117 protein-coding genes, 2 tRNA genes, 3 pseudogenes and 1 riboswitch (2 of these 123 only partly in view) are annotated in these 111,211 nt (G+C 55.7%); of the genes and pseudogenes, 47 read left to right on the forward strand and 75 right to left on the reverse strand.

What is annotated here, in order from left to right; genetic code table 11:
- A protein-coding gene (gene agp, locus LLF79_RS06900) for a bifunctional glucose-1-phosphatase/inositol phosphatase (protein ID WP_126305746.1) crosses the window boundary here: on the reverse strand, positions 1-1,105 show its 5' portion. Its footprint begins 137 nt before the window's first position; the window shows 1,105 of its 1,242 coding nt (coding positions 1-1,105); it begins with the start codon at positions 1,103-1,105; the stop codon falls past the left edge of the window.
- 151 nt (positions 1,106-1,256) lie between these two features.
- On the opposite strand from agp, the gene LLF79_RS06905 reads away from it, so the two are divergent.
- A complete protein-coding gene (locus LLF79_RS06905; protein ID WP_008499834.1) occupies positions 1,257-1,700 on the forward strand; it encodes a helix-turn-helix domain-containing protein in 444 nt (147 codons plus the stop codon).
- Positions 1,701-1,825: 125 nt separating this feature from the next.
- On the forward strand, positions 1,826-2,620 hold the full coding sequence (locus tag LLF79_RS06910) for an SDR family oxidoreductase (protein ID WP_023343730.1): 795 nt from the start codon (positions 1,826-1,828) through the stop codon (positions 2,618-2,620).
- Between the two features lies 1 nt (position 2,621).
- Here LLF79_RS06910 and LLF79_RS06915 read toward each other — a convergent pair whose 3' ends face one another.
- Positions 2,622-2,981: a helix-turn-helix domain-containing protein gene (locus LLF79_RS06915; protein ID WP_008499836.1), complete on the reverse strand. Its 360-nt coding sequence runs from the start codon at positions 2,979-2,981 to the stop codon at positions 2,622-2,624.
- 101 nt (positions 2,982-3,082) lie between these two features.
- Between LLF79_RS06915 and LLF79_RS06920 the strand changes: the two genes are divergently transcribed.
- Positions 3,083-3,832 carry an SDR family oxidoreductase gene (locus LLF79_RS06920; protein ID WP_227879297.1) on the forward strand — a complete coding sequence of 250 codons (750 nt, stop codon included), beginning with the start codon at positions 3,083-3,085 and terminating at the stop codon, positions 3,830-3,832.
- A 1-nt stretch (position 3,833) separates the two neighbouring features.
- Here the strand turns inward: LLF79_RS06920 and LLF79_RS06925 are convergent, their stop codons facing one another.
- A complete protein-coding gene (locus LLF79_RS06925; RefSeq protein ID WP_227879298.1) occupies positions 3,834-4,337 on the reverse strand; it encodes a DedA family protein in 504 nt (167 codons plus the stop codon).
- A 159-nt stretch (positions 4,338-4,496) separates the two neighbouring features.
- Positions 4,497-4,666, forward strand: a riboswitch (M-box (ykoK) riboswitch).
- A gap of 60 nt (positions 4,667-4,726) precedes the next feature.
- Here LLF79_RS06925 and LLF79_RS06930 point away from each other — a divergent pair.
- Entirely contained in the window at positions 4,727-5,728 is a 1,002-nt protein-coding gene (locus LLF79_RS06930; protein ID WP_021240818.1) for a magnesium transporter, read from the forward strand.
- Between the two features lie 85 nt (positions 5,729-5,813).
- Here LLF79_RS06930 and hpxK read toward each other — a convergent pair whose 3' ends face one another.
- The 7 genes from hpxK to hpxU form a co-directional block, all read right to left on the reverse strand.
- Positions 5,814-7,043, reverse strand: a complete 1,230-nt coding sequence (hpxK, locus tag LLF79_RS06935; protein ID WP_227879299.1) for an allantoate amidohydrolase — start codon at positions 7,041-7,043, stop codon at positions 5,814-5,816.
- Positions 7,040-8,281, reverse strand: a complete 1,242-nt coding sequence (locus tag LLF79_RS06940; protein WP_046091802.1) for an alanine--glyoxylate aminotransferase family protein — start codon at positions 8,279-8,281, stop codon at positions 7,040-7,042. The genes hpxK and LLF79_RS06940 overlap by 4 nt, the downstream gene beginning before the upstream one ends.
- 13 nt (positions 8,282-8,294) lie before the next feature.
- Positions 8,295-9,032, reverse strand: coding sequence for an amino acid ABC transporter ATP-binding protein (locus LLF79_RS06945; RefSeq protein ID WP_023327069.1), 738 nt, complete (start codon positions 9,030-9,032; stop codon positions 8,295-8,297).
- Positions 9,013-9,669, reverse strand: coding sequence for an amino acid ABC transporter permease (locus tag LLF79_RS06950; RefSeq protein WP_206804677.1), 657 nt, complete (start codon positions 9,667-9,669; stop codon positions 9,013-9,015). The genes LLF79_RS06945 and LLF79_RS06950 overlap by 20 nt, the downstream gene beginning before the upstream one ends.
- Positions 9,669-10,334 carry an amino acid ABC transporter permease gene (locus tag LLF79_RS06955; protein ID WP_227879300.1) on the reverse strand — a complete coding sequence of 222 codons (666 nt, stop codon included), beginning with the start codon at positions 10,332-10,334 and terminating at the stop codon, positions 9,669-9,671. Before LLF79_RS06955 ends, LLF79_RS06950 begins: the two co-directional genes overlap by 1 nt.
- Before the next feature lie 4 nt (positions 10,335-10,338).
- Positions 10,339-11,121, reverse strand: coding sequence for a transporter substrate-binding domain-containing protein (locus LLF79_RS06960; RefSeq protein WP_227879301.1), 783 nt, complete (start codon positions 11,119-11,121; stop codon positions 10,339-10,341).
- Positions 11,122-11,313: 192 nt separating this feature from the next.
- Complete coding sequence (gene hpxU / locus LLF79_RS06965; RefSeq protein WP_227879302.1) at positions 11,314-12,153, reverse strand: MurR/RpiR family transcriptional regulator HpxU; 840 nt, start codon at positions 12,151-12,153, stop codon at positions 11,314-11,316.
- Between the two features lie 142 nt (positions 12,154-12,295).
- On the opposite strand from hpxU, the gene hpxW reads away from it, so the two are divergent.
- From hpxW to hpxZ, 4 genes are read left to right on the forward strand one after another with little or no spacing between them, the layout of a single operon-like run.
- Entirely contained in the window at positions 12,296-13,879 is a 1,584-nt protein-coding gene (hpxW, locus tag LLF79_RS06970) for an oxamate amidohydrolase (protein WP_227879303.1), read from the forward strand.
- Positions 13,880-13,889: 10 nt separating this feature from the next.
- A complete protein-coding gene (hpxX, locus tag LLF79_RS06975) occupies positions 13,890-14,078 on the forward strand; it encodes an oxalurate catabolism protein HpxX (RefSeq protein WP_008499849.1) in 189 nt (62 codons plus the stop codon).
- A complete protein-coding gene (locus tag LLF79_RS06980) occupies positions 14,075-15,472 on the forward strand; it encodes an AtzE family amidohydrolase (RefSeq protein ID WP_227879304.1) in 1,398 nt (465 codons plus the stop codon). The genes hpxX and LLF79_RS06980 overlap by 4 nt, the downstream gene beginning before the upstream one ends.
- Positions 15,469-15,855, forward strand: coding sequence for an oxalurate catabolism protein HpxZ (gene hpxZ, locus LLF79_RS06985; RefSeq protein WP_227879305.1), 387 nt, complete (start codon positions 15,469-15,471; stop codon positions 15,853-15,855). Before LLF79_RS06980 ends, hpxZ begins: the two co-directional genes overlap by 4 nt.
- A 115-nt stretch (positions 15,856-15,970) precedes the next feature.
- Here the strand turns inward: hpxZ and puuE are convergent, their stop codons facing one another.
- The 3 genes and pseudogenes from puuE to LLF79_RS07000 form a co-directional block, all read right to left on the reverse strand.
- Positions 15,971-16,903, reverse strand: coding sequence for an allantoinase PuuE (puuE, locus tag LLF79_RS06990; RefSeq protein WP_227879306.1), 933 nt, complete (start codon positions 16,901-16,903; stop codon positions 15,971-15,973).
- Positions 16,788-17,658 (reverse strand): annotated as a pseudogene (gene hpxA / locus LLF79_RS06995) (allantoin racemase). Before hpxA ends, puuE begins: the two are co-directional and overlap by 116 nt.
- Positions 17,658-18,374, reverse strand: coding sequence for a GntR family transcriptional regulator (locus tag LLF79_RS07000; protein WP_032651233.1), 717 nt, complete (start codon positions 18,372-18,374; stop codon positions 17,658-17,660). Before LLF79_RS07000 ends, hpxA begins: the two are co-directional and overlap by 1 nt.
- 143 nt (positions 18,375-18,517) lie before the next feature.
- Here LLF79_RS07000 and LLF79_RS07005 point away from each other — a divergent pair, with 143 nt between their 5' ends.
- Together LLF79_RS07005 and guaD are read left to right on the forward strand one after the other, a co-directional pair.
- Positions 18,518-20,014 carry an NCS1 family nucleobase:cation symporter-1 gene (locus LLF79_RS07005; RefSeq protein ID WP_023335187.1) on the forward strand — a complete coding sequence of 499 codons (1,497 nt, stop codon included), beginning with the start codon at positions 18,518-18,520 and terminating at the stop codon, positions 20,012-20,014.
- 100 nt (positions 20,015-20,114) lie between these two features.
- Complete coding sequence (guaD, locus tag LLF79_RS07010; protein WP_227879533.1) at positions 20,115-21,431, forward strand: guanine deaminase; 1,317 nt, start codon at positions 20,115-20,117, stop codon at positions 21,429-21,431.
- On the opposite strand, the gene uraH is transcribed toward guaD, so the two are convergent.
- The gene (uraH, locus tag LLF79_RS07015; protein WP_177317285.1) at positions 21,411-21,734 is read right to left on the reverse strand and encodes a hydroxyisourate hydrolase; all 324 of its coding nucleotides are present in this window, start codon (positions 21,732-21,734) and stop codon (positions 21,411-21,413) included. The genes guaD and uraH overlap by 21 nt on opposite strands.
- Positions 21,731-22,231 carry a 2-oxo-4-hydroxy-4-carboxy-5-ureidoimidazoline decarboxylase gene (gene uraD / locus LLF79_RS07020; protein WP_045334737.1) on the reverse strand — a complete coding sequence of 167 codons (501 nt, stop codon included), beginning with the start codon at positions 22,229-22,231 and terminating at the stop codon, positions 21,731-21,733. Before uraD ends, uraH begins: the two co-directional genes overlap by 4 nt.
- A 239-nt stretch (positions 22,232-22,470) precedes the next feature.
- Here uraD and hpxO point away from each other — a divergent pair, with 239 nt between their 5' ends.
- Genes hpxO through LLF79_RS07035 form a run of 3 tightly spaced genes read left to right on the forward strand, consistent with a single transcriptional unit; the run spans position 22,471 to position 25,624 of the window.
- Positions 22,471-23,625 carry an FAD-dependent urate hydroxylase HpxO gene (hpxO, locus tag LLF79_RS07025; protein WP_227879307.1) on the forward strand — a complete coding sequence of 385 codons (1,155 nt, stop codon included), beginning with the start codon at positions 22,471-22,473 and terminating at the stop codon, positions 23,623-23,625.
- 17 nt (positions 23,626-23,642) lie between these two features.
- A complete protein-coding gene (hpxD, locus tag LLF79_RS07030; protein WP_063616704.1) occupies positions 23,643-24,677 on the forward strand; it encodes a molybdenum cofactor-independent xanthine hydroxylase subunit HpxD in 1,035 nt (344 codons plus the stop codon).
- 11 nt (positions 24,678-24,688) lie between these two features.
- Entirely contained in the window at positions 24,689-25,624 is a 936-nt protein-coding gene (locus LLF79_RS07035) for a PDR/VanB family oxidoreductase (protein WP_227879308.1), read from the forward strand.
- A gap of 44 nt (positions 25,625-25,668) precedes the next feature.
- On the opposite strand, the gene LLF79_RS07040 is transcribed toward LLF79_RS07035, so the two are convergent.
- A tRNA-Ser gene (locus LLF79_RS07040) sits at positions 25,669-25,756 on the reverse strand.
- Positions 25,757-26,034: 278 nt separating this feature from the next.
- Here LLF79_RS07040 and LLF79_RS07045 point away from each other — a divergent pair.
- The 5 genes from LLF79_RS07045 (at position 26,035) to LLF79_RS07065 (ending at position 31,076) form a co-directional block, all read left to right on the forward strand.
- On the forward strand, positions 26,035-27,171 hold the full coding sequence (locus tag LLF79_RS07045; protein WP_031274971.1) for a D-alanyl-lipoteichoic acid biosynthesis protein DltD: 1,137 nt from the start codon (positions 26,035-26,037) through the stop codon (positions 27,169-27,171).
- A 128-nt stretch (positions 27,172-27,299) separates the two neighbouring features.
- On the forward strand, positions 27,300-28,418 hold the full coding sequence (locus LLF79_RS07050; RefSeq protein WP_227879534.1) for an MBOAT family O-acyltransferase: 1,119 nt from the start codon (positions 27,300-27,302) through the stop codon (positions 28,416-28,418).
- Positions 28,415-29,848, forward strand: coding sequence for an AMP-binding protein (locus tag LLF79_RS07055; protein ID WP_227879309.1), 1,434 nt, complete (start codon positions 28,415-28,417; stop codon positions 29,846-29,848). The genes LLF79_RS07050 and LLF79_RS07055 overlap by 4 nt, the downstream gene beginning before the upstream one ends.
- A 17-nt stretch (positions 29,849-29,865) precedes the next feature.
- The gene (locus LLF79_RS07060) at positions 29,866-30,084 is read left to right on the forward strand and encodes an acyl carrier protein (protein WP_008499867.1); all 219 of its coding nucleotides are present in this window, start codon (positions 29,866-29,868) and stop codon (positions 30,082-30,084) included.
- A 155-nt stretch (positions 30,085-30,239) separates the two neighbouring features.
- Complete coding sequence (locus tag LLF79_RS07065; protein WP_023292852.1) at positions 30,240-31,076, forward strand: alpha/beta fold hydrolase; 837 nt, start codon at positions 30,240-30,242, stop codon at positions 31,074-31,076.
- Between the two features lie 101 nt (positions 31,077-31,177).
- Here the strand turns inward: LLF79_RS07065 and LLF79_RS07070 are convergent, their stop codons facing one another.
- The 3 genes from LLF79_RS07070 to LLF79_RS07080 all read right to left on the reverse strand — a co-directional run bounded on the left by LLF79_RS07070 (position 31,178) and on the right by LLF79_RS07080 (position 33,572).
- Positions 31,178-31,435 carry a YjhX family toxin gene (locus LLF79_RS07070; RefSeq protein ID WP_008499869.1) on the reverse strand — a complete coding sequence of 86 codons (258 nt, stop codon included), beginning with the start codon at positions 31,433-31,435 and terminating at the stop codon, positions 31,178-31,180.
- Positions 31,436-31,725: 290 nt separating this feature from the next.
- Positions 31,726-31,813 (reverse strand) — tRNA-Ser (locus tag LLF79_RS07075).
- A 130-nt stretch (positions 31,814-31,943) separates the two neighbouring features.
- The gene (locus LLF79_RS07080; protein ID WP_227879310.1) at positions 31,944-33,572 is read right to left on the reverse strand and encodes an ABC transporter substrate-binding protein; all 1,629 of its coding nucleotides are present in this window, start codon (positions 33,570-33,572) and stop codon (positions 31,944-31,946) included.
- A gap of 270 nt (positions 33,573-33,842) precedes the next feature.
- Here LLF79_RS07080 and yccA point away from each other — a divergent pair, with 270 nt between their 5' ends.
- Positions 33,843-34,502 (forward strand): FtsH protease modulator YccA, encoded by a 660-nt coding sequence (gene yccA, locus LLF79_RS07085; RefSeq protein ID WP_021240844.1) that lies wholly within the window; start codon positions 33,843-33,845, stop codon positions 34,500-34,502.
- Positions 34,503-34,565: 63 nt separating this feature from the next.
- On the opposite strand, the gene LLF79_RS07090 is transcribed toward yccA, so the two are convergent.
- Positions 34,566-35,042: a hypothetical protein gene (locus LLF79_RS07090; protein WP_227879311.1), complete on the reverse strand. Its 477-nt coding sequence runs from the start codon at positions 35,040-35,042 to the stop codon at positions 34,566-34,568.
- On the reverse strand, positions 35,039-35,791 hold the full coding sequence (locus tag LLF79_RS07095) for a winged helix-turn-helix domain-containing protein (RefSeq protein WP_008499907.1): 753 nt from the start codon (positions 35,789-35,791) through the stop codon (positions 35,039-35,041). The genes LLF79_RS07090 and LLF79_RS07095 overlap by 4 nt, the downstream gene beginning before the upstream one ends.
- 308 nt (positions 35,792-36,099) lie before the next feature.
- On the opposite strand from LLF79_RS07095, the gene LLF79_RS07100 reads away from it, so the two are divergent.
- From LLF79_RS07100 to tusE, 6 genes are all read left to right on the forward strand, one after another.
- Positions 36,100-36,843, forward strand: a complete 744-nt coding sequence (locus tag LLF79_RS07100; RefSeq protein WP_023292856.1) for a hypothetical protein — start codon at positions 36,100-36,102, stop codon at positions 36,841-36,843.
- A gap of 75 nt (positions 36,844-36,918) precedes the next feature.
- A complete protein-coding gene (locus LLF79_RS07105; RefSeq protein WP_021240847.1) occupies positions 36,919-37,425 on the forward strand; it encodes a CS1 type fimbrial major subunit in 507 nt (168 codons plus the stop codon).
- Positions 37,426-37,497: 72 nt separating this feature from the next.
- The gene (locus LLF79_RS07110) at positions 37,498-40,215 is read left to right on the forward strand and encodes a TcfC E-set like domain-containing protein (RefSeq protein ID WP_023327047.1); all 2,718 of its coding nucleotides are present in this window, start codon (positions 37,498-37,500) and stop codon (positions 40,213-40,215) included.
- A 1-nt stretch (position 40,216) separates the two neighbouring features.
- Positions 40,217-41,374, forward strand: a complete 1,158-nt coding sequence (locus LLF79_RS07115) for a CfaE/CblD family pilus tip adhesin (RefSeq protein WP_227879312.1) — start codon at positions 40,217-40,219, stop codon at positions 41,372-41,374.
- Positions 41,375-41,384: 10 nt separating this feature from the next.
- Complete coding sequence (locus LLF79_RS07120) at positions 41,385-41,936, forward strand: LuxR C-terminal-related transcriptional regulator (RefSeq protein ID WP_008499912.1); 552 nt, start codon at positions 41,385-41,387, stop codon at positions 41,934-41,936.
- A 68-nt stretch (positions 41,937-42,004) separates the two neighbouring features.
- The gene (gene tusE / locus LLF79_RS07125) at positions 42,005-42,334 is read left to right on the forward strand and encodes a sulfurtransferase TusE (protein ID WP_008499913.1); all 330 of its coding nucleotides are present in this window, start codon (positions 42,005-42,007) and stop codon (positions 42,332-42,334) included.
- On the opposite strand, the gene yccX is transcribed toward tusE, so the two are convergent.
- From yccX to LLF79_RS07140, 3 genes are read right to left on the reverse strand one after another with little or no spacing between them, the layout of a single operon-like run.
- Entirely contained in the window at positions 42,331-42,612 is a 282-nt protein-coding gene (yccX, locus tag LLF79_RS07130; RefSeq protein ID WP_008499914.1) for an acylphosphatase, read from the reverse strand. The genes tusE and yccX overlap by 4 nt on opposite strands.
- Before the next feature lie 11 nt (positions 42,613-42,623).
- Positions 42,624-43,412, reverse strand: a complete 789-nt coding sequence (locus tag LLF79_RS07135; protein ID WP_115465509.1) for an AraC family transcriptional regulator — start codon at positions 43,410-43,412, stop codon at positions 42,624-42,626.
- Positions 43,413-43,422: 10 nt separating this feature from the next.
- Positions 43,423-43,980 (reverse strand): kinase inhibitor, encoded by a 558-nt coding sequence (locus LLF79_RS07140; protein ID WP_227879313.1) that lies wholly within the window; start codon positions 43,978-43,980, stop codon positions 43,423-43,425.
- Between the two features lie 173 nt (positions 43,981-44,153).
- On the opposite strand from LLF79_RS07140, the gene rlmI reads away from it, so the two are divergent.
- Both rlmI and hspQ read left to right on the forward strand, forming a co-directional pair.
- A complete protein-coding gene (rlmI, locus tag LLF79_RS07145; RefSeq protein WP_193148468.1) occupies positions 44,154-45,344 on the forward strand; it encodes a 23S rRNA (cytosine(1962)-C(5))-methyltransferase RlmI in 1,191 nt (396 codons plus the stop codon).
- Positions 45,345-45,404: 60 nt separating this feature from the next.
- A complete protein-coding gene (gene hspQ, locus LLF79_RS07150; protein WP_008499919.1) occupies positions 45,405-45,722 on the forward strand; it encodes a heat shock protein HspQ in 318 nt (105 codons plus the stop codon).
- Between the two features lie 37 nt (positions 45,723-45,759).
- Here the strand turns inward: hspQ and LLF79_RS07155 are convergent, their stop codons facing one another.
- On the reverse strand, positions 45,760-46,173 hold the full coding sequence (locus LLF79_RS07155; protein ID WP_008499920.1) for a CoA-binding protein: 414 nt from the start codon (positions 46,171-46,173) through the stop codon (positions 45,760-45,762).
- Positions 46,174-46,346: 173 nt separating this feature from the next.
- Here LLF79_RS07155 and LLF79_RS07160 point away from each other — a divergent pair, with 173 nt between their 5' ends.
- Positions 46,347-47,009, forward strand: coding sequence for a DUF2057 family protein (locus tag LLF79_RS07160; protein WP_008499921.1), 663 nt, complete (start codon positions 46,347-46,349; stop codon positions 47,007-47,009).
- A gap of 80 nt (positions 47,010-47,089) precedes the next feature.
- The gene (gene mgsA, locus LLF79_RS07165; RefSeq protein ID WP_008499922.1) at positions 47,090-47,548 is read left to right on the forward strand and encodes a methylglyoxal synthase; all 459 of its coding nucleotides are present in this window, start codon (positions 47,090-47,092) and stop codon (positions 47,546-47,548) included.
- 59 nt (positions 47,549-47,607) lie between these two features.
- On the opposite strand, the gene helD is transcribed toward mgsA, so the two are convergent.
- The gene (gene helD / locus LLF79_RS07170) at positions 47,608-49,662 is read right to left on the reverse strand and encodes a DNA helicase IV (protein WP_227879314.1); all 2,055 of its coding nucleotides are present in this window, start codon (positions 49,660-49,662) and stop codon (positions 47,608-47,610) included.
- Positions 49,663-49,785: 123 nt separating this feature from the next.
- On the opposite strand from helD, the gene LLF79_RS07175 reads away from it, so the two are divergent.
- Both LLF79_RS07175 and yccS read left to right on the forward strand, forming a co-directional pair.
- Positions 49,786-50,232: a YccF domain-containing protein gene (locus LLF79_RS07175; protein WP_023335159.1), complete on the forward strand. Its 447-nt coding sequence runs from the start codon at positions 49,786-49,788 to the stop codon at positions 50,230-50,232.
- Positions 50,233-50,251: 19 nt separating this feature from the next.
- Complete coding sequence (gene yccS, locus LLF79_RS07180) at positions 50,252-52,414, forward strand: YccS family putative transporter (protein WP_032651202.1); 2,163 nt, start codon at positions 50,252-50,254, stop codon at positions 52,412-52,414.
- Here yccS and LLF79_RS07185 read toward each other — a convergent pair.
- Positions 52,371-52,997: pseudogene (locus LLF79_RS07185) on the reverse strand (TfoX/Sxy family DNA transformation protein). The gene yccS and the pseudogene LLF79_RS07185 overlap by 44 nt on opposite strands.
- A 217-nt stretch (positions 52,998-53,214) precedes the next feature.
- On the opposite strand from LLF79_RS07185, the gene sulA reads away from it, so the two are divergent.
- Both sulA and ompA read left to right on the forward strand, forming a co-directional pair.
- The gene (gene sulA, locus LLF79_RS07190; RefSeq protein ID WP_094943693.1) at positions 53,215-53,724 is read left to right on the forward strand and encodes an SOS-induced cell division inhibitor SulA; all 510 of its coding nucleotides are present in this window, start codon (positions 53,215-53,217) and stop codon (positions 53,722-53,724) included.
- A 354-nt stretch (positions 53,725-54,078) separates the two neighbouring features.
- Positions 54,079-55,134, forward strand: coding sequence for a porin OmpA (gene ompA / locus LLF79_RS07195; protein ID WP_023292865.1), 1,056 nt, complete (start codon positions 54,079-54,081; stop codon positions 55,132-55,134).
- 64 nt (positions 55,135-55,198) lie between these two features.
- Here ompA and matP read toward each other — a convergent pair whose 3' ends face one another.
- Positions 55,199-55,651, reverse strand: coding sequence for a macrodomain Ter protein MatP (gene matP, locus LLF79_RS07200; RefSeq protein ID WP_008499929.1), 453 nt, complete (start codon positions 55,649-55,651; stop codon positions 55,199-55,201).
- A gap of 186 nt (positions 55,652-55,837) precedes the next feature.
- On the opposite strand from matP, the gene LLF79_RS07205 reads away from it, so the two are divergent.
- Both LLF79_RS07205 and fabA read left to right on the forward strand, forming a co-directional pair.
- A complete protein-coding gene (locus LLF79_RS07205) occupies positions 55,838-57,598 on the forward strand; it encodes a Lon protease family protein (protein WP_023343697.1) in 1,761 nt (586 codons plus the stop codon).
- 68 nt (positions 57,599-57,666) lie between these two features.
- Positions 57,667-58,185, forward strand: coding sequence for a 3-hydroxyacyl-[acyl-carrier-protein] dehydratase FabA (fabA, locus tag LLF79_RS07210; protein WP_008499931.1), 519 nt, complete (start codon positions 57,667-57,669; stop codon positions 58,183-58,185).
- A gap of 70 nt (positions 58,186-58,255) precedes the next feature.
- Here the strand turns inward: fabA and rmf are convergent, their stop codons facing one another.
- From rmf to rlmKL, 6 genes are all read right to left on the reverse strand, one after another.
- Positions 58,256-58,423, reverse strand: a complete 168-nt coding sequence (gene rmf, locus LLF79_RS07215) for a ribosome modulation factor (RefSeq protein ID WP_013097261.1) — start codon at positions 58,421-58,423, stop codon at positions 58,256-58,258.
- A 256-nt stretch (positions 58,424-58,679) separates the two neighbouring features.
- A complete protein-coding gene (pqiC, locus tag LLF79_RS07220; RefSeq protein WP_227879315.1) occupies positions 58,680-59,246 on the reverse strand; it encodes a membrane integrity-associated transporter subunit PqiC in 567 nt (188 codons plus the stop codon).
- Positions 59,243-60,883 carry an intermembrane transport protein PqiB gene (gene pqiB, locus LLF79_RS07225; protein ID WP_227879316.1) on the reverse strand — a complete coding sequence of 547 codons (1,641 nt, stop codon included), beginning with the start codon at positions 60,881-60,883 and terminating at the stop codon, positions 59,243-59,245. The genes pqiC and pqiB overlap by 4 nt, the downstream gene beginning before the upstream one ends.
- 4 nt (positions 60,884-60,887) lie before the next feature.
- Positions 60,888-62,141, reverse strand: a complete 1,254-nt coding sequence (gene pqiA, locus LLF79_RS07230) for a membrane integrity-associated transporter subunit PqiA (RefSeq protein WP_008499934.1) — start codon at positions 62,139-62,141, stop codon at positions 60,888-60,890.
- Positions 62,142-62,154: 13 nt separating this feature from the next.
- Positions 62,155-64,062: an ABC transporter ATP-binding protein gene (locus LLF79_RS07235; protein WP_008499935.1), complete on the reverse strand. Its 1,908-nt coding sequence runs from the start codon at positions 64,060-64,062 to the stop codon at positions 62,155-62,157.
- A gap of 12 nt (positions 64,063-64,074) precedes the next feature.
- Positions 64,075-66,183: a bifunctional 23S rRNA (guanine(2069)-N(7))-methyltransferase RlmK/23S rRNA (guanine(2445)-N(2))-methyltransferase RlmL gene (gene rlmKL / locus LLF79_RS07240; RefSeq protein WP_227879317.1), complete on the reverse strand. Its 2,109-nt coding sequence runs from the start codon at positions 66,181-66,183 to the stop codon at positions 64,075-64,077.
- 98 nt (positions 66,184-66,281) lie between these two features.
- Between rlmKL and LLF79_RS07245 the strand changes: the two genes are divergently transcribed.
- Complete coding sequence (locus LLF79_RS07245) at positions 66,282-67,391, forward strand: YcbX family protein (RefSeq protein ID WP_227879318.1); 1,110 nt, start codon at positions 66,282-66,284, stop codon at positions 67,389-67,391.
- Here LLF79_RS07245 and zapC read toward each other — a convergent pair.
- Positions 67,388-67,930, reverse strand: coding sequence for a cell division protein ZapC (gene zapC, locus LLF79_RS07250; protein ID WP_032651189.1), 543 nt, complete (start codon positions 67,928-67,930; stop codon positions 67,388-67,390). The two genes, LLF79_RS07245 and zapC, sit on opposite strands and share 4 nt — an antisense overlap.
- 166 nt (positions 67,931-68,096) lie before the next feature.
- Complete coding sequence (gene pyrD, locus LLF79_RS07255) at positions 68,097-69,107, reverse strand: quinone-dependent dihydroorotate dehydrogenase (protein WP_008499939.1); 1,011 nt, start codon at positions 69,105-69,107, stop codon at positions 68,097-68,099.
- A 249-nt stretch (positions 69,108-69,356) separates the two neighbouring features.
- Here pyrD and ssuE point away from each other — a divergent pair, with 249 nt between their 5' ends.
- Genes ssuE through ssuB form a run of 5 tightly spaced genes read left to right on the forward strand, consistent with a single transcriptional unit; the run spans position 69,357 to position 73,597 of the window.
- Entirely contained in the window at positions 69,357-69,932 is a 576-nt protein-coding gene (ssuE, locus tag LLF79_RS07260; protein WP_008499940.1) for an NADPH-dependent FMN reductase, read from the forward strand.
- Positions 69,925-70,887, forward strand: coding sequence for a sulfonate ABC transporter substrate-binding protein (locus LLF79_RS07265; protein ID WP_196095770.1), 963 nt, complete (start codon positions 69,925-69,927; stop codon positions 70,885-70,887). Before ssuE ends, LLF79_RS07265 begins: the two co-directional genes overlap by 8 nt.
- Positions 70,884-72,029: an FMNH2-dependent alkanesulfonate monooxygenase gene (gene ssuD / locus LLF79_RS07270; protein WP_227879319.1), complete on the forward strand. Its 1,146-nt coding sequence runs from the start codon at positions 70,884-70,886 to the stop codon at positions 72,027-72,029. The genes LLF79_RS07265 and ssuD overlap by 4 nt, the downstream gene beginning before the upstream one ends.
- Positions 72,030-72,038: 9 nt before the next feature.
- Entirely contained in the window at positions 72,039-72,830 is a 792-nt protein-coding gene (gene ssuC, locus LLF79_RS07275; protein ID WP_032674474.1) for an aliphatic sulfonate ABC transporter permease SsuC, read from the forward strand.
- Positions 72,827-73,597 (forward strand): aliphatic sulfonates ABC transporter ATP-binding protein, encoded by a 771-nt coding sequence (ssuB, locus tag LLF79_RS07280; protein WP_008499944.1) that lies wholly within the window; start codon positions 72,827-72,829, stop codon positions 73,595-73,597. Before ssuC ends, ssuB begins: the two co-directional genes overlap by 4 nt.
- Before the next feature lie 50 nt (positions 73,598-73,647).
- Here the strand turns inward: ssuB and pepN are convergent, their stop codons facing one another.
- Positions 73,648-76,260 carry an aminopeptidase N gene (gene pepN, locus LLF79_RS07285; RefSeq protein ID WP_032651183.1) on the reverse strand — a complete coding sequence of 871 codons (2,613 nt, stop codon included), beginning with the start codon at positions 76,258-76,260 and terminating at the stop codon, positions 73,648-73,650.
- A 424-nt stretch (positions 76,261-76,684) separates the two neighbouring features.
- Here pepN and LLF79_RS07290 point away from each other — a divergent pair, with 424 nt between their 5' ends.
- Positions 76,685-76,951 carry a DinI family protein gene (locus LLF79_RS07290; protein ID WP_023292714.1) on the forward strand — a complete coding sequence of 89 codons (267 nt, stop codon included), beginning with the start codon at positions 76,685-76,687 and terminating at the stop codon, positions 76,949-76,951.
- 94 nt (positions 76,952-77,045) lie between these two features.
- Here the strand turns inward: LLF79_RS07290 and LLF79_RS07295 are convergent, their stop codons facing one another.
- From LLF79_RS07295 to LLF79_RS07480, 38 genes and pseudogenes are all read right to left on the reverse strand, one after another.
- On the reverse strand, positions 77,046-78,179 hold the full coding sequence (locus tag LLF79_RS07295) for a tail fiber domain-containing protein (protein ID WP_227879320.1): 1,134 nt from the start codon (positions 78,177-78,179) through the stop codon (positions 77,046-77,048).
- A 56-nt stretch (positions 78,180-78,235) separates the two neighbouring features.
- On the reverse strand, positions 78,236-79,183 hold the full coding sequence (locus tag LLF79_RS07300; RefSeq protein ID WP_054829852.1) for a DUF6453 family protein: 948 nt from the start codon (positions 79,181-79,183) through the stop codon (positions 78,236-78,238).
- Positions 79,183-83,019 carry a phage tail protein gene (locus LLF79_RS07305; protein WP_227879321.1) on the reverse strand — a complete coding sequence of 1,279 codons (3,837 nt, stop codon included), beginning with the start codon at positions 83,017-83,019 and terminating at the stop codon, positions 79,183-79,185. Before LLF79_RS07305 ends, LLF79_RS07300 begins: the two co-directional genes overlap by 1 nt.
- A 53-nt stretch (positions 83,020-83,072) precedes the next feature.
- Complete coding sequence (locus LLF79_RS07310; protein WP_001549121.1) at positions 83,073-83,660, reverse strand: tail assembly protein; 588 nt, start codon at positions 83,658-83,660, stop codon at positions 83,073-83,075.
- Positions 83,660-84,370: a C40 family peptidase gene (locus LLF79_RS07315; protein WP_058691910.1), complete on the reverse strand. Its 711-nt coding sequence runs from the start codon at positions 84,368-84,370 to the stop codon at positions 83,660-83,662. The genes LLF79_RS07310 and LLF79_RS07315 overlap by 1 nt, the downstream gene beginning before the upstream one ends.
- Before the next feature lie 2 nt (positions 84,371-84,372).
- Positions 84,373-85,131 (reverse strand): phage minor tail protein L, encoded by a 759-nt coding sequence (locus LLF79_RS07320; RefSeq protein WP_227879322.1) that lies wholly within the window; start codon positions 85,129-85,131, stop codon positions 84,373-84,375.
- Positions 85,128-85,466, reverse strand: a complete 339-nt coding sequence (locus tag LLF79_RS07325) for a phage tail protein (RefSeq protein ID WP_058680182.1) — start codon at positions 85,464-85,466, stop codon at positions 85,128-85,130. Before LLF79_RS07325 ends, LLF79_RS07320 begins: the two co-directional genes overlap by 4 nt.
- A 2-nt stretch (positions 85,467-85,468) precedes the next feature.
- Positions 85,469-88,933, reverse strand: coding sequence for a phage tail tape measure protein (locus tag LLF79_RS07330; RefSeq protein WP_227879323.1), 3,465 nt, complete (start codon positions 88,931-88,933; stop codon positions 85,469-85,471).
- Positions 88,934-88,990: 57 nt separating this feature from the next.
- Complete coding sequence (locus LLF79_RS07335; RefSeq protein WP_032668789.1) at positions 88,991-89,332, reverse strand: hypothetical protein; 342 nt, start codon at positions 89,330-89,332, stop codon at positions 88,991-88,993.
- Between the two features lie 55 nt (positions 89,333-89,387).
- Positions 89,388-89,666 carry a DUF4035 domain-containing protein gene (locus tag LLF79_RS07340; RefSeq protein WP_032668971.1) on the reverse strand — a complete coding sequence of 93 codons (279 nt, stop codon included), beginning with the start codon at positions 89,664-89,666 and terminating at the stop codon, positions 89,388-89,390.
- 8 nt (positions 89,667-89,674) lie between these two features.
- A complete protein-coding gene (locus LLF79_RS07345) occupies positions 89,675-90,058 on the reverse strand; it encodes a phage tail assembly chaperone (protein WP_001549114.1) in 384 nt (127 codons plus the stop codon).
- A gap of 32 nt (positions 90,059-90,090) precedes the next feature.
- Positions 90,091-90,510: pseudogene (locus LLF79_RS07350) on the reverse strand (phage tail tube protein); the annotation flags it as partial.
- A gap of 59 nt (positions 90,511-90,569) precedes the next feature.
- The gene (locus tag LLF79_RS07355; RefSeq protein WP_048703095.1) at positions 90,570-90,917 is read right to left on the reverse strand and encodes a DUF3168 domain-containing protein; all 348 of its coding nucleotides are present in this window, start codon (positions 90,915-90,917) and stop codon (positions 90,570-90,572) included.
- Positions 90,914-91,363, reverse strand: coding sequence for an HK97-gp10 family putative phage morphogenesis protein (locus LLF79_RS07360; protein WP_048703098.1), 450 nt, complete (start codon positions 91,361-91,363; stop codon positions 90,914-90,916). The genes LLF79_RS07355 and LLF79_RS07360 overlap by 4 nt, the downstream gene beginning before the upstream one ends.
- Positions 91,360-91,698, reverse strand: a complete 339-nt coding sequence (locus tag LLF79_RS07365; protein WP_053504477.1) for a phage head closure protein — start codon at positions 91,696-91,698, stop codon at positions 91,360-91,362. Before LLF79_RS07365 ends, LLF79_RS07360 begins: the two co-directional genes overlap by 4 nt.
- 9 nt (positions 91,699-91,707) lie before the next feature.
- Positions 91,708-92,034 carry a head-tail connector protein gene (locus LLF79_RS07370; RefSeq protein WP_048703104.1) on the reverse strand — a complete coding sequence of 109 codons (327 nt, stop codon included), beginning with the start codon at positions 92,032-92,034 and terminating at the stop codon, positions 91,708-91,710.
- On the reverse strand, positions 92,034-92,282 hold the full coding sequence (locus LLF79_RS07375) for a hypothetical protein (protein ID WP_097570890.1): 249 nt from the start codon (positions 92,280-92,282) through the stop codon (positions 92,034-92,036). Before LLF79_RS07375 ends, LLF79_RS07370 begins: the two co-directional genes overlap by 1 nt.
- Before the next feature lie 40 nt (positions 92,283-92,322).
- Positions 92,323-93,534: a phage major capsid protein gene (locus LLF79_RS07380; RefSeq protein WP_227879324.1), complete on the reverse strand. Its 1,212-nt coding sequence runs from the start codon at positions 93,532-93,534 to the stop codon at positions 92,323-92,325.
- 9 nt (positions 93,535-93,543) lie between these two features.
- A complete protein-coding gene (locus LLF79_RS07385) occupies positions 93,544-94,392 on the reverse strand; it encodes a head maturation protease, ClpP-related (RefSeq protein WP_045619490.1) in 849 nt (282 codons plus the stop codon).
- A 13-nt stretch (positions 94,393-94,405) separates the two neighbouring features.
- Complete coding sequence (locus LLF79_RS07390) at positions 94,406-95,710, reverse strand: phage portal protein (RefSeq protein ID WP_048703116.1); 1,305 nt, start codon at positions 95,708-95,710, stop codon at positions 94,406-94,408.
- Positions 95,710-97,446 carry a terminase large subunit gene (locus LLF79_RS07395; RefSeq protein ID WP_227879325.1) on the reverse strand — a complete coding sequence of 579 codons (1,737 nt, stop codon included), beginning with the start codon at positions 97,444-97,446 and terminating at the stop codon, positions 95,710-95,712. Before LLF79_RS07395 ends, LLF79_RS07390 begins: the two co-directional genes overlap by 1 nt.
- Positions 97,446-97,919, reverse strand: coding sequence for a phage terminase small subunit P27 family (locus LLF79_RS07400; protein WP_032636952.1), 474 nt, complete (start codon positions 97,917-97,919; stop codon positions 97,446-97,448). Before LLF79_RS07400 ends, LLF79_RS07395 begins: the two co-directional genes overlap by 1 nt.
- Before the next feature lie 157 nt (positions 97,920-98,076).
- Positions 98,077-98,427, reverse strand: coding sequence for an HNH endonuclease (locus tag LLF79_RS07405; protein WP_127851191.1), 351 nt, complete (start codon positions 98,425-98,427; stop codon positions 98,077-98,079).
- Positions 98,427-99,353: a DUF1983 domain-containing protein gene (locus tag LLF79_RS07410; protein ID WP_227879326.1), complete on the reverse strand. Its 927-nt coding sequence runs from the start codon at positions 99,351-99,353 to the stop codon at positions 98,427-98,429. Before LLF79_RS07410 ends, LLF79_RS07405 begins: the two co-directional genes overlap by 1 nt.
- Before the next feature lie 169 nt (positions 99,354-99,522).
- Entirely contained in the window at positions 99,523-99,768 is a 246-nt protein-coding gene (locus LLF79_RS07415) for a DUF2560 family protein (RefSeq protein WP_127851190.1), read from the reverse strand.
- An 89-nt stretch (positions 99,769-99,857) separates the two neighbouring features.
- Positions 99,858-100,142, reverse strand: coding sequence for a hypothetical protein (locus LLF79_RS07420; protein ID WP_127851189.1), 285 nt, complete (start codon positions 100,140-100,142; stop codon positions 99,858-99,860).
- 286 nt (positions 100,143-100,428) lie between these two features.
- Positions 100,429-101,049 (reverse strand): hypothetical protein, encoded by a 621-nt coding sequence (locus LLF79_RS07425; protein ID WP_227879327.1) that lies wholly within the window; start codon positions 101,047-101,049, stop codon positions 100,429-100,431.
- A gap of 9 nt (positions 101,050-101,058) precedes the next feature.
- The gene (locus LLF79_RS07430) at positions 101,059-101,328 is read right to left on the reverse strand and encodes a hypothetical protein (RefSeq protein ID WP_227879328.1); all 270 of its coding nucleotides are present in this window, start codon (positions 101,326-101,328) and stop codon (positions 101,059-101,061) included.
- On the reverse strand, positions 101,325-101,867 hold the full coding sequence (locus LLF79_RS07435) for a glycoside hydrolase family 108 protein (protein WP_227879329.1): 543 nt from the start codon (positions 101,865-101,867) through the stop codon (positions 101,325-101,327). Before LLF79_RS07435 ends, LLF79_RS07430 begins: the two co-directional genes overlap by 4 nt.
- Positions 101,867-102,145 (reverse strand): phage holin family protein, encoded by a 279-nt coding sequence (locus LLF79_RS07440; protein ID WP_023150207.1) that lies wholly within the window; start codon positions 102,143-102,145, stop codon positions 101,867-101,869. The genes LLF79_RS07435 and LLF79_RS07440 overlap by 1 nt, the downstream gene beginning before the upstream one ends.
- Entirely contained in the window at positions 102,135-102,524 is a 390-nt protein-coding gene (locus LLF79_RS07445) for a phage holin family protein (protein WP_023150206.1), read from the reverse strand. The genes LLF79_RS07440 and LLF79_RS07445 overlap by 11 nt, the downstream gene beginning before the upstream one ends.
- 779 nt (positions 102,525-103,303) lie before the next feature.
- Positions 103,304-103,789 carry an HNH endonuclease gene (locus tag LLF79_RS07450; RefSeq protein WP_023150205.1) on the reverse strand — a complete coding sequence of 162 codons (486 nt, stop codon included), beginning with the start codon at positions 103,787-103,789 and terminating at the stop codon, positions 103,304-103,306.
- 294 nt (positions 103,790-104,083) lie between these two features.
- Positions 104,084-104,866 carry an antitermination protein gene (locus tag LLF79_RS07455; protein WP_227879330.1) on the reverse strand — a complete coding sequence of 261 codons (783 nt, stop codon included), beginning with the start codon at positions 104,864-104,866 and terminating at the stop codon, positions 104,084-104,086.
- 27 nt (positions 104,867-104,893) lie between these two features.
- On the reverse strand, positions 104,894-106,273 hold the full coding sequence (locus LLF79_RS07460; RefSeq protein WP_227879331.1) for a replicative DNA helicase: 1,380 nt from the start codon (positions 106,271-106,273) through the stop codon (positions 104,894-104,896).
- A complete protein-coding gene (locus LLF79_RS07465; RefSeq protein ID WP_047363376.1) occupies positions 106,270-107,151 on the reverse strand; it encodes an ATP-binding protein in 882 nt (293 codons plus the stop codon). The genes LLF79_RS07460 and LLF79_RS07465 overlap by 4 nt, the downstream gene beginning before the upstream one ends.
- A gap of 15 nt (positions 107,152-107,166) precedes the next feature.
- Positions 107,167-108,078, reverse strand: coding sequence for a helix-turn-helix domain-containing protein (locus tag LLF79_RS07470; protein WP_047363375.1), 912 nt, complete (start codon positions 108,076-108,078; stop codon positions 107,167-107,169).
- Positions 108,075-108,371, reverse strand: a complete 297-nt coding sequence (locus LLF79_RS07475) for a hypothetical protein (protein ID WP_045888938.1) — start codon at positions 108,369-108,371, stop codon at positions 108,075-108,077. The genes LLF79_RS07470 and LLF79_RS07475 overlap by 4 nt, the downstream gene beginning before the upstream one ends.
- 25 nt (positions 108,372-108,396) lie before the next feature.
- A complete protein-coding gene (locus tag LLF79_RS07480) occupies positions 108,397-108,624 on the reverse strand; it encodes a transcriptional regulator (protein ID WP_001064664.1) in 228 nt (75 codons plus the stop codon).
- A 111-nt stretch (positions 108,625-108,735) separates the two neighbouring features.
- On the opposite strand from LLF79_RS07480, the gene LLF79_RS07485 reads away from it, so the two are divergent.
- From LLF79_RS07485 to LLF79_RS07505, 5 genes are all read left to right on the forward strand, one after another.
- Positions 108,736-109,425, forward strand: coding sequence for a S24 family peptidase (locus LLF79_RS07485; RefSeq protein WP_032635107.1), 690 nt, complete (start codon positions 108,736-108,738; stop codon positions 109,423-109,425).
- Positions 109,426-109,615: 190 nt separating this feature from the next.
- On the forward strand, positions 109,616-109,828 hold the full coding sequence (locus LLF79_RS07490; RefSeq protein WP_227879332.1) for a hypothetical protein: 213 nt from the start codon (positions 109,616-109,618) through the stop codon (positions 109,826-109,828).
- Entirely contained in the window at positions 109,829-110,248 is a 420-nt protein-coding gene (locus LLF79_RS07495; RefSeq protein ID WP_032635105.1) for a hypothetical protein, read from the forward strand.
- Positions 110,249-110,317: 69 nt separating this feature from the next.
- Positions 110,318-110,977, forward strand: coding sequence for a hypothetical protein (locus LLF79_RS07500; RefSeq protein WP_227879333.1), 660 nt, complete (start codon positions 110,318-110,320; stop codon positions 110,975-110,977).
- Positions 110,978-111,113: 136 nt separating this feature from the next.
- Positions 111,114-111,211: the beginning of a hypothetical protein gene (locus LLF79_RS07505; RefSeq protein WP_000952328.1), read on the forward strand. Its footprint extends 106 nt past the window's final position; 98 of the gene's 204 nt are visible here — the first part of the coding sequence; it begins with the start codon at positions 111,114-111,116; its stop codon lies off the right edge, out of view.

Raw genomic sequence — 111,211 nt, forward strand, 5'->3', positions numbered from 1 at the left:
GCTGCTCTGAGCTCTGATAGACATACTCAATTTTCATCAGCTCCTGGTTGGCATTTTTGTCATGCCAGCGCTGGAAGACAATCTTGCCGCCAATCGGGGTGCGCTCCTGCTGGTCGTGCAGCTGGTACGGTTTGAAATCGAGGGCGGTGAGCAGGGAAGCAATGTTCGAATCATGCCCCACCAGCAGGGTGATCTTTGGCGCTTTCGCCTGCTCGGTGACCAGCGTTTTATCGATATACTTCACCAGCGGTTTCGCCACGTTTTGCGCCACCTCGGTAGAGGTAAACAGCGAGTCCTGATAGCCGTTTTTCAGTTTCGACAGCACGCGCCACTGCTGGTCGGTTTTGATTTCGCCCCAGGCGACCTGGTCGGCCGGGAAGCCTTCGTAATACTGCAGCGTGAACGCGTCCACCAGCGAGTTGCCCACCTTCAGCGGCCCGGAAACGCCGGGCTCTTTTTCATAGTCGGCGCTGAAGGTATCTTTCGCGTCCGCCAGCGAGCAGACTTTTTTCTCTTTGCAGGACGGCGAGTCGGCGTAGTGGGTCATCTGCTCCAGCAGCTTGTAGCTTTCACCAAGCTGCATTTTCTGCCGCTCGGACTCCATCGCCTTGAGCGCTTTTTCGCGGAATTCCGGCGAGTTATCGGTAATCACCGGATTGAATGTCGGGTCCATGGTGCCCATTTTTTCCTGATGGTGCACGGGCACATCGCAGCCCGGGAACGCGCCGGTAATGAAGAACTGCGCGGTGGCGACGGTGCGCTGCAGGCTGTTGGCGTAAGCATAAACGCTATCCGCCGGTGGACATTCTCCCGTCTTCACCATCCCCTGCTGCGCAAGCCACTCGCGCATGTAGTGCCCCATATACACCTCCAGCACGCCACCTTTGGTGGTGAGCTGGCCGCCCGGCACTTCCCACTCCGGCCACTGCTTCGGCGTGGACTGCTCCAGCACGCTGCCGTTATTGGCCAGCGGCGCGCGCAGGTTGTGACGGCTCATGATTAAAACTTGCTCCAGCTGATACCCTTCCGGCGTCTCTTGCGCCTGTACGCCAAACGTTGCTGAAATGGAACCGGCGACTGCCAGCGCGAGTAGTGCTTTTCTCATCCCTATTCCTCACTCGTTTTAAAATGTCGCGTTCAGTGTGACAGGTTCGTCACAATTTTCCGGGAAGCATTTCTCAAACTGATGATTAACGTGCTTACGGAGTGTGCCAATTAGTTTTATAATAAAACCACACCCCACCGGAGAATTCGCTGTGAAACGTACCCGCCTTGAAGAGAGCACCTGCCCCGTCGCCCGTTCGCTGGATATCATCGGCGACTGGTGGTCGCTGCTGATCGTTCGAGACGCGCTTCGCGGTATTAAACGCTTCGGCGAGTTTCAGAAAAGCCTCGGTATCGCGAAAAACATGCTGACCACGCGGCTCAAGCTGCTGGTGGACGAAGGCATCCTCCGGCTTCAGCCCGCCTCCGACGGCAGCGCCTGGCAGGAATACGTCCTGACCGACAAGGGACGCGCCCTGCAAACCGTGCTGGTTGCCTTGTCCCAGTGGGGCAATGAATTTTTGTTCGCGGAAAACGAATGCGGCACCGTTCTCGTCGATAGCGAACAGCGCAAACCGCTGCGAAAACTGATGCTTATCGCCGACGACGGGCGCGAACTGACGCCTGAAGAGATCGTGGCCAAACTCCCCTCCTGAGCTCACCCGCCAGGCAAAAGCAAAAAAATCTCGCCAATGTGGTTGCATTATAAAACCAAATGGCAGAGAGTCAATTCAGTTTCATATTGAAACCAAATAACCCACTTTGCCTGAGGTAATGCATTATGACTACGCAAATCACCACCGCCCTGATCACGGGTGCCTCTTCCGGGATCGGTGCCGTCTATGCCGATCGCCTTGCCGCGCGCGGTGCCAACCTGGTCCTGGTCGCCCGCCGCGAGGATCGCCTGAAAACCCTCGCCGCCGACCTGCGCGCGCGCTACGGCGTGGCCGTCGATATTCTGGTGGCCGATCTCACCGATGAAGCCGGGATCCGCGCGGTGGAAGAGGAACTGCGCAGCAATACCGCCATTGATACGCTGGTTAACAACGCGGGCACCGCGCAGATGGCGCCGTTCCTCGCGGGCGAGGTGGCGCAGCATCAGGCCATCAATACCCTGAACACCACGGCGCTGATGCGGCTGACCTACGCCATTCTCCCGCGACTGGCGCGGAACAATCGCGGCACGCTGATCAATATCGCCTCGGTGTTATCGCTCCATGTCCGTGCGGGCAGCGCGCTCTACAGCGCCACCAAGGCCTGGGTACTGAGCTTTACCCGCGGACTGCAGGAAGAATTTGCCGACAGCAGCGTGCGCATTCAGGCCGTGCTGCCCGCCGCGACCGCGACGGAGATCTGGAGCCATTCTGGCGTCACGGTGGACGATCTGCCGGAAGGATCGGTGATGACCACCGACGATATGGTGGATGCGTCACTGGCGGGTCTGGATCAGGGCGAACCGATCACCATCCCGCCGATGCATGACGTCAGCCTGTGGGACCGCTACGAAGCGGCACGCCTCGAGCTGTTTAACAGCGCGCGCACCGGCATCCCGGCTCCGCGCTACGTAAAGCAGTAGCCTAACGCTCCAGCTGGTCGCCGTACTCGCTCATCCAGGCGGCCAGCGGCGAGAGCGCATCCTGCAGGGTTAACCCCAGCCCGGTAATCTGATACTCCACGCGCGGCGGGATCTCCGGGTAGACCGTCCGCGTCACCAGCCCGCGCTGTTCAAACAGGCGCAGCTGCTTCGTCAGCTCTTTCTGGGTAATGGGGGCAGCCGCCCGCAGCAGATCGCCGAAGCGGACAGGCGTGTTAATCACAATAAGACGATAAAGGATCGGGATTGCCCATTTGCCGGAAATCAGATTTACAAACTGCGTCATCGGGCAGGTATAGGCCTCAGATTTTTTTTCACAGCACTCACCCAGCATTTCTGCCATAGCACACCTCTTGCCTCTTTAGTATCCATTTGGTACCTGGTTTCCTTTCGATACTAACGTTTCTATAGTGCTTTCTCCAGTGACATTTTCAGGAGAAAAACATGGGTCGTTTAAACGATAAGTATACGTTGATTACCGGCGGCACCAGCGGCATCGGTCTTGCCACCGCGCAGGCGTTTATCGCCGAAGGGGCGCGCGTCGCCGTGACCGGACGCAACCCGGACACCCTCGCCGAAGCTGAGCGCATTCTGGGCGATAAGGCCTGGGTGATCCCGACCGATGCAGGCGATATCGCCTCGCAAAAAGCGCTGGCGGAAACCCTCGCCGCCCGCTGGCCGCGCCTGGACGCGGTGTTTCTCAACGCCGGCGACGTGACGCACGCGCCGCTGGAAGCCTGGCAGGAAGAGGCCTGGGACCGTCTGATGAACATCAACCTGAAGGGGCCGTTCTTTTTAATCCAGGCGCTGCTGCCGCTGCTGAATAACCCGTCCTCGATAATCCTCTGCGGCTCCGTGAGCGCGCGCATCGGCCTGCCCACCAGCAGCGTGTATGCCGCGAGCAAGGCCGCCCTGCTGTCGCTGGCGCGCACGCTGTCGGCAGAGCTGCTGCCGCGCGGGATCCGCGACAACGGCCTGAGCCCCGGTCCGGTGGAAACCCCGGCCTTTACGAAAACGGGCTTAAGCGAAGAGGCGCTTAACGCAATGATGGCGGAGATCATCAAGCTGGTGCCGCTGGGCAGAATGGGCTCGACGACGGAGCTGGCAAAAGCCGCGCTCTATCTCGCCTCCGACGAGTCGAGCTACACGGTAGGAACAGAACTGCTGGTGGACGGCGGAATGGGGAGCCTGTAACTCAAAAGGCGCTGATGCCGGTGACGATGCCGACATACAGCGCCGCCCATACGGCGGCAGAGGCTAGGCTCACGCCGTAAACTTTCACCACGTTCAGCCTGAGCATGCCTGCCGCCAGCGGCACGATGTAGCGCAGCACTGCCAGGAAACGCGCGGTAAACAGCACCAGCACTCCGTTTTTTTGTAGCTGATGCTGCACCCGCAGAAATTTACCGGCGTGTTTTGCCGTGAAGCGGGTCATCCAGCGCGTGTGCCCCATCCGCTGCCCTAAGTGGTAGTTCAGCGCCGAGCCCGCCGTTGCCCCCATCACCACGGCCAGCCAGGCCAGGGCAGGATGCATGCTCCCCTGGCTGACGCCGATGCCCGCCAGCAGCATCACCGAGGCGGGAGGCAGCACGGAGGAGATCAGCACCGTCGATTTGCTCAGCGCCATCACGAATAACAGCGCGAACAGATGTGCCGGATACAGCGCAAAATGATTCAGCAGATTATCAAGCCACGCCATTTTCCTCTCTCCCGTTAATTATTTAATTCTCCATTTAAAATGAATTACCTTAAATAAACCCTCAACATTTTATTAATAATATTTATCTAAACCGTTCTTAAACATTATTTAATTTTCTGAGCGCTAAATTTAAACAGGCGTATTATCCCTCTCGTTTTACAACGATCTCGTTATGGCGAGGCTCCTGTACAAATACACGTTATCGCTCTGGTAGGTTCGAGAGAATCGGCACAGGGTAAAACAGGCACTGTCGAATCAAGGCTTTGTCAGTATAACTTCCCTTGCGGGATACGGTGTACAGTGCTGAACCCAGGACGTGGGGATCTCCTCTTCGACATGCCCTGTCTTGCTCGCCCCTGAGAGATGTTATTATTCAAAGGGAATTCACTATGTCTTACGCTATTCACAACCAAAACCTGGCATTCAATGACAGCGCGGTCGCGCAATATATGAATACCGATTTTATCGTCCTCGATATTGCATTATGCGTGGCGCTGGCGCGCGAGCAATTCTTCAAAAAATTAAAAGACGATGATATTCCGTCGCATATTTTTATTGAAGACAATGGCCGCCTTGCGGGGATGGTTGCCGTGCGCAAGCTGCTACAGACCACAGATACCGTACAGCCAATTAAAAGCCTGATGATTTCGCAGTTTTTGCAGGTCAAACCGGAGGATGAACGTGCCGATGTTGCAGGACTGCTGGCGCACGGCGACGCAGATGTCGTGCCCGTGGTGACCCACGGCAAACTCGTCGGCTGCCTGACCGAGCGCGAAATTGCCCATCTGCTGGAAGATGACGTCACCGAAGATGCCCAGCTTCAGGGGGCGACGCTGCCGCTGGAGAAGCCCTATCTGGAAACCAGCGCCTTCAGCCTGTGGAAGAAACGCTCCGTCTGGCTGCTGCTGCTGTTTGTCGCCGAAGCCTACACCAGCTCGGTCATTCAGCATTTTGAAGAGGCGCTGGAGTCCGCCATCGCGCTGGCGTTCTTTATTCCGCTGCTGATCGGCACGGGCGGCAACAGCGGGACGCAGATCACCTCCACGCTGGTGCGCGCCATGGCGCTGGGTGAAGTTCATCTGCGCGACGTGGGCCGCGTGCTGCGCAAAGAGATGACCACCTCGCTGATGATTGCCGTGACGCTCGGCATTGCCGGGTGCATTCGCGCCTGGATGATGGGGATCGGGCTGGAGATTACGCTCATCGTCAGCCTGACGCTGGTGTGCATTACGCTCTGGAGCGCGATTGTCTCGTCCGTCATTCCGATGGTGCTCAAGCGCTGCGGCATTGACCCGGCGGTCGTCTCCGCGCCGTTTATCGCGACGCTGATCGACGGTACCGGGCTGATTATCTACTTTAAGATCGCGCAATATACGCTGGGGCTGGAGTGATGTGATTCCTTGCCGGGTGGCGCTGCCGCTTACCCGGCCTACCCATCCCGTAGGCCCGTGCAAGCGCAGCGCCGCCGGGCAACAATCAGATCGCACCAAGCGCTCTCACCGCCTGCCCAAATGCCTCAATCGCCAGGGCAACATCCTCAGCCATCACCGATTCCGCCGGGTGGTGGCTTATCCCGCCCTTACAGCGCACAAACAGCATCCCCACCGGCCAGCGTTCCGCCAGGGCGATGGTGTCATGCCCGGCGCCGCTGGGCAGAGATAACGAGCGCCCCTGCACCGATTCAACCGCGTCGCCCAGCAGGCGCTGCAAACGCGCATCGCACGGCGTGGCGGCGATCCGGTAAAACTCCTCGGCGCTGAAGCTCAGCCCGCGACGGGCGGCGATCGCCTGCGCCTGCGCCAGCAGTTCAGCGAGCAGCGCGTCCAGCGGGGCATCCTGCGGGCCGCGAATATCCAGCGAGAGCGCAACCTCGCCGGGGATGACGTTGACCGCGCCGGGCAGGCAGCGCAGTTCCCCGACCGTCGCCACCCGGTTGCCGCCCTGCTGCCGGGTGGTGTTTTCAATCAGCACCATCCACTCGGCGGCGGCGGCCAGAGCATCCTTACGATGGTTCATCGGCACGGTACCGGCGTGCCCGGCCTCGCCGGTGAAGCGGCAGTTGAGGCGGCGCGCGCCGTTGATGGCTTCCACCACGCCCAGCGCCAGCCCTTCCTGCTCCAGACACGGTCCCTGTTCGATATGCAGTTCCAGACAGGCGCTGAAATCCTCCTGATGCCTTGCCGCGAGCGCCACGCGAGTGGGATCGAGTCCTGCCTGCACCATCGCCTGCGCCACGCTGATGCCCTGGGCATCGCACGTCTCCAGCCAGCCCTGCGGCCAGGTTCCCGTCAGACCACGGCTGCCCAGCAGGGTGATGCCAAAACGGGTCCCCTCTTCGTCGCCAAAGCCGACAATCTCGATGGCCTGCGCCAGATGCCGCCCCTGCTTGTGCAGGTTGTCCACCACTTCGATGGCGGTGAGCACCCCGAGCATGCCGTCGTAGCGCCCGGCGTTGCGTACGGTGTCCAGATGCGAGCCGAGCAGCACCGCCTGCGCCCCCTCCTGCGCGCCCTCGTAGCGTCCACAGATATTGCCCACGCTGTCCTGCCAGACGGTCATGCCCGCCTGGCGCATCCACTCCCCAACCAGCTGGTTGGCCTGGAGATGCTGCGTGGAGAGATAGACCCGCGTCAGGCCGTCCGGGGTTTCGCTGATGGCGGCCAGCGCGTCGGCGCGCGCCATCACCCGCTCTGTCGCCGGGCTCATTGCGGCGTCTCGCGACGATAGTGGTCCCACGCGGCCTGCATGGCGGCCCCCTGGGTGGTGGTGAATTTGAGGTAGTTCAGCACCGACTCCAGCGCGCTCAGGGTAGTCATCACGCAGTCCTTGCGCGCGTTGTAGCCCATGGTGCCAATGCGCCACACTTTGCCGTGCAGCGGGCCAAACGAGGTACCGATCTCAATCCCGAAATCCTCCAGCATCAGCTTACGCACCTGGTCGCCGTTGATCCCCTGCGGGATGACCACGCCCAGCACGTTGTTCATCTTGTGCTTCAGGTCGCCGAAGGTCTCCAGCCCCATCGCCTGAATGCCCTTCAGCAGCGCATCGCCGTGCAGCCTGTGGCGCGCGATGCCGTTATCCAGCCCCTCCTGCAGGATCAGCCGCGCGCATTCGCGGGCGCCAAACAGCGCGGTAGTTGCTTCGGTGTGGTGGTTCAGCCGCTCCGGCCCCCAGTAGTCCATCACCATGCCGAGATCGAAGTAGTTGGAGTAGATCATCTCCTCGTCGCCGTCGCGGTGGGCGTCGGTGCGAATGCCCTCCTCCACGCACTTGCGGCGACGGATTGCCTCTTCCATCCGCGCGCTCAGGGTGATCGGCGACGTGCCCGACGGGCCGCCGAGGCACTTCTGCATCCCGGCCGAGACGGCGTCCAGCCCCCAGGCGTCGGTCTCCAGCGCGTTACCGCCGAGCGACGCGGTGGCATCGGTGTAAAACAGCACGCCGTAGCGGCGGCAGATCGCGCCAAGCTCGGCGAGCGGCTGCAGCATGGTGGTGGAGGTGTCGCCCTGCACGGTCAGCAGCAGGCGCGGACGAATACGCTTAATCGCATCCTCCACCTGGTCCGGGGTAAACACCTCGCCCCACGGTACTTCGATGGTATGCACCTCCGCGCGGCAGCGGCGGGCAATTTCGCACAGCAGGTGACCAAAGCGGCCAAAGACCGGCACCAGCACCTTATCGCCCGGGCGAATGGCGGAGACCAGAATGGCTTCAATCCCCGCGCGGGAGGTGCCGTCCACCAGCATCGTCCAGCGGTTTTCGGTGCGGAACACGCCGCGATAGAGCGCCATCACCTCGTTCATGTAGTGTGTCATGGCCGGATCGTACTGGCCGATCAGCTGGCTCGACATGGCGCGCAGCACGCGCGGGTCGGCGTTGATCGGGCCCGGCCCCATCAGCAGGCGCTGCGGCGGGTTGATTTGCGGAAAGTGTGCGATATCCATTATTCAGTCCTTATCAGTTGAGGCCGCGCACGGAGGAGATGAACTGCTTCAGTTCCGTGGTCTGCGGGTTGGCGAACAGCGTTTTGCTGTCGCCCTGCTCCCAGACTTTCCCCTGGTGCATAAACACCACGCGGTCGCCCACTTCGCGGGCAAAATTCATTTCATGGGTAACCAGTATGAGCGTCATCCCCTCGGCCGCCAGCTGCTCCAGCACCTTGAGCACTTCGCCCACCAGCTCCGGGTCGAGCGCGGAGGTGATCTCGTCGCAGAGTAACACTTTCGGCGACATCGCCAGCGCCCGGGCAATGGCCACGCGCTGCTGCTGGCCGCCGGAGAGGCTCGACGGGTAGTAATCCAGACGATCGCCTAAGCCCACTTTCTCCAGCATCTGCTGCGCCAGCGCCCGGCATTCGGCGGCGCTTTTCTTCAGCACCCGACGCGGGGCGAGCATCACGTTTTCCAGCGCCGTCATGTGCGGGAACAGGTTGAAGCTCTGAAACACCATCCCGACCGAGCGGCTGATTTCGCGCGCCTGGGAATCCCGGTCGGTAATGGTCATGCCGCCCAGCTTGATGCTGCCGTCCTGATAGCCTTCCAGGCCGTTGATGCAGCGCAGCAGCGTGCTTTTGCCCGATCCGCTGCGCCCGATGATGGAGATCACCTGGCCCATGTCGATATCCAGATCGACGCCCTTGAGCACGTGGTTATCGCCGTAGTACTTCTGCACCTGATTAATGGTGATGAGAGGCATTGAATTTCGTCTCCAGATAGCGGCTGTAGCGCGACAGCGGATAACACAGAATAAAGTAGCCCAGCGCCACCAGCGCAAAGACCTTAAACGGCTGATAGGTCACGTTGGTCAGCATGGTCCCGGCCTTGGTCAGCTCGACAAAGCCGATAATCGATGCCAGCGCGGTCCCCTTGATCACCTGCACGGCAAAGCCGACCGTCGGCGCAATGCCGATGCGCAGCGCCTGCGGAGCGACCACGCGAAACAGGATCTGTCCAAAGGTCAGCCCCAGACAGCGCGATGCTTCCCACTGCCCCTTCGGCAGCGCGCGAATGCTGCCGTACCAGATATCGAGCAGAAACGCGCTGGTGTAAAACGTCAGCGCCAGCGAGGCGGCGGTCCACGGCGAAACGTCGATGCCGAACAGCGCCACGCCGAAGAAGGCCAGGAACAGCTGCATCAGCAGCGGCGTGCCCTGAAACAGCTCAATATAGCCGCGGATGATGCGCTTCACCGTGCGTCCGCCCGTCAGGCGCAGCAGCAGCAGAGGCAGCGTCACCGCCGCCCCGCCGACGAACGCCACCAGCGACAGCAGCACCGTCCAGCGTCCGGCCAGCAGCAGGTTGCGAATAATGTCCCAGTCGGTAAAGGTGGTCATCATGCCTGCACCCCCAGCCATTTGCGTCCTGCCGCCATCATCAGCTGACGCAGGGTAATCGACAGCGCCAGGTAAATCCCGGTGGTCACCAGATAGACCTCGAAGCTCAAAAACGTTCTGGACTGGATCAGGCTGGCGGCGAAGGTCAGCTCTTCATAGGAGACCTGCGACACCACCGACGAGCCGAGCATCACGATGATGCACTGGCTCACCAGCGCCGGATAAATGCGCTGCAGCGCAGGCGGCAGCACCACGCGGATAAAGGTCTGCAGGCGGGTCAGCCCCAGCACGCGACCGGCCTCCCACTGCCCTTTCGGCGTGACCTGAATGCCGGCGCGGATAATCTCGGTGCTGTAGGCGCCCAGGTTCACCACCATGGCCAATAGCGCCGCTTCCCCCGCCGTCATCTTCAGCCCGAGATTCGGCAGGCCGAAGACGATGAAAAACAGCTGCACCACAAACGGCGTGTTGCGGATGATTTCCACGTACGCGCCCCAGATCCGGCTGTACCAGGTGGTGCGTCCGCTGCGGATCGCCGCCCCGAAAATTCCGATTGCCAGCCCGCCGACGGTGGCCATTACCGTCAGCTGAATGGTGACCAACAATCCCGCCAGCAGCGCCGGCCAGTGCGGCCAGAGGGCTGAAAAATCAAGTTGCTCCGTCATCGGCTCAGACGCCAAGATTTGCCGGCAGCGGGGCCTTCAGCCATTGCTCAGACAGGCCGTTCAGCGTGCCGTCCTTGATGCCCTGCTCAATCAGCGCGTCCACTTTTGCCTTCAGGGCCGGTTCGTTTTTCTTCAGGCCAATAAAGCACGGCGAGTCTTTCAGCATAAAGCTCGGGACCGGGGCTTTATCCGCGTTCTGGCGCGAAATGGCCGCCACCACGAGGTTGCCTGTTGCCACGTACTGCACCTGGCCAGAGAGGTAGGCGGAGAGCGTGGTGTTATTGTCTTCGTAGCGCTTCACGTCCGCGTCTTTCGGCGCCAGGCCGGTCAGCACCATGTCCTCCACCGCCCCGCGCGTCACGCCGATGGTTTTTCCGCTGAGCGCGGCGGCGTCCTTCAGTTCAGCCCCTTTCGGACCAAACACGCCGAGGAAGAACGGCGCGTAGGCGCGGCTGAAGTCGATCACCTTCTCGCGCTCCGGGTTTTTACCGAGGCTGGAAATGACCAGGTCCACCTTATCGGTTTGCAGGTACGGCACACGGTTGGCACTGGTCACGGGCACCAGCTGCAGCTTGAGCTTCATCTGTTTGGCCAGATAGCGCGCCATGTCGATGTCGTAGCCCTGCGGCTGCAGATCGGTTCCCACCGAGCCAAACGGCGGGAAATCCTGCGGAACGGCAATGCGAATGGTGCCGCGCTTCTCGATATCCTGAAGCTGGTCAGCCTTTGCCGGCAGCTGTGTGAAGAGGCATGCGGCCCCGACCAGTGCAATTAACAGTTTTTTCATGGTGCTTCCCCGTAACGTTAACATGAAACAAAAGATTCTTTGAAGGTGTTTTTGCAACTAATGTGCCAGATAAGGCGAAGCGGGGAATATTCTTGCGAAGCTTGATAAAACGCGGACGGGTCGAAAAAACGTGCGTTTCTCCGACCCGTCAACTGCACCATTTCAATGCAAAAGCACCAGTCTGATGCCCCATTATCGCTGTTCGAGTTCGTTCAGCTGCTGGTAGAGGGAGGCGATCTCGTGAATGCGCGGACGGCCTTTATCGAGGATCTCATGCAGGAAGGCGTTCGCCAGCAGGTTGATCAGGCTGTTAACCGACGAATAGCTGTCATAGGCGGAGACGCTGTCCAGCGGGGTGCAGAGCTGCCAGCTCGCCAGCGGAAACAGGCTGTGGGCCTGCGGCTCGCACATCAGCAGCACCGGAATACCGATGCTCTGAAGCTGCTGCAGCAGCGGGCGGATGATGCGCGGGCGACGGCGAAAGGCCATCATCACCACCAGATCGTCCGGCGTTAAGTCCACCAGCTCCTCGCTCAGGCTCTGCCCCGGCTGCGGCAGGACCAGCACCTGACCGCGCGCCTGCAGCAGCTGCTGGCGCAGGTGCAGCGCCGCCGGATAGGCGTTACGCATGCCGATAATGACGATGCGCCGCGCCTTCACCATGCAGGCCATCGCGTCGGCAAACTGCTGCGCGTCAAGGGCATTGACCCACTGGGTCAGGTTCGCCATCTCCTGCTTATAGTGGCGCGCCAGCAGCGTGTTGCCCTGCACCGCGTCGCGGTTATCGGTGAGCGGCATTCCGCTCTGGCGCAGGGTGCGCAGCTCGTCGCGCATGTCCTTATATTTCTCATAGCCCAGCCGCTTAAACAGACGGCTCACCGTGGCTTTCGACACCCCGCTCAGCTGCGCAAGCTCGGCGCTGTTGTAGCTAATCAGATCGTCAAAATGGTCGAATATAAAGTCCGCCACCCGCTGCTCCTGCGGCGACAGCGACGGGTATTGTGCTTTCAGACGTTCATCTAACTGTTCCATAGCGCCTCTGTAACTTTTGTTTCATTACATTGTACCTTTTTTGTATGTATTCATTATACGTGCCAGTTTACTGAAACTTTTCTTTCAGAATTGGAACAGCTTTTGCAGCACCTTGTGACTTTCAGAGTTACGAGGACGCTTCATGCAAAGTAATGTCTCCACGCACGGCATGGCCGTTGCGCCCCACAATCTTGCCAGCCAGAGCGCGCTGGCGGTGCTGCGCGAAGGCGGCAGCGCGATAGAGGCGATGGTCGCAGCAGCGGCCACCATCGCCGTGGTTTACCCGCATATGAACGGGCTGGGCGGCGATGGCTTCTGGCTTATCGTGCCGCCGGAAGGCGACCCCATCGCCATTGACGCCAGCGGCGCGGCAGGTTCGCGGGCAACGCTTGCCGCCTACGACGGTCTGGCGCATATCCCCCATCGCGGGCCCCGTGCGGCGCTGACCGTCGCCGGCACGGTAAGCGGCTGGGACGAGGCGCTGAAGGTCTCGCGCGAAATCACCGGCAAAACGCTGCCGCTGGCCCGCCTGCTGGCCGACGCCATTGACTATGCGCAGAACGGCACCCCGGTCACGGCCTCTCAGGCCCACGCCACGGCCAGCAAGTTCGACGAGCTGAAGGCCATCCCCGGCTTCGCGGAAACCTGGCTGGTCGACGGTAAGCCGCCGCAGGTCGGGAGCCGGTTTTACCAGCCCGCCATGGCCACGACCCTGACGCGCCTGGCGGAAGAGGGTCTCGACAGCTTTTATCGCGGCCCGCTGGCGGAAGTCCTGGCGCACGGCATGAAGACGCTGGGTCTCCCCGTAACGCTGGCCGATCTCAACGCCCACGCGGCCCGGCGCACCACGCCGCTGAAGCTGGAGCATCAGCAGGGAGAGATCTTTAACCACGCCCCGCCAACGCAGGGGCTGGTCTCGCTGGCGATACTCGGCATCACCGACCGCCTGAAAATGGCGGAAGCCGACGATGCCGACACCCTGCACCGCATCGTGGAAGCCACCAAGCTGGCCTTTGGCCTGCGCGATGCCCACATCACCGACCCACGCGCGCTGAAAACCGATGTTCAGAAACTGCTGGATCCCGCCGCCCTGCAGGCCCTTGCCGACAGGGTTGACGACGGCCGCGCCGCGCCGTGGGGAACCGGAAAAGGCCCCGGCGATACGGTGTGGATGGGGGTGATGGACAGCAGCGGGCTTGCCGTCTCGTTTATCCAGAGCCTTTATCACGAGTTCGGCAGCGGCGTTGTCCTGCCCGATACCGGCATCGTCTGGCAGAACCGGGGCGCATCGTTCAGCCTCGATCCCGCCCATCTTCTGGCCCTCGCGCCGGGCAAACAGCCGTTCCACACCCTGAACCCGGCGGCGGCGCGTCTGAAGGACGGGCGCGTGATGGTCTACGGCTCGATGGGCGGCGACGGACAGCCGCAAACCCAGGCCGCGCTCTTTACCCGCTACGTTGTCCAGAGCATCCCCCTGCAGGAGAGCATCACCCGCCCACGCTGGCTGCTGGGGCGCACCTGGGGGCAAACCTCAGACACCTTAAAGCTTGAAGGGCGTTTTTCACCCGAGACGGTCGCGCGCCTGCGGGCACTCGGTCACGAGGTGGAGCTATTCCCTGACTTTAGTGAAGCCATGGGCCACGCGGGCGCGATTGTTCGCCACCCCAACGGGCTGTTTGAAGGGGCATTTGACCCGCGCAGCAACGGCGCGGCCGCCGGATTCTGAGGAGAAAACAATGACGACACACCAACCCGACTGGCAGGCGTACCTGGCGCAGATGGAAACCGTACTCGGCGTGACGCTGGATGACGCCCGCCGGGCCGAGCTGCAGCTGCAGTTTAGCCGCATAGCCAGCATGGCCGCCCCGCTGATGGCGCTGCCGCTCGACGACCGTCTGGAGATCGCAGGAGTGTATAAAGCATGACGCTACACGAGATGAGTATCAGCGCTATTCAGCAGGCGCTGAGCGCTGGGGAGCTGAGCGCTCGCGAGATCGCCCGCCAGACGCTGGAGGGGATTGCGCGCGTTAACCCGCAGATCGGCGCCTGGACCGCCGTGACGGAAGCACGCATGCTCGCCGAGGCCGACAATATCGATACCCTGCGACGGGAAAAGCGCCCCCTGCCGCCGCTGGCGGGCGTGCCCTACGCGGTAAAAAATCTGTTCGACGTTGCCGGTCACACCACCCTCGCCGGGGCCGAGCTGTTCAGCCAGCGCCCCGCTGCCGCCGCCGACAGCTTCGCCGTGCGCCAGCTGCGCAGCGCGGGCGGGCTGCTGACCGGGATGGTCAATATGGACGCCTACGCCTACGGCTTTACCACCGAGAACAGCCACTACGGCGCGACGCGTAACCCGCACGATCTGACGCGCATTGCGGGCGGGTCGTCCGGCGGTTCAGCCGCCGCGGTGGCCGCCGGGCTGGTGCACTTTTCGCTCGGCACCGACACCAACGGCTCGATTCGCGTTCCGGCCTCCCTGTGCGGCATCTACGGCCTGAAGCCCACCTTTGGCCGCCTGTCGCGATCCGGCAGCCATCCGTTTGTCGCGAGCCTGGATCATATCGGGCCCTTTGCGCGCCGCGTATGCGACCTGGCGTCCGTGTACGACGCGCTGCAGGGCCGGGACACCAGCGACGGTTTTCAGGCAGAGAGCTCGCGCGAACAGACGCGCCCCCTGCTTGACCGCGGGCTTGACGGCCTGCGCTGCGCGGTGCTCGGCGGCTACTTCACCACCTGGTGCGACGCAGACGCCAGAGCCGCCGTGGCGCGGGTAGCGAAAGCGCTCGACGTGCAGGATGAGCTGCAGTTCCCTGACGCCGAGCTGGCGCGTTCGGCGGCGTTTATCATCAGCGCCTCCGAAGGGGGAAATCAGTACCTGCCCGCGCTTCGCCGGGAGCCCGAGCGTTTTGAGCCGCACTCCCGCGAACGCCTGCTGGCCGGGGCGATGATCCCTTCCGCCTGGTACATTCAGGCCCAGCGGTTTCGCGCGCAGGCACGGCAGGCGTTTCACGCGCTGTTTGCACGGGCCGACGTGCTGATTGCCCCGGCAACGCCGCGCAGCGCCACGCGGATCGGCGAGCAGACCATGGAGATTAACGGTCAGCCGCTTCCCATCCGCGCCAGCATGGGGATGCTGACCCAGCCGATTTCGTTTTTAGGCCTGCCCGTGACCACCGTTCCGCTGCGCACCGCGCAGGGCGCGCCCATTGGCCTGCAGCTGATTGCCGCGCCGTTTAACGAGCAGGCCTGCCTGCGCGTCGCGCGGGTTCTGGAAGAGAGCGGCATCACCGATGCCCGTCCGGCGGAGATAGCAACATGATGAATCACGATGACATTAACCTCCCGTGGGTGGTTGCCGAGGTGACGGCCGCGTTTTACCGCTATGAGGACGCGCTGGTGAGCAACAACGTTGCGGTGCTGGACGAGCTGTTCTGGCACGACAAAAACACGGTGCGGCTGGGGGCGGGTGAAAACCTGTACGGGATCGATGAAATCCGCGCCTTTCGCGCGGCGCGCCCCGCCGCCGGGCTGCAGCGGACGCTGCGGCACACCGTCATCACCACCTTCGGGGAGGATTATGCCGTGTGCAGCACTGAGTTTACCCGCGAGAGCACAGAACGCATTGGCCGCCAGCAGCATACGTGGGTGCGGTTTGCCTACGGGTGGCGCATCGTGGCGGCGCAGGTGAGTTTGATGGTGTAACGCTGAAAAACCTGCCCGGTGGCGCTGCGCTTACCGGGCCTACGATGTCCCGTATGCCATGTGGGCCCTGTAGGCCGGGTAAGGCGCAGCCGCCACCCGGCAAAACATCGCACACTTACTGCTGAAACGGATGTACCTCCCGCCAGTGGTCGGCAATCTGCTGGCGGGTACAGACCCACACCCGCTCGTGCTGCTGCACATAATCCAGGAACCGCTGCAGCGCCCGAAAACGCCCCGGTCGCCCCAGCAGGCGGCAGTGCATGCCGATGGACATCATCTTCGGCGCGCTTTCCCCCTCTTCGTACAGCACGTCAAAACTGTCCTTCAGATACGTATAAAACTGCTCGGCGGTGTTAAATCCCTGCGCGGTCGCAAAGCGCATGTCGTTCGCATCCAGCGTATAGGGCACAATCAGGTGCGGTTTGCGGGTGCCGTCGCTGCAGGCCACTTCCGTCCAGAAGGGCAAATCGTCGCCGTAGTAGTCGCTGTCGTAGTCAAAACCACCGTGCTCCACCACCAGCTGGCGCGTGTTGGGGCTGTCGCGCCCGGTGTACCAGCCCGCTGGCGGCTTGCCGAACAGGTCGGTCAGAACGTGCACCGCCTTGTGCAGGTGTTCGCGCTCCTGGCTGATGTCCATATTCTGATAGTGGATCCAGCGCCAGCCGTGGCTGACCACATCGTAATCCGCGGCTTTGATCGCCTCAACAATCTCCGGGTGACGCGCCAGCGCCATCGCCACGCCAAAGACCGTCAGCGGCAGGCCGCGTTTCTGAAATTCATTGTGGATCCGCCAGAACCCGGCGCGGCTGCCGTATTCGTAGAGGGAGTCCATCGACATGTGTTTGTCCGGGTAGCTGGCCGCGCCGATGATGTCCGACAGGAACTGCTCGGATCCGGCATCGCCGTGCAGAACGTGGTTTTCCGCCCCTTCCTCATAGTTGAGCACAAACTGCACGGCGATGCGTGCCTGATTCGGCCACCGCGCGTGCGGCGGGTTGCCCGCGTAGCCGCGCAGATCCCGCGGATAATCCTGTTCGAAAAGCCCCATTGCCACCCCCAAAATTAAAATGGATTCAATGCCTGAAAATGCCCGCTTAACGCTTTGTTCTCCGGGAACGCCAGATCGCCGTGCTTGCTGGTCGACAGCCCCAGCGCCACCAGCGACTCCACCATCTTTACCGCCGCGCTGACGCCGTCGATCACCGGCACGCGCAGTTCGCGGGTCAGCTCCTGCGCCAGGGTCGCCATGCCGCCGCAGCCCAGCACGATGGCACCGCAGCCATCCTCTTGCAGCGCCTGTATACAGCGCGCGCGCACTTTTTCCTGCGCCAGACCGCTGCCGTCTTCCAGCGCCAGCACCGGGAGATCGATAGCGTGCAGCGCCGCGCAATGGTCCTGAAAGCCATACTGGTGCAGCAGATGACGGGCAATGATCAGCGTGCGCGGCAGCGTGGTAACTACCGAAAAGCGCGTCGCCACCAGCGTCGCCATATGCATGGCGGCTTCCGCAATGCCGACTACCGGCCCCTGCGCCAGCTCACGCGCCGCCAGCAGGCCCGGATCGCCAAAGCAGGCGATGACGTGACCATCCACGCCCTGCTCCCTGCCTTTTTTGATCTGTTCCAGGACACCGACGGCGGCGATGGCCTCATCGAAGTGGCCTTCTATGGACGGCACACCCGCGCTCGGACAGACCGCGAGGATCTCCGTCCCCGGCGCCGCCACCGCGCGGGCCGCCGCGCCGATGGTTTCCGTCATGGCGAGGCTGGTGTTGGGGTTGATCACTTGTATACAGACAGACATTACGACTCCTTGTGGCCGGCAAACAGCCGGGCAAAATCAGGCAGGCACTCGCCCGCCCGCTCGAAGCAGAGGCTGGCGACGATATGTTCAAAATGGTGCATGAGGGCATCGCTTAGTGGCTCAAGCGCCTTCTGGCGCAGCAGATCCACCAGCTGTTCGTGATCGTTGCAGCGGCATCCCTGACGCCACGGCGCGCCCCAGGTGGCAATCACCAGCGAAGAACGCTGGCTCAGGCCGGTCACCATCTCCGTGAGCACCTGGTTGCCGGAGATGGCCTGCAGCTGAATGTGGAAATTGGCGGAGTGGCGAATCGCCGCCGGGCCGTCATAGGCCTCGTGCGCCTGCTGCTCCTGGCGAATGATGGCCTCCAGCGCGGCAAGGTGCGGCGGCTGACAGTGGGCCAGCACGTCCGGCAGGTTAGCGACCTCCAGCAGCGCGCGTGTGCGGAAGATGTGCCGCGCCTCTTCCACCGTGGGGCTGGCGACGTGTGCACCACGCTTGGGCGTCAGGGTGACCATTTGCACAGCGGCGAGTCGTTGAAGCACCTTGCGGATGCCCGTGCGGCTCACGCCAAAGACCTCTGCCAGCGCCTCTTCCGGCAATTTGCTCCCCGGCAGCAGCTGGTGTTCGACAATCGCGGTCATCAATGCCTGGAAGATGGTTTCGTCTTTGTCATGCAGGTCTGACGCGGTCTGCAGGGCGTTTATGTTGTTCATTCACCACTCCGAATTTACTTTCCGTTATCGAATCGTATACATAAAAATAAAATATTGCATACAAGATTTATTGTTTTGGCCTGGATCCTGCAACACCGTTTGCACTCCCACTCAACGGGTTTTCATTCACAGGAGCAGGTTTCATGCCAAACAGTCAAAACGCACAGCAAGGTACGGCCGCTGATTCCGGTGCGGTTTACAGCCCACGTCTTTGCAATGAGGATCTGGCACCGACGCGTGACCAGAACTGGAGCTGGTACAACATCTTTTCGTTCTGGATGTCGGACGTTCACAGCATGGGGGGTTATGTGGTCGCCGCGAGCTTCTTTACGCTCGGGCTGGCAAGCTGGCAGGTGCTGCTCTGCCTGCTGGTGGGGATTTGCATCGTGCAGCTGTGCGCCAACCTGGTGGCCAAACCGAGCCAGATGGCGGGCGTGCCCTATGCGGTGATCAGCCGTCAGGCGTTCGGCGTGTTCGGGGCCAATATCCCGGCGGTGATCCGCGGGCTGATTGCCTTCGCGTGGTACGGGATTCAGACCTATCTCGCGGCCAACGCCCTGATGCTGGTGGCGCTGAAGTTCTGGCCATCGCTCTCTTCACTCACTACCGGCGCATTCCTGGGCCTGTCGCATCTGGGTTGGATCTGCTTTGCCATTATGTGGGTCCTGCAGGCGATGGTCTTCTGGCACGGCATGAGCGCCATCAAGCGCTTTATTGATATCGCCGGTCCGGCGGTCTATGTGGTAATGCTGGCCCTCGCCGGCTGGATTGTATACAAGACCGGTTTTGACGGGATCTCCTTTACCCTCGCCAGCAAATCCCTGAGCGCGGGCGAGCAGACCTGGCAGATGATCACCGCGACCGCGCTGGTGGTCTCCTACTTCTCCGGCCCGCTGCTCAACTTTGGCGACTTCTCCCGCTACGGCAAAAGCATGGGCGAGATCCGCCGCGGCAACCGCTGGGGGCTGCCGTTTAACTTCCTGCTGTTCTCCATCGTCACCGTGGTGATTGTCTCCGGCACCCAGTCGCTGTTTGGCCGCATGATCACCGATCCGATCGAAACCGTCAGCCGCGTGGGTAACGATCTGGCCGTGGCGATAGGCCTGCTGACGATGATCACTGCCACCATCGGGATCAACATCGTCGCGAACTTCGTCTCCCCGGCGTTTGATTTCTCTAACTGCTCGCCGCAGAAAATCAGCTTCCGCACCGGGGGCATGATTGCCGCCGTCGGCTCGATCCTGCTCACCCCGTGGAACCTGTTCAACTCGCCGGAGCTTATCCACTACACCCTCGACGTGCTCGGGGCGTTTATCGGCCCGCTGTTCGGCATTCTGATTGCCGATTTCTACCTGATTAAGCGCGGCAAGGTGTCGGTTGACGATCTGTTCGACGACACGCCAAAGGGCAAATACTGGTACCGCAACGGCTTTAACCCGAAAGCCATTGGCGCGCTGATCCCGTCCGTTGCCGTGGGCCTGGTCATTAGCTTTATCCCGGCCCTGCATGAGGTGGCAAACTTCAGCTGGTTTATTGGCGTCTTCCTCGGCGGCGTCACCTACCGCTGGCTGGCGCGGGAAGATCGCGAGACGGCGGGCGCGACGTCGTTTGGCTCCCGCGTGGCGACGCAAAAAGAGTAACCCCTCCCCTCTGGCCGCAGCGTATCTGCGGCCCGTTCATTCTGGCACCGTTCTTGCTGAGCTTTCACCCCGCTACGCACACACGAAGGCAGGAACCATGATGGAATACCAGACTGCGATACGCGGTGCATTTTTTGATATTGCCCGGGTCTGCGACAGCGCAGACGCCATCAGCCAGCACGCGCGCTACCTTGAGGACGGGCTGCTGTTTATCCAGAACGGAAAAATTCTGGCGCACATGCCGTGGCAGGAGGGCGAGCAGTATCTTGACCCCCACAAGGGCTACACCGACCTGCGCGGCAGGCTGCTGCTGCCCGGCTTTGTCGACACCCACGTCCATTACCCGCAAACGGAGATGATCGGCGCCTTTGGCGAACAGCTGCTGGAGTGGCTGACCACCTACACCTTCCCGGTGGAGAGCCAGTTTGCCGATGAGGCCTACGCGAAAGAGATCGCCGAATTTTTCATTCAGCAGCTTGTGAGCAACGGCACCACCACCGCGCTGGTGTTTTGCACGCTGCATCCGGAATCGGTCGAAGCGCTGTTTACCGAGGCCCTGCGCCTGAACATGCGCCTTATCGCCGGAAAGGTGATGATGGACAGGCACGCGCCGGACTACCTGAGCGAAGACGCAAAGCAGAGCTACCGGCAGACGCGGGCGCTGATCCAGCGCTGGCATCACCGTGGGCGGCTGGGCTATGCGATAACGCCGCGCTTTGCCCCGACCTCATCACCCGAGCTGCTTGCGGCGGTCAGCCTGCTCAGAGAGGAGTTCCCGGACACCTGGCTGCAGACCCACCTGAGCGAAAACCCCAACGAAGTGGCCTGGGTGAGCGATCTCTGGCCGGAGCATGAGCGCTATCTGGACGTGTATCACCACTACGGCCTGACCGGCGAGCGCAGCGTGTTTGCCCACGCGATCCATCTGCACCACAGCGAGTGGCAGTGCCTGCATGACACCGGCTCGGCGGTGGCGTTTTGCCCCACCTCAAACCTGTTTCTCGGCAGCGGGCTGTTTCGCCTGCCCGCCTGCTGGCAGCACAAGGTGCGGATGGGCATCGGCACCGACGTCGGCGCGGGCACCACCTTCAGCATGCTGCGCACCCTGGGAGAGGCCTACAAGGTCGGGCAGCTTCAGAGCTATCGCCTGCGCGCCAGCGAGGCGTTTTATCACGCCACGCTGGGCGGCGCGCACGCCCTCCGGCTGGACGACAAGATTGGTAACTTCGCGGCAGGCAAAGAGGCGGATTTCGTGGTTATCGACCCCAACGTCACGCCGCTGCAGCGCCTGCGCAATCGGCGCTGTCAGGATATCTACGAGCAGCTTTTCGTGCTGATAACCCTCGGCGACGAGCGCAACATCAGCGAGACCTGGGTCAACGGCGAGCGGGTGTGGTCAACAGCCCCGGTAGGTTGACCATCCGCCGGGGGCAATCACAAACGGCAGATGGAAGTGTTCGTCTGCCGTTTCTCCCGTGACAAACTCAATGTGCGCGCAGGGATAGATCGTCTTCCGGCCGGTATCGCCAAACCACGCCCCGATCTCCGCCACCAGCCGATAGCGGCCCGCGGGCAAAGAGGGGACAAACGCGGCGATGCGCCCCTGGGCGTTGGTCACGCCCGTGGCCAGCGTCTTCCCGTCCTGTTGCAGATGAACCGTCACGCCCTCCGCGGGCTTGCCTGTCGAAATATCGAGAATATGGGTGCTGAGTGTGCTCATTCGTGAATGACTCCTTCCAGACGCAGCAGCGTAATTTCCCGCAGCTGTTCCAGCGCGGCACGGATTTCCTGCGCGTCGCTGTTCTCCAGCCGCGCGTGCAGGGCCTGCAATATCTCCTCGCCGCTGCGGCCCTTCGCGCGGATCAGAAAGACGCGTCCAAAGCGGGCTTCGTAGCGGGCGTTGCCTTCACGCAGCGCCCGGGCAAGTGCAGCATCGCGGTCATTCACCGCCCCCTGCTCCTGGCGCGACAGCGCCGCCTCCGCCGCTGAGCCCGCTGGCTTTTCCCCGATGCGCGGATGGGCGCTCAGGGCTTGCGCCAGCGCCGCTTCGTCCCAGTTTTGCATCAGCGATTTCGCCGTACTGAACAATTCGTCCCGGCTGGCGTAAGGCCGCCCGTGAACCAGCGCATCGGCCCAGCGGGGAAGCGCCACGCAGGGGTGAATCAGCGCTAACGCCTGTTCATGGGGAAGATGATTGAAGTCGTGCAGTGCGATCATAGTGTCTCCTTTATTGTCCTTCTCCAGGCTATTGCACAAACCACGCCACCCTGAGCACAGGCGTGAAACAGTCGATTCCACAAGGTCGACCAGGAAATTTTTGATTCATAAAAAGGCACACTCACCGCGTTTACGCACCTTAGCAGTGCAAACGTCTCCCTTACAACGCTGTTTTCGCCATGCTGCAGCCTGGTACGCAAATTGCTGACTGTCTTTACACCCTGCAAAAGGAGAGAAGCATGAAAGCAATCGTTATTGGCGCGGGTATTGGCGGCCTGAGCGCCGCCGTCGCGCTGAAGAAAGCGGGCATCGACTGTACCGTGTTTGAAGCCGTAAAGGAGATCAGGCCCGTCGGGGCGGCCATCTCCATCTGGCCGAACGGCGTGAAATGCATGCAGCACCTCGGCATGGGCGACATCATCGAGACCTGGGGCGGACCGATGCGTTTTATGGCCTACAAGGATTACCGTCGCGGCGATACCCTGACCCGCTTTAGCCTTGCCCCGCTGGTTGAGCGTACCGGCGGGCGCCCCTGCCCCGTCTCGCGCGCTGAGCTTCAGCGCGAAATGCTGGACTTCTGGGGGCGCGACAAGGTGCAGTTCGGCAAGCGCGTCGAAGGCGTTCATGAAGACGACGCAGGCGTGAGCGTCACCTTCACCGATGGCAGCACAGCTGCCGGGGATTTCCTGATTGCCGCCGACGGCAGCCACTCGGCGGTTCGCCCGTACGTGCTGGGATACACCCCGGAGCGCCGCTACGCGGGCTATGTGAACTGGAACGGGCTGGTGAAGATTGACGAAGAGATCGCCCCGGCGCACCAGTGGACCACCTTCGTTGGCGAAGGCAAACGCGTGTCGCTGATGCCCGTCTCCGGCGGACGCTTCTATTTCTTTTTTGACGTGCCGCTGCCCGCAGGCCTGGCGGAGGATCGCACCACCCTGCGCGCCGATCTCACGGGCTACTTCCGCGGCTGGGCGCCGCCGGTGCAAAAGCTTATCGCGGCGCTGGATCCTGAAACGACCAATCGGATTGAAATCCACGACATTGAGCCGTTCGACAGCCTGGTGCGCGGCAACGTCGCGCTGCTGGGCGATGCCGGGCACAGCACCACGCCGGATATCGGCCAGGGCGGCTGCGCGGCGATGGAAGATGCCGTGGTGCTGGAGGAATGCCTGCGTGAAAACCACAACATCACGCTGGCGCTGCGGCAGTACGAGGCGCTGCGCTGCGACCGCGTACGCGACCTGGTGCTGAAGGCGCGCAAGCGCTGCGACGTCACCCACGGCAAAGATATGGCGTTGACGCAGGCCTGGTATCAGGAGCTCAAAGAGGAGACCGGAGAGCGCATCATCAACGGTCTGTGCGAGACCATTCAGGGCGGCCCGTTAGGCTGAACGCAAGAGGGACAACGATGAAAAGAGAACCGACCCCACCCGCCCACTGTACGTTTGAGCCAGAGGACTGGCTGCGTCTGGCGAAATGCTGGCATCCGGTCGCGCGCGCCTGCGACGTCGGTCCGGCGCCGGTCAAAGCGACGCTGCTGGATGAGCAGCTGGTGATTTACCGGATTAACGACCAGGTCGTGGTTGCCCGCGACGTGTGCCCGCACCGCGGCGTGCCGCTGACGCTCGGCTTTCACGACGAGCACGGGATTATCTGCCCCTATCATGGCTTACGCTTTGGCGAGGACGGGCGCTGCAACCGCATTCCGTCCAGCCCCGACCAGCCCGTTCCGGCGAAGCTGAACCTGATTAACTACGCGGTCGAAGAGCGGTTCGGGCTGATCTGGGCCTGCCTGGCCTATGATCCGGAAAACCCCGCGCCGCTGCCCACCATGCCGCACTGGGATGACGACGGATTTCAGCAGATTAACTGCCCGGCGTTTGAGGTGAACGGCTTCGCCGGACGTCAGGTTGAGGGTTTTCTGGACGTGGCGCACTTTGCGTGGATCCACACCGAAACCTTTGCCGACCCCAATAATCAGCTTGTGCCTGCCTATCAGCCACAGGAGACGCCGTTCGGCTTCGTGGCGGATTACTGGAGCGCCGTGAGCAACTATCCCGCCAGTTCCCCCGTGCAGGCTCCGGAAGGGTTCCAGTGGCTGCGCCATTTTGAAATGCACCTGCCGTTCACCGCCACCCTGACGATTCATTTTCCGGGTGAATCGCGGCTGGTGATCATGAACGCCGCGTCGCCGGTGTCATCGCGCGTGACCCGCATGTTCGCCCCTATTGCCCGCAATTTTGACCTGCATATTCCGGTGGAGGATGTACATGCCTTCAACCTGCGGATTTTTGAAGAGGATCGCCTGATGGTCGAAACCCAGCGCCCGGAAAGCCTGCCGCTGGACCTGACGCTGGAAGCGCATATCCCCGCGGATAAAAGCTCGATTGCCTATCGTCGGGGGCTGAAGAAAATGGGCTTTGGCGAGTTTTTCCTGGTATGACGGAGGCCAATATGCTGAGCGTAATTGTTGACGGGCTGTGGCGCGAGGGCGACAAAAGCCTCGCCGTCAGGCTGGTGGCTGATAACGGCGACGCGCTGCCGGCGTGGCAGCCCGGGGCGCACGTTGATGTCCACCTGCCCTGCGGCGTGGTGCGCCCGTATTCCCTGACCGGAGCATGTGGGGACGAGAGCTATCTTATTTGCGTGGGGCGTGAAACCGCCTCACGCGGCGGGTCGCGCTACGTTCACGAGACGCTGCGTCCCGGGCAGAAGCTGATGATATCGGCTCCGCGCAACCTGTTTCCGCTGCAGCAGGCAGAGCGGGTTTTGCTGCTGGCGGCGGGGATTGGCATTACGCCGCTGTATGCGATGGCCCTGCAGCTGAAGGCGACCGGAACGCCGTTTACGCTGCATTATTACGTCAGAAACCGTGAAAGCGCGGCGTTTACGCGCGAACTCTCCCGGCTCGGTGAGTGCCTCATTCATACCGCCAGCCCGCGCACAGCGCTGGCGGCACATCTCCCGGTGGCCGAATCGGGCCTTCACGCCTGGGTCTGTGGTCCGGCAGGTTTTATGGAAAAAGTGCGTGAGGTCGCCACGGCAAAGGGATGGGATGACGCCCATCTTCACAGCGAGGCGTTTCAGCCCGTTGCGCCCGCCGCAGGCGGTGAAGCCGGGGAGATCTTCACGGTCAAACTGGCCTCCACCGGGGAGCGCTGGCCGGTGCCTGCGGATAAAACCATCGCCCAGGTGCTGCAGGAAAATGGCGTGGCGGTCCCGCTTTCCTGTGAGATGGGGATCTGCGGCGCCTGCCTGACGCCGGTGATTGACGGTGTGGTGGATCACCGGGATAGCGTGCAGTCGGAGGAGGAAAAAGGCGCGATGGACCAGCAGGTGGCGCTGTGCTGTTCGCGAAGCTATTCCGGGGAGCTGGTGATTGGGCTGTAAAACGAAAAAACCCTGCGATATTGCTATCGCAGGGTTTTCGAATTTGGCGGAAGCGTAGAGATTCGAACTCTAGAACCCTTTCGGGTCGCCGGTTTTCAAGACCGGTGCCTTCAACCGCTCGGCCACGCTTCCAAAGTGAGGCGCACTATAAACATCTATTAGCGCCTTGTAAAGCAGGAATTTTTCGATTTTTCCCCACGGGCGTTTGACTGCGCAAAAAGTCACCCAAACGCTGACTTCACATCACTCTCCGCGACCTTGTACATACCGTAACACAGCAACGCTCATCGTTTTAAATCGCTCTGGTATAGAATGCCACAAAAATAGACGGCCATTTGTTGTGTAATTGTTATAAATCTGAATTTCCGCAGATTTAAGACATTACTGCCATGCAGTGTTACTGGTTGATGATGAAAATCAAAAATACGCTTTGCTTACATTTTCTGATGGCGTTTCTGGCCATTTTGTTTCTTTGTCTTCACCCGCTGGTGGCGAGCTTCGATCCGCCGCTTACCTTCCAGCCGCTGATTAAATCAATGGCGGGCACGCCTAAAGAACAGGCGGAAAAAATTGCCACTATTTCTCATGCCTTAGAAGGGAATGCGATATTCTTCATTGGTGCGTCTGAGGTGGCGACGTCAGAAGATGAACATTACGCTGTCTATAATTACTTTAATAAGCAATTGCACAAACCCGTCGTGGCGTATGGCGATGCGTTTGTCGATGACGAAACGCAGTTTTTACTGTTCTCACGTTTTAAAAATAGCCTTAACGCAAACAGTAAAGTTGTTTTGCTGCTGGCACCTGACAGCTTTTACTCAAAAGGCCTGCCTCCCGCTATCTATGCCGATAATTTCCCGGGTTCTGTTTTTAATCCTTTGATGAAAGATCCGCAGGCACGCCCAATATTGGTTAATTATTTAAAACATATTGAGAGTAAAGAAATAAGCCATTTAACCTTTGGCCAAATGCGTGTCTTTGGCTGGCACCCCGATCTGATATGGGACGAGGTGAGTTTCCAGTTTGCCAACGTCTGCACCCTGATAAAAAACGACTGGCTGGCGCTGCTTCACGTCACGCCCCGGACGGAACAACCGTGGCCGCCACAGCCGACCACCCACATTGCCCCTGACTGGGATAAAGAGCTGGCGAATGCCCGCGAGTTAAATAAAAAACGCCAGCAGAGCGCGGCCACCCTGTGGATGGACAAAACGATTTACGAGGAGGACGGTACGCGGCAGCAGTGGGATGACACGCCGGTCGTGCCTGCGCAAATCGCCGCCTTCAGTAAAACCGTCCAGCTGCTTAAAGAACACCACGTGCAGGTGATTGCTATCGTCGACCCGGTTAACCCCTGGGCGCTTTACAACACCGATACCTTCCGCCCGGTGGATAAGCAAATTAAAACCATTCTGGAAAAGAACCAGATCCCGTATTTAGATATGTACGCCATGCCTTATCAGAATGGCTGGAACTGGGATCGTTTGCACCCTTCCGAACTGGCCTGGGTTCCTATGATTCGCTTTATTGCACAGAGCTTTAAATAATGAAAATCGCGATCCGTCTTTTTTTCCTTTATCTCCTGCTGGCGATCACCATCGTCGCGTGGACCTCTGTCGATGACAGTATGAGTATGCAGCTGCATTTTGAATATCAAAAGTTCTGAGGCCGAATGATGTATAGCTCAGGAATGTTTTTTGTCTGTTTGTTTTCATCCGCCCTGGCGTTTGCGCTGGTCAATCGCCTATTACGCCATCGCCTGACGTATTTATCGGCATTATCCGTCATAGCCGCATTAGGCTGGGGCTATATTTTTCAGGGTGATTACCGTGTTCCTGCGGTCGTTTTTATCAGTTTTTATCTAGTCGCCGCGTTAAAAGAAAAAGGATGGTTAAAAACCTGGCAGGCGATTGTGTTAACGCTGCTTCCTTTATTTTTGGTGAAATTGCACCTTAATCATCATCTCGGCATGATCGGCCTCTCTTTTATGACATTCCGCGCGGTGGACGTGCTGCTCTATCGCAGTAAAAAAGAAGGGCAGAATTTCCTGCACTATTTCTGCTATCTGTTTATGCCCTTTATTATTCTGGCAGGCCCAATGTACCGCTGGCGGACATGGATGAGCGACGTCAGCAAGCCCGTCTTTGCCCTTAACCGCGAACAGTTTTTAGTGGCGCTGGAGCAAATCATTACCGGCATTATCCAGAAGTTCCTGTTTGCCATGCTGGTTGATTCGCTTGTCGTGCAGCCCTGGAGCCATAAGCCGTTTACGCTGACCGTGGGCGTGGTGATGTCGATAGCCTACAGCGCCTACCTCTACTTTGATTTTGCGGGCTACAGCAATATGGCCATCGGTGCGGGCCGCCTGTTTGGGCTCAACATCCCGGCAAACTTCAATATGCCGCTTCTGGCAAAGAACCCGCAGGACTTCTGGCGCCGCTTCCACATCAGCCTGTCTGAATGGCTGCGCGATGTGGTCTTTATGCCCGTTTATATGAACCTGATGAAGTTTAACTTTTTCCGTCAGAACAAAACGCTGGCGCAAAATATCGGTATTTTCTGCACCCTGTTTTGCATGGGGGCATGGAATGGCCTGGAACGCCATTACGTCATCAGCGGCGCGCTGTTTGGCGCCATTTCTGTCGCGCACAACATGCTGCTGTGGTCAGCCAAACGCAGCCCGGCGTTACACCGCGGGTTGCAGTATCCGGCTGTTGCGTTTTTAGGGCGCATTCTGACGCTGGGAAGCGCCGCGGGCGCCCTTTACATCTTTAGTGGAATGTCACCTCTATGAAAAATCTCTCCGATCTTCAGGAAATGCAGGATTTCTTGCGTGCGGCATTATGCGATCCCGCCTCCCCGCAGCAGCTGGCCATCAGCGGCAGCGACGAAGCCTTAAGCTGGCTACAGCTTTCCGCTGCCGTGACGGACTGGGCGCAGCGCTATCAGCGTAGCCAGCCTGTTGCCGGTACGCCGGTCGTCTTGTACGGACACCAGCAGGCCGAGTTCGCCGTGGCGATTTATAGCTGCCTGCTGCACAACATTCCGTACATTCCGGTGGACTGCATTTACCCGCAGGAGCGCCTGCGGGAGATCTGCCATCTGGCCAGCGCCCCTTACTATTACGACGTCGCGACCCGGCAGTTCATCGCCACGGGTGAATCGGGCAAGGTGCTGGAGGAGCAGGATCTGGCCTACATCATGTTTACCTCCGGCAGCACCGGCAAGCCTAAAGGGGTGCAGATTGGGCGTGAAAGCGTGTGGCACTTCATGAAATGGGTCAGCCAGGACTTTTCGCTGCCGGAAAAACCGGTCCTGATGAACCACGCTGTGTTCAGTTTTGACCTCTCCCTGATCCCTTTGCTGGCGAATCTGGCGATGGGTGGACACATCGTGCTGAACGCCAAAGACGATATTCAGAAAGCGAACTGGCTGGAACGACTGAAAAGCAACGCCGTCTCCGCCTGGGTTTCCACCCCCTCTTTTGCTTACCAGCAGCTGCTTTCCCCGCAGTTCAACAGCGAGTATTTACCTGAACTCAACGTCTTTATCTTCATTGGTGAAGTGTTGAATAAAGCGCTAGTTAAACAGCTTCGCCGCCGCTTCCCGCAGGCCAAAATCATCAACTCCTATGGCCCAACGGAAGCGACCATCGCGACCACCGTGGTCGAGATCACGGATGCGATCATGAACAGCGACAGCGCCGTGCTGCCGGTGGGGGTCATGATGCCTGAGAGCAGAATGGAAATTTCCGCCGAGGGCGAGCTGATTATCTGGGGTAAAAACGTCATGCGCGGCTACCTCGGCCTGCCGCAGGAGAACGCAGAAAAATTACTCCGTCGGGAAAATGAAGCGTTTCGCGGCTACCGGACCGGCGATCTGGGCTATGAAGCGGGGCTTATCTACTGCCAGGGACGCAACGACAGCCAGGTCAAACTGAATGGCTACCGTATTGAAATTAACGAAATTGAAAACCGCCTGCTGGCGATGTCCGGGATTAACGAAGCGGTGGTGATGCCACTGATGAAACCCTGCGGCAGCGTGCTGCGCATTGCCGCGTTCTGCGTGACGGAGCTGGCGCCGGATACCATCAAAACCTCGCTCTCGAAGGTAGTCCCCCACTACATGGTGCCGTCACAAATTATCGTAAAAGACGCTTTGCCGCTGAATCCTAACGGCAAAATTGACCGCAAGCTGCTGGACGCTTACGCCCGCACAAATTAATGACTCCAGGAAAAATTATGGAACAAGAAATTCTCGCCCTGTTCGAAAAAGTGTTATCCCGTAAGGTGGGCTTTCACGATGAGCTGATTGAATCCGACATTCTCGACTCCATCCTGGCGGTCGATATGGTTCTGGAAGTGCAGGACGTTTACGGCTGCATGATCCCGCCGACAGACGTGGCGACGGTGCTGAAAACCCCGGCGGACCTGGCCCGCTATATTGAAGAAAACCGCTAAACGCCCCTGCTGTTAATCCTGTCCTGAAGGCTCTGGCGCATCGCGCCAGAGCCCAGACGCAAAATGAATATCCTTCACCGGAATTAAACCAACCGCTTTTAGGATTTCTCCTACACTTTAGGGGTCGTGTTGTTCTTAACAGAGGAGTCTGCGGTATGGCATTCGTAACCACGAAAGACGGCGTCAACATTTACTACAAAGACTGGGGTCCGAAAGAGGCTCAGCCTATTGTCTTCCACCACGGCTGGCCGTTGAGTGCCGATGACTGGGATAACCAGATGCTCTTCTTCCTGGCAGAAGGCTATCGCGTTATCGCTATCGATCGCCGCGGACATGGACGATCGGACCAGGTGAGTGAAGGCCACGATATGGATCATTATGCGGCCGATGCGTCAGCCGTGGTTGAAAGCCTGGATCTGCACAATGCCGTGCACGTCGGTCACTCCACCGGCGGCGGCCAGGTCGCCCGCTATGTTGCGAAGTACGGCCAGCCGCAGGGGCGCGTCGCCAAAGCGGTGCTCGTCAGCGCCGTCCCGCCTCTGATGGTCAAAACGGAGACGAATCCCGGCGGAACGCCGATCGAGGTCTTCGACGGCTTCCGCAAAGCGCTGGCAGCTAACCGCGCCCAGTTTTATCTCGACGTTGCCAGCGGTCCTTTCTACGGTTTTAATCGCGATGGTGCCGACGTTTCGCAGGGTACGATCCAGAACTGGTGGCGTCAGGGGATGATCGGAAGCGCCAAAGCCCACTACGAGGGGATTAAGGCGTTTTCAGAGACCGACCAGACGGAAGATTTGAAAACCATCACCGTTCCCGTTCTGGTGCTGCAGGGCGATGACGATCAGGTTGTGCCGTATAAAAATGCCGCCCTTCTTCAGGACAAGCTGCTGGCGAACAGCGTGCTGAAAATTTATCCGGGCTTCCCGCACGGGATGCATACTACCCATGCGGATACTATCAACGCGGACATACTGGCCTTTATTCGCTCATAACGCCGCGTTTCTTGCCGGGTGGCGCTGCGCTTACCCGGCCTACGCCACAATATCCCGCTCAATGCATGAACGCCACCCGAGGGTGGCGTTGTTTATTCCGCTTAGCGATTATCCAGCTGGGCGCGAACGTTGTTCAGCCCGGTGGTATTGATGCGGTAAGGCTGCCCGTTCACGGAGCGGATCAGCTTTTTGGCGCGGAGTTTTTTGAAGACGTTCAGCGTGCAGTCGCTCAGCACCAGCCCTTCACGGGTATAGCACTCAACGGACGTGACGCGGCCAGAACTGTCGCGGACGTGCACAATACGTCCACCTTTGGCGAGAACGTGTAAGGTACGTTGTTCCTGACGGGATAAATTCATACTGGAAAACCTGTGTAATCATCATGCGTAAAAACGAGCCCACACCCGCAGGTGCGTGCGTAAGGTTTAAGCGCAGCGATAACCAGTCCGTCCTGAAAAGGGCGGGAAGCTGATTATCTGATGAAAACATTCTCCAGCATCAAAGCCTCGGTAAGCGATGAAAAGGTATTTACGGGGTGAATGATAACGCCGGGGTTTTACAGGGAAATAACCGGGTCTTAAAAATGTGAGGCGGATCGGCTAATCCAAAAGAAAAACCCCAGGTCAACGAGTAACCTGGGGTTTATATCTGGCGGAAGCGCAGAGATTCGAACTCTGGAACCCTTTCGGGTCGCCGGTTTTCAAGACCGGTGCCTTCAACCGCTCGGCCACACTTCCTGAGTGAGGCGAACTATAAACACCTCACCGCGTGCTGTAAAGAGTGCCAGCAATCGTTCGCTGTAAAAATAGTCAAAACGTGTTTAATCGGTTGAACTGACAACACATCGACGATTTTATCAGCACAGGCCTAGTGTTTCTTGATGTACATGTCTTTCGTGTAATAGTACCCCAGCTTGTCCGGCGTAAATCCGCCCACCCACGGTTTCACCAGGTGCGTACGGACGTAGTGATACACCGGAATGGCGGGCACATCGCGTCCCAGCAGATCTTCCGCCTGCTGGTAGAACTTACCCCGCTCTTCCGTTGTTTTGGCTTTTGCGGCATTCACCAGCGCCTGGTCGTATTCCGGATTGCTGTACTGGCTGGTGTTTTCGCTGTCGCCGGTGCGGAAGTTGTTCAGGAACGTCGCCGCGTCGTCGTAGTCGGCAATCCAGGCGTAACGCACCGCGTCAAAGTTGTGGGTGTGCATGGTATCCAGCATGGTTTTCCACTCCTGATTTTGCAGCTTCGCGTCCACGCCGAGGTTTTTCTTCCACATGGAGCTGGCGGCAATCGCGATGCGCTGGTGCGATTCAGAAGTGTTATAGAGCAGGTTGAAGCTCAGAGGATGGCTTTCGTTATATCCGGCCTCGTTCAGCAGTTTTTTCGCCTCGGCGATGCGCTTGTCCAGCGGCCAGCTGGCGTAATCCGGGTTCTGGAGCTTGACGCCGCCGATGTCCAGCTGGCTGATGAGCCACGCCGGGCGCTGCCCCTGCCCTAAGACTTTCCCGGCAATGATGTCTTTGTCGAGCGCCATGTTTAGCGCCTTGCGCACGCGGGCGTCGTTGAACGGCGGTCGGGTCGTATTGAATTCGTAGTAATAGGTCGCCAGCTGCGGAGACACGTCCAGCTGGCTGCCCAGGGTTTTCTTGAGCTGGGCAAACTGGTTAATCGGCACCGTGTAGACAATATCGATTTCGCCCGCTTTATAGCGGTTCACATCCGAGGCCTCGGACGTGATGGGCAGGTAGGTCACCTTGTTAATCACGGTGTGCGCGTTATCCCAGTAGCGCGGGTTACGCTCCGCCACAATGCGTTCGTTGACCACCCACTGCGACAGTTTATACGCCCCGCTGCTGACGAAATGCTCAGGCTTGGTCCACTTTTCGCCAAAGCGGCCAATCAGCACTTTATCCACCGGCACAAGCGACGGGTGCGCCAGCATGGCGAGGAACGCCGCGTTTGGCTGGGTGAGCGTCACTTCCAGCGTGGTGTCGTTAATGGCTTTCACGCCCAGCGTGTCGGGGGATTTTTTCCCCTGAGCGATATCGGCCGCGTTGGCGATATGCATGTTGCCCGGATAGCTCGCGTATGGTGACGCCGTTTTCGGGTCAATCAGGCGCTGCCAGCTCCAGACCACATCCTCTGCGGTAATCGCCGTGCCGTCGCTCCAGGTGATGCCCGGACGCAGATGGAACGTCCAGACGGTGTTGTCCTTGTTCTCCCATTTTTCCGCCAGCCGGGGCTGGACGTCACCCGACGGGGAAACGCTCACCAGACCTTCGAATAAATCACTGATAATATTGAATTCGATGTCGCTTTCGACTTTATGCGGGTCGAGCGAAGCCGGTTCACTGCCATTATTCCTGACCAGTTCCTGTTTATCGGCCAGCGCGGTTCCTGCCGGCACGTTAGCCGCCCAGGTCGCCGTGCTGGCGCACAGGATCCCGGCGGTAAGTAAAGAGAGCGTAAAGCGCGTGCGTGTTTGTGGTTTCATGTCCTTCGCCTTATTGTCTGTTTTTGTGACGATCCGGAAATAACTCTTAGCGGCCTTATGGTAATAACGCAATAATTTTCAGTAACCTATAAGAGGTTGATCTGATTAATCGCGTCAAACCGCTGTTCATACTGGTGAAACGTATTTATGCAGAAGAAACAACCAGGTCCCGCGCTAACCTGCTGAGTAAAGATGGGTAAAACCGCTTTGAGAGTGACGCGCCGTTTCCTATTCTTTCCGTTAATTACATCTGTCATAAGAGAGTGACTCATGGATCGTATAATTACTTCCTCACGCGACCGCACATCGCTACTCAGCACCCACAAGGTGCTGCGCAACACCTATTTCATGCTCAGCCTGACGCTGGCGTTTTCGGCGATCACCGCCACCGCCAGCACCGTGCTGATGCTGCCGTCTCCGGGACTGATCCTGACCCTGGTGGGCATGTATGGCCTGATGTTCCTGACCTACAAAACCGCTGACAAACCGGTCGGTATTCTGTCCGCGTTTGCCTTCACCGGCTTCCTGGGCTACATCCTGGGGCCAATCCTCAACGCGTATCTGTCCGCCGGCATGGGTGACGTGATTGGTATGGCGCTGGGCGGCACCGCGCTGGTGTTCTTCTGCTGCTCGGCCTACGTGCTGACCACGCGTAAGGACATGTCCTTCCTCGGCGGCATGCTGATGGCGGGTGTTGTGGTGGTGCTGGTGGGTATGGTGGCCAACATCTTCCTGCAGCTGCCTGCCCTGCACCTGGCGATCAGCGCCGTATTTATTCTGATCTCTTCCGGCGCGATCCTGTTTGAAACCAGCAACATCATTCGCGGCGGTGAGACGAACTATATCCGCGCCACCGTGAGCCTGTATGTGTCGCTGTACAACATCTTCGTCAGCCTGCTGAGCATCCTGGGCTTTGCCAGCCGCGACTAAGAAGAACGTAAGCAGTAAAAAGGAGAAAGGAGAATGCCCCCGGCATTCTCCTTTTTTTATGCCTTAATCACCCCGGCAAATATAGGTGGGGTAACGCCGGTCCTGAATCAGCCATACGGAAGGCGAGAGTTCAGAGATCGTGAGATAGTAGCGTGCGGTCGGGCTGGCAAAGCTTCCCCACTGGGCATCAGGGGTGTTGTCATTGTGTCGACGCCAGGTCTTGGTGTAGCTCAGGACAATTACCTTATCATCGTCCCGTCGCTCCCACGTAAAATCCACGTCCCTGTCAACGATCAGGCTCTTACCTTCAGCCTTTGCAGCGCCTTTGTAGGTGGTCAGGCCGGTGCCGTTACGATGAAAATAGAACAGGGCAACGGCATTGACCTTCACTTCATTTGCCTTTCCTTGATTGCGCGTAAAATTAAACTCGGTGCTGCAGGCCAGCGCATCGCGCTTATAGGCTCCGCCGGTGTAGATAAAGAGCGCAAACGCCCCGCCAACGACTGCGCCACCCAGTCCGAACAGAAGTCTGTTTTTCATTCTTCCGCCCCGCTTTTATAGCGAATAGTTTTACACAGGCTGGCTTCACTCACCGGGCAGGCGCCGATGAAAACCTCATCGGCGGCGGCAAGCGAAAAGCGGGCGCTGAAATAATAAATGTTGTACTCCTCGCGCTCGCACGCGACGTTATTTTTTTTCAGCAGCTCGGCCAATTTTGATAACACCAGCGGTCGGCCATGATCGTTGATCACCCAGAGCCGACAGCCAGCTATTTTTTCCTTAACGGGTTTGAGTGTTGCGGGTACGGTTATCTCAAGCTGTCGGCTAAAAAACAGGCTAAACCCCACGACTGACGTCGTTAATACCGCTAAAACCAGCCACCACTTTTTGGATAAACGCTTATATCCTGACGGCTGCTCAACGGACGGCTGAGATACTTCGGGCGTAACGCTCTCTGCGGGCTTAAAAATAACGTCGGCGTCAAAGCGGAATCCAAACCGGGGCACGGTCACGATATAGTCGTGGCTGTCGCCCAGAGCGTGGAAGCTTTTGCGTAATTCACTTACCGCCTTATTGAGGTTATTTCCCGACGGCGTAAAGCCGAACTCCTCCCACACGCGAGTGATCAACTCCTCCCGGCTCAGGTCGCGCCCTTTATGACGAATAAACTCCTGTAAAAGACGAACGGCCGGAGCCGAAAGCGTTAATACAGACTCGGGTTGCCCAACAATACTTATTGCATGTGCTTCAGGATCGAATAACAACGAATTATTGCATATAAAAAACATCTTTTATTCTCGGCTGTTACCGCATGCTTTTTAATCCCTGATACAACGACAAGAAAATCGCCTCCTGAACTGATTGTTTTTTCATCAGAAGGAGTTTTCTCCCCATCCCGGGTCGCGGTATTTTCGCTTAACTATACAACCTTAAAGCCAGGAAAGCAGGATAAAAAACTGTATATAACGAGTTAATTAATACAAATTTTCACAAACCGCTGTTCTGGTTAAAGTTTCCCTGCCCTGAAGCAATACGTTAGCAGAGGGTGTCCCGTTGTGAATGCGCCGGGAATGAACTCAACGCAGGCGGACAGAAAGTGAAACAAAAAAATAGTGTGAATAAGACAACTGCCTTTTATATCGCCGCGCTGTCATTGCCATTTTTCTCAGAAATGGCACTGGCCAATATGAGCGTGTATCCCATGGAACTTAACGTGGATAAGTCCGGTGCGGCGCAAATTAAGGTGGCGTCAAAAACGGATGATATTCAGTTCATTCGGGTGAGGCAAAAGAAAATTCTTAATCCCGGCACGCCCCAGGAAAAAGAGATTGATGTGGCCTCGTGGAAAGAAGGTGGCGTTGTTGTCACACCGGAAAAATTCGCCCTTGCGGCAGGCGCAATGCGCGTGGTTCGCCTGGTATCGCTTGCACCACCGGAAAAAGAGACGACCTGGCGCGTCTATTTTGAAGGCGTAAAGCAGCCTGACAGCATTATTCCGGGCAAGGCAGAAAGCCCTGCGGCGACGGCAAGACTGGGCGTCAATGTGATCTGGGGCGCCCTGATCCATCTCGCACCGGAAAAAAGCGTGGTTTCACTGACGATTGACCCTCTCAGGGGAACGTTAAAAAACAACGGCACGTTGCGCGTGCCGCTCAGGGAGATCGGTGTTTGTGATGCGGATTCATCGTGTAGATGGATTAAAGAAGACGCGACGATTTATCCGGACACCGAACGGAAATTAAAAACGCTCACGAAGGTACAAGGCCAGAAATATAAATTCCGCTACTTCAACTGGCTGAATAAAAGCGCTGAAGAAGCTGATTTACCCGTCGTGCAATAACACGACGCCACCGTAAAAACCCCACAGGGTTTGTTTAAAGAGCCAGGGTGCTCATTTGTAAATATGGAGATATCAATGCGTAAGTACTTTAAACCTCTGATGATTGTTGCCGCGATGACCACGTCCGTTAGCGCTCTGGCGATTCAAAAAGATATTACCGTCAACGCCAGCGTTGATTCACAGCTGGATATGACTCAGGCCGATAACACGCCGCTGCCGGCAAGCATCGATATGCAGTACCTGCCTGGCCGCGGTCTGGAAAGCTACCGTCTGAATACCAAGGTGTGGTCTAACTCCGCCACCAGCAACGTGAAAGTCCGTCTGGTGAGCGCCGCGAAGCTGGCGAATGCCGACGGTGCTGAAACCATCCCTATGACGGTGAAGCTGGGCGACAAAACCCTCTCTACCGCAGATGTTGAATACACCGGTACCGAACTGTTCCCGGGGAGCATTGAAAACGGTTCTGCGGTACTGCCGCTGACCATTTCCCAGACCACCAAAGGCATTCTGAAAACCGGTCAGTACAGCGGCGTTGTCAGCCTGATGCTGACGCAGGCGACGACCACGGAAGGCGGTGCGTAACACCACAGCACCTAAGGAATAACGTCAGAGGGTGCCCACCCTCTGACGTCAGGATGATGTCGAGGCTCGTTCATGGCGTTTCATAGAAATACTCTCCTCTTTGTTGCTTTGTTACCCGCTTCCATCCAACTCGCCTGCGCCGGGCTGGCCGTCCCACCAGGTTTTGAAGATCTGGCAAAGACGCAGCGCCTGTGGACAGAGGTGAACCTCTACGGCGAATCGCTGGGCCTTTTTGAAACGGATATCACGCTTGAAACGGTGAGCTTTGTCGCGCCTGAGACCGTGGTAGCGGCCATCAAACGCCGGTTTAATGACGCCCCATCCCTCGTTGCCACCGTCTCTGCCGCGCTGGCCGTTCCGCTTGCCCGTAACGGCAACCTGGCCTGCAGCAGCAACGGCTCCGCAGCGGGCTGCGATTACATCGATACCGATCGCGCGGCCATTATTTATGACGAGAATAACGCCCGCATTAACCTGTTCCTGGACAAGAAATTTCTGCCTAAGCAGACGGCAGAGAACGCATGGTATCAGCCCACGCACGGCACCGAAAATGCGCTGATCCATCAACAAAACATTAACTTCGTTGCCGACAGGGATTATCAGTCGGCTACCGTGCAGGGCAACGGCGCGCTGGCGCTCACCCAGGACGGATATGTGAATCTCGACTGGACCTGGCTGGGGCAGCGTTCACGGCACCAGCAGCAGCAGGAGGTCACCGTCAACAACGCCTGGTTCCGCCAGGATATCCTGCGTCAGTACTACGTCCAGGCAGGCGAGATGGATACCCGCGATCTGTTCAGCAATGCCGGCGGGAATATCACCCTCAGCCAGCTGCCGCTGGGCAAAATTCGCGGCCTGCGCACGGGTTCAACACGGGCGTGGATGAACCCGGTTCAGCAGTCGAAGGGAACCCCTGTTACCGTGCTGCTTTCCCATGACGCGCGTATCGACGCCCGCCGGGGCAATCAGCTGCTGGCGAGCTTCTATCTGAATGCCGGGGCGCAAACCCTGGACACGCGATCGTTCCCGGACGGAAGCTACACCGTGACGCTCTCCATCTATGAAAATAACCGGCTGACGCGCACCGAGCAGGTGCCGTTTACCCGAACCGGCATTACGCCATTCGACCGCGTCGAGTGGTTCCTGCAGGCGGGCGAAACCGACAATAGCGATCGGAACGAAGAACGCAGCGCGGTTGCGCAGGCGGGCGTTCGTCTGCCCGTCACCCCGACGCTGGCGCTGACCAGCGGCGCAACGTTCAAGAAAAACCAGCGTTTCCTGGAGAACGCGCTCGACTGGAGCCGGGGCTTCAACGCGGGCCCGATCGATGGCGTGCTGAGTACCCGGTTTAGCTACCTCTACGGCAGCGAAGGCCAGCGCGGCAATATTCAGCAAATCAGCTACAACGACGGTTTTTCTTTGAGCGTCTATCGCAACGCGTTATCCGCTGAAAACTGCAACACCCAAAGCGCGGGATTTGACGCCGTGAACGGCTGTTATCGCACCCTCTCGGTGATGTTCTCCGTCCCGGTCGGCGCCTGGTATGCGAGCCTGGGGTATTCGGATAACCGCAACGAAGGCCGGTACGTTTCACGCCGGGAGCTGCCGGACAGTGACGATCGCCACGATGCGGGTTTGCCGTGGGAATCGGTCTATATGACCCGCTCGCGCACGCGGGCCTGGCAGGCTGGCCTGAGCAATGCCTTCAGCACCCATGGCCTGAACATTAACAGCAGCATTAACCTGTTTATGCGTAACGATGACGCCCGCGAAGGCAGGGATAAAGGCGGCTACCTGAGCGTGAGCCTGTCCATGGCGCATAACCGCCAGGGCGATGCGTCAAGCTACACCTCTCTGGGCGCGACATGGCAGCATCAGCAACGTGAAAAAAACCAGCTGAGCTACAACGTGGCGCATAACTGGTATGCCGATGCCCGCGGCGAAAATGAGTACGGCCTCAGCGCGTCGGGCATTAACAGCGACTCGCTGAATACCTCAGCCTATACGCGCCAGGGCGGACGATATGGCAACGGGAGTCTGACCGTCAGCGACGCCTGGGATCGTCAGGATCGTCGCCATAGGCTGAGCAGCAGCGGCAACTACAGCTCGACGTTTGCGCTGTCCCGCTCTGGCCTGTGGCTGGGCCGCTGGAGCGACGGTCGCCCTGCTTCCGCCGTCGCGGTGAACGTGACCACGCCGGAAGATGCTCAGGATCCGCGCGTCGCCGTGTCGCTGGATAACGGCGGCAGTGCCGATATTCCAGGCAATAGCCGCGCCCTCTTCGCGGTGCCGGGCTATCAGCAGACAACGTTGACGGTTAACGAATCGCTGGATGTCTCACGAGGAGCCAGCAGTGAAATCACGCAAGGATCGGGCAGCAGAACGCTGTTTATGGTGCCTGGCAAACTGCTGCGCCGGGACGTGCAAACCACCGCAAGCTACACCTGGCTCGGCCAGTTAACCGACGAGCGTCACTCGCCGTTTATCGGCGGCGTGCCGCTGAACGTGAACGGCTGGAGCGACCTTGGCAACGGCGGGTTTAGCGCCCAAAGCGACGCCCTGCTGCATAACCTCTACCTGGTGCGTCAGCAGCAGTTTTATCAGTGCGCGCTGAACGTGAAGAGTATGCGCGACGTGGTGCGTTATGTCGGGTCGATCCCCTGTAAGGAGTTAACCTTCTCCGCCCTGCCGGATGCCGTCCAGCAGCAGGCACAGCTGATGCTGGCAGGACGGGCGGTCCCTGCTGGACCGACTGCCATGAACACCGATAGCCTCACTAAAGGGAAATGATGTGATTAAGTGCCTCTTTATTTTACTGTTCTTAAGCCTGTGGGCCGGCCATACGCTGGCGGGCGCTCCCGCGGGAAGAAATACCAGCGTAGGGATCAGCTTCGATCGCACCGCGCCGCCCGCGCGTTTTGACATCTGGTTTCATGAATCGGGCGGCTTTGACGCCGCCGATCCGCAAAAGTGGGGGCGCAATACGCTGACCTGTCAGTCCCGTACCGATACCACGAACGGCGCCTGCATGAACTCACCGGTCTGGTTCTCGGCGAACCCGGCCGCGCCTTATGCCATCAATTTAGCGTTTACCCATTCCCTTACCGGCAAGACGGTGAATATCAAGGTGTATGGTGATCACTACATGTTTATCAACAATAAAGTGTTCACCTTTGCCAGCTTTGTCACGGGAGGGACGGCGGAAATTGCTAGCTGGAACAGAGAGCCCTACTTCGATTTCTATATCGTGAAAAGCGAACTGGATAAGCTCGCCCTGCCGGGGATCTGGACCGCCACGCTGAAGCAGAACCTGCGCCAGTGGGGAAGCGCCGACTGCGGCGGCAACTTCAATGACGTGAATGTCGGCTGTCCTGGCTATCTCACCATCGCCAAATGGCAGGCAAATATTCGCATTGAGGTGGTCGACCCGGGAAACCAGCAGATTTATCTGCCGGCCTTTCCGCACTCCACGCCCATCGTTAACCTCAACCTGACCAACTTCCCGGGGCGACCCGGGGGCAGCGAGATCAAGGGGGAAAACACGCTGGATATGTGCCTGTACGACGGCAAAAACAGCACCAGCACCCGCGCCTATCTTCGTTTTGAAGATGACGGGCTTCCCTCAGCGGGACGTGCCGAAGGCGCGTTTTCTATCCGGCGGCGCGGTGGAAGCCAGACGGATGCGCGGGACCGTCTCGACTATCAGGTCTCCGTTACCCATCCCGTCACAGGCGCAACCGAAACCGTCGCGAACGGTAAAACCGTAGTCTGGCAAGGCACTAACGATCCGCAGTATCTGCGTCAGGTCGTGCTGCCCGGCGGACGCGAGAGCGTACTGTGCATTCCTGCGCCAATTATCCTGAAAACCCCCGCGTTCGCCGCCAGCAGCAAAAACGCGGGCGACTATACCGGCACGCTGCGCGTCATCTATACGCCCAGCACGTTATAACGAGGTCACCGTGAGTTACGCCATTCTCGACAATAATCGATTTTACGCCGAAGGACTGCGCTATGCGCTGCTGCGTCGGGGCGTTCAGTTAGAGGTCCAGAGCGATACCGTACAATGGCAGCCAACGCTGCTTACCCGCCGCGTGATTGTCGTCCGCTGCCGTTTTTCCGTGGCGGCGACGCATCAGGCGCTGATCAATATTTTGCTCAGGCTGGAAGCCGCCCGCTGGAAAGGCAGTCTTTATCTGGTCTGCAACGAAAAGGGGTGGGCGCTGGCGACGCATTTACGCAAGCGTTTCAGTACGCTAACGCTTTATATCATCGACGACCGGATCGCCGTTGCCGATGCGGCGTATTTGCTGGCAAAAGAGCCACGCCGCGTTCGAAGCCTGGACTGCTGCCTGACCGTTCCTGAATTCAACGTGCTCGATCTGATGCTGACCGGGTTGCCGGTCCGCCACATTGCCATCGTGACGCACATGTCGGAGAAACAGGTTTCAACCCATAAATGCAACGCGCTGAAGAAGCTCAATGCCAACAACCTGCTTCAGTTGCTCCTGTAGGTCACGGTTTATCCTGAGCCCGCTTTTTTGCTACACTGTCGCCGATTTTTCACCTACGACAGAAGATTATGTTCATTTTTGCAGGCCAGGAAATTGAGACCGATAGCGAAGGCTATCTGAAAGATACAACGCTCTGGAGCGAACCGCTGGCGGAGAAAATTGCGGAAAACGAAGGGATTACTCTTTCCCCCGAACACTGGGAAGTGGTGCGTTTTGTGCGCGAGTTTTATCTCGAGTTCAACACCTCTCCGGCCATCCGCATGCTGGTCAAGGCGATGGCCAATAAGTTCGGTGAAGAGAAAGGCAACAGCCGCTATCTCTATCGTCTGTTCCCGAAAGGTCCGGCAAAACAGGCCACCAAAATTGCCGGCCTGCCTAAGCCGGTGAAGTGTATTTAATACCGAATACCGAAGTTGACGTATTCGCGCCCCGGTTGATGGGGTTCCGTTAAGACCTTATCAACCCGCGCGCTGCGCGGCCCACCCGCTTTCAGCCACGCCACCAGCTTGTCAACCTGCTCCGCTTCGCCGCAGGCGACCACCTCAACGCTGCCGTCATCCATGTTGCGCGCGTATCCCGTTAGCCCAAGCTCAATCGCTTCGCGCTGGGTACTGTAGCGGAAACCCACGCCCTGAACGACGCCGTGAACCCAGGCAATAGTGCAGACTTTAGACATTCTTCTTCTCCTTAACGTAGCGTTTTCGGCAAACAACCGTAGTGCTGCCGGAAACGGGCGGTGAAACGAGAGCTGGACAGATACCCACATTGTAATGCGATTTCGCCGATCGGTAATCGGGTTGACTGTAACTGTGACAAAGCCACGGCCATCCTCACCTCCTCGACAATCTGACGAAAACTCTGTGACTCCTCGCGTAACCGTCTGCGCAGCGTCGGCACGCTTAATGCGAGACGGCTGGCGACATCCTGCGCGGTCCAGACTCGGGCGGGTGACAGCATGATGAACTGTCGCACCTGCTCGGTCAGGTTATTGTTTCGCTCAATAAGCAGCGGGCCTGCCACGCCGTCATGCAGCAATGCCAGCAATAGACCGAAGGCCTGATGTTTTTGCAACGCCTCCGGTAAATCCTGACGCACGGCGTGCAGCAGGTTATCCCACATAAACGCCAGCCCCTCGCTCAGCGGAGCACAGAGCGAATGCAGCGTCGTGCGCGGCCAGGATTTCAGGTAATGCGCTTTAAACTCGGCAACGATTTCCGGCGATAACATCAGCAAGTCCGAGTGAAACAGGCCGTTTGCAGGCTGATTGATGATCTCCATTGCCGTATTGGCAGGGATAATGATGAGTTCATCCCGGGTGGCCACCAGGCGGTTATCGTCCTGCACAATCACCTTACTGCCGTGAGTGATATGGCAAATCGCCGGGAAAAAGAGCTTAACCTGGTGCAGGCGATGCATTTTGCTGGCACTCACTTCACCCGCCGTGAGATGTTTATGTCGAAAATGGAACTCCTGCACCGGTTCATCCTTATCTGCTGTAGGTTGCGGTTAACTGAGCCTTTGCCAGAACGTGACTATTGAGCATAAAACCGACCAGCGCGCCGCTGGCATTTTTGTCGACGGGCAGTTTATCCACGTCCAGCGCCCAGACGGTCATCTGATAGCGGTGGGGCTTATCGCCTGCGGGCGGACATGCGCCGCCGAATCCAGAATAACCGAAATCATTACGCCCCTGCACAGCGCCAGCAGGTAATTTTTCGCCATTTGGGTTACCGGCATCAGCGGGCAGCGTCATTGTCTTCACAGGAATGTTGGCTACTGTCCAGTGCCACCAGCCGCTGCCGGTAGGCGCATCCGGGTCATAGACCGTAATGGCAAAACTTTTCGCACCCGTGGGCGGATTTGTCCACGCCAGCTGCGGGGACTGGTTACCACCGTGGCAGCCAAATCCCTCAAACACCTGCTGTGGCGCTAACCGCCGGTCGCCGGAAATATCCCGGCTGGTCATGCTGAAAGGCGTTGCGGCTAAAACCTGAAAACTCATTGCCGTCAGAGCGGCTATTGTGATGACACTGCGCTTTTTCATGGGTATTTCCTTTGCTGAACTGGAATCCCACTGTATATCCCGCCGCAGTGCCGTAATGTGCTTAAGCGATTTGATTTTGTGCCGAAACGCTCAACGGCATCCGCAGATGATTGCGCCTTGCTGAATGTGCTACTCTACGCGCCATTTCCCTGAAATCGACAGAACAGCAAATTATGAGTGTACGTTTAGTGTTAGCCAAAGGGCGCGAGAAATCCTTACTGCGCCGTCATCCCTGGGTCTTTTCCGGCGCGGTTGCCCGTATGGAAGGCAAAGCCAGCCTCGGTGAAACCATTGATATCGTTGACCACCAGGGGAAATGGTTAGCGCGAGGCGCCTACTCGCCAGCCTCCCAGATCCGCGCGCGCGTCTGGACCTTCAATAAAGACGAAACCATCGACATCGACTTCTTCGTGCGTCGTCTGCAGCAGGCGCAGCAGTGGCGCGACTGGCTGGCTAAACGCGACGGGCTGGACAGCTACCGCCTGGTTGCCGGTGAGTCTGACGGCCTGCCGGGCGTGACCATCGATCGCTTCGGTAACTTCCTGGTGCTGCAGCTCCTGAGCGCCGGGGCGGAATACCAGCGCGCTGCGCTGATTAGCGCGCTGCAAACGCTGTTCCCACAGTGCGCCATTTACGACCGCAGCGATGTGGCGGTGCGCAAAAAAGAAGGCATGGAGCTGACTCAGGGGCCGGTCACGGGTGAACTGCCGCCTGCCCTGCTGCCAATTGAAGAGCACGGCATGAAGCTGCTGGTGGATATTCAGGGCGGGCACAAAACGGGTTACTACCTTGACCAGCGCGACAGCCGTCTCGCGACGCGTCAGTACGTTGCCGACAAACGCGTGCTCAACTGCTTCTCCTACACCGGTGGGTTTGCCGTTTCGGCGCTGATGGGCGGCTGTGCCCAGGTGGTCAGCGTGGATACCTCGCAGGAAGCGCTGGACGTGGCAAAACAGAACGTCGAGCTGAACAAACTGGACTTGAGCAAAGCCGAATTTATACGCGACGACGTCTTCAAGCTGCTGCGTAAATACCGCGATCAGGGCGAGAAGTTCGACGTCATCGTGATGGATCCGCCAAAGTTTGTGGAGAACAAAAGCCAGCTGATGGGCGCCTGCCGCGGATATAAAGATATCAACATGCTGGCTATCCAGTTGCTGAACCCGGGCGGGGTTCTGCTCACCTTCTCCTGCTCCGGCCTGATGACCACAGATTTATTTCAGAAAATCATCGCTGATGCCGCAATAGATGCTGGCCGTGATGTACAATTTATAGAGCAGTTCCGTCAGGCAGCCGATCACCCCGTGATTGCTACCTACCCGGAAGGACTGTATCTGAAAGGGTTTGCCTGTCGCGTCATGTAACTTGAAAAGAGAAATATTGCCCGCACATAACGTGTAAGTCGTATTTCCCGGGAGGTGACTATGATTGCCAGCAAATTCGGTATCGGCCAGCAGGTCCGCCACACTTTGCTCGGGTATTTGGGTGTGGTCGTGGATATCGACCCGGAGTATTCCCTTGATGAGCCGTCAGCAGACGAGCTGGCGGTGAACGCAGAGCTTCGCGCTGCACCCTGGTACCATGTGGTGATGGAAGGTGACGACGGGCAACCCGTCCACACCTACCTTGCCGAAGCGCAGCTAAGCAGCGAGCTGCAGGAAGAGCATCCGGAGCAACCCACTATGGATGAACTTGCTCAGACTATCCGCAAACAGTTACAGGCTCCGCGCCTGCGGAACTAAGCGTGTAAAAAAAGCCCGATGAACGGGCTTTTTTTTATTACTTCGCCAGCCCCAGACGGGGGATGTCGATCGCCGGACAGCGATCCATGACGACGTTCAGCCCCGCATCCCGCGCCAGCACGGCAGCCTGCTCGTTAATCACGCCCAGCTGCATCCACAGCGTTTTCGCCCCGACGGCGATAGCGTCCTGCGCCACTTCCCACGCCGCCTCGGAATTACGGAAGACATCGACCATATCAATTTTTTCCGGCACGTCAGCGAGCGTGGCATAACCCTGCTGGCCCAGTAAGGTTTTCCCCGCCACTTTTGGCGAGACCGGGATGACGTGATAGCCCTGATCGAGAAGGTATTTCATCACCCGATAGCTGGGACGATCGGGTTTATCGCTCGCGCCCACCAGCGCAATGGTACGCGTGGATGTCAGAATCTCGGCAATATCGTTCTCTTTCATGGTTTTTCTCCTGGCTTTTTTAAAAGTGTACGCCAAACCGCACATCTCAACCATCCATCCCATACCGATGCATGAGGGCAAAACGGCCAAATATGTCTATATGTTAGTAAACGTGATTATCGAAAAATTTAGATACATTAATGCGGCGACAGGATTTCTGACGGGAGCCTTCTATGAAAACCGGTATTGCCACTGCTCTGATTGCGTTAGTGATGCCGGTCTGCGTTTTTGCGACCACGCTCCGGCTCTCTACCGATATTGATCTTCTGGTACTGGACGGAAAAAAGGTCTCCAGTTCGTTATTGCGCGGTGCGGACAGTATCGAGCTGGATAACGGACCGCATCAGCTGGTATTCCGCGTAGAAAAATCGATCGGTCTGGCGAATCACGAGCAAAGGATGTATATCTCCCCCCCGCTGATCGTCAGCTTTAATACCCGGCAAATCAGTCAGGTGAATATTACCCTGCCACGCCTTGAAACGGAGAAGGAATCAGCGGCCTTCGACGCGTCTCCCCGCATTGAACTGCTGGACGGGGATGCGATGCCGATTCCGGCGAAGCTGGATATTCTGGCGCTGACGACTTCACCGAAAGGTCCGGACTACGAGGCCGCGACGCAGACCTATAACAAAGCCGGTAAACGCGCGTCGCTTCCTCAGTTTGCCACCATGATGGCCGACGACAGTACGCTGCTTTCCGGCGTCTCTGAACTGGACGTCATTCCTCCCCAGTCCCAGGCCCTGACGGAACAGCGCCTTAAATTCTGGTTCCAGCAGGCCGATGCCGACACGCGGGCCCGGTTTTTACAATGGGCAAAACAACAACCTTCATCATAAGCCACATTTTTTACGCCTTTCTCTTGCAGCGTCAGACGGTTCCCGTCATCGTGTAGGCAGTTAACCTGATGGATATGATTATGGAACTGACAACACGCACGCTCCCGGAACGCAAACACATTGCTCTGGTGGCGCACGATCACTGTAAACAAATGCTGCTTAACTGGGTTCGCCGCCATCAGTCTTTGCTGGAAAAGCACGCCCTGTCGGCGACCGGCACCACCGGTAACCTGATCCAGCGCGAAACGGGTCTGGAGGTAAACGCCATGCTGAGCGGCCCGATGGGCGGCGATCAGCAGGTCGGCGCACAGATTTCCGAAGGGAAGATTGATGTGCTGATCTTCTTCTGGGACCCGCTAAACGCGGTTCCGCACGACCCGGACGTCAAGGCCCTGCTGCGCCTGGCGACGGTGTGGAATATTCCGGTGGCGACAAACCTCTCGACGGCGGATTTCATCATCGAATCGCCGCAGTTTAACTCGCCGGTAGATATCCTTATTCCGGACTATCAGCGTTATCTTTCAGAGAGATTGAAGTAGCTTTTTTTGCCGGGTGGCGGCTACGCCTTACCCGGCCTACCCATCCTTACCCTTCGTCGTTATGGCTTCCGCGCCACCGGCACATCAATACTCTTCAAAATATCGACAAACACGGATGGCTCCTCTTTATTGAACAGCAGCCACACGCGATGGCGCGCGCGGGTCATCGCCACATACAGCAAACGCCGCTCTTCGGCATCCGGAAAGTCTTCCGGCACCGGCAGCAGGGCCTGCTCCATGACCGACTCGCGGGCCGGGGCCGGGAAACCGTCGCTCCCCTCTTTCAACCCCATGACAATCACATAGTCGGCCTGCTGCCCTTTGCTGGCGTGAATCGTCATAAATTCAAGCTGCAGCTTCGGCCAGCGGGTGGCCGCCTTTTCCAGCGCCTCGGGTTTGAGGTGATGGTATCGCGCCAGCACCAGGATACGTTCATCAGGCTTCGCGTAGCCGCTGAGCTTGTCCAGCAGCGGTTCCAGCTGGTCTTCCGCCAGCAGGGTCACGGCTTTTTTATCCCCTGCCCGCAGGCTATTGAGCGGCTTTGCCAGCTGATGCGGGTTCTGCTGGATAAAGCGGTTGGCGATTTCACCAATCCGTGAATTGAAGCGGTAGGTGGTGTCCAGATCGCTGCGATCGCCTTCGCCAAAATAGTCGTGGAATGCGGTCGTCAGCGAAAGCTGCGCCCCGCTGAAGCGATAGATGGCCTGCCAGTCGTCACCCACCGCAAACAGCGAAGTATGCTTATTTTGCGCCCGTAGCGCCGAAAGCAGGGCTGCGCGCTGCGGAGAGATGTCCTGAAACTCATCCACCAGAATATGTTTCCACGGGCTGACAAAGCGCCCCTTCTCAAGAAGGATGATGGCCTGGTGGATTAGGCCGGAAAAATCGACGGCATTTTCCGCTTTCAGCGCGGTTTTCCAGGCCTTCAGCAGCGGCGCCATCAGCTTGACCCGCTTCGAAAACAGATCGCGGATCGCCTCCGGCGCGCTTTCAATCATCTCTGCCTGCGTTCCGCCGTGCATTCGCATCAGGCTGACCCAGCGGTCAAGCCGTGAACCCAGCCGACGCGCCAGTTTGTCATCCTGCCAGAAGCTGCCCTCCGGCACGTCCCAGTTGAGTTCCTCCTCGAGCCACTGACGCCACCCTTTCGCCTGCGCCTTTTTCTCACTGCACTGCTGGCGCCACGTTTTGATAAACAGCGCCTGGCGCGCCTGCGCGTCGTTTTCCAGCTTACTGATAGCAGGCACTTTTTTACTGCCCTGCTGAATAATATGCAGAGCAAGGGCATGGAAGGTTCTGGCCGTGATATCCCGGGTATGCAGACGTTCCTGGATCCGTTCGTCCATCTCCTGGGCAGCCTTGCGGCCAAAGGCCAGAAGCAGAATTTGATCGGCGACCGCTTCCCCGGTCGTCAGCAGCCAGCCGGCACGCGCGACCAGCACCGACGTTTTACCGCTACCGGCCCCCGCCAGCACCAGCAGCGACTGCTCGCCGTTGACCACCGCGCGCGCCTGAGCCGGATTAAGCGGAGAAGACTCCACCGTACTGAAAAAGTCGGCGTATTGGGTGAGCATGGCGTCCGTCCAGGCCTGATTATGGGCGAGTCGGCTTTTATCCTTATCATTCAGCCAGGCCTGGCACTGGCGCCAGGCGTCGCGACAATTGTCAAACTCCTCAAGACGCGCCACGGATAACGGCAGCGCCGAGAGTGCCTGCCGGATCTTTTGCTGCAACCCGGCGGTCTGCTGACGGGTGAGCCACGAATGCTGCGCGTTGCTTTGCGCGATATCGTCCAGCACCTTTTGAAGCACTCCGGCGGCAATCACGCTCATATCCTGACTCCACTGCTGCCAGAGCGCGTTCAGGTGATGATGGAAACGCTGGGTTTCTGCCCACTCGGTGCCGTGAAGACGCACGACTTTATCGTCAGGCAGTACGAACTCGAGTTCGCCCCACACCAGCCCGCGTTTGCAGTGGATAGCCAGAAGCTGATTAAACGGAATAAGGTATTCGTGACGTTCTCCAGAGACTTTTACCCCGGCATTAAGGAGAACCACCCGGTCGTAAGGGTGTTGCGCCAGACGTTTGCCTAACGACGTTGCTTTCAGTTCCATGTTCCGCCAAATCCACGAAGAGATAATTTACCTGACAGTGTAACTGCCAGTTTTAAGGTGCTCCAGCCTAAAAAAACGTTACAATCATTGGGCGTTAATTTTATCGAAAGGAAGTGAGGGTTTATGCGTACCGTTCTGAATGTGTTGAATTTTGTGCTGGGCGGTTTTGCCACCACCCTTTCCTGGCTTTTTGCCACGCTGGTGAGCATCGTCCTGATTTTCACGCTCCCCCTGACTCGCTCCTGCTGGGAAATCACAAAACTCTCCTTCATCCCCTACGGGAATGAAGCCATCCACGTTGACGAACTGAATCCGGAGAGCAAAAACGCCCTGATGAATACGGGGGGTACCCTGCTTAACATTCTGTGGCTGATTTTCTTCGGCTGGTGGCTCTGCATCATGCATATTTTTGCGGGTATTGCGCAGTGCATCACGATTATTGGTATTCCGGTGGGGATCGCGAACTTTAAGATCGCCGCTATCGCTCTTTGGCCCGTCGGGCGCAGGGTTGTTCCGGTCGAAGTGGCCCAGGCGGCGCGTGAAGCCAATGCGCGTCGTCGTTTTCAGTAACTAAGGACTGGCCGCGTTTATGCTAAGCCCACTGCTTCGCCGTTATACCTGGAACAGCACCTGGCTTTATAACGTCAGGATATTTATCGCTCTTTGCGGCACGGTTGCCCTGCCCTGGTGGCTGAATGACGTCAAGCTCACCATCCCGCTCACGCTGGGCGTCGTGGCCGGGGCGCTGGCGGACCTGGACGATCGTCTGGCCGGGCGTTTACGCAACCTGGTCATCACGCTCGTCTGCTTTTTTATTGCGTCAGCGTCCGTTGAGTTACTTTTCCCCTGGCCCTGGCTGTTTGCCCTGGGTCTGACGCTCTCAACCAGCGGGTTTATTTTGCTGGGCGGCCTCGGGCAGCGCTATGCCACTATCGCGTTTGGCGCCCTGCTGATCGCCATCTATACCATGCTGGGCGCATCCCTCTACGACCAGTGGTACCAGCAGCCGGTTCTGCTGCTGCTCGGCGCCATCTGGTATAACCTGCTGACCTTAACCGGTCATCTGATCTTCCCTGTTCGTCCTCTGCAGGACAACCTTGCCCGCAGCTTTGAGCAGCTAGCCCACTATCTTGAACTGAAATCCCGACTGTTCGACCCGGATATCGAGGAAGAAAGCCAGGCGCCGCTCTACGATCTGGCGCTGGCAAATGGTCAACTGGTCGCCACCCTTAACCAGACAAAAGCCTCTCTGCTGACCCGTCTGCGCGGCGATCGCGGTCAGCGCGGAACGCGAAGAACCTTACACTACTATTTTGCCGCCCAGGACATTCATGAACGCGCCAGCTCCTCGCACGTCCAGTATGCCGCCCTGCGAGAGAAGTTCCGCTACAGCGACGTGATGTTCCGCTTCCAGCGCCTGCTCTCCATGCAGTCCCAGGCGTGCCAGCAGCTCTCGCGCTCCATTCTGCTGCGCACGCCCTATCAGCATGACCCACGTTTTGAACGCGTATTTAGCCATCTTGATGCGGCACTCGACCGCGTTCAGGCCAGCGGAACGTCACCGGAACACATTAAAGCGCTGGGCTTTCTGCTGAACAACCTGCGGGCGATTGACGCACAGCTGGCGACCATCGAGTCCGAGCAGGCGATGGCGCTTCCGGGCAGCGAGGTTGACAATCAGCTTGCTGATGACAGCGTGCACAGTTTTAGCGATATGTGGCTACGCCTGAGCCGCAACTTTACCCCGGAGTCGGCTCTCTTTCGCCACGCGGTGAGAATGTCGCTGGTGCTGTGCGTGGGGTATGCCTTTATCCAGATAACCGGGCTGCATCATGGCTACTGGATCCTGCTGACCAGCCTGTTCGTCTGCCAGCCGAACTATAACGCCACCCGACACCGCCTGGCGCTGCGTATTATCGGCACGCTGGTCGGGGTCGCAATCGGCCTGCCGGTACTCTATTTCGTGCCTTCCGTCGAAGGGCAGCTGATTCTGATCGTGATCACCGGCGTGCTGTTTTTCGCGTTTCGCAACGTGCAGTACGCCCATGCCACCATGTTCATCACGCTGCTGGTGCTGCTCTGCTTTAATCTGCTGGGTGAAGGGTTTGAAGTCGCCCTGCCCCGCGTGATTGATACGCTGATTGGCTGCGCGATTGCCTGGGCCGCGGTCAGCTTTATCTGGCCGGACTGGCGTTTTCGCAATTTGCCGCGCGTGGTAGACAGGGCGATGAATGCCAACTGTCGTTACCTTGACGCAATTCTGGAGCAGTACCACCAGGGCCGCGATAACCGTCTGGCTTACCGGATAGCACGTCGCGACGCGCACAACAGTGATGCTGAACTGGCCTCCGTTGTCTCTAACATGTCAACGGAGCCGCGCGCCACGGCTGAGATTCGTGAGACAGCGTTCCGCCTGCTCTGCCTGAACCATACCTTCACCAGCTATATTTCGACGCTGGGGGCCCACCGCGAGAAGCTCACTAACCCGGCGGTTCTCAACCTCCTCGATGACGCCGTCTGCTATGTCGATGATGCGCTTCATCACCGCCCGGCCGATGAACCGCGCGTTCGACAGGCTCTGGATGAACTGGCTCAACGTATTGCGCATCTTGACCCGGGAAACGACAGCAAAGCGCCGCTGGTTCTTCAGCAGATAGGCCTGCTGATCGCTCTGCTGCCTGAAATTTGCCGGCTGCAACAGCACATCGCTACCTGGAGGAACGACTCTCCTGCGGCTCAGGCAGCGCATTAAACCACTCCGTCAGCTCCCGGCGGATACCTGCCGGGAGTGCCGCCTCATGCAGCCCTTCGATAGCTCCTTCCAACGCAAAGAGCACTTTTATACTGAGTGCTTTATTCTTTGCCCGCATCTTCAGCCAGCTCGCTCTGGCACCCAGCGCCCGCAGCGTTTCTTCATTGGTGATACCGGCTTCAAAGAGCAAGACTTCAAGCTGAAAGGTCAGGTTCGGCAGATCCTTAAGACGGGTTCGTTGATGACGCTGTTAGCGCTCTTTCCTTGCCGCACTGAGTGCAAACGAGGAGAGCTGAAGCAACCGCTCCCTGTCCTGCCATAATCCGTCATCCACACGATAATAGTTGAGCAGCACCGGGCGGCCTCGCTTCATCAACGTCAAGAAGGAGGAAGCATTTTTTACACAGTATTTTGCACTCTCTTCACACGCGCGAAGGTAAAGTTCGCCATCGGACACCATGGCAAAGACCGCATCATCGACCGCCAGGGTGTAACCGCCAAACAGCGCGCGATGATGAATCTCGCCCAACGGAGAGAGGTATTCCTGGGATTTATAAATCCGTTCATAAGATATCTTTTTCATGATATTTCCCTTCAAAATCATAGGCTAACAACGAAATTTCTTACTAGCGGATCCGTTAGCAGGAAAATAGGCAACTTATCGTCGTTGAGCAAGATGATTTTTCGAGGGGCATCAAGATTGAATGAATTTTGCGAGTCGCTTTCCGAAAATGAGGTTGATCTTTGGGCATACAGGGTTTACTGTATATCCATACAGTAACTACAGGGCTGGAATGAATATGCACACTTCAGGCTATGCAAATCGCGCAATCTCTCTCTCTTCTGCTGCAGGCAATGTCGCGCAGAATTCCGTCGAGCGTGTTTCCACAGGGCTTATCAGTGAAGTGGTTTATCGTGAAGACCAGCCCTTGTTAACGCAACTTCTTTTACTGCCATTATTACAACAGCTCGGTCAGCAATCGCGCTGGCAGCTTTGGCTCACGCCTCAGCAAAAGCTGAGTCGCGAGTGGGTTCAATCCGCAGGCCTTCCGCTGACCAAGGTCATGCAGATTAATCAACTTCCGCCTTGCGATACCGTTGAGTCGATGATCCGCGCGTTACGCACAGGAAATTACAGCGTGGTGATTGGCTGGTTACCGGAAGAATTGACGGAAGAGGAACATTTCCGACTGACTGAAGCCGCTGAAGAAGGGAATGCGATCGGGTTCATTATGCGTCCGGTTCGATCGGATTCTTACCGCAGAGGACAACTTTCAGGGCTAAAAATTCACTCAAATTTGTATCATTGAGTGAAATTAAGATTTTTCCTGGAATTTTTTTTGACCGCAAGATGGGATTTTAGTTCCCGGCCTTAAAATTGCGGCAAGGCTTGTCTGGTGCGGTTCTCCTTAATTTTATTGCACAAAATTCGTTCAAAAAATGTTAAATAATCGGTATACGGAACTTTTTTTTTCATATGCCTGACGGACTTCACACTTGTAAGTTTTCAGCTACGTTGTAGACTTTACATCGCCAGGGGTGCTCGGCCTAAGCCGAAGATATCGGTAGATTTATATTTGACCACGCCCCCCGGTGAAGGATTTAACCGTGATTCTCTCTTGAGACTTTCATGGCGAATTTTGGATGATAACGAGGCGCAAAAAATGAAAAAGACAGCTATCGCGATTGCAGTGGCACTGGCTGGCTTCGCTACCGTAGCGCAGGCCGCTCCGAAAGATAATACCTGGTATGCAGGTGGTAAACTGGGCTGGTCTCAGTTCCACGACACCGGCTGGTACAACAGCAGCCTGAACAATGATGGCCCAACTCACGAGAGCCAGCTTGGTGCAGGTGCGTTCGGTGGCTATCAGGTTAACCCGTATGTTGGTTTTGAAATGGGTTACGACTGGTTAGGTCGTATGCCATACAAAGGCGACACCGTAAACGGCGCTTTCAAAGCACAGGGCGTTCAGCTGACCGCTAAACTGGGTTACCCAGTAACCGACGATCTGGACGTGTACACCCGTCTGGGCGGCATGGTATGGCGCGCTGACTCCAGCAACAGCATCGCTGGCGACGACCATGACACCGGTGTTTCCCCAGTATTCGCTGGTGGCGTTGAGTGGGCTATGACCCGTGACATCGCTACCCGTCTGGAATACCAGTGGGTTAACAACATCGGCGACGGCAACACCGTTGGTGTTCGTCCAGACAACGGCATGCTGAGCGTAGGTGTTTCCTACCGTTTCGGCCAGCAGGAAGAAGCAGCACCAGTTGTTGCTCCAGCGCCGGCTCCAGCTCCAGAAGTACAGACCAAGCACTTCACTCTGAAGTCTGACGTTCTGTTCAACTTCAACAAAGCGACTCTGAAACCAGAAGGCCAGCAGGCACTGGATCAGCTGTACACCCAGCTGAGCAACCTGGATCCTAAAGACGGTTCTGTAGTGGTTCTGGGCTTCACCGACCGTATCGGTTCTGACGCTTACAACCAGAAACTGTCTGAGAAACGTGCTCAGTCTGTTGTTGATTACCTGATCTCTAAAGGTATCCCAGCTAACAAGATCTCCCCACGTGGTATGGGCGAAGCTAACCCAGTTACTGGCAACACCTGTGACAACGTGAAAGCTCGCGCTGCACTGATCGACTGCCTGGCTCCAGATCGTCGCGTAGAGATCGAAGTTAAAGGCATCAAAGACGTTGTAACTCAGCCAGCGGCATAAGTTATCGTCTTATAAAAAAACCCCGCAATGCGGGGTTTTTTATTGTCTGAAGAAAAGTAAAAAACTACTTTTTACCCAACAGCGCCTGAAGGTCATTCTTCAGTGTCGACATCTGGTTGGCGTACTTCTCTTTATGTTCTGCATCCTCAATCAACTGCACGATAGTTTCCGACAGCGTTTTACCCCGTCGTTGTGCCAGCCCGGCCAGGCGCTGCCAGACAACAAATTCCAGATCGATTGATTTTTTGCGAGTGTGCTGGTGCTCAGCATTAAAATGCCGTTTGCGTCGCGCGCGGATAGTTTGCTTCATCCGGTTTAACAATGCAGGATTAATGTGTTTCTCAATCCAGCCGTTGACCTGTACCGGTTCGTTTTCGAGGGTCAGCAAAATATCCACGGCTTCTTGCGCAGCGCTGGCTTCGATGTAGCAGGTGATCAGCTCCCCTTCACGGTGCTTTTTGACCAGGTACTTCCATTTCCAGCCGCTTTCGAGATTTTCCAGTTGTTGATATTTCATTGCGATCTCAGTGTTACCACGTAACTCTGTTCAGAATATCAGTTTTTTAGCAATCTGCTGAAAAGAAATCATATCCTGTGAGTGAATGCAGCCAATCACCCTGTCGAAATCCCCAATCCTGCTTGGGTAGAGCCCCCCGCTTACGGTATACTCCACGCTTTTACATCTGACTATAAAACATCAACTTTGACCATTACGAAACTTGCATGGCGTGACCTTGTTCCGGATACCGAAAGTTATCAGGAACTGTTTGCACAGCCAGATCTCGCAAAAGAACACGAATTCATCCTTAGCGATACGCAGCCCCGTTTGCATTATGCGCTGGAGCAGGTATTAAGCCCCTGGGCAACTGCGCCTTTCATGCTGCTAAAAGCCCCGGAAGAAGCGGAATACCTGACGTTGTTCGGGGATGCCGTGCGTCAGCTAAAGCCGGAAGCGAACGCCGTTTTTGGCGGCCAGTATCGTATCGCTGGACATGATGTCACTTTCGAACCGGCGGCGCAGGCTGACGGCCTTTTTGCCGCTAAGGGCGAGGTGATTACCGCGAACTGGGTCGAGGCTGAACAACTCTTTGGTTGTCTGCGCCAGTTTAACGGCGAGCTTTCGCTGCAGCCTGGGCTGGTACATCGCGCAAATGGCGGTGTCCTGATCATCTCGCTGCGTACCCTGCTCTCGCAGCCGCTGCTGTGGATGCGTCTGAAAACCATCGTGCATCAGCAGCGTTTCGACTGGGTCGGCTACGATGAGTCTCGTCCTCTGCCTGTCTCGGTTCCGTCTATGCCGCTGTCATTAACCGTCGTGCTGACGGGCGACCGTGAATCGCTGGCAGACTTCCAGGAAATGGAGCCTGAACTGGCTGAACAGGCGGTGTATAGCGAATACGAAGACAATATCCAGATTGCCGATGCCGACGATATGGCGCAGTGGTGCCAGTGGGTGATGGCCGTTGCTGAACGTTTTGCGCTGCCAACGCCTGCGGCTGACGCATGGCCAGGCCTGATCCGCGAAGCGGTGCGTTATACCGGTGACCAGGAAACGCTGCCACTCTGCCCGCTCTGGATCGGCAAACAGCTGCGTGAAGTGGGCGTGGTGAGCGGTAGCGGTGCGTTCACCGGGGAGCAGCTCACCCAGATGCTGGCTCAGCGTGAGTGGCGGGAAGGCTATCTTGCTGACCGTATGCAGGATGAAATTCTGCTGGAACAAATTCTGGTGGAAACCGAAGGCGAACGCGTCGGACAGATCAACGCCCTGTCGGTGATTGAATTCCCTGGCCATCCGCGCGCGTTCGGGGAGCCGTCCCGTATTAGCTGCGTTGTGCATATTGGCGATGGCGAGTTTACCGACATCGAACGCAAAGCCGAGCTGGGCGGAAACATTCACGCCAAAGGCATGATGATCATGCAGGCATTTTTGATGTCTGAACTGCAGCTTGAGCAACAGATCCCCTTCTCCGCCTCGCTGACGTTTGAGCAGTCCTACAGCGAAGTGGATGGCGATAGCGCCTCTATGGCTGAACTGTGCGCCTTAATCAGCGCTCTGGCGGAAGTGCCCATCAATCAGAACATCGCGATCACCGGTTCGGTGGATCAATTCGGTCGTGCGCAGCCTGTGGGTGGCCTCAACGAAAAAATTGAAGGCTTCTTCTCTATCTGTCAGCAGCGCGGTTTAAACGGCAAGCAGGGTGTGATTATTCCGGCTCCCAACGCACGCCATTTAAGCCTCAGCCAGGAGATTCTGGATGCGGTTGAACAAGAGCAGTTCGCTATCTGGGCCATCGAAGGGATTGAGGATGCACTACCCTTACTGACAAACCTGGTATGGGATGGCGAAGGGCAAACCACCCTGATGCAGACTATCCAGGAGCGCATTGCTCAGGCAACACAGCAGGATGCTCGTCACCGTTATCCATGGCCGTTACGCTGGCTGGGCTGGTTTAGTTCGAACTGATCGGACTTGTTCAGCGTACACGTGTTAGCTATCCTGCGTCCTTCACTAAAATAAGGCTTACTGAGAACATGGTAGATAAACGCGAATCCTATACAAAAGAAGATCTTCTTGCCTCTGGTCGCGGTGAACTGTTTGGCGCGAAAGGCCCACAGTTACCGGCCCCGAACATGCTGATGATGGACCGTGTCGTGAAAATGACCGAAACCGGCGGCAACTTCGATAAGGGTTACGTAGAAGCAGAACTCGATATCAACCCGGACCTGTGGTTCTTCGGTTGCCACTTTATTGGCGATCCGGTAATGCCTGGCTGTCTGGGTCTGGATGCCATGTGGCAGCTGGTTGGCTTCTATCTGGGCTGGCTGGGTGGTGAAGGTAAAGGCCGCGCGCTGGGCGTGGGCGAAGTAAAATTCACCGGCCAGGTTCTGCCTACGGCGAAGAAAGTGACCTATCGTATTCACTTCAAGCGCATCGTTAACCGCCGCCTGATTATGGGCCTGGCAGATGGCGAAGTGCTGGTAGACGGTCGTCTGATCTATAGCGCAAGCGACCTGAAGGTTGGCCTGTTCCAGGACACGTCCGCGTTCTGATCGTGCTTTCGCACCTCCAGAAAGGCGAAACCTCCGCATTGCGGAGGTTTCTTTTTTGAAAGAGACGTTATCAGGCTATGAGTGCCCTGTCGCCGATGGCTTCTCGCCAGCCTCCAAGCCATTGTGACCTTTGATTTATCGTCTGATAAGGACACATTTCTTTAGAACGTCCAGCGATGCCGGCCTGATAACCACGTTGATGAGCCCGTTCCAGGCGATCTCGTTTCTGTCTCTTCATGCCTCGTTTCCCTCATTCTTTTGTCTGGTGGAAAGAAAACAGTGTCTGCACTATCTGCACAGGCACAGATAACGAATACCCCGAATTAGTCGCATCGTCAATGTTCAAAATTCATACGGGTGTCATATTTGTGAGCTAGCTGGAAGTTCATTTGTACAAAAATTGTGACGTGGCACAAGTAACAACCTGAGTTGAAAACGAAAAAAAAACCGCAATCAGCGACAGACCGATTGCGGTTTCTGATGATGAATTTTACTTATGGCAGTCGGGAAATCTCTCTCGCGATACTGGCCGACTCCTGCGCCCATCCCTGAGCCAGGACTTTCACCATTTCGTCATAGCCATCTTTCTGCTGCTTCAGCTCCAGATGGAAAGGACGCTTAATCAGCTGCCCCTGATGGTTCAGCAACCACTCCCCGCTGATGACCACCGCTCCGTCATAACGGCCGTGGAAGCCCGTTACGTTGACGTTCAGCGTATCCTGATCGTTACCCAGCGGCTGCGACGCGACTACCCATCCCGGAAGTTGGCTGCCCAGATTGGCCACCAGCGTGTTGCGCAGCTGCTGATCCAGCGGGCTGGCCCACAGGTTGTTGGTCGCAATCACGTATTTCACGTCGCTGGTCTGATAGACCACGCCGTTTCCTGCCAGATAATCCGGCACGGCGACTTGCTCAACCCACAGCTGGCGGTTTCCCTGACTGGCCGTGCTTTGCCCACCGCTGTGGGTTGCCACAGGCAGCTGATAATAGCTTTTATTATCTCCCCCTGAACTGCACGCCGTTAACAGCAGAGCGCCAACCATCAATAGCCATTTTTTCATTCTTTTGCCCTCTTCGGCTCAGGATCCTTTTTATCTTTCGCTTCGAACACCAGCGCATTGCTCTTCTCGTTGAGCGTTTTCAGCACCGGCTGCAGTTCACGCAGGACCTGATCAAGACGCTGCATATCTGCCACTATCTTGTTATAGGCCGCTGATCCCGGCTGGAAGCCCTGCATACTGCGGTTCAGCTCACGCAGCGTTTTCTGCATGTCCTGCGGCAGCTGCTGCATGCTCTGGCTCGCCGTAATCTTGTTGATGTTATCCAGCGTGGTTTGCAGACGGCGCATCGTTGCCTGGCTTTCGCTCAGCGAGTTTGTTGCCGCTTCAATCATCGGATTCAGTGGCAGATTGTTGATCTTATCCAGCGTCTCCATCAGACGCTGCTGGATCTGCGCCAGACCGCTGCTCACCGTTGGGATGATCTTGTAGCCACCGAATTCACGGATACCGGTAATCGGCGGTGCTTTCGGGTAGAAGTCCATATCCACATACAGCGCACCGGTTACCAGGTTGCCGGTTTTCAGCGACCCGCGCAGACCGCGTTCCATCAGCTGGGTGATATGAGTCGCGATATCCTGATTTTCACCAATCTGATTAAGCAGACGCTCTGGTTCAATGCGGATCAGTACCGGAATGCGGTAATCATCATCCAGCACCTGCTGAAGGCCCGGAACGAAGAACGGCACTTGCCCAACCGTACCGAGACGAATGCCGCGGAACTCAACAGGCGCCCCCGGCTGCAGGCCGCGAACGGAGTCTTTAAAGAACATCAGGAAGTCAACGTGATCGGTATAGAGCGCATCCTGAATGCTTTTTTGATCGTCAAAGAGACGGAAAGCGGTGTTCTCTGCGACTGGCTGCCCTAAATCCAGGCCCTCCGGCACGTCAAAACTCACGCCGCCACCAAACAGCGTGGTCAGCGAACCCATTTCAACGCGCATGCCTGCCGAAGTCAGATCCACCGCGATCCCGCTGTCTTTCCAGAAGCGGACATTACTGGTAACCAGGCGATCGTTTGGCGCATTAATGAAGAGCTGATAGCTGATCGCGCGTTTCTGTGGATCAAACGTGCTTTTCTCAACCGAACCGACGCGGTAGCCGCGGAACAGAACCGGGTCGCCCGCCGTGAGCTGACCCGCTTTTTTGCTGTCGAGGATCACGCGGATGCCCTTGGCATCAGGCGGTGCAAGCGGCGGTGAATCCAGAAGCTGGTATTGGGCCGGCTGGTTACCCTTAGCCCCCGGCTGCAGCTCAATGTAGGCACCCGAGAGCAGCGTCCCCAGGCCGCTGATCCCTTCACGCCCCACCTGCGGCTTAACGACCCAGAAAACGGAATCGCCGTGCAGCAGTTTTTCCATGCCGGCATTCAGGCGCGCCTTAATCTCCACATGGGTTAAATCGTCGGTCAGGGTTGCGCTTTCCACCACGCCCACATCCACGCTACGGCTTTTGATGGTCGTTTTACCGCCCTCAATCCCCTCGGCATTGGTGGTTATCAGCGTCACTTCCGGCCCCTGATGGCTGTAATGATAAAACAGGATCCAGGCACCGATCAGCGCAGTCACGATGGGAAAAATCCACACCGGAGACCAGTTTTTGACCTTCTGCACTTTCGCCTCTCCACTCTTATTTTCCATGCTCTTACTCTTCCTCATGGCTTGATTCAGGCTCACGATCCCACGATAAACGAGGGTCGAAGGTCATGGCCGCAAACATGGTCATGATCACGACCAGTGCAAACATTAAAGCCCCCATCGCAGGATAAATACTCATCAAACCGCCCATCCGCACCAGCGCAGAGAGAACGGCGATGACAAACACGTCAATCATTGACCAGCGTCCGACAAACTCGACCACTTCATAAATCAGGTGCATGCGTTCGCTGTCGCGTTTCCCATGACCTTTCGCATCCCAACAGAGCCAGGCGATGGCGATCATTTTTAAGGTGGGCACCATAATACTGGCGATAAAGATGACGCCAGCGACCGGATAGGAACCTTCGCCCCAGAGCAGTATCACCCCGGCCAGGATCGTCGAGGGCATTTTGTCGCCGAGCAAATCGGTGATCATGATTGGCAGAATATTGGCTGGCAGATACAGCATGACGGACGTGACCAGCAGCGCCATCGTCCACTGCAGGCTATTTTTACGGCGCACGTGCCCTTTCGTTTCGCAGCGCGGACAAACGTCGAGATCGGCGGGCAGCACGGCGGTACAGCACGGGCACGAGCGAAGCCCCTGGCGAATGCCGGGCACGCCGACCTTCACCGTCTGCGCAAGCGTCGGTGCCGGGGCGATATCATCCCACGCCCAGCGTCTGTCCACGCACTGGAAAGCGCGCAGCTGCAGGACGCAGTACAGACACCAAGGAATAAAGCTGCTGCCAATCCCCACGTCGCCGTAGGCCATCAGCTTCACGAAACTGACCAGGATCCCCGCCAGAAAGATCTCGGCCATCCCCCAGCTTTTGAGCTGAAACAGAATACGCGCAAGTCGGATTTTCAGCGGTGCCGGCATCCTGACGCGGTTCACCAGCAAAAGGATGACGACCAGGCAAAAAGCCGGGACTATCTGGACAAACAGGAGAAAGAAGGTCCCCAGGCTGGCGTAATCTTCCGAGAACATCACGCCCGGGATTTCAAGCAGATCCACCTGACTGGTGATCCCCCCCACCTTCATGTAGATGAAGGGGAAGAGATTAGAGAGCAGCAGCATAAACAGTGCTGCCAGCGCGTAAGCAGTGGGACGCTGCCGCGGCGCGTCCCACTCGGTTGTCAACGTCGCGCCACAGCGTGGACACAGGGCTTTATGTCCGTGACCAAGCTCTGGCAACGCCACGAGCATATCGCATTGCGAGCATAAAATATGCCTGTCGGCATGGTGCTGGTCACACATATGTTATCCCTGTTTATGCGCCGTTTTTCAGAGACTCAAGGTACTCCCAGCGCTCAAAGGCGTCTTCCAGGGCTTTTTCAGCCGCGGACATTTCAGCCAATACTTTCTGAGTATAGTCATGCGATTGGGTAAAGAATGACGCATCAGCAACCTGTTTTTGCAGATCCTCAAGCGCAGCCTCCAGCTCTTCAAGACGCTGCGGTAGCCCCTCCAGTTCGCGCTGCAGGTTATAGCTTAGTTTAGCCGAGGTTTTCTTGACAGTTTCTGCTTTTGTTACAGCAGGTTCAGAACTTATTTTGGACTTTGACTGCTTCGTCGCCAGCGACTGTGCCTGCTGCCCTTTTGCATCGTGATAACCGCCGACATATTGACCAATTCGCCCTTCACCTTCGAAGATCCAGCACTCGGTCACGGTGTTGTCAACGAACTGACGATCGTGGCTGACCAGCATCACGGTGCCCTGATAACCGTCAATCAGTTCTTCCAGCAGTTCCAGCGTTTCGACATCCAGATCGTTGGTCGGTTCATCGAGGATCAGCAGGTTGCTTGGCTTCAGGAACAGGCGCGCCAGTAGAAGACGGTTGCGCTCACCGCCTGACAGCGCGCGCACCGGCGTCATGGCACGCTTCGGATGGAACAGAAAGTCCTGCAGGTAGCCCAGCACGTGGCGCGGCTTGCCGTTCACCATCACTTCCTGCTTGCCTTCGGCGAGGTTGTCCATCACCGTACGGTCCGGATCCAGCTCCGCGCGGTGCTGGTCGAAGTAGGCGACCTCCAGCTTGGTCCCGCAGTGAATGCGGCCGCTGTCGGCCTGCAGCTGGCCGAGCATCAGTTTCAGCAGCGTGGTTTTACCGCAGCCGTTCGGGCCAATCAGGGCGATTTTGTCGCCGCGCTGAACCTGTGCCGAGAAGTCTTTCACCAGCACTTTACCGTCAACCTGATAGTTAACGTTTTCCATTTCAAAGACAATCTTGCCGGAACGGGACGCCTCTTCCACCTGCATTTTGGCGCTGCCCATCACTTCACGGCGTTCGCTGCGCTCGCGACGCATCGCCTTCAGGGCGCGCACGCGGCCTTCGTTACGGGTACGGCGGGCTTTGATGCCCTGGCGGATCCAGACCTCTTCCTGCGCCAGCTTGCGGTCAAACTCCGCATTCTGCAGCTCTTCCACGCGCAGGTTTTCTTCTTTTTCCAGCAGATACGTATCGTAATCGCCGGGATAGGTCACCAGCTTGCCGCGGTCGAGATCGACAATGCGCGTCGCCATATTGCGAATAAACGAACGGTCGTGCGAGATAAAGATGATGGTGCCGCTGAAGGTTTTCAGGAAGCCTTCCAGCCAGTCGATCGCTTCGATATCCAGGTGGTTCGTCGGTTCGTCCAGCAGCAGCACCTTCGGCCCGCTGACCAGCGCACGGCCCAGGGCCGCTTTACGCAGCCAGCCGCCGGAGAGCGCCGACAGCTCCATGTCGGGTTCCAGCCCGAGCTGCGCCAGCACTTCATTAATGCGGTTTTCAAGCTGCCACAGACCGTGGTGATCGAGCATCTCCTGCACTTTTGCCAGTTCGTTGAGGTTTTTGTCGCTCGGATCGGTCATCACCAGATGCGAAATCTCGTGATAGCGCTTCAGGTATTCAGCCTGCTCGGAGATCCCTTCCGCCACGAAATCGTACACGCTGCCGGTCACGTGACGCGGTGGATCCTGCTGCAGGCGGGAGACAATCAGATCCTGTTCGTAAACAATGCGCCCGTCATCCAGGCCCTGTTCACGGTTAAGGATTTTCATCAGCGTGGACTTACCCGCGCCGTTACGGCCCACCAGACAGACGCGCTCGTTATCTTCGATGTGCAGTTCTGCATTGTCGAGAAGCGGTGAGTCGCTAAAAGAGAGCCACGCGCCGTGCATACTAATTAAAGACATTTATTTTTCCTTTCAGACCGCGGTAATCAACCAGCAGTTATGGATTTGACGGTTACGGGCAAAGTCCTGAGACAGCGTTTTTTGGCTGATTTCTTGTGCTTTCAGTCCCAGGGCTGCTAAGCCGTCATGATCCATACGGAAGCCGCGTTTGTTGTTCGAGAACATAATGGTGCCGCCTTTACGCAGCAGGCGCTTCAGGTCGGTCATCAGGCGCAGGTGATCGCGTTGAACGTCAAAGCTATCTTCCATACGCTTGGAGTTGGAGAAGGTCGGCGGATCGATAAAGATCAGGTCGAACTGCTCGTCGGTGTCGCGCAGCCAGCCCAGCACGTCAGCCTGCATCAGGCGATGCTGACGCCCGGTTAAGCCGTTAAGACGCAGGTTGCGCTCCGCCCACTCCAGATAGGTGCGGGACATATCCACCGTGGTGGTGCTGCGCGCGCCGCCCAGACCGGCATGCACGCTGGCGCTGCCGGTATAGGAGAAGAGATTCAGGAAGTCCTTGCCCTTGCTCATCTGGCCCAGCATGCGACGGGCGATACGGTGGTCGAGGAACAGGCCGGTATCCAGATAGTCGGTCAGGTTGACCCACAAGCGGGCGTTATATTCGCCCACTTCGATAAAGTCGCCCTTCTCGCCCATTTTCTGGTACTGATTTTTGCCTTTCTGACGTTCACGGGTTTTCAGCACCAGCTTGTTTGGCGCAATACCCAGCACGGCGATGGTGGCGGCAATAACGTCCAGCATGCGCTGACGCGCTTTTTGCGCATCAATGGTTTTCGGCGGCGCATATTCCTGAATCACCACCCAGTCCGCGTAGCGGTCAACCGCCACGTTGTAGTCCGGCAGGTCGGCATCATACAGGCGGTAGCATTCAATGCCCTCCTGCTTCGCCCACTTCTCAAATTTCTTCAGGTTCTTGCGCAGACGGTTAGCGTAATCTTCCGCCACGCCGGACGGCTTGCTGTCGGCCGCTTTCTCCGCCAGATGGTAGTTTTTCTGCACGCAGTCCAGCGGGCCGTTTTTCGCCTTAAACTGGCGATCGGCACGCAGCTGCAGGCAGCTCAACAGTTCCGGTGAGGCGCTAAACAGAGAAAGATTCCACCCGCCGAAATAGTCTTTCATGTTGCGGCCCAGCAGGCTGTGCAGAGCAATCAGCGCAGGCTCGCTGTCCAGACGCTCGCCGTATGGCGGGTTGCTGATAACGGTACCGTACGGGCCTTTTGGCAGCGGGTTGGTCAGGTTTGCCACGTCTTTTACTTCGAAGGTGACCAGCTCGCCGATACCGGCACGGCGGGCGTTGCTGCGCGCGCGCTCAATGACGCGAGGGTCGCTATCGGAGCCGTAGAAATGAGAGGTATATTCCGCCAGCCCCTTACGTGCGCGGGTCTGCGCGTCGTCTTTGACCTCTTTCCAGAGCGCTTCATCGTGCTGCGCCCAGCCTTTGAAGCCCCACTGGCCGCGGTGCAGTCCCGGGGCGCGGTCGGTGGCCAGCATGGCCGCTTCAATCAGCAGGGTACCGGAACCACACATCGGGTCGAGCAGCGGCGTGCCCGGCTGCCAGCCGGAGCGCGTCACAATGGCGGCCGCCAGGGTCTCTTTGATGGGTGCCATGCCGGTACGATCGCGGTAGCCGCGCAGGTGCAGGCCCGCGCCGCTCAGATCGAGAGAGATACTCGCCGTGTCGCCGTTCAGCCAGACGTTAATACGCAGATCCGGGTTTTCACGATCGACGTTTGGACGTTCCTTATTTTTACGCGTAAAGCAGTCCACAATGGCGTCTTTTACGCGCAGGGCACCGTACTGGCTGTTGCGGATCTCGTCGTTCACGCCGTTGAAATGCACCGCAAAGGTGGCATTCGGGGTGAAGATCTCTGTCCAGTCGATCATCTGTACGCCGGTGTAGAGGTCAAGGTCGCTATAAACCTTGCACTCCTTCATCGGCAGCATGATGCGCGACGCCAGGCGGCTCCACATCAGGCTCTGGTAAATAAGCCGCGTGTCGCCCTCAAAATGGACACCACCCTGAACCACCTGACACTCTTGTGCGCCCAGGCTTTCCAGTTCAGTTTTTAACAGCTCTTCCAGCCCACGGGCCGTACTGGCAAACAGAGAATTCATATCGTCACTTTTACTCTTAGAAAATTGTCGCGCATTATAGCTAATATGGCGTGTATGTCATAAAGTTGAAGGCTTATTTTCATTCGAGGGAGTGTGCAGTGGCGACGTTATCCAGGCTTTTTATTCATCCGGTGAAATCCATGCGCGGCATCGGCGTCTCTCACGCGCTGGCCGACATGAGCGGATTCGCCTTCGATCGAATTTTTATGGTCACCGAGCCTGACGGTACGTTTATTACCGCACGCCAGTTCCCTCAGATGGTTCGCTTTACCCCTTCCCCGCTTCACGACGGTTTGCACCTTACCGCGCCGGACGGTTCCAGCGCGGTGATTCGCTTTGCTGATTTTGCGCCCGTCGATGCGCCAACGGAAGTGTGGGGGAACCACTTTACCGCGCGCATCGCCCCGGATGAAATTAACCGCTGGTTAAGCGGCTTCTTCTCCCGCGACGTGCAGCTGCGGTGGGTTGGGCCTGAACTGACGCGTCGCGTGAAGCGACACGACGCCGTTCCCCTCTCCTTCGCCGATGGCTTCCCGTTCCTGCTGACGAACGAAGCCTCGCTGCGTGATTTACAAGGCCGCTGCAAAGCCAGCGTTCAAATAGAGCAGTTCCGTCCGAACCTGGTGGTGACGGGTGCCGAGGCCTGGGACGAAGATACCTGGAAAGTGATCCGCATTGGCAGCGTCATTTTTGACGTGGTGAAGCCCTGCAGCCGCTGCATTTTCACCACGGTGAGCCCGGAGAAAGGCCAGAAGCATCCTTCCGGCGAACCGTTGAAAACCCTGCAATCATTCCGCACCGCGCAGGATAATGGCGATGTCGATTTCGGCCAGAATCTGATCCCACGCTCCAGCGGCGCGATCCGCGTCGGCGATGAGGTCGAAATTCTTGCTCGTGGGCCAGCGAGAGTGTACGGCTCGGGTCAGGAGGAGGAGTTTGTCGACGTTGAGACGAACGTCGCCTCTGCGGTAGATATTCACTGGCAGGGCAACGTGATCCGGGGTAATAACCAGCAGGTATTGCTTGAGCAGCTGGAACAAGCTGGGATCCGCATCCCCTATTCCTGTCGCGCGGGAATTTGCGGATGCTGCCGCATCAGGCTGGTGGATGGCGAAGTGAGTGCGTTGAAAAAATCGGCAATTGGAAATGACGGCACAATTCTGTGCTGTAGCTGCGTCCCGAAAACGTCCGTACAGCTGGAAGCTTAAACCGCCTGCTCGAGGCTGAAGGCATCCACGCGAAGCTGGGGCTTCAGCCTGTCGTTCATGACCTTAATGGCATCCCCGAGCTGCATCGTCCGCCCGGCAATCGTCACGCCAGGCTGGGCCAGCAGGCAGAGCGCGGCATTTTCGCCTGGCTCCACCACCAGCAGGCTCACCTCTTCTGCGGTATCGCTCAGGTTGACGCTGGCCGCATCCCCCGTTGCCGGGGTCCAGTTCATGCCGTGCGGCAGGAAATGCCAGCTCTTTGGCATTTGCGGTTTCAGGAAACGGATAGCCACCAGCGCATTTAATACCAGCTCGGCACGCTGCTCTTTCGAGAGCACCAGATCGCGACATTTTTCCTCAAAGGAGAAATACAGCGCAGCGTCATCAACGCAAAAGCCTGACGGGGAAAAGGCGTCCGGGGTTAACATTCGGCGGGCAAAACGAGAGCGAAACAACATGCCATTGGCTAAGTCGAGCATCATTCGGTCATGCTCGTCGCAAAAATACCAGCGCCAGTTATCGTCAGGTTTAATTCGCATGTTTCTCTCCCGTCCCCGAAACGTCCTGTACTAAAAATGTCCTGTTTGCCGCTTCGTTTATAACATCATTAATAAAAGACTATAATGTCTAAATAAGCAACAGTGACGGAATATAAAACAACCAGGGCTGGAAATAAAGCCCCGGTTGTCTGATTACGAGAAAAGATTAGATATGCGTAACGATTTCTTTAATCAGCGGCGGTCCTTTAAAAATAAAGCCGGAATAGATTTGCACCAGTGACGCACCCGCCGCCATCTTCTCACGCGCAGCAATCACGGAGTCAATGCCGCCGACGCCAATAATCGGCAGGCGGCCATTTAATTCCGCAGACAGGGCACGAATAATTTCGGTGCTTTTTAATTGCACCGGACGGCCACTTAACCCACCCGCTTCGTCACAGTTTTTCATTCCCTGCACGAGGGAACGATCGAGCGTGGTATTGGTCGCAATTACACCATCAATATTATGGCGAACCAAACTGTCGGCAACCTGGATCAATTCTTCGGCAGAAAGATCCGGGGCGATCTTAACCGCGACCGGAACATATTTGTGGTGGATCGCCTGGAGTTCATTTTGCTTATTTTTAATGGCACTCAGAAGATCGTCCAGCGCTTCACCATATTGTAAGGATCGCAGGCCCGGGGTATTGGGTGACGAAATATTCACCGCAATATAACCGGCATAGGCGTAGACTTTTTCCATACAAATCAGATAGTCATCTTTACCCTGCTCGACCGGCGTGTCTTTATTTTTGCCGATATTGATGCCCAGTATTCCGTCAAAGTGGGCTTTTTTTACGTTCTCGACCAGGTGATCAACACCGTGGTTGTTGAAGCCCATGCGGTTGATCAGCCCTTCGGCTTCCACCAGTCGGAACAGGCGCGGTTTGTCATTTCCCGGCTGCGGGCGCGGGGTGACGGTACCGATTTCAATGGAGCCAAAGCCCATCGCGCCCAGGGCATCAATGCACTCGCCATTTTTGTCCAGACCGGCCGCCAGACCCAGCGGATTTTTAAAAGTCAGCCCCATGCACTGCACAGGTTTTACCGGCACATGCTGGCGCACCAGCGCGGCCAGAGGCGTGCCGGTAATACGACGTAATTGCTGGAATGTAAATTCATGAGCGCGCTCAGGGTCGAGCTGGAAAAGGGCTTTACGAACGAAGGGGTAGTACATGAACTCTCCTGGATTCCCGGTGTGCAAACCGGGAGGGGATTATGGGCGATCCCATCGCGAAAGGGAATTGACCTGCGGCAAAAAAAACCGCGTAAAACGCAATCGTTTACCTCCCCGTCCATTTCTTATGCACTTTTTCGCATTTTAATTGCAGATAAATCATTTAGTGGAATAAACGCGCGGTGTCACACTCCTTAAAATTGTTATGAATGTTAGATAAAAGCAAACAATTAGTTATAAGGAGGTAGTATGCGCGTCATTACCCTGGCCGGAAGTCCACGATTCCCTTCGCGCTCCAGCGCCCTGCTGGAATATGCCCGTGAAAAACTGAATGCTCTGGATGTGGAAGTGTGCCACTGGAACCTGCATAACTTCGAACCTGAAGATTTGCTCTACGCCCGTTTCGACAGCCCCGCGCTGAAAACCCTCATTGAGCAACTTAACGGCGCGGACGGCCTGATCGTCGCAACGCCCATCTATAAGGCCTCCTTTTCCGGGGCCCTGAAAACCCTGCTCGATCTGCTTCCGGAACGCGCGCTGGACGGCAAGGTGGTGCTGCCGCTGGCAACGGGCGGTACGGTTGCCCATTTACTGGCCGTGGATTATGCCCTGAAGCCGGTGCTGAACGCGTTGAAAGCGCAGGAGATCCTCCACGGCGTTTTCGCCGATGACTCGCAGGTCATCGACTATCAACACAAACCCCACTTTACGCCTAACCTGCAAACACGCCTCGATAACGCTCTGGAAACGTTCTGGCATGCCCTTCACCGAAGAGATATCCAGGCCCCGGCGTTTGGTCAGCCTCAAGGAGTCGCACATGTTTAAAACGTTAACCCGCATCGGACTGGCCGGTTTGATGGCGCTTACCCCGCTGGCCCATGCCGCAGAAACGGCTCCGGAAAGTTTACGCATCGGGTATCAGAAAGGCAGCGTCAGCATGGTGCTGGCAAAAAGCCACCAGCTTCTGGAAAAACGCTTCCCGGACACCAAATTCTCCTGGGTGGAGTTCCCGGCCGGCCCGCAGATGCTGGAGGCCCTGAACGTGGGCAGTATCGATCTCGGCAGCACGGGCGATATCCCACCTATATTCGCCCAGGCCGCGGGAGCGGACCTCCTCTACGTTGGCGTTGAGCCGCCAAAGCCTAAGGCCGAAGTCATTCTGGTGCCTGAAAACAGCGACATTAAAAGCGTCGCCGATCTTAAAGGTCATAAGGTCGCTTTCCAGAAGGGATCCAGCTCACACAACCTTTTGCTGCGAGCTCTGCAAGAGGCCGGGCTTAAGTTCACCGACATTCAGCCCGTTTACCTGACACCTGCCGACGCGCGCGCAGCGTTTCAGCAGAAGAACGTTGATGCCTGGGCCATCTGGGACCCGTACTACTCCGCCGCATTGCTGCAGGGTGGCGTTCGCGTGCTGAAAGACGGTACCACGCTGAAGCAGACCGGCTCGTTCTATCTGGCCGCGCGCCCTTATGCGGAAAAGAACGGCGCATTTATTCAGGGCGTGCTGGATACCTTTACCCAGGCCGATGCCCTGACTCAGAGCCAGCGTCAGGAGAGCATTGCCCTGCTGGCGAAAACCATGGGCTTACCTGAGCCGGTGATCGCGAGCTATCTCAACCACCGTCCGCCGACCACCATTACGCCGGTGGACGCACACGTCGCCGCACTTCAGCAACAAACGGCTGACCTCTTCTATCAAAACCGCCTGGTTCCAAAACAGGTCACTATTCGCGAACGCATCTGGCAACCCGCAGGCAAAGAAGGAGCTAAATCATGAGTCTGAATCTTTTCTGGTTTTTACCCACCCACGGTGATGGACACTATCTTGGTACAGAAGAGGGTTCACGCCCGGTTGACCATGGCTACCTGCAGCAGATTGCACAGGCGGCGGACCGAATCGGTTTCACCGGGGTGCTGATCCCGACCGGACGATCATGTGAAGATGCCTGGCTGGTCGCCGCGTCGATGATCCCGGTCACCCAGCGTCTGAAGTTCCTTGTCGCGTTACGCCCGAGCGTCGTCTCCCCTACCGTGGCGGCACGTCAGGCGGCCACGCTGGACAGGCTGTCCAACGGCCGCGCCCTGTTTAACCTGGTGACGGGCAGCGATCCACAGGAGCTGGCGGGCGACGGCGTGTTCCTCGACCATACCGAACGCTATGAGGCCTCCGCCGAGTTCACCCGCGTCTGGCGACGCCTGCTGGAAGGGGAAACCGTCACCTTTGAAGGTAAGCATATTCACGTTCGCGACGCGAAGCTCTACTTCCCGCCGGTGCAGCAGCCGCGCCCGCCGCTCTATTTTGGCGGGTCGTCGGATGTAGCCCAAGATCTGGCGGCGGAGCAGGTCGACTTCTATCTGACCTGGGGCGAACCGCCTGAGCTGGTGAAAGAAAAAATCGCTCAGGTTCGCGCGAAAGCGGCCGCCCATGGCCGCAAGGTGCGCTTCGGTATTCGCCTGCACGTGATTGTGCGTGAAACCAATGATGAGGCCTGGCGGGCGGCGGACCGTCTGATTTCTCATCTGGACGATGAGACCATCGCCAAAGCGCAGGCCGCGTTTGCCAAAACCGACTCCGTCGGGCAGCACCGGATGGCGTCCCTGCACAACGGCAAGCGCGAGAATCTGGAGATCAGCCCGAACCTGTGGGCGGGCGTCGGTCTGGTGCGCGGCGGTGCGGGTACGGCGCTGGTCGGCGACGGCCCGACCGTGGCCGCGCGCATCAATGAATACGCCGAACTGGGTATCGACAGCTTTATTCTCTCCGGTTATCCGCACCTGGAAGAGGCGTACAAGGTCGGCGAGCTGTTGTTCCCGCATCTTGATGTCGCCATTCCGGAGGTTCCGCAGCCGCAGCAGCTCCAGCTGCAGGGCGAAGCCGTGGCAAACGAATTTATTCCACGCAAAGCCGCACAGAGCTAAGGAGGGACCATGTCTGCCACCTCACAAAAATGGCTGCTGCGTGCCGCGCCGTGGTTTTTACCCGTCGGCATCGTGGCGCTCTGGCAGCTCGCATCGTCCACCGGCTGGCTGTCGAGCCGCATTCTGCCCTCTCCGGAGGGCGTTGTAGAAGCGTTCTGGTCGCTGAGCGTCAGCGGAGAGCTGTGGCAGCATCTGGCGATCAGCTCCTGGCGCGCCGCGATCGGGTTTTCCATCGGCGGCAGTATCGGGCTGGTTCTGGGTCTGCTGAGCGGCCTTTCACGCTGGGGCGAGCGGCTGCTGGATACCTCCATCCAGATGCTGCGCAACGTGCCGCATCTGGCGCTGATCCCGCTGGTCATTCTGTGGTTTGGGATTGATGAGAGCGCCAAGATCTTCCTCGTGGCGCTGGGCACGCTGTTCCCGATTTACATCAACACCTGGCACGGCATCCGCAATATCGATCGTGGTCTGGTGGAGATGGCGCGCAGCTACGGCTTATCGGGTTTTTCCCTCTTTGTTCATGTGATTCTGCCGGGCGCCCTGCCCTCCATTATGGTCGGGGTGCGTTTCGCGCTCGGCCTGATGTGGCTGACGCTGATTGTGGCGGAAACCATCTCAGCTAACTCCGGGATTGGTTATCTGGCAATGAACGCCCGCGAATTCCTGCAAACGGACGTGGTGGTAGTTGCCATTATCCTTTATGCCCTGCTCGGCAAACTCGCTGACGTCAGCGCCCAGTGGCTGGAGCGCAGCTGGCTGCGCTGGAATCCGGCCTATACCCTTCAGGAGGCGAAAGCATGAATACTGCACGACTGAATCAGGGGACCCCGTTACTGCTGAACGGTGTCACCAAACGCTACGGCGATAACACCATTCTTAACGGGCTGGATCTGCATATTCCCGCCGGACAGTTTGTGGCCGTAGTCGGGCGCAGCGGCGGCGGCAAGAGTACGCTGCTACGGCTGCTGGCCGGACTGGAAGCCCCCAACGGCGGCGACATTCTGGCAGGAACGACGCCGCTTTCGAATATTCAGGACGATACCCGCATGATGTTCCAGGATGCACGCCTGCTGCCGTGGAAATCGGTTATCGACAATGTCGGGCTCGGTCTTAAGGGTAACTGGCGGGATGAAGCCCGCCAGGCGCTGGCTGCCGTTGGGCTGGAAAATCGCGCCGATGAATGGCCTGCTGCCCTTTCGGGTGGGCAGAAGCAGCGCGTGGCGCTGGCGCGGGCGTTGATTCACCGTCCGGGCCTGCTCTTGCTCGATGAACCACTGGGCGCGCTAGACGCCCTGACGCGAATCGAAATGCAGGATTTGATTGGTTCCCTCTGGCAGACGCACGGCTTTACGGTACTGCTGGTGACGCATGACGTGAGCGAAGCCGTTGCAATGGCCGACCGGGTGCTGTTAATAGAGGAAGGGAAAATCGGTTTGGATCTGACGGTGGATCTTCCGCGGCCTCGTCGCGTGGGTTCGGCAAGACTGGCGGAGCTGGAGGCAGAAGTGCTGGATCGGGTGATGAAACGCGGGGGCACGGAGTTACAGCGAGCTAAGGCTAATGCCTGATGCCCTCACCCCCGGCCCTCTCCCACAGGGAGAGGGAGGGTAAACTTTTATTACGCTAACGCTTTAGCAATCTTCTCGTACAGATCGCCAGACAGGTTTTCCAGCCCTTTCAGCTGCTCGAGCGCGGCACGCATCTTCGCCTGACGCTTCTCATCGTAGCGTTTCAGGCGGATTAGCGGCTCTATCAGGCGCGACGCCACCTGCGGGTTACGGCTGTTCAGCTCGGTCAGCATTTCCACCATGAACTGATAACCGCTGCCGTCTTCGGCGTGGAACGCGGCGGGGTTGCTGCTGGCAAACGCGCCAATCAGCGAGCGCACGCGGTTTGGGTTGCTCAGGGTAAAGGAACGATGCTTCAGCAGGCTGCGCACCTTGCTGAGCGCATCGGCCGCCGGGCTGGTCGCCTGCAGGATGAACCACTTATCCATTACCAGACCATCCTGATGCCACTTGTCGTCATACTCCTGCATCAGCGCATCGCGGCACGGCAGTTCGGCGGCAACGCTTGCGCCCAGCGCGGCCAGCGCGTCGGTCATGTTATCCGCTTCGTGATACTGCTTGCTCACCAGGGTGTTCGCCAGCTCGGTTTCACCAAACGCCAGATAGCGCAGGCAGGTGTTACGCAGAGAACGTTTACCAATGTCCGCGTGCTCAACGCGATAAGCGTCAAGCTTGTTGGCGTTATAAATGGCAAGGAACTCGTCAGCCAGTTCAGCAGCCAGCGTACGGGTCAGCGCTTCACGCACCGCCACGATCGCGATCGGATCGATAATCTCGAACAACTCCGCGATTTCCGTTGCTGACGGCAGGGTCAGAATTTCAGCGGCCAGCGCCGGGTCAATCTTCTCATCCAGCAGGATCGCGCGGAACGCGTCAGCCACGTGAACAGGCAGCGACAGCGGCTGACCCTGCTGGTGACGGTTTACGTTGATCTTGATGTAGGTCGCCAGCAGGCTTTGCGCCGCATCCCAGCGGGAGAAGTCGTTGCGGGCGTGACGCATCAGGAACGTCAGCTGCTGATCGCTCCACTTGTACTCCAGCTTCACCGGCGCGGAGAATTCACACAGCAGCGCAGGCACCGGCTGGAAGTAGACGTTATCGAAGATAAAGGTCTGCTCGGCTTGGGTCACGTTCAGCACGTGGTGTACCGGGTGGCCGCCCTTCTGCAATGGAATGACTTTGCCCTCGTTATCGTACAGCTCAATGCTGAACGGAATATGCAGCGGGTATTTCTCTTCCTGCTCTGCCGTCGGCGGCGTGCGCTGGCTGATGGTCAGCGTGTACTGCTCGGTTTCCGGATTGTAGTCGTCTTTGACGGTAACAACTGGCGTACCGGCCTGGCTGTACCAGCGGCGGAAGTGGGAAAGATCGACATTAGAAGCATCTTCCATTGCCTGCACAAAATCGTCGCAGGTGGCCGCGCTGCCGTCATGACGCTCGAAGTAGAGCTGCATCCCTTTCTGGAAGTTCTCTTCACCCAGCAGGGTGTGGATCATGCGGATAATTTCAGCGCCTTTCTCATACACCGTCAGGGTGTAGAAGTTGTTCATTTCGATGACTTTATCCGGACGGATCGGGTGCGCCATTGGGCTGGCATCTTCCGCAAACTGCAGGCCGCGCATGGTACGCACGTTATTGATGCGGTTCACCGCGCGTGAACCCAGATCGGAGCTGAACTCCTGGTCACGGAAGACGGTCAGGCCCTCTTTCAGGCTCAGCTGGAACCAGTCGCGGCAGGTGACGCGGTTACCGGTCCAGTTGTGGAAATATTCGTGGCCGATGACGCGTTCGATATCGAGATAATCTTTATCGGTGGCGGTATCGGTGCGCGCCAGCACGTATTTGGAGTTAAAGACGTTCAGGCCTTTGTTCTCCATTGCGCCCATGTTGAAGAAATCAACGGCAACGATCATATAGATGTCGAGGTCATATTCGAGGCCAAAGCGCTCTTCGTCCCACTTCATGGAGTTGATGAGCGAGGTCATCGCCCACGGCGCGCGGTCCAGGTTACCACGGTCAACAAACAGCTCCAGCGCCACTTCGCGGCCTGAGCGCGTTTTGAAGGTGTCGCGCAGCACGTCGAAGTCCCCCGCCACCAGCGCAAACAGGTAACACGGTTTCGGGAACGGATCCTGCCACTGAACCCAGTGACGGCCATTCTCCAGCTCGCCTTCGCCTACGCGGTTGCCGTTGGAGAGCAGGAAGGGATACAGGGTTTTATCGGCGATGATTTTGGTGGTGAAGCGCGCGAGGACGTCCGGGCGGTCGAGATACCAGGTAATGTGGCGGAACCCTTCCGCTTCACACTGGGTACACAGCGCCACGCCTGACTGGTAAAGCCCTTCCAGCGCGGTGTTGGCGGCCGGGCTGATTTCATTCACGATGCGCAGCGTAAACTGTTCCGGCAGGTTGTCGATGACCAGCTGGTTGTTTTCTTCTTTATAGTCTGACCAGGCTTCATCATTAATATGCAGGGAGACCAGCGTCAGGTCTTCGCCATCCAGACGCAGCGGCACAGCAGTTGCGCTGTGGCGCGTCACCTGACTCACCGCCGTGACAACGGTTTTAGTGGCATCCAGGTCAAAAGTCAGATCGATTTCGCTAATCAGATAATCCGGCGCACGGTAGTCGTGGCGGTATTTGGCTTGTGGCTGTTGTGTCATAGAAAACCTTATGCATCGTTTGTCGAGTAACGTTTCAATATATTCCTGTTGCGCAAAACGCGCTATGCAGAATGTTCATCTTTTCAGGGTCAACACCCTTTTTTGCTACATTTGTATAATATGAACTCATAGTTTTTAAAATCGATAAAGATCGTCCAGGAGCGCTTTAAACAAGGGATGAGCGAGATCGAGATAAAGCTTGATTAACGAACTTTAACGAACTTCACAGACCACTTTTGCCCCATCCATGCCCCACGCATAATTATAGTCAGCGCCAGGCCACATCAGCCCTGTAGGGCAAATCGACAATAAACACGCCAGCAGTTTGTTCCCCAAAATTTAAAAACAAGTGGTTCATGCCTTGACAGACAAAACCGCCAAAGCAAAAATACTGTATATTCACACAGTAATTAGCGGAGCACGTATGTTTGTAGAGCTGGTTTATGACAAGCGTAATGTTGAGGGGCTCGAAGGGGCCAGAGAGATCATACTGGCCGAGCTGACGAAGCGGGTGCACCAGATTTTTCCTGATGCCGAAGTGAAGGTGAAGCCGATGCAGGCAAACGGCTTGAATAGCGATGCCAGCAAAAGCGATCGGGAAAAACTGAACCGCATGCTGGAGGAAATGTTTGAAGAGTCCGATATGTGGCTGGTCTCAGAGTTCCCGACTGTTCGCCAGGTTGGCCTGTAGATATTGTTCGGGTAATATTCCCGGAGTTTGCTCGGGCATGAACACTGAGCAACCAGCCGCCGCCCATTCTTGCATACGATGGGAGGCGGCTTACTCAACTTCCAGACTGCAACGCTTCGACCTGTTTCTTTAAATCTTCAATTTGATCCATTAAAGCCAGAATAGCTTCATGGTGAAGCGCTGCTGAAGCGCCGGTAACATCGACCGATAAGGTTTTCTCAACTACCGTTCCGTCTTTAAGCTCAGTACGTCCGCCCTCAAATACTGCCGTGGGTATGACTTCCATAAGTTCCTGCGCAATAAATCCCTGACCCGCCGGCGCATCATCAAGGCGGTCCCAGGTATATCCGTGCATCATGCGCATTTTCTCAAGCGGGTTTTCTATGACCTTTATATTAGTCTTGATGTCTTTATCGGAATTGCTCAGCCATGAACCGGCATTCGCAACGGCATTACCTGATAACTGGAAATCCCATGAAACGTTACGTGACGCAGTATCGATACCCATGAGTACGTTACTGACCTCATAATCGCCTGAGGTGTTGTACTGCATGATGACATAACCATCTGATGCGGGACGCCTGAACATCAGTCCGGAGCCATTCTTCACACCAGCGCCAGGGTTAAACACATTAAGTTCAACCGTGCTTCCGAGTTGTGGGTCAACTTTGAAAAGTTGCTTTCTGATACCGCTACTGTTTTCAGTTGCCAGATCTCCCAAACCGAGGTTTGTGCGAGCGCCTGATGCAGTTGTCGAACCGGTACCGCCCTGTGCTACAGATAGCGCTGTAGTCAGCCCGGAAAGGCTGGTAATGTCACTGTTTGCCCCTTTCCTGGCCAGTGATTTCTGACCCGGCACCGTGACAGCCACGCCGTTAATCGTGATGGTGACGTCTGTGGTGCCGTTCATCACATCAGCAAAACCGCTCATATAACGCTGGTACATCGTGAACGTTTCAGCAATGTCCTGCGCCAGTCCATCCACGCTCAGGCTGTCGCTCAGCAAAATCGAATACTTTGTTCCCGCAGGGATTGCAGGATTTGCTGCTGGTGTCACGGTGAGACTGGTTGCCCCGCCGATGGAGGTGATCTGGAATACCTGCGGAGGGCTAGTCAGTGCGATGACAGTACAACCGTTACGAATTAACGAGCCAACTGCAGTAAAGTTTGTTCCCGTACCTGTTAGGGTATTTCCGCTGATGGCAATAGTGCCAGTGGTATAAATCATATTTTCTCCAGGTAATAAAAAACCCCGCCATGGCGGGGCTCGTTAGTGGGGTTGTGTCAATACATTGCGGGGATGATGGGAATACTCATTCCGGTATATCTCTCGCCAGTCACAGAATACTTGTCGGTCCATCGGGAACGGACACGGCCATTCCCACATTTTACCGAGTTCCCGCTCATCACCAGTCCCTTGGATCGCATGTTGCACCACCCGCTGGCTGTTGAAGAGTTGAAACCATAGCAGCCAAGCGCAATCATGCTGTTGCCAATATCGACCCAGCTATTGCCCGGTGAATAAAACTGATTTCGGAATATAAATGGACGGCGGGTGGTAGAGAAAGTGCACTGGCCAGCAGCGTTGATGAAATTTAATCCTCTTCCGGGTACAGGGGCCTGAACCGCAAAAATCGCAATATCGACATTCACAGAACGGGCGATATCGTCATAGCCCGTGTAATCCTGACGGGAGTAAATATTATTACCATCACATTCAAGCGTAGCTGCGCTGTCATTCCAGCGGGCAAAAACGAGCCCTTTGGCCGGAAGCGTGTAAGTACCATTTACATTGACCGTTCCACTGAAAACACAGGAAGCAACACGACTGACATCAGTGATCGCAATAAAGTCTGTCGAATCCTCAATAAGCAAACCACGGTTTCCACTCTGCCCAGCGGGTAAAATCTGCCAGACTGTGCCGGGAAATGTTTTATCTTTCCCCCAGCCATCTGATGACCAGACACTCTGGGTCAGGGTTCCGTTTCCGTTATTGGTTATCCCATCGAGAACCATAATCGTTGTTATCAGATTCGGCGAGCGAGTCACATTCACAACCGAGTTTGATGGAATGAAAAAAGGGGTCGCTCCGGCAACATAGCCCTGAACAGTCATGGTCTGCTGGCCCCATGCCTCCACAGCCTCCCCACCATACGACGGACATTTCATTCCGGCAGTGATGGTCATTGCCGGACGCCCGTCATTCAAATCGATATAGAGTCCCCTGGCCATCAAAATTCTCCCAGAACAATGCGCCCACCATTCGACAAATTGACAGTGACACCGTTGTTATTGATCGTGACTCCTCCTGTTGAGTTGGTGAATCCGAACTGACCATTTTGGGCGTAAACCGCTCCACGCACAGTAACGTTATTGAAAACGGCATAACCCGATTTGTTGATGTGCCAGCCGACGTTTCCGGTTCCGTCCCATGTCGCGGACTGGATGTAGTTGCCAATTTTGCCATTACTGATGGTTCCGTCGCCGATAACGCTATCCCTGATAATGGTCTGCCCATTCTGGATAACGAACGGCAGTGTCACGGCCCCTCCAGCCTGAGACATCACCGCAAATCGGTCAGCCAGGAACAACACCTGCGACTGCATTCCGGATGGAGTGTTCTGAACACCAATACCCATGCCAGCAGCATACTGACGACCGTTAGCATCAACAGCCACCTTAATGCTGTACATCGCATTCAGGTTATTGTTGATGTCTGCTGATACCTGAGCATTCTGGACAATAGCGGCCTGCTGGCCATTCACGGTAACCTTCAGCGAATTGATCTGAGTAGCGGACGCCTGTGTGAAGTCAGCAAGCGTCTTTGACAGGTCAGTGACATTCGCGGTGTTTCCACCGGCAGTGGAGTCCAGGGTGCGCAACGACTCAGCAACAGCCTTACTGGCATCGGCCATTACATTATCGACTCGCTCAATACCGGCTTTGTTATCGCCATATTGCACGCTAAGAAGGTTACGCTGGTTAACCTGCGCGAGCGTGCTGGTGATGAGCGCGATAGCATTGTTCTGAATACCGCCGCTGGCCTTATCAGTTTGTGCACCCAGCTCTTCCAGGCGTGATGCCATTGAGGAATCGAGGTCTGTGACAACCTGGCTAAGGTTGGTGATTGAAGCCGTATTCTGCGCACCGACTGCAGCAGCCGAATCAGCTTTATCAGAGGCGGCCTGTGTGGCTGCAGTCAACTGGCTTACAGCAGAAGCGCGCGCTTCAGTTTCCGTTGCTAAAGCCTGGCGAACTTCAGTAATACCCGCTTCGTTCTGCGATGTTTTTGCCTCAAGACGAGTAACATCCGTGACGCGTGCTTCCGTCTCAGTAGCGATCACCTCCCGGAGCTGTTCGAATGTCGCAGAGTTAGCGCCCTGCTGGGCTGTCTGGCGCACAACAACATCAGCAATAGCCAGGGCGTTGCCAATGATTGCTTCTGCTGTCTGCTTATTCGAACCTACTGCTGCAGCCAGACCATCGGCGTTCTCCTTAATCGCGTCAGAAAGTTCGGCCAGTTTCTCGCTACTTTCTACGGCACTTTCAATCAGGTCCTTAAACACCTCCGAATCTTTAATCTCCTCCAGGATCACATCGGTGATGTCGGAAACATCGATGCTGGCCTGTCCACGAACCCAGCCGGTATAACCGGACTCGTTACCGGTTCGGTCAACCAGCTGTGCGCGGTACCAGAATTCCTGACCGGCCTTAAGGCCCATCTGCTGATACTTGCGCTGCGGATAGGGTACGTCTGCCAGCAGCATCGCATCGTCCTCAGTACCCGTCAGGCTGTACTGAATTTCCGTCTTCAGCGTGTCGTCGGTGTTCGCCGGGAATCCCCAGCTAAGCTCGATACCGAAAACCACATTATCAGAAGCGATGAAGCCGACCGGTTTCGGCGGATTGCCCACTTTACCCGTAAGATTTACTTCTGATGATGTCTCCCATACTGATGAAACGTCGCTGGCGTTCACCGCCCTGACACGGACCAGATAGCGACCCGAGTAGATACCCTGCACTTCAAAGCCGAGAGAAGACGTTCGGGGCACACTAATCCAGTTGCCGCTGTCACGCCGCCATTCCGCCTCGTACGCAACTGCACCCTGAACAGAATCCCAGGCAACGCGCATAGTGGTAATCGCAATGTTCTGGTTAACCGTAGAGTAACTGTCTACGACAATATTTCCTGGGGGAGCCTGAACCCCCGGTGGAATGACACTGACTGGCCGCTCGTCCAGTCTTGCGCCGGTATCAACAGCGGAATAGATATCAGGGTTGTAAGTCGTCCCGGTGACCTCGAAAGTGCCGTCGTTGTTGTCCCGCGTTCCCGTAACACGGAAAAGCGCTATAAACAGATCGTCAGAGTCCACACCCCAGTTACATTCAGCCTCCGGCGTTTCGCTGTAGGGTGTGGTGACAGTGACTGTGTTTCCGTTAACGGCCTGGACGGTTCTGGCCTGAGCTGTGCCTGATGGAAGATTCAAAAACAGCCGGTTCCCGGCCTTCACATCAGCGGCGCGATCGAGGGTTATGTTGCGGCCGTTAACCGCACTCACCCTGCCACCGATAGTTCTTCCGGCCAGCTCGTTAGCTGCCACGCCGATCACCTCCCCGACAGGTGGAACGTCCATGCCCGTGCTGAAGGTCACCACCTCGCCGATACCGTTAGTGAGCAGCGCCCAGCGCCCCCGCCGGTTTGCCTCTGACTGCCTGGTGCAGCCGATCGCAGTCATTTCGAGCTGACGATAATCGAAGCGCATGGCCAGATCGTTATCGTAAACAGGCTCAGGCGTGTCTTTATAGTGGTTGGCAGGGTCTGACCAGTTCACCAGCGCGGCAGTGTTTCGGGTGGTTTCACTCGGGTCCGCAAAGGTAAATTTTCCTTCAACAACGCTGGCGTGGTTATAGATGTGCCACACATCCCGTGGCATATCAGCCAGGACATACATCTTATTGTCGCCCCAGTACGTCATGCCGCGAAATATACCCGCCAGATCACGAAGTACAGTCCAGGCGTCATTACGGTCCTGAATATAAACGTTGCAACGAAAACGAGGCTCCGTCCCACTTCCGCCCTTGCCATCTGGTACCTGCTGATCGCAATACTGGGCGATACGATAAAGCTCCCATTTGTCTATCTGAGTCGTATCAATTCTTTGACCCAGCCCGAAGCGCTCGTTCAGAATGATGTCGTAATAAATCCAGGCAGGATTATCCGTCCATGCCCATTTAAATACGCCCTCCCATGTACCAGAGTAAGTGCGGGTTTCGGGATCATAAGTATCAGGTACACGGATGATTCGCCCTTTCGGATTGCACACAACCTGAGGAATTCCATTGGGGAACTGCTTTGCGTCAAACTCCACATACAGCAGCGCTGTGTTAACGTAGCGAAGTTTGGCGTCAATAATTTCAGTAACGGCCACAACGCGCATGGTGTCGACGATATTCACGCTCGTGGAATCCGGCGTGATTCTGCGAACCCGCAACTGCCATCCAGTCGAGGCTTTCGGAAGATTGACGCGGTGACTGCGCTCATAAAGCGACGTGGTTTTGTCATCAACAGCACCGTTAACCACCGTTTCATACGGCCCGCCATCGACCGACAGATCGATAGCATACTCGACGCGGGTGCCGACTTTATCACCGTTGTTTTTCTGGAGTAAAAGAGTTGGCCATCCCAGGCGAATTCGCAGCGCAGAGAGCTGCGTGTTGGATACCGCGCGCACGTACGGCACAGCCTGTTTCAGCTCGTATGAAACCTGAAGTTCGTTTTCAATGCCGGGGAAGCCCTGAATGTAGTCCTGGTCCTGAGTACCGGAACGGAACTCATATTTCACATTATTGAAGTTATAACTTCCGTCGGCGTTCTGAAGAGGCGTGTAGGAAGATGAGTCACCAAGAAAAATGTTTTTACCATCAAGCCCGCCAGCGAACTCACCCTCTCCAAGCGCAATCAGCACCTTTGCCCTTGCAATGGACTGAATGCTGTCCGGCGCTTCAACGGGCGTTCGGGTCTGGTTGCTGCCACCTTTACCGCGGCCTTTGATGATCGTCGTTGTCATATCGCGTCCATAAAAGAAGCCACCGTCAGGTGGCTTGAAATGGGTAGTTTGGTTTATTGCTGATCTTCTGCATAAATCCCGGCTGAGATAATCGCACCGCCTATTTCCCTCTGTCCGTAAAGCAAAGGAACGGGGTTACCGGATGCCGTAGTATTGACGGGTCCGCCAAACGCATAGGAAGGCTTATTATCTGGGTCCTGTCGCATCCTCAGACCAGCAACCTGAGGGGAAAGCATTTGCACTACACCACCCACAGCCATAGAACCAGCTGCGGCATATAGCGCCATTTGTGTACCTGCTGCCCATCCTATTGGGTTCCACCAGGTAAAAGCCGCAATTGCGGCGGCAGTAACAATTTGAAAGAGGCCAGCCCTTTTACTGCCGCGTATTACAGGGATAATGCGAAGTTCATCGCCAGGTCCAAGAAGATCAAACTCTTCCTTTCCTATGTTTATTTGGTTTCGGAAGATGACAAAGTCCAGCCCCTTCGCTCTGGTCTCACGCAGGTAGGCATCAAATCCATCAATTGTGTTAGATAGCGCCCTGAATACCTCACTGGCAGACGTTAACGCGCGGCGGTGGGTCCTGCCAAATCGCTGAGCCATTGAGCCGCTGAGTTTGATAACGGTTTTTCTTTCCATTACATCAAATCCTTATAACGCAGAATTTTGATGGTACGGTCACGGTAATAGCCACCGTAGGGAATACGCTGGCTTAGCTGGCCATACATGTGATGCAGTAGCATGTTGCCATCAAGCAAAATCCCGGCATGGTTCGGGACGGTGGACTGTACCTGCATGATAACCATGTCACCGGTCTGAGCGGGACCGTCGTACTCACGGAAACCGCATTCCTGCCAGTTATCCATATAGAGATTTTCACCCTGCTCCCACCAGTGGCGATCTACGCTGTAGTTGGGCAGTTCAATGCCGTGTTCGATGCGGAAATAGTCCATGATGAGAGACCAGCAGTCAGCATATCCGAGTACAAACTGGCGCCCTGTGAGGGGTCGGTCTCCACGAGGCATGACGGTGCGAATGTCGCCCTCCGGCCACGATGCAATAATCCAGGGCAGTTCCGTGGCATCACACATCAGCATGTCGAGCTCGCTCGGCTGAGTTGTTGCCCCGTCGCCGGGATGGCTGTGGACGATCGCCACCACAGTGCCCTGCTCTTCGGCGGCCGCATAATCCTCAGGATTGAGTTCGAATTGCTCAGTCGGCGACTCAGCATTATTTTTGCAGGGGATGTACTTCTCCACCCGCCCCTTCTGAATAACCACGCCACAGCACTCCTCGGGGAAGGATGCGGCGGCATGGGCCAGAATGGCGCTAACTGTTTTGTCGCGCATGATTATCCTCTCAGAAGTGAAGCGCCTGGGAACCCGCCATAATCCAGCTGTTCATTCTCTCCGAAGCGAGGTTTACAGCCCGTTGACAGCAGTCCGGAGCAAACATCCTGTGAAGGATCATCCACCCGGTTGCCGTCTTTATCGAACCAGCCGTTTTGCCCGGCGTAGGTGCAGCCATTCCCGGTTTTGTACCAGCCCCGCATGCACCACGTGCACATTGGCTGAATTTGCCGGGTCGGAATGAGTTGCCCGCGCAGATCGGCTGGACTGGAAAGCTCAAACTCTACGGTTTCATCGTCTGATCCTGATTTACGGTCGATGTAATAAACCTGTTTGCGCTCCTCGTTGGGATTCGCAGTCGGGTTCACATCAGGGAAGTTTCTGGCGTCCAGATAGTGTGCGAAAGTGTCATGGATGATCACCTTAGCTTTAGCCATCCCCTGAAATCTTCGGCACAGCGAGCCAATCGTACCGCTGATGTTTGCAACAGTGAGTGACGGCCGTGAGCTCTGGCCGTCACTGCTGACAGATATGCCGGTCAGTTCATACGGCCACGCGCCATACTCCTGCCCCTGCCACCACACCGACTTCGGCTCAAGTTTTGACTCGTCGCCACCTGCGGCGATGATTTCCGCCTCGGTGTGCGGGATTGTCTCGTTGTGAAAGCGAAGAATACCGGCACCGAAAGCTGAACCGTCAACCTCAATCAGGCGGACGCGCTTACCCGGTTCCAGTTTCTGGACATCAGATGAAATGCTCATGGATGGTATGCCTGTATGAATGTACTGCTGAGGGTATATTTCTTGTTGCCGTGGGTAGATATCTGGAAGGATTCCGCGCGCCATAAGCCTGAGGGCTCAAGCGGAGGTTTCCAGATAAATGACTTCCACCCGGCATGCCTGTTCAGAAAGTTTTTAATGGCCTGAATGTAAGCCTCGTCGCCGGTAAAGCTCACGCTCCATTGAGGTGTTACAGGGTTGATACCGTCTCCGGCCACCTGCGCATAGCCATCGCCAAACTGCGCCTTTCTGGTACGGAAACTTGTATCAACCTGAGAGGCAACCTTTGGGCACCAGCTGAAGGTTTCGACTGCCATGGTTAAACTCCCTTGATTAATCGCCACAGAGGCGAACCCGGCATGCTGGCCTGTTCGTTAATGACACCAGTGATGGCATCCTTAAGCTGCCTGCCTGCTGCTCCGGCAGTACCCTGACTGGCCGCCTGCGGTGATCCGCCCTGAATATTGATATCGCCAAAGTTAACCGAAGGCACACCGCCAGAAACCTGAGGAGCACCAACTGCCCGAACGCCCAGCGAACCATCAGCTGCCCGAGTGAGCGGCATAATGGCTTCCGGGCCTGCCTCGGCAAAAACCCCCGCACCTTTGGCAAAGGCAAACAACTGAGGCGTCTGAAAAACGCCATTGCTGTAAGCGCTCAGGGAAGGAGAGTCGTAAACATTACCCTTCGCGTTAAAGGTGAAGTTCGCGCCAGCGTTCTGAATTGCAGTACCGCTGCTGGCGGTAGCGGCAGACGAGGCACCAAAACTGAACAGGGAGCCAATTGAACTGACGCCGTTAGCAACAGCCATATTGACCAGAACGTTCTGGATAATCTTCAGCACGCTGACGCCCCAGTCCTTCCAGCTGTCAACGTTGCCATTGAGCATGTCGGTAATCGTGGTGACAGCGCCCCCCATAGCCTGCTTCATGCCGTCAGCAGCCATGGAAGAATAATCCGTAGCTTCGTCCACCCAGTTCGCATAACCTTCTGACAACCCCGTCATCCAGTCGTCACGCTGCGCATCAGAAGCTGAGTAATATCCCTCCTGGTCGCGCAGGCGCTCTTCGAGGTAGCGCTTATTAAGTGCCAGCCCCTGCTGATAGAACGTCTCGTCGATTTCACCAGCCTGACGCTGGCGGAGAAGATCGGTATTCTTCTGCTCAAACTCCTTACGCAGATTGAACTGCTCCTGAAGTCTTTCACGGAACCTGGTTCCCTGCCCGTATCCCAGCAGTTGCGCTTCATTGGCTGCGCGGGCGCTGGCGTTACTGTCAGCAAGGTTGGCTTCGTAATTTCGCAGTTGCTCACGCAATTTAACCTGGTCAATCAGCGCAGCATTTTGCAATACCGTCTTTTTCTGGGCTTCCGTCAGAGAAGCAAGTTCGCCCTGGCTGACCTGGTATTTAACCTTCGCCAGTTCAGTATTCTGGCCTTGCAGGGCAATCTGCTCTTTTTGCTGCTTGATAAGGCGCTTATACACATCCTCGGTTTTCTCGCCTTCGGTTTTACCGCCCTTCGCCTTAGGTTTGTTGGCCTCATTATTCCGCCATTCAGCAAGACCGTTATTAATCAACTCCTGACGGCCTGTCTGGAATTGCGGATCACTGGTTAACCCCAGGTCATCGGCTGCATAACTCAGTCGCAGGCGCTCTTTTGCTTCACCCTTCAGGCGTGACAACTCCAGATCCCGGCGGCTCTTTTCGAGGGCATCGGTTTGCTTTTTGTCGAGGTCGGCCTGCGGAAGTCTGAGCGGGACGTTAGCCAGCCCCTGACGCGCCATAAGGAGTTGGTTGCCTAAGCCAAGAAGACTGTTGAACTTTTCATGCTGCCCATTCATCATCAATTGCGACTGGTACAGTGCGTTCTGGCGCCAGGCATGCTCTTTGATCAGATCGTTACGTTGCCTTTCAATACCCTCAAGGGTTTGCTGAATATTGCGAGATTTCTCCCGCATATCATTCAACTTCCCTTCTTCAACGGCGAGCTGATCTGTGACGATGGCTATCGCTCTCAGGATATTTGCATCGTTCTCGCTGGTAATGCCCGGTTTTCCACGGGAGGCATTAAGATCGTCAATTTGAGACTTCAGGTCACCAACCTTCCTTGCTTGCTCATCAATCAGACGATTTTGCTCGACAAGGGCTCCAACAGTCCTACCACGGTTGTCATCCGTTTCCGATAGGGACATACGAGATGTTTTCTCTCTAATCTCGTCAATTTGACTGGCATACTCCTGCGCAGAACGCCGAGCCTGCTCCTGATTCTGATACATCGCATACCAGGCTCCAGCACCCAACATAACTAAACCAGGAACTCCACCGATGAGACCAAGTGCACCACTCATGAGCCGAGTGCCGACAGATGTCACACTATTGAGATTACTTTGGGTCGAAACACGATTTGAGATGTTACGGTTTAAAGCAGCCTGAGCGGCAGCCAGACGCCTTTCAGCTACAGCCTGAGCGTCGGCATTTTTAGCTGCTACCAGCCCTGCCTGCGCGCGTTCAAGTGCTGTTCTGGCTCGCACCTTTTCCGTAGCTGTACCGCTGGCAAGAGCGGTCGTAAGTCTGGTATGTGCCGCAGTGACTTTTGCTTCAGCCGCCGCGACTTTTTCTTGCTGAGCCGCCTGAACATCTGCACTTCTTGAACTCTGTACTGCTTGCTGAGCCCGATAAACTTCAGCCCTGGAAGCCGCAACAGCAGACTGCGCCGCTTTATCCTGCGCGACTGCAAGAGCAACCTCTGATTTCGCAGCTGAAATTAACGCACCTGTTGCGCTACTGGCGCTGGTTACAACTCCGCTGAGGTATCTTGCCAACCCAACACCAACAAGCGCCCCAGCGACTGTTGTAATTGTTGACATATTGTCAGCAACGTCATTCAGAGCGCCGCTCACTGCTGATGAAGTAAAAGAATCAAGCGTCTGGGCAACATTATCCAATCCGCCAGACAACGCGTCAGTAGCACCGGTTGCCTGGTTTACACCGCCCACCCAGGCCATGAATGAGTTAGTTACTTTTTGAAGGGATCCGGAAACCGTTTGTGGCATGCTGGCAAATTCGCCCTGCAATGCTCCTAACTGGCTCATTAAAGCTGGGACAACCTTATCGATCGTAAGCTGTCCCTGGTCAGCCATGCTCTTGAGGTCTTTACGGGCTACACCCATTCCCGCAGCCAGAGCGCGGATTACCCGATCACCGGCTTCGTTAACGGCATTAAATTCTTCACCACGAAGAACGCCTTGTGCGAGCGCCTGGCTGAACTGAGTAATAACAGAGCTCGCTTCCTGGGTGTTAGCCCCGGAAAGTTTTAGGCCGGTAGAGACAGCTTCGGTAATTTTCAGAACTTCGTCAGAGCTATAGCCGTACTCGCGCATTGAGGCAGCTGCTCGGGAAAAAAGGTTTGCGTTATCTGAAAATGCCGTGCCGGTTCTTTGGCTGATTTCCATTAACTGACGCTGTGAAGCGGCAAAATCATCAGCAGAAGATGATGCCTGTTTAAGACGAGCGTTTACGGAGTTCCACTCATCAGCAATCTGCACAATTTTACCCGTTGCAAAAGCTGCCGTAGCTGCGGCAGCAGCCCTTCCAGCAGATGCAAATCCGGCAGTCAAATCAGAGAGCGCCCTTTCGCTCTCTCTGGCAGCAGCAGCGGCCTGCCGACCGCCATTCTGCATGGTGCGGTAATAGTCCTGCCCCATTCGTGAGGCGCGGGAAATTTCCGACTGGAACGATTGGGAGTTAGCAGAGATTTTAATTATCAGTTCGCGAAGAGTTGCCATGCTTTCACCAAATAAAAAAGCTCGCACACAGCGAGCTTCGTATTGAATAAAATTGCCCTACCTGCAAAGCGTCTTATAGACCTCAAGAAATGCCTTGTCGTCCTCTTTAATCACCACTGCTGAACCATTACTTGTTAATTTCCCATCAATAATCTCGACATAGACGTAAAATTTATTACGATAACTTGTGCCATCATTATTTTTTTTGTAAGTCACATCACCACAAACGTATGCTGCATTATCACCATACTTAAAATATTCAGCGTTAAACTTAGCATCATCTGGGTTATTTAATTTCTCTCTGACGATGTTTTCGCCATTTTTAATAAAATCATTTTTCTCAGGCTTACACGCGCTGATAAAAAACAAACACATGACGGCTATAATTAACTTTTTCATTTTTGCACCTTGATTGCATTATTCATGCTAATGCTAAACCCAGGTACTAGATTTGTCACTGAGTTGCAGCTGTAAGTGCAGCCTCAAGCCCTGCAAACGGGTCCTTCGGTTCTGATTGCTCATCACCACCCCAGCGCAGGATCGCATCGTCCAGCGGTACTTTTGCCCCCTGCGAGCCGTAGATGGCAGAGACGAGCTGAGCTGCCTGAATGTCACCACGAATATCGCCAACCGGACTTTGCCTGTCGTACTCAATCCACATCAGAAGCTCGCTTGCAGTCATGCTCTGCCGTAGTTCTGAAAGCGTGCGCCCCATTCGGAGCGCAAGCGACATCAGAAACTTTACGCCGGGGGTTGAGACTTTTCCCGCGCTTCGTCCGCGTTGTTGATCAGGTCAAGCGCCTGTTTGAGCAGGCGTGAATGGACGGGGCCGTAGATTTCACGCACCTGCTCTTCTTCGTCTACGCTGAATACCGGCTGCTTATCGGTGTCACACAGAACGTCAATGAAGAGCACCACGTCAGCGCAAAGATTACGGTGTGCCTTTTCCGATACTGACACATTTTCATCATCAGCACCCGCTTTCACCACTTCCTGCCAGCGCAGCCAGGCTTCACCTGACGGCTCACGGAGAACCACTTTGACGCCTTCCCACTCAGGAACGGCGACCGTCTTATGACGAAATCCCGACATCTTAGCCAGGGCGAGATTTTTAATATTCTTCATGAGACCTCTCAGGAGCCAGACTCGATGTTTTCAGGCTTACCTTTCAGGCGCAGGGAGAACGTTGCCGCCACTACGCCGTTGGTACCGGAAGACCAGGTGTGCTGGCGGATTTCAGCCAGGAACTTAAAGCCTTTGCCAGACGGGAAAATGACCTGGAAAGCGTAGGTCGTATCGTTGTCATACGCATCACGCAAGGCGTCCTGCGCCGGATTCTTGTAGAAGTTGCCGGACAGAGAGATTTCTGACGGAGAAGGCAGGCCGTTAATGTTCTCCTGCTCGGTCGAACAAAGCGTTGTTACGTCGATATCCTGCTTCTGACCACCGGTGAACTGAATTTCTTTGATGGTGCAACTCAGATCGAGAAAGGTTGCGGAATCCATCGTTTCTTTGGTGGCTGGCAGGGAGGAAATAAGGATCTTCGTCAGCTGCGATTTTTCATAAAGTGCAGACATAGCTGTCTCCTGGAAAAAGAAAACCCGCCATCAGGCGGGTTCGTTGGGTGAATTAATTGTCAGGGGGTAACTTTAAAATCCAGGGTGGCACGGTAGAGCCGATAATCTGGCTCGTACCCGGGGATTTTTACCACCTCTGTAGGGGTTAACGGCTCAAGCGAAGAGAGCACCAAATCTCTCAGGGTGCGTGATTCAGTGATCGTAGTGGAATACACATCTACCTGAATGGAAACCCTGCTCTCTGCCTGGCCACACAGCACGTCAGCGGAAACATCATCGACGATGGAAAAGATAATCCAGGGTGGAGAGACAGACGGTTTCCCGTCACTACCTAATGGCGCAACATAGGGGTATACCCGTCCATCTGCCAGGGTAGAAAGCAAGGCGTAGATATTATCTTCATTCACTTGCTCAGTACCTCATCAATAGCCTGATTCATCCTGGCAATGGCGACGCTGGCGGCCTCTTCCTCGCGCGTATCGTAAGCGGGTCGCACAAAAGGATGCGCAGGCATGTTCGCAGTGCCAAGCTCCACAAAGCGCCAGTAAAAGGCGTTTCTCGGGTTATTCGCCTTCATCGTGTTATCGCTGTTCCCGGTGCGCGGGTTAACACCACGAATATGGACGCCGGAAGAAATTTCCCCGCGGCGACGGCTTTTTTGGGTCACCACCACCACGTTTTTTTTCAGTTTCCCGGTACGCACCGGAGCGCGGGCGATCACTTCTTCCTTAAGCACTTCGGCACCGGCGCGCGTGGCATCACGCATAACCTTGTTGTTTTCGGCACGGCTAAGCGCCTCCAGATCCTTTGCGATGTCATTTAATCCGGAAAAATCGAGGCTCGTCTCAATCATTTTTCGGTCCCCTGTTTGCAAAGAATTTCGAGCTGAACACCACGAGAATCAGGGATAGGCGGACCAATAATATTCAAAATGGCCCCCTTGAACGGGCCAGTCATAACCCTGAGTCTGGACGCAGCAGTTATATCGCTACGAAATCGTGTCCATACCCTGATAGTGGCGACTGCGGTTTCAGCACCAGCGGCTACCAGCTCGCGGCCACTAATGCCCTTTACTTCTGCCCAGGTTTCTGCGCCGTCATGCCATGCTTCAACAGGCTGGCCAGAAGGATCTCTGGATGTTGTGAGGTTCTGAACCACCACCCTGTCTCTCAGTCTTCCGGCCTGCATAAAGTCCTCCTATACCCCGTAAATTCGGTATGGCTGCAGCAAGGCTTCAACTGCAAACGGGACCTCTGCAACAGTCTGACCGACGGAAACTGATTCTCTGTTGGCATACCAGTGACCTATCAGCAATAACATGGCCGCTTTAACATCATCATTCAGTAGAATCGGGTCCGGGTCATCTGCGTAGCCAGGGGAGCTCTGGTTTTCATAGAGCGTTCGCCTTGTCCATGTCTGGACGTAACGCGCCGCCGCACCGGTGTATAAAGTCAGCAGGGCGTCATCACCGGTAAAGTCGCTATCAATGCGGCAGTGCTGTTTCACCACATCAAGATCGACCATTATTTTTTCGCCTTCTTGTCCGCTTTCACTTCCGGCTGTTCCTGCTGCTGTTCCTGCTGCTGTTCCTGCTGCTGTTCCTGCTGCTGTTCCTGCTGCTGTTCCTGCTCTGCAGGATTTTCTGATTCATCGAGCATCGCATAGCCTTTTTTGATGAGCTCGCGACCGTGCTGTTCCAGAGTTTCCAGCGGAAGCCCCTCAGTAACGACGGTACCGCCGAAATAAATCGGTTTAAGTGCAATCAGTTTCATTTTCCCACCTGTAAAAGCGGCCCGAAGGCCGCAATAGTTATCAGCTACCCGCGCCGGTGCTGAATGAACCGTACACGAACGCCTCAGGGCGTTTCACAGCCAGCGCCAGACGTTCTTCGCAACGGATGGTGATCATGTTTTTCTCGAAGTCGTCGGCGTTCTCCGTGGAGATAACCACGTTCGCATCTTCGCGGTCGAAGATTTGCGCGCCAGCGTTAAATGCACCGGTCAGGAATTTACCCTGGAATGCTGCCGCTTCTGTTGCAACAACCGGCAGGCCCCACAGAGTCGGACCAGTCAGCGCCGCAGGGTTCGCCAGAATGTAACGACCCAGGCTGTCTTTGGTCAGCTCGATCCGCGCCCAGTCAATGAAGTGAAGAACATGACCAGACGCCGGGAAGCGTGCCAGCTGTGCCTGCAACATTGCCAGACGCAGATCGTCAATCCCGCTCTGCTGTTCGACAGTGAACGCCGGATTGAACGCTGACGCCTGAGGAACGATGCCATGCAAATGAACGCCGGTACCATCACCGAAGAGAATTTCCTGCTCTTCTGCATACTTCAGCCCGTAGCGCATTTCGGCATCAACAGTGGACTGCAACTGTGCGAAGTCATCCAGGATCTGCTTTGAGGCTTTGAACAGGTGGGCGATAGTGCTGACGCCAGTGATTTTCGGCGTGAACTCAATTTCGCTGTATGGTTTCTGCGTATTTTCAGGAACCACTTTCGCGTTATTGGTAAAGCCTGTCTGCTGCACCCAGAAAATAGCTGAGGAGGACGTACGACCTGGAGCGATCAGATCGCGGATGAACAGGCGCTGTTTCGGTGCCGTATCAATACCCGGCAGGCGCTGTGGCTCTACAACACCATCAGGCACATCCACCGAAGTCAGGGCAGCCTTAACCGGGATGCTGATACGCTTACCGCCTTCCACGCTGGAAGCGAAGGTTTTCAGCGCCTCAGCGGAGATCACCTGGTGGCCAACGGACTCGACAACCTGTTTCGCGTTTGCCAGCGGCATCTGGGCAACATGTTGCTCCAGTTCGCCCATTGCGGCCTTCAGCGTTTTTTCTGCTTCGCGCAGGGCGTTGAACTCAGAAGCCATTTTATCGACGGCTGCCTTTGTTTCTTCAGACAGCTTGCCGGACTTCTGCGCCTCTTTGAGCGCGTCTTCTGCTTTCGCGTTGAACTTGCCGGTTGCCTCTTCAATGCTGGCCGTGACTTTTTTCAGAATATCGTTTACTTCAGACATAAAGGGTCCTTATTTGACTAACGCCGCCAGGGCGCTTTCAAGTGAATTGATGGTTTCAGGTTTGATGTCTTCGGCAGCGCCCGGCGTACCGTCGTTGGTGGTGACAGCGCCAGGCATGCCACCGGATAAGGCTTTAATGAGTTTTCTGCGCTCAGAGCGCGGGGTGTTGGTCTTGGCCAGCAATGCATCAAGTTTGCGAAGCGCAGCAGCAGGCGATTCGTCGCCGTCGCTGACCGCATCAGCAGAAAGCAGGCTGTCTGCCAGTCCCTTCGCCACAGCATCACTGCCACCGATATAGCTTTCCGCGTCCATCAGCTTCTGCACGGCGGCCATATCAAGGCCGGAGCGCGCCGCGTAGATATCAGCCATAGCGGTATCGAAGGGTTCCAGTGACTGTGCCAGTTCAGCAAAATCATGGCGGTTACCCATCGCGTAGACCCAGCAGTTGTGGATCATCAGGAAGGCACCACGACCGATCTGAATATCATCCCCGGCCATCGCAATGACCGAGGCGGCGCTGGCGGCAATACCGAGCACCTTCACCGTCACACGGCCTTCGTATTCACGCAGAAGGTTGTAGATTGCCAGGCCTTCGAACATGTCACCGCCAGGGGAGTTAATATTGACCGTGACGTCGGCGCCATTCATAGCCCGAAGCGCACCGGCAATACGTTTAGCTGTTACCCCTTCGCCCCAGTAGTCCTGCCCGATAACATCGAAAACAGAAATGCTGTTATCGTCGGTGGACGCCGCTTTGATCCCGCCGTCCCAGCGGTCCAGTGCGGACGGTAATGTTTCACAGGTAACGCGCGCGCAGGGGCGACCCGCCGGTGCTACCGGAAGTTGTTTTTTGCTCATCAGGAAAGTGCTCCTAAGCGGCCTGTTTCAGCGGAGATTGTTCAAAGGAAATATCGGGGAATACGTGGTTATGCAGCTCTCGCAGGGCCAGTGCCTGAACAGCAGGGTTGCTGCTTTCGAGATTTTTCAGTTGCGTCAGGTTGAGCTGAACGGTGTAAATATCGCCCCCTTCAATTGGCGGCATGTTCTCAAGACGACGAACGTCATTTCGAGACATCCAGCCATTCTGAAGCGCGCTGGTATAGTATGCTGCGCGACCTGCGCTGTCAGCGCGCAGCAGTCCTTCAACGGAGAACTCTGCAAACACTTCGTCATCGCTGTCGAGTAAACACCGCCCGATTTCTTGCTCAATATTCACCAGCAGCGGTCGAAGAGTATGAGTCAGGAACTGCAGGTTCATGCCCTCAAGGCTGGATGCCCAGCTGCTTTGTTTCGTGGTGTGGCCAACCATGAAAGGAGGCACGCGAAACCAGCGGCAGATTTCCTCAATACTGAAAGATCGGCTTTCCAGCATCTGGGCGTCTTCGGGATTCATGGTAACGCCCTGGTACTTCAGCCCTCCCTCCAGCACCATTATTTTTCCGGCATTCTTTGAGCCGGTGAACTTTGCCATGTACTCCCGGAGCCTTTCCCTCTGCTCATCGCTTAATGCTTGTTCCGCTGTCAGGAAGCCAGAACTTTGTAATCCTTGCTCGAATATTTTTGCCGCAGACTCTTCTACCGCCATTGCAGAACCGATCACATCCCGGCCAGTCTTCATCGGCATCATGCCGCAAACGCCATCCAGACCGAACCCGCGAATGTGCATGATGTTTTTGACGGGAATGACGCGCTCGTTACCGTTTTCAGTGTATTTGTATTCCAGCGCCCCGGTCACGAGACGTTTAACCACCATGTTCTGCGGCAGTAAAGGCACCAGCGAAACCAGGCGGTTTGCGATGAATTTCTTCTCAATGAAGGCGTTCCCGCGCAGGCAAATACTGGCGACCACCATCAACATAAAGCGTGATGGTGTCATTTCTGAATTGGGGCGGCGGCACAGTATCGAATAGGCCGGATGATCGGTTGCCGCTTTACGCGAACCGTCAGGCTGTCGAACGTATATTTTCAGCGGAAGGGTTGAAATAGATTCGCTCAACAGTCTTACGCATGCCCACACAGCCGATAGCTGGATGGCTTTATCGGCTGTTACCACCTTCCCGCTGCTGCTGGTACCAAACCATTCCTCCCAGAACGTGCCGGTAGTCAGGCTGATAGGCACACCGAGCCAGTTAAGCAGAGCGCTTTTCACCCTGCCTGGCTGTTTGTTTTTTTTCATCAGAAACCTACCATGATGGGATTATTGAAGAATCCGGAGAGATCCTGCTGGTCGTTACCACCGTTAACCAGAACGCGGCTCATTGCTGTGAACAATGCCGCAGGGCCATCAATCTTGGCCTCTGGTGTGGACTTGTTCGGGAAAATGTTCTCGTTCCGGTCAGGTTTGACGGTTACGTTGGACATCATCCAGTTCATTACCGGGTGATCGCTGTGATGGAAGCGGCCACCGTATACCAGTGCTTCGACCTCTTTCATCGCCTCAGAGAAATTGCGAACCGTCTGCGGTACTTCCACCAGCGGCAGCCCTTCTTCTGCCAGCGCAAGGCTGAACTGCGTCGCACTCCACGGGTCGAAGCCAATTTCTTTCAGACTCTCGCCAGCAACCCACACCTGCAGCTCTTCTTTAATCTGAGCATGGTCGATTACATCCCCGTCGGTAAGGATCAGCTTGTCCATCCCGGACCACTTACGATAGAGCTCTGCCATCTGGCGTGAACATTTCTCAAGGCGTCCTTCGGGCAGCCAGAATTTAAAATCCGCATGAACGTGGCCACCTGGCGCGCGCCAGACTTTAGCGGCTGCACAGATATCAATTTTGTTTGACAGGTCAACGCCCACCCAGGAGGGATAGGTTTTAAGTTCGTGCTGCGGGGCGATAAACTCGCATTTTTCCCATTTCATCATGTCCATCCAGGCAGACTCAGCTGTTACCCAGATATTCATGTGTTTGGTGAAAAAGTTAATCCTGGCCGAAACCTGCTCTTTCGCCTTTTTAGCCAGGCGGCGCAGGTCATCCCAGCGCTTACAGATACCCAGCCCCGGATTCGCCTTCTGCCAGACTTTTTCATCAAAGGGATCGTCACCTTCATCTAAGGTGTAGATGATGGCAAAAAACGTATCGTCTTTTACCAGTCCACGCAGCACCTTGATGGCGTAATCACGCAGTTCGTAGCAGATACCCTCTTTGTTGAAGCCCGCTGTGGTAATGCCGAAAAGCAACGACTGCAGGCGCGCGCCGGTTGCCGTCTCCAGAACGTCCCATACATCACGGGTTTTATGTGCATGCAGCTCGTCGACGATGGCGCAGTGGATGTTCAGGCCGTCGAGGTTGTTCGCATCTGATGATAAAGGCTCGAATTTGGAGGCCGTTTGCTCCTGGTAGATAGCGAGCTTGTTGAATTCGAAGATCCGCCCAAGAGTGGCTTTCGCCTTCTTGACCATATTTTTCGCGTCTTCAAAAACAATTCGCGCCTGGTCACGGGTGGTTGCAGCGGAATAAACCTCCGCACCACCCTCGCCGTCAGCGCCAGCCATATAGAGCCCAACGCCGGAGCAAAGTGTTGATTTGGCATTTTTACGGGCCACCTCAACATCTGCTGTACGGAAACGCCGAACCATCACCGGCCGACCGCTGCCGTCGTTACGCAGAACGGTTTCCCCCGTCTCTTCGTTAACCAGCGGGATAACAAAACCAAAAATATTAATCAGGATGAAAACATGCCAGTCCATCAGCTCAATAGGCTGGCCTGCCAGCGCGCCCTTTACGTGAGGAACAAAATTATAGAAATTCAGAATGTGCTGCGCGCGTGGCTCACTGAAGAAAATACCGCGCTCTTCGCCGTGTGCCAGATCGTCAAGAAAACGCTGGCAGGCAAGGCGCACATACTCACAGGCAATTATTTCCCCCGCCACCACCCTCTCGGCGTAGCGGATGCCTTCTGCAACCTTAGCCATTAATCCCTCGCTTTCATAAACTCGGCCAGCGGGTCAACCGCATCAGGACCTTTTGCATTCACTTTCGAGCGGCTGGCTGGTGTCATCCCGAACTCTCCGAGCATGGCGCGAAGGCGTTTCCAGGCATCAGCTTTCATGATGGCTGCCGGGTGAGCTTTGATCATCACATCCCCGCTCTGTGTTTCGGTCCGGTAGGTGTACCCCTCAATTTCAAGCGTGTCGCAGTGGTGCCGGTATTCGGTATAAGCCTCAACCAGCAGCTCAAGGGCTCTGGCGTCCAGTTGAGACATCACACCGATAGCATCGAGCTCGTCGGCCATCCGTTTAAACCAGTACTTCCCCTGCTTGTCGAAATGCTTCGGCGTTGGGGGTACCCCTGCAGCTGGCTTAGGTTCGTTTTCATTAATCGGGCGTTTTGATGGGTTACCCCTCACCAAACGTAGATGGGTCGGGGTTTTCGGTGGTCCAGACATAATCGAAAACTCCTATTAATCATCGAGTGGGGGACCCCTAAAAAAAGTTTTCTAACCTGCGGCGATGTGAAAAGAGGTTAGGCGGCGGTCCTTTGGCGCGTCGTTCCTGAACTTTCAACCCGCCCTCCCCCTCGGTTGATTCAAATGAGAATCGATGTCATTTGAGTCTTTCAACCGCTGTCTTCGCCCTGTGGCAAGGCTTGCAGAGGCTTTCAAGATTGGAAAGGTCATCGGTCCCCCCATTTGCTTTGGCGGTGATGTGGTCCACCGTCTCAGCGGGTGTATACCTTCCATTTCGCAGGCATTCCTGACAAAGATGTTTATCTCTGTCGAGAACGATTGGACGCAGCCTGTCCCACTTGCTGCCATAACCTCGCTGATGCCTGCTCTGTCCTCGCTGATGCTGCTGCCAGCCTTCATTGCGGTGATGTTCGCAATATCCAGAGCGGTCGGTTGTAGTCCCGGAGCAGCCACGCTTACGACAGGCGCGGGGGATGGCCGCTGGCATTAGCACTTACCATAGAGCAGACCGCCAGGCTTCAGTGCGTTGCGAATAGCATTGCTCACTGCGTCATTCACTGCCTGTTGCAGGCCAGCGGTTGACGCTGCCTTGGCAGCTATCGCAGTCTGAAGGGATGTGAACAGATCGCTTTCACGTACAGCCTTGAGAACCAGTTCTTGCATCTCGTCGGTTAGTCGCGCCTTGGTGGCTGTGCCTGTCGCTGAAGCAATTGAACTGATTGGTTCAGCGGTGGCATTATTGCCATCAGCGGGATTAGCTCCATCATGACTAATTGCCCCAGGGAAACCACCAAAAGCCAGACCACCATTGAAGGCCGTCTCTTCATTATTGCTGGCTGATTGAGCGGCTTCATGGACCTTAAAGCGATCAGCCTTAAACGTTGCCTGCTGCTTTCCTTCTTCAACACCGAGGGTCATGCCAGCTTCGTGCGGCTTGCCTTTGCCGGCGACGTTTAATTTAACGCTGTAGCTCTTAGACAATACGGCATCGTCGATCTTCGCATCGGTAACGAACACCTCGCCGTTATTAATAATCAGCACCCCGTTCTTTTCGAAAGTCCAGCCATCTTTCAGGACTTTGAATGCATCGCTGTTACGGATTTTGTCATCCAGTTCGTCAACAGCCTGTTGTGCGCCTGATGTGTCCAGCTCAACACGAAGCTTCATTGTGCGTACCAATGGTGCGCATGAGTCATCAGGTACAGATGGTCCTTTATCATCCACTAGCGCTTGCGGACGCTTATTTACCGTGACAGAGGAGGGAAAGTACTCTGGGATACCATTCACCTCACGGCGTGCGCCCCACGCATCATATTTTGCCGTGCCAGCCGCGCTTTGTAGTTCGATTCCTTCATCGGTTTCGATAACGTGAAGGCTACGCATTGCATCTTTTAGGCTTAAAGTTTTTTTCATGTTTACTACCCTTTTAGACGTGAGCCTGTCGCACGGCAATGCCGCCCGAGAGGTAAACGCAACCTAACGGCATCACCCAGGCTCACTACTGAAAGACTCTCTTCTTTCTGCGCGTGCGAAGCGCATTAAAAAGCCCCGCGTCAGCGAGGCCTGTTACTTACGATGACGATCAACTGCCAGATTCAGATTCAAACAGCAAAAGCGCTTCTTCCGACTCCTTGATGGCTTTCGTCGTTCTGGCCACCATTCCGCTTTCAGATGTTACCCGGCTTAACTGATTTACGAAGACTTGATACTTTAGTGGGTCATCGCCAACGAACTTGATAGCATCAGCTGCGGCTGCGGTATCGTAGTTCAAAGTTGCCAGCAGGTTTAAGCGGATCTGCTGTGCAGGTGTAACAGTGATTTCAGACATTGTTTATCCTCTGATGGGTATATTGATTGTCTTATCCGCTTGTTGGGATAACCATTATCAAGCCCACCAGCAGGTGAGCTTTGTAATGGCTAGCAGTCAGAATCTGGACGCGATACAGCACGACACGCCCACATGCAGGCTTCCTGCATTTTTGTACGCGCGATTGCCAGACAGCGGAGCGCCTCTGAACGTTCGCTAACCTCCTCAGAGTTGGCATCTACTACCTGCAAGGATAGGTGTGTTCGTTCAAGGTCCAACTGCTCGCAAAAGTCACGGCTAATTTCCTTCAGGCCATTCATTTGCGCGATATCGTCTGCGGAGAGGGTTCGATAGCCTTTAACGGTGGTGCCGTCCTGCGGTTTAGCTTCGCTCATCGGTTTCTCTCTTTTTGGCGGGTATGGAAACTTACCCGCGATTGAATGTGAACACAGCAGCATGCGTCACTCCTGCTTCTGGCAGTTCGCCTTCCACACTTTGTTATGCGCCAGGATGTCTTTCTTCGTCTGGAGGTCCATAACGTCGATGTCGTGATCAGTCAGGTAGATTGGCTTTACCCAGTCACAGGAATCGTGGACGAAAACATAGCTGGGCTTTGGAGGACCACCAACACAGCCAGCAGCCAATGCTGACACGGAAAGCATAGAGATAAACATGAAATATTTATTCATTGTTGCCCTGCCATGGTTGAGTTAGCAGCGCCTTTTCAACACTCCATCCCCTGCTCAATCGGTGCGCGATTGTCTTTACTTTTACACCATAGGTTTCGGCTGCTTTGGTAATGCACATTCGACCTGCTGGTGTATCGAGCATATGGTTACTTCGTCGGTTTCTTGCCTGGTCTTTGGGTGTAGCCCATCGGCAATTTTCTGGTGAGTACGCCTTATCTACATCAATTCGATCAAGCGTGTGACCTGCCGGACGCTCACCCATGTCTTTCAGGAAAGATTCAAAATTACCCCAGCGCTCGCAGACTGAAATTCCAAGACCACCATAATCTCCGTAATACGCATCGCCGGGATAATTGCAACGCCGCTGCATTGACAGCCAGCTTATATATGTGGGGGAAGTTTCTGACGGTCTGCGATGCCCGTGTTTTGCACCAGACATACACCCGCAAGATTGTGTCCTGCCAGAGCGTAAGGCGTTTGACCTGATTATTTTTTCTGTGCCACACTCACAACCGCACAACCACATTGAAACGCCCGATTTATCCTTATTGGCGTAGGACTGCACAGTCAGCTTGCCGAACTTAACGCCGGTTAAGTCGATTGTTTTCCTCATGTTCACCCCTTATGAGCCGCGCTTCCACGTGTCACGCAGCTCGCGATCAACATCGTCATCAGGCATGTGGTTAACAGTTTGCTGTACATTGCTGGCCTCTTTCGTTGTCTCTACCCTGCGTTCTGCTGCTGCAACCACTGCCGCTGCGTTATCTTCGGTGCGCTGCTGGTCGGCTTTCGCTTCCGCTTTGCTGGTTCCGCGTGAATGACCCAGGCCAAACGCGGCGGCAATAGCAGCAAACACCGCGACAACGAGTCCGGTAATTATCTCAAGCGTCATATAACCACCCGCTCCTTTACCCAGCCATAAACAAACGTTTCGTTCGCGCTACGCTGTTCTGCCAGCTCAAGATAACGCTGACCCTGGCTGCAATTCAGGGCCCGGAGCATAACCAGCTCACCCTCTTTTCCTCGCCGGGCAAGATAGCTTTTTAATGCGCTGATAGTACGCGGACCGATAAAACCATCTGCAATCAGATCGGGATAGAGCGTGCCCTGAATGTTGAACACGTTCAGCCAGCGCTGGAACCATTTGGTCTGAACTGATGGGCCCATGTTAACGCCGGTATCGCACAATTCGGCGGCGATGGCTGGTGATACCTCAGAAACAAGGTCGAAGCGTGGCCCTGCCCAGTAGTCAGCCGTCAGGATATCCAGCGCCTGCTGGCGGGTAAGGTTACGCATATCACCGCTGTAACCGTGGGCACGTGCTACCGCTTGCGTGATTCCCCAGTTTGTTGGGCCACCTTTATCGTCGGGGTGATTAACGTAACCGCCCTCTTTGCCAAGAATGGCGTCAAAAATTTCGTCTTTTGTCATTAGTGCCTCAGAAGATCAACCAGACGTGCCAGATTTCCCCGGACCTTCATAACAGCTGCGCATATCAGGAGGTTCGACATCACCACCAGCCAACTGGAGTCACGATAGAGGCCGAAGATGAATTGCCATGGGATTACTGCGTAAACCAGGATGGTTATATACGCCAGGATTGAGATAAAAGGACGGTGCCGGGCACCATGGCGCTGGTAGAACATCAGAACGACGACGATCACCGAGCAGATAAACGCGTTAAAGACAGCTGACGGGTCAATTACCATTTCCCCCTCCTCCGCGTAACCGTGAGAAAAAACCGAACAGGGTGTTCAGGTCCTGGTTATTAAGAAAAGTTAGGATTTTTATACACAGTGCAGACAAAATCACTGCACCGAGTGCATCCAGTGGTTTTTCATAACTCGAGGCAGCATTTAGCCATGAACCAACAAACCCGGCGCCAAGCACTCCAACAATGAATGATGTAAGGAAATATGCAGCCAGGCGAGCACGCGTAAGGTTTGCAGCTGTCGCGACGTAAAACACCGCACCACCAAACGCTCCAAACACCACGCCGAAATCTGTATGAGTAAAGACACCATACAGGACTGAACCCAGCAGGCCTCCGCCGAGAACTGCACCAGTGCCGGTTAATGGATCGGACATTACGCCCCCTCTGTAATTGCTATGAATCCTCTCAGTAAGTTTGAGGGGAAATAATAAAAGCCCGCTGTTGATGGCGGGCTAATGAGTTGACTATTTGTAAGGTAGGTGTGAGTAAGACTTATGCTCAGAGGTGAAGCTGTATCGGCTGATTCACTATCGGTCCAGGAGAACCACCGGGCATTCAGTTACTTCCCACAACTCAAAGCGTAGCAGCAGTTTGCAAAACCATAAAAAAAGGCCTGCGTTTTATGGCAGGCTCTCAAGGAATTTGAAACTTGTATTGTTGTTGTCATGGTGCCGGGTGCCTCCCGGTGACTCTACCCCAGTCAGCAAAGCCGCGCGCATACCTGCAGATAGCAGTTGACTGGAACGCCCTTTCGCTTAGAAAGGATTCACCACACAAACAAATTACGCCGAAATCATTCCGCCGGTCAATACTTCATTGCCGTGAGTTCTCTCAGAAGGAGGGGAAACAAAAAAGGCCACCCGAAGGTAGCCCGTAGTAATGATTGTGAAGGCTGGAGTCGAACCAGCTTCCATCGGTGCGCTGCCGATTGGGTTACGCGCGCCTTGTGGCTACTTATCCAGAATATTCACCGCAAAACTATTCCCTAGCTCGCCGCTGAGCTTCATCACAATGGGTATCGCTTTGCCGCGCCAGGGAAGTGTGCCTGGTCTCACCGGGATGTCGTCACATACTCAAAGCGATTTCCGTTGTGTAGAAAATAAATAGCCCCACTAATACAGGCAGGGCTTAATTTATTTTATTCGTGTAGGCGTTAACGACACATTTCAGCTTTAGCTTTCATGTAAGCCTCGTGAGCCAACTCCGCAGTTTGGAAACTACCGAGATCTTTGCGTTTCCCGTTGACGCTAATCGCAGAACGCCACAGGCCACGATCCTTGCACCAGTTTGCTCCAATTAGCCCAGATTTCGCACCTTTTCTGGCCTTATGCCTGTTCTGCTGATTAACAAACTGGGTAACGATACGTAAGTTGTCCCATCGGTTATCTTTGGGATTGCCATTGATATGATCGACACACTTATCAGCTGGCGGCAGCGCACCATCCATGTATAAAAAAGCCAACCGATGAGCGAAGATTAATTTCTTATCGATCATTATCTGGATATAGCCGTACGTATCTGCGTTCCCGGCTATATTGCCTGGCGTAGACCGAGAGTTTGTTCGCTTGATCCAAACAAATAAACCAGTCAAAGGGTCGTACTTCAGAACCTCTTTCAGCCGTTCTTGCGTGATGCTCATGATATGCGTATGCCTTACTTTGAAATGAACCTTTGCCGCACAGGAAACCAGCCCGTCGAGGCTCGCCAGCGCTAACTGACTTCCTCAAAGGCTCATTTCAAATGGATTGGTTCGACGTATTGAATGCGCGGGCGGTGCGCGGGAAATGCGGGTACAAAAAAACCCGCAACGTGGCGGGCTTTTCGAGGTTAATTATCTACAGGCGTTATACTCCATAATCAGAAGCTTACAAGACAACCTTATGCAAAGTCAACACTAACGTGCAAAAAAGTGTCGCCATTTGCTCCGATCATATTAATAAGTCGTTGCCTTCTCGAATTCTACAGCAGCATGACGCTCCCCCTGGCGCAGAGTGTCCACCAGCATTTCATAGAAGGGTTTCCAGTTGCGTGACCATGAGGATTGATGGAGGTCCGGGAGACGCTTCAGAATGGCACGGTGTACCGTAGCCGAGGAGATAGCAGAGAAGCCATTACCAGAGCAACGTTCACACGTTTTGAAAACCGGCGCGCCGCGGTCTTTAGTCGCTTTGCGGTCCAACACTTCGCCTTTACCGCCACACCTGCACCGGGCAAGGATCACTTTCTTTCCTCCGCATGTTCCGCAAACCCTATTCACCAGCTCATTTTTAATCTTCGGGGCCACCACTTCGGCACCGTCGGCGTCGAAAATACCAGGATGTTTAACCACATCCTCATTCCCGGAGATAAACCCGGTACCGCTGCAACAGTTACATGTCACGCTGGTAGCTGCCGAACGGGAGTAATCAGCAAAGGCAAATTGCGCCAGCATCTGCATACACCATCCGAACTGCCCACCAGCTGCTTTACGTACATTTTTCGGCGCGACGTCCATCGCGTAACGAGTCAGCGCCTGAACTGCGAGCTGTTCATCTGTTTTGCTAATGCCGGCCTTGCCGAAGAAAGCAGCCAGGCCAAAGCGCGCACGGCTGCTGGTGGTGCCAATCGCCGCCATTACATCTGTTCCTGTTAGGCGGTCCGGAGAGGTTCCTTTCACGTCGTCGCTGATGTGCATGCCCTGAGGGCTGAAATGTTTGAGTGATGCTTCCAGTTTCATACGGTTGCCCCCGCTGCCTTGATGGTTTTAATAGTCTGCATTGCTGGAATGCCTTTCTTTTGAGTAACGTCTGGTCTGGGCTTTCTGCTGTGGAGCTGAACGTTGCTTTGCTAACTCCTGGTCAATTGGGAGGAAGTGCCCGTTATAGAATCGACGGTAGATCGTGCCCAGCTCACCGTTGCGCTGTTTGGTCACGTTAATTTCCGCTATCCCCTTTGCTGGCGACTCAGGGTTATAAACTTCATCGCGATAAAGCATCATGATGAGATCAGCATCTGCCTCAATCTCACCTGAGTTTTTAAGATCGGAGTTCATTGGACGTTTATTTGGCCGAGTTTCGACACCACGAGAAAGCTGACTCAGAGCAAGAACTGGCGTTTTGTTGGATTTAGCCAGGCGCTTAAGCCCTTTTGACACCTCACCGACGGCAAGGTCATATCGTGCAGTGCTTTCAATTTTGATAAGTGCCAGATAATCCACGACCACCAGCGCTATTTCAGGATGCGCCAGCTGCAGGCGGGTAGCTATCTGTTGAATCTGATCAACTGTCAGATCGGTGGAATCAACCATCCAGATGCTACGACCAGTCAGGCGCTCTACACCGTTTGTCAGTCTGGCCCAGTCTTCATCATCAAAATCAGCGGCCTTTTTCAGGCGTGAAACCGACATACCACCCGCAGCGGATACCATCCGCTCACCGATCTGGATATTTGGCATTTCCATGCTGAAGAACAGGACACCACGGCCCTGCTCAGAAACTTTGTCGATGATATCCAGAGCCAGCTCTGTTTTACCCATCGACGGCCGCGCAGCGATAAATACCAGGTCTGTTGGTTCAATGCCGCCAGTCTTTGCATCAAGCTCTTCAATACCCGTCATGAGGCTTCTGGCTTCTTCGAGCCCGCGGTTGCGTGCATCTACCCGATCCACTACAGCAGGAAGAATGTCGTCGATATGAACTGGCTGAACAGTCTTTTCTTCGAGAGAAATTGCGGCAATGCTATTCTGTGCGGCCCTGAATGCCGATAAAGCTGCATCACCATTGTGAGCACTCCGCAGATCTGCCAGCGCCCTTTCAATTACAGCTTCGGCATCGCGAACAGCTGCATTACGCTCCAGCGTCGAAACGTAGGAAACAAGCGCCGACTTCGCCCATGCGATACGGCTCGAATCCAGAATGATTGCGCTGTGTTGTGGCATGTTTTCGCAGAGCAGTACTGGGTCAATAACACCGGATCCACGCGACTGACGGCAGATCCCAGTGTAGATTTCCCGATACTGCGGTACCGAGAAAGCGCTCGCCGGAACTCTGGAGAGAATATCCAGTACCTCAGGGTCGGCACCACGCAGAAAAATTGCGCCAATCACAGCACCTTCCAGATCTTCATTTTTCCAGACAGGCGTCATGCTACAACTCCTGACGCGATAGCGCGGAAACTTCCCCAGCCAAATGCCAGTCGGTTGCGTCCACCATCGGTAACCCGGTCCACGATTCGCTCACCAATCGTCTCTTTCAACTGGTCGAATGTAAGATTGCTGATCAGGATTGTTGGCAAAATGCTTTCGTACCGGGCATTGATGATTTCCTGCAGGATGGTCATTTCAGTCGGGCTGCCGAACTGAACGCCAACTTCGTCGATAATCAGCAGATCCAGTGAAGCAAAGCGCTCAATGACGTCTTCCTCGGTCATTTCGGCATTGTGGCGCCATGTGCTTTTTACCGCTCGGGTGAGGCGCATGACATCGGTGATTTCCACATTCGCAAGGTGATCCCGGATGATGCTCTTTGCCATAGCAACTGCCAGGTGATTTTTGCCGGTACCACAATTTCCTGTCATAACGAGCCCAGTTCCAGCTTTAAGGCGTTCAGGCCAGCTGGTGGCATAACGCTGACAAGCCGCGAGATTTCTGGCGGCATCCTGATTTATGGCCTGGTAGTTATCGAATTCACATGCTTCGAACCGTCGTGCGATCCCGGCATTGTCTATCAGGTCGGCTACTCGCAATGTACGCAGACTGGATTCAATGCCAGCAAGTTCCGCTTTCACACACTCCGGGCATTGGGAGTGCTTAACATTTTCAACGCCTCGATAGGCTTTTCCAGTGAGGGAAATACGCTGATAATCACCATGTTTTTCACAGGCGGCGGCGTGGACGTTCCCTGACTCCCAGCTTCCCCACTGCCACGGTTTTTTGTGTTCCACAGCAAACGCCAGCTCTTCACGAAGCCCTTCGCGCTTTGCCACCAGAGCTTCCCTTTCTTCACGTTGTTTGATACTCAGCATTGTGATTTCTCCTGCTTACCAGTTGCAGTCTGATTGGCCATAGTCTTGTTCACTAAACCCCGAAACCGGCAGTCCACCAGGCCTACCGCTTACCGCACCAGATGGCGCCTGCCATGGCTCTTCGAAATGCCGATCGGGTCCAAAGAAGGTCGCCGCCTGTTTCACGTACTGCGTTCCGGCGCTACCGGTTGCGCGGACATATGCCGCATAGCGATTTACGCCATCCAGCATTGCCACAGTGGTAACACCGTCTTTGATTCGAGCTTTCCAGGCTTTCCAGGCAGCAGCTTTAGAATTACCGCCAGCACGTTTAGGGTATGCCTGCCAGGCCTGCTCGAAGTCGTTGGAATAGTTCTCTTTGGAAGAGCGTTTTTCAGAATAGGCTTTGCTAAACACGCGAATATCTTGTGATTCTTGTTTTGAATTTACTTGTGGATCATGTTTTGAATTTACTTGTGGATCTGGGGTCAGATTCTGACGGGTGAAAATGCCATTTTTGTCAGAATCTGACGGGTGAAAACCGTTTGAACATACAGAATCTGACGGTTCAGATTTTGAAGGGTCAGAATCTGACGGGTGAAAACCGTTAGTCCTGCGCTGCTGTTTCAGCACTGCCACTTTATCCTTCTCAATGCGTGCCAGAGCCTCGAGACGCTCGGCATTCAAATGATAAAGATTGGACGTATTGCGATTACCTTTACGGCGTGATTCACGACGCAGCCAACCGGAAGACTCCAGTTCTGCAATGGCGGTCCTGACCGTGCTTTCCCCGAGCCCCAGCTGGCGGCAAATAGTTTCAACACTCGGATAGCAGACACCATCATCATTCGAGTAGTCAGCCAGGCGTGCCATAATCACAAGTTTGGCTCCCTTAATGTCATGCGCGGCGCACGCGTCCCAGACGTTACCGAGAATTTTGCTACTCATAAAAACTCCTGAACTGGCGTGATTGTGTAGCCGCGAGCTGGCTCAACACGAACTGCAAGCCCGGTATCGAGAGCACCAATTTTTCTCACTTTCAGGAAACCTGCACGTTCAAGGGCCTTGATCGCCTTAAACATTGCCTGCTTTGAACAGCAACAGAATTCGTACAGTACCTGATGATCGATTACTCGCTCCCCTTCTCCATCCATAGATCCGCCCATCAAAATGCGAAGCATGACCAACCGCTGAAGTGGGTTATCGAATGAATATTTACGTACGAAGTCAGAGTGATTCATGATTCCTCCTGCATGCCGTGACATGTCACACCTCAGAACCGCTCTTGAAAACCAACTGTTCTTTTGTAATAACTGGCTTATTCACGAATGACTTTGATGCGCTCTCGATCGCCAATGCCAGTCTGGGGGAAGCATTGCGATGACCATAAGCAATGAGATTCAGGTATCCCGGAGATGTGCCTGATTTTTTAGCAAGATCTGCCCACTGCTCTTTTGTTGAGCACTTACGCCAAGCAAGTAATTGGTTGTTCATTACGGTCTCCTGTTGCAATGAATCAACTTTAGCTTTTTGCTAAATTAAATGCAATAATCATTTAGCAGTTTGTGTATTTACCACATTGCTAAATAATGAGATTATTTTGACATGGACATAAAAAGCATACGCAAATCAAACCTTGAGCAGCTCATTGTTGAGTTCCTGAAGCGCGACAGACATACGACAAAAGCAGCTTTCGCAGAATTGTGCGGGATAAGCCCTGCCCAGTTGAGCCAGTTGCTTGGGGGCAATAGCCATCGAAACATAGGCGACAAAATGGCCAGAAAGATTGAACAGGCCTTGGATCGTCCGTTTGGGTGGCTGGATAGTCCACACAATGCTCCTGACAGTATTAAAAGCGAGTTGGAGTATGTCGGATCAGTCCGTCCGGGAGCTGTACCAGTTGTAGGGGAAGCGATTCTTGGGATTGACGGAATGATCGATATGCTAGAGATCCACGCTGGATGGCTACAAATATACAGCGCGGATAGGGATGCCTATGGGCTGAAAGTGAAGGGAGACAGCATGTGGCCACGCATACAGTCTGGAGAATATGTCGTCATAGAGCCAAACACCCAAGTTCATACAGGTGATGAGGTTTTTGTGCGAACAAAAGATGGGCATAACATGATAAAAATCATGAGCAAAACTCGCGATGGCGATTATCAATTCTCAAGTGTAAACAGCGATCACAGGCCCATCACCTTAAGTCCTGATAGCATCGAGAAAATGCATTTTGTTTCAGCTATTGTTAAGCATACGCGTTATGTTGACAATGATGAAATGCCCGCCCTGTAAACCCCATCTTTATCCCCCTCCAACCGACCTGATGGTCGGTTTTTTTATGCCCACCGAAGAATAATATTAAAATAATTATATTATTTATCAAATACATAAAAGAAAAAGTAAATAATTTAGCATTTATCATTTGCATGGCTTTTACCATTTTGCTAAATTCACTTCATCAGCAGACAACGGAGCCTATGAAATGAATGTAGAGCAAATGCTTTCCGAGAACGGAAATGTCCACAAAATTGCGATGGATATTGATCGTGTAATCAATGCGCTTGAGTACGCAGAATCAGATCCAGATGTTGCATATAAACCAGCGGCACTCATTAAAATTTGTATCAATCAGTTAAGGGATAATCTTTCTGTTCTAAACCATGAACTTGGTTATGATTGTCCGGAGAATAAATAAATGAAAACTCCATTAGACATGCTTCATGATATCGTCGCTCAGATTTCCGAAGGCAATACTCTTCTGGAAATGATTTATAAAAACACCGAAGAAATGAACGAGGAAACTGATTGCGGCTTAGCCTGCCTCATTCGCTCTTTCGATAAAACCCGTGAAACAGCTTACGCATACATCGAAGAGTTAGCAAATAATGCAAAGACAGTTACCCCCCCCATCGGGAATAGAGATGATATTGCCGATGATATTTTTTATGCCACAGTCAGCGCTGCAAAACTCAGGGAACTGGCTCACGTATATAACGAATCATATTTTTCAGGAAAAGACAGTGATGACGCTGATTGCCTAATGGCATCACTTATTTTCGATAATACCATTAAGGTACATGAATTACTGAAAAGCATCGAAATAAAATTAAATTAATTAATAGGTAGTTTAAATCACACCATCCCTGGTGGGGATACGTGCAACCAAATTTCAGAGGAGATTGAAATGAACCAATTTGAAATAGATAGTCTTCTTGAATCAAAAGTTTCGCGGCGTAGGCATTTAAAAAGCCTGGAGTATGGTGTTGGTCATTATGACGTAGAATTCCCCAGCACTATTATCATCGACGGAATAATGTGCCACCACAGCGCTCACCGTCGTTGGAGCGGCATGTTATCTCGCTGCTACAAACCGCACACAGAACAGTTAGAGCACAGTTACGCCGGATGTACTGTTGCCGAAGAGTGGCTGCGATTCTCAAACTTTCTGGCGTTCTGGAAAGAAAATTATCGCGATGGATATGTGCTAGATAAGGACCTGCTACACCCTGGTAACAAGATATATGGTCCTGAATACTGCGTATTTGTTCCCCCAGCACTTAACTTATTTACAGGTGATCGCGCCCGTTTACGAGGGAAATACCCACAGGGTGTTATCTGGCATAAACAGTCCGGTAAGTTTCGGGCACGAATCAACGTAAACGGAAAGATTTCACACCTTGGGCTTTTCAACACCACACAGGAAGCCCACTTAGCCTGGCACACAGCCAAGATGCAACAGGCTAAGGACTGGAAGCCCACATGTGATGAGATTCACCCACTACTACATGCAGGCCTGATGAAAAAAATAGCGGGAATGCAACAGCGATTTACTCAACCACGTTAACCAACTTTTAAATGGGTAAGTAAATGTTAATCGATAAAGCGGCATACAAAACAGCATGTCTTTTCTTTATGGTCTATGGCGACGAGTACCGCCATATATCTGACCTTTTCATGCGTAAAGCTTACGGAGTCTGAATATGCTCAGTAGAGACAGTTCTCTAGAAACCGCAAAAAATACAGCAGATAACCTTTATCAATTAATGGAGTTAATCAACTCCAATATTATTGATATGGA

The organism is Enterobacter cloacae complex sp. 2021EL-01169 (assembly GCF_020733125.1).
GTDB lineage: Bacteria > Pseudomonadota > Gammaproteobacteria > Enterobacterales > Enterobacteriaceae > Enterobacter > Enterobacter roggenkampii.

Bases quoted from the DNA above. Each gene is read 5' to 3' on its own strand.
- LLF79_RS06910 (WP_023343730.1), top strand. From the start codon at position 1,826: ATGACTACGCAAATCACCACCGCCCTGATCACGGGTGCCTCTTCCGGG.
- LLF79_RS06915 (WP_008499836.1), bottom strand. From the start codon at position 2,981: ATGGCAGAAATGCTGGGTGAGTGCTGTGAAAAAAAATCTGAGGCCTAT.
- LLF79_RS06920 (WP_227879297.1), top strand. From the start codon at position 3,083: ATGGGTCGTTTAAACGATAAGTATACGTTGATTACCGGCGGCACCAGC.
- LLF79_RS06925 (WP_227879298.1), bottom strand. From the start codon at position 4,337: ATGGCGTGGCTTGATAATCTGCTGAATCATTTTGCGCTGTATCCGGCA.
- LLF79_RS06930 (WP_021240818.1), top strand. From the start codon at position 4,727: ATGTCTTACGCTATTCACAACCAAAACCTGGCATTCAATGACAGCGCG.
- hpxK (WP_227879299.1), bottom strand. From the start codon at position 7,043: ATGAGCCCGGCGACAGAGCGGGTGATGGCGCGCGCCGACGCGCTGGCC.
- LLF79_RS06940 (WP_046091802.1), bottom strand. From the start codon at position 8,281: ATGGATATCGCACACTTTCCGCAAATCAACCCGCCGCAGCGCCTGCTG.
- LLF79_RS06945 (WP_023327069.1), bottom strand. From the start codon at position 9,032: ATGCCTCTCATCACCATTAATCAGGTGCAGAAGTACTACGGCGATAAC.
- LLF79_RS06950 (WP_206804677.1), bottom strand. From the start codon at position 9,669: ATGACCACCTTTACCGACTGGGACATTATTCGCAACCTGCTGCTGGCC.
- LLF79_RS06955 (WP_227879300.1), bottom strand. From the start codon at position 10,334: ATGACGGAGCAACTTGATTTTTCAGCCCTCTGGCCGCACTGGCCGGCG.
- LLF79_RS06960 (WP_227879301.1), bottom strand. From the start codon at position 11,121: ATGAAAAAACTGTTAATTGCACTGGTCGGGGCCGCATGCCTCTTCACA.
- hpxU (WP_227879302.1), bottom strand. From the start codon at position 12,153: ATGGAACAGTTAGATGAACGTCTGAAAGCACAATACCCGTCGCTGTCG.
- hpxW (WP_227879303.1), top strand. From the start codon at position 12,296: ATGCAAAGTAATGTCTCCACGCACGGCATGGCCGTTGCGCCCCACAAT.
- hpxX (WP_008499849.1), top strand. From the start codon at position 13,890: ATGACGACACACCAACCCGACTGGCAGGCGTACCTGGCGCAGATGGAA.
- LLF79_RS06980 (WP_227879304.1), top strand. From the start codon at position 14,075: ATGACGCTACACGAGATGAGTATCAGCGCTATTCAGCAGGCGCTGAGC.
- hpxZ (WP_227879305.1), top strand. From the start codon at position 15,469: ATGATGAATCACGATGACATTAACCTCCCGTGGGTGGTTGCCGAGGTG.
- puuE (WP_227879306.1), bottom strand. From the start codon at position 16,903: ATGGGGCTTTTCGAACAGGATTATCCGCGGGATCTGCGCGGCTACGCG.
- LLF79_RS07000 (WP_032651233.1), bottom strand. From the start codon at position 18,374: ATGAACAACATAAACGCCCTGCAGACCGCGTCAGACCTGCATGACAAA.
- LLF79_RS07005 (WP_023335187.1), top strand. From the start codon at position 18,518: ATGCCAAACAGTCAAAACGCACAGCAAGGTACGGCCGCTGATTCCGGT.
- guaD (WP_227879533.1), top strand. From the start codon at position 20,115: ATGGAATACCAGACTGCGATACGCGGTGCATTTTTTGATATTGCCCGG.
- uraH (WP_177317285.1), bottom strand. From the start codon at position 21,734: ATGAGCACACTCAGCACCCATATTCTCGATATTTCGACAGGCAAGCCC.
- uraD (WP_045334737.1), bottom strand. From the start codon at position 22,231: ATGATCGCACTGCACGACTTCAATCATCTTCCCCATGAACAGGCGTTA.
- hpxO (WP_227879307.1), top strand. From the start codon at position 22,471: ATGAAAGCAATCGTTATTGGCGCGGGTATTGGCGGCCTGAGCGCCGCC.
- hpxD (WP_063616704.1), top strand. From the start codon at position 23,643: ATGAAAAGAGAACCGACCCCACCCGCCCACTGTACGTTTGAGCCAGAG.
- LLF79_RS07035 (WP_227879308.1), top strand. From the start codon at position 24,689: ATGCTGAGCGTAATTGTTGACGGGCTGTGGCGCGAGGGCGACAAAAGC.
- LLF79_RS07045 (WP_031274971.1), top strand. From the start codon at position 26,035: ATGAAAATCAAAAATACGCTTTGCTTACATTTTCTGATGGCGTTTCTG.
- LLF79_RS07050 (WP_227879534.1), top strand. From the start codon at position 27,300: ATGTATAGCTCAGGAATGTTTTTTGTCTGTTTGTTTTCATCCGCCCTG.
- LLF79_RS07055 (WP_227879309.1), top strand. From the start codon at position 28,415: ATGAAAAATCTCTCCGATCTTCAGGAAATGCAGGATTTCTTGCGTGCG.
- LLF79_RS07060 (WP_008499867.1), top strand. From the start codon at position 29,866: ATGGAACAAGAAATTCTCGCCCTGTTCGAAAAAGTGTTATCCCGTAAG.
- LLF79_RS07065 (WP_023292852.1), top strand. From the start codon at position 30,240: ATGGCATTCGTAACCACGAAAGACGGCGTCAACATTTACTACAAAGAC.
- LLF79_RS07070 (WP_008499869.1), bottom strand. From the start codon at position 31,435: ATGAATTTATCCCGTCAGGAACAACGTACCTTACACGTTCTCGCCAAA.
- LLF79_RS07080 (WP_227879310.1), bottom strand. From the start codon at position 33,572: ATGAAACCACAAACACGCACGCGCTTTACGCTCTCTTTACTTACCGCC.
- yccA (WP_021240844.1), top strand. From the start codon at position 33,843: ATGGATCGTATAATTACTTCCTCACGCGACCGCACATCGCTACTCAGC.
- LLF79_RS07090 (WP_227879311.1), bottom strand. From the start codon at position 35,042: ATGAAAAACAGACTTCTGTTCGGACTGGGTGGCGCAGTCGTTGGCGGG.
- LLF79_RS07095 (WP_008499907.1), bottom strand. From the start codon at position 35,791: ATGTTTTTTATATGCAATAATTCGTTGTTATTCGATCCTGAAGCACAT.
- LLF79_RS07105 (WP_021240847.1), top strand. From the start codon at position 36,919: ATGCGTAAGTACTTTAAACCTCTGATGATTGTTGCCGCGATGACCACG.
- LLF79_RS07110 (WP_023327047.1), top strand. From the start codon at position 37,498: ATGGCGTTTCATAGAAATACTCTCCTCTTTGTTGCTTTGTTACCCGCT.
- tusE (WP_008499913.1), top strand. From the start codon at position 42,005: ATGTTCATTTTTGCAGGCCAGGAAATTGAGACCGATAGCGAAGGCTAT.
- yccX (WP_008499914.1), bottom strand. From the start codon at position 42,612: ATGTCTAAAGTCTGCACTATTGCCTGGGTTCACGGCGTCGTTCAGGGC.
- LLF79_RS07140 (WP_227879313.1), bottom strand. From the start codon at position 43,980: ATGAAAAAGCGCAGTGTCATCACAATAGCCGCTCTGACGGCAATGAGT.
- rlmI (WP_193148468.1), top strand. From the start codon at position 44,154: ATGAGTGTACGTTTAGTGTTAGCCAAAGGGCGCGAGAAATCCTTACTG.
- hspQ (WP_008499919.1), top strand. From the start codon at position 45,405: ATGATTGCCAGCAAATTCGGTATCGGCCAGCAGGTCCGCCACACTTTG.
- LLF79_RS07155 (WP_008499920.1), bottom strand. From the start codon at position 46,173: ATGAAAGAGAACGATATTGCCGAGATTCTGACATCCACGCGTACCATT.
- LLF79_RS07160 (WP_008499921.1), top strand. From the start codon at position 46,347: ATGAAAACCGGTATTGCCACTGCTCTGATTGCGTTAGTGATGCCGGTC.
- mgsA (WP_008499922.1), top strand. From the start codon at position 47,090: ATGGAACTGACAACACGCACGCTCCCGGAACGCAAACACATTGCTCTG.
- helD (WP_227879314.1), bottom strand. From the start codon at position 49,662: ATGGAACTGAAAGCAACGTCGTTAGGCAAACGTCTGGCGCAACACCCT.
- LLF79_RS07175 (WP_023335159.1), top strand. From the start codon at position 49,786: ATGCGTACCGTTCTGAATGTGTTGAATTTTGTGCTGGGCGGTTTTGCC.
- yccS (WP_032651202.1), top strand. From the start codon at position 50,252: ATGCTAAGCCCACTGCTTCGCCGTTATACCTGGAACAGCACCTGGCTT.
- sulA (WP_094943693.1), top strand. From the start codon at position 53,215: ATGCACACTTCAGGCTATGCAAATCGCGCAATCTCTCTCTCTTCTGCT.
- ompA (WP_023292865.1), top strand. From the start codon at position 54,079: ATGAAAAAGACAGCTATCGCGATTGCAGTGGCACTGGCTGGCTTCGCT.
- matP (WP_008499929.1), bottom strand. From the start codon at position 55,651: ATGAAATATCAACAACTGGAAAATCTCGAAAGCGGCTGGAAATGGAAG.
- fabA (WP_008499931.1), top strand. From the start codon at position 57,667: ATGGTAGATAAACGCGAATCCTATACAAAAGAAGATCTTCTTGCCTCT.
- rmf (WP_013097261.1), bottom strand. From the start codon at position 58,423: ATGAAGAGACAGAAACGAGATCGCCTGGAACGGGCTCATCAACGTGGT.
- pqiC (WP_227879315.1), bottom strand. From the start codon at position 59,246: ATGAAAAAATGGCTATTGATGGTTGGCGCTCTGCTGTTAACGGCGTGC.
- pqiB (WP_227879316.1), bottom strand. From the start codon at position 60,883: ATGGAAAATAAGAGTGGAGAGGCGAAAGTGCAGAAGGTCAAAAACTGG.
- pqiA (WP_008499934.1), bottom strand. From the start codon at position 62,141: ATGTGTGACCAGCACCATGCCGACAGGCATATTTTATGCTCGCAATGC.
- LLF79_RS07235 (WP_008499935.1), bottom strand. From the start codon at position 64,062: ATGTCTTTAATTAGTATGCACGGCGCGTGGCTCTCTTTTAGCGACTCA.
- rlmKL (WP_227879317.1), bottom strand. From the start codon at position 66,183: ATGAATTCTCTGTTTGCCAGTACGGCCCGTGGGCTGGAAGAGCTGTTA.
- zapC (WP_032651189.1), bottom strand. From the start codon at position 67,930: ATGCGAATTAAACCTGACGATAACTGGCGCTGGTATTTTTGCGACGAG.
- pyrD (WP_008499939.1), bottom strand. From the start codon at position 69,107: ATGTACTACCCCTTCGTTCGTAAAGCCCTTTTCCAGCTCGACCCTGAG.
- ssuE (WP_008499940.1), top strand. From the start codon at position 69,357: ATGCGCGTCATTACCCTGGCCGGAAGTCCACGATTCCCTTCGCGCTCC.
- LLF79_RS07265 (WP_196095770.1), top strand. From the start codon at position 69,925: ATGTTTAAAACGTTAACCCGCATCGGACTGGCCGGTTTGATGGCGCTT.
- ssuD (WP_227879319.1), top strand. From the start codon at position 70,884: ATGAGTCTGAATCTTTTCTGGTTTTTACCCACCCACGGTGATGGACAC.
- ssuC (WP_032674474.1), top strand. From the start codon at position 72,039: ATGTCTGCCACCTCACAAAAATGGCTGCTGCGTGCCGCGCCGTGGTTT.
- ssuB (WP_008499944.1), top strand. From the start codon at position 72,827: ATGAATACTGCACGACTGAATCAGGGGACCCCGTTACTGCTGAACGGT.
- pepN (WP_032651183.1), bottom strand. From the start codon at position 76,260: ATGACACAACAGCCACAAGCCAAATACCGCCACGACTACCGTGCGCCG.
- LLF79_RS07290 (WP_023292714.1), top strand. From the start codon at position 76,685: ATGTTTGTAGAGCTGGTTTATGACAAGCGTAATGTTGAGGGGCTCGAA.
- LLF79_RS07295 (WP_227879320.1), bottom strand. From the start codon at position 78,179: ATGATTTATACCACTGGCACTATTGCCATCAGCGGAAATACCCTAACA.
- LLF79_RS07300 (WP_054829852.1), bottom strand. From the start codon at position 79,183: ATGGCCAGGGGACTCTATATCGATTTGAATGACGGGCGTCCGGCAATG.
- LLF79_RS07305 (WP_227879321.1), bottom strand. From the start codon at position 83,019: ATGACAACGACGATCATCAAAGGCCGCGGTAAAGGTGGCAGCAACCAG.
- LLF79_RS07310 (WP_001549121.1), bottom strand. From the start codon at position 83,660: ATGGAAAGAAAAACCGTTATCAAACTCAGCGGCTCAATGGCTCAGCGA.
- LLF79_RS07315 (WP_058691910.1), bottom strand. From the start codon at position 84,370: ATGCGCGACAAAACAGTTAGCGCCATTCTGGCCCATGCCGCCGCATCC.
- LLF79_RS07320 (WP_227879322.1), bottom strand. From the start codon at position 85,131: ATGAGCATTTCATCTGATGTCCAGAAACTGGAACCGGGTAAGCGCGTC.
- LLF79_RS07325 (WP_058680182.1), bottom strand. From the start codon at position 85,466: ATGGCAGTCGAAACCTTCAGCTGGTGCCCAAAGGTTGCCTCTCAGGTT.
- LLF79_RS07330 (WP_227879323.1), bottom strand. From the start codon at position 88,933: ATGGCAACTCTTCGCGAACTGATAATTAAAATCTCTGCTAACTCCCAA.
- LLF79_RS07335 (WP_032668789.1), bottom strand. From the start codon at position 89,332: ATGAAAAAGTTAATTATAGCCGTCATGTGTTTGTTTTTTATCAGCGCG.
- LLF79_RS07340 (WP_032668971.1), bottom strand. From the start codon at position 89,666: ATGTCGCTTGCGCTCCGAATGGGGCGCACGCTTTCAGAACTACGGCAG.
- LLF79_RS07345 (WP_001549114.1), bottom strand. From the start codon at position 90,058: ATGAAGAATATTAAAAATCTCGCCCTGGCTAAGATGTCGGGATTTCGT.
- LLF79_RS07360 (WP_048703098.1), bottom strand. From the start codon at position 91,363: ATGATTGAGACGAGCCTCGATTTTTCCGGATTAAATGACATCGCAAAG.
- LLF79_RS07365 (WP_053504477.1), bottom strand. From the start codon at position 91,698: ATGCAGGCCGGAAGACTGAGAGACAGGGTGGTGGTTCAGAACCTCACA.
- LLF79_RS07370 (WP_048703104.1), bottom strand. From the start codon at position 92,034: ATGGTCGATCTTGATGTGGTGAAACAGCACTGCCGCATTGATAGCGAC.
- LLF79_RS07375 (WP_097570890.1), bottom strand. From the start codon at position 92,282: ATGAAACTGATTGCACTTAAACCGATTTATTTCGGCGGTACCGTCGTT.
- LLF79_RS07380 (WP_227879324.1), bottom strand. From the start codon at position 93,534: ATGTCTGAAGTAAACGATATTCTGAAAAAAGTCACGGCCAGCATTGAA.
- LLF79_RS07385 (WP_045619490.1), bottom strand. From the start codon at position 94,392: ATGAGCAAAAAACAACTTCCGGTAGCACCGGCGGGTCGCCCCTGCGCG.
- LLF79_RS07390 (WP_048703116.1), bottom strand. From the start codon at position 95,710: ATGAAAAAAAACAAACAGCCAGGCAGGGTGAAAAGCGCTCTGCTTAAC.
- LLF79_RS07395 (WP_227879325.1), bottom strand. From the start codon at position 97,446: ATGGCTAAGGTTGCAGAAGGCATCCGCTACGCCGAGAGGGTGGTGGCG.
- LLF79_RS07400 (WP_032636952.1), bottom strand. From the start codon at position 97,919: ATGTCTGGACCACCGAAAACCCCGACCCATCTACGTTTGGTGAGGGGT.
- LLF79_RS07405 (WP_127851191.1), bottom strand. From the start codon at position 98,427: ATGCCAGCGGCCATCCCCCGCGCCTGTCGTAAGCGTGGCTGCTCCGGG.
- LLF79_RS07410 (WP_227879326.1), bottom strand. From the start codon at position 99,353: ATGAAAAAAACTTTAAGCCTAAAAGATGCAATGCGTAGCCTTCACGTT.
- LLF79_RS07415 (WP_127851190.1), bottom strand. From the start codon at position 99,768: ATGTCTGAAATCACTGTTACACCTGCACAGCAGATCCGCTTAAACCTG.
- LLF79_RS07420 (WP_127851189.1), bottom strand. From the start codon at position 100,142: ATGAGCGAAGCTAAACCGCAGGACGGCACCACCGTTAAAGGCTATCGA.
- LLF79_RS07425 (WP_227879327.1), bottom strand. From the start codon at position 101,049: ATGAGGAAAACAATCGACTTAACCGGCGTTAAGTTCGGCAAGCTGACT.
- LLF79_RS07430 (WP_227879328.1), bottom strand. From the start codon at position 101,328: ATGACGCTTGAGATAATTACCGGACTCGTTGTCGCGGTGTTTGCTGCT.
- LLF79_RS07435 (WP_227879329.1), bottom strand. From the start codon at position 101,867: ATGACAAAAGACGAAATTTTTGACGCCATTCTTGGCAAAGAGGGCGGT.
- LLF79_RS07440 (WP_023150207.1), bottom strand. From the start codon at position 102,145: ATGGTAATTGACCCGTCAGCTGTCTTTAACGCGTTTATCTGCTCGGTG.
- LLF79_RS07445 (WP_023150206.1), bottom strand. From the start codon at position 102,524: ATGTCCGATCCATTAACCGGCACTGGTGCAGTTCTCGGCGGAGGCCTG.
- LLF79_RS07450 (WP_023150205.1), bottom strand. From the start codon at position 103,789: ATGAGCATCACGCAAGAACGGCTGAAAGAGGTTCTGAAGTACGACCCT.
- LLF79_RS07455 (WP_227879330.1), bottom strand. From the start codon at position 104,866: ATGAAACTGGAAGCATCACTCAAACATTTCAGCCCTCAGGGCATGCAC.
- LLF79_RS07460 (WP_227879331.1), bottom strand. From the start codon at position 106,273: ATGACGCCTGTCTGGAAAAATGAAGATCTGGAAGGTGCTGTGATTGGC.
- LLF79_RS07465 (WP_047363376.1), bottom strand. From the start codon at position 107,151: ATGCTGAGTATCAAACAACGTGAAGAAAGGGAAGCTCTGGTGGCAAAG.
- LLF79_RS07470 (WP_047363375.1), bottom strand. From the start codon at position 108,078: ATGAGTAGCAAAATTCTCGGTAACGTCTGGGACGCGTGCGCCGCGCAT.
- LLF79_RS07475 (WP_045888938.1), bottom strand. From the start codon at position 108,371: ATGAATCACTCTGACTTCGTACGTAAATATTCATTCGATAACCCACTT.
- LLF79_RS07480 (WP_001064664.1), bottom strand. From the start codon at position 108,624: ATGAACAACCAATTACTTGCTTGGCGTAAGTGCTCAACAAAAGAGCAG.
- LLF79_RS07485 (WP_032635107.1), top strand. From the start codon at position 108,736: ATGGACATAAAAAGCATACGCAAATCAAACCTTGAGCAGCTCATTGTT.
- LLF79_RS07490 (WP_227879332.1), top strand. From the start codon at position 109,616: ATGAATGTAGAGCAAATGCTTTCCGAGAACGGAAATGTCCACAAAATT.
- LLF79_RS07495 (WP_032635105.1), top strand. From the start codon at position 109,829: ATGAAAACTCCATTAGACATGCTTCATGATATCGTCGCTCAGATTTCC.
- LLF79_RS07500 (WP_227879333.1), top strand. From the start codon at position 110,318: ATGAACCAATTTGAAATAGATAGTCTTCTTGAATCAAAAGTTTCGCGG.